The sequence below is a fragment of the Polynucleobacter sp. JS-JIR-II-50 genome (assembly GCF_018687895.1).
GTDB lineage: Bacteria > Pseudomonadota > Gammaproteobacteria > Burkholderiales > Burkholderiaceae > Polynucleobacter.
Genome location: NZ_CP061307.1, coordinates 1715385 through 1830727, shown reverse-complemented (window position 1 = coordinate 1830727; position 115343 = coordinate 1715385). Strand labels below are relative to the sequence as shown.

Here is a 115343-nt window from a genome sequence, read left to right as displayed (position 1 = left end):
GATACAGATATCCGCTTGGCAATGACTGGTGCGATTCGTCGTTACTTTATTGAAAATCCAAGTAAGTTCGACCCACGCGATTATTTGAAGCCAGCTCGTGAAGCTGCTAAGAAGGTCTGCATTGCCCGCTTCCAGGCTTTTGGTTCTGCTGGTCAGGCCTCCAAAATTAAACCAATTTCTTTAGAGAAGATGGCTGAGCTATATAAGAGCGGCAAATTAACCCAAATTGTGAAGTGATTTAAATATGCCTGCTTTGTACGCTACCTCTATTAAGTCATTACCTTTATTGTCTAAAGGCAAAGTGCGTGATGTTTATGCATTGGATGATGACAAGTTACTGATGATTACTACTGACCGTCTTTCTGCATTTGACGTGGTGATGGGCGAGCCCATTCCTGAGAAGGGTGTAGTTCTCAATCAAATGGCTAATTTTTGGTTTGCTAAATTAGCCGCAGTGATTCCTAACCATTTAACTGGCATTGATCCAGCCACAGTAGTGGCTGCTGATGAGGTCGATCAGGTCAAAGGTCGCGCAGTGGTAGCTAAGCGTTTGAAGCCAATTTTGGTTGAAGCAGTGGTTCGTGGTTATTTAGCTGGTAGCGGCTGGAAAGACTATAAAGAAACTGGCAAGGTTTGCGGCATTGCTTTACCGGAAGGCTTGGAGAATGCCCAGAAATTACCTGAGCCTATTTTTACTCCTGCAGCTAAAGCGGAGTTTGGTCAGCATGATGAAAATATCTCATTTGAAAAAGTCATCGAAATCATTGGTGAAAAGTTAGCCAATCAAATTCGTGAAGTCAGTATTCGCTTGTACAAAGAGGCCTCTGAATACGCTGCTACTCGCGGGATCATCATTGCCGACACTAAGTTTGAGTTTGGCTTGGATGCCAATGACCAGCTGGTATTAATGGATGAAATCCTAACGGCTGACTCTTCTCGTTTTTGGCCGGCAGAGACCTACTATGTAGGCTCGAACCCACCTTCTTATGACAAGCAGTTTGTGCGTGATTGGCTTGAAACCGCTATGGTGGATGGCAAGTTATGGCCTAAAACAGCCCCTGCGCCACAATTGCCAGCAGATGTGATTGATAAGACGGCCCAAAAGTATCGTGAAGCGCTAACCCGACTTACTGAGACTTCCTAAGTCAGGGATAATAGAGCTCTTAATAGTTATAAGGCATTTGGAGAGGTAAATGAGCAAGAAGCCAATCGTCGGAATAGTGATGGGATCCAATTCAGATTGGGACACCATGCAGCACGCCGCTCAAATGCTTGAGCAATTTGGCATTGTTCACGAGGCAAAAGTACTCTCCGCTCACCGTATGCCAGACGATATGTTTCAGTACGCAGAAGAAGCCCAAGCCAATGGCTTGCAGGCGATCATTGCTGGAGCAGGTGGTGCAGCCCATTTGCCAGGCATGCTCGCATCAAAAACGATTGTGCCTGTTTATGGCGTACCTGTTGCCAGTAAATATTTGCGTGGCGAAGATTCTCTCTTCTCTATTGTGCAGATGCCTAAAGGTATTCCAGTTGCAACTTTTGCGATAGGTGAAGCCGGTGCAGCGAATGCTGCCTTGCATGTGATTGCAGGTTTAGCTTTGCATGATGCTGAATTAGCTAAACGCTTGGAAGATTTCCGTGCCAAGCAGTCTGATGCAGCACGTTCAATGAATTTGCCGGGATATTAATTACATGGCAGATCGTATGGAGCCCATCTTGCCGGGTTCGTATTTAGGGATTTTAGGTGGCGGTCAATTAGGGCGGATGTTTACTCAGGCCGCTCAAGCAATGGGCTACAAGGTTTGTGTGCTCGACCCTGGATCTGATAGTCCTGCAGGCTCTATTGCCGAAAAATTTATTCAAGCCGATTACACTGATGGTGCCGCTTTAAAAGAGATGGCTGCGCTGTGTTCATCAGTGAGTACTGAATTTGAAAACGTTCCCGCTCAAGCTTTAGATGAGTTGGAGTCTTTAGGTGTGTTTGTGGCGCCGCGTAGCAGTTGCGTTTCTCTTGCCCAAAATCGTATTGCTGAGAAAAATTTTTTAGCCACCTGGAAGTCAGAAACTAATATTGGTCCAGCTCCCAATTTTGTGATTGAGCATGAAGCTGATATTACCCATATCCCAAAGGATCTCTTTCCGGGAATCTTAAAGACTGCACGCATGGGCTATGACGGCAAAGGTCAGGCGACTGTTTATAGTGTAGAAGAATTGACTACCGCATGGAATGAGTTCGGGCGCGTACCTTGTGTTTTAGAAAAGCGCATGGAACTGGATTTTGAAGTGTCGGCTTTGGTGGTGCGTGGCTATGATGACGCTGTAGTGGCTTATCCAGTAGCTCAAAATATTCATCGCGATGGTATTTTGCATACCTCGACTGTGCCGGCGCCTTCATTAAAGCCTGCCCAAGAAAAGAAAATCATTGATGCAGCCAAGGCGCTCATTCGAAAGATCGAATACGTTGGTGTTCTTTGTGTGGAGTTCTTTGTGCTAAAGAGCGGCGATATCGTAGCTAATGAAATCGCCCCGCGTCCACATAACTCTGGCCACTACACTATGGATGCTTGTGTGAGTAGCCAGTTTGAACAGCAGGTTAGGGCAATGGCTAGATTGCCATTAGGCGATACCCGCCAACTTGCCCCTGTATCGATGTTGAACTTATTGGGTGATCTTTGGTTTGAGGGTAGTGAAGACCAACCAAAAGAGCCTGCTTGGAATAAAGTGCTGGCCCATCCTGATGCGAAATTGCATCTCTATGGCAAATCTGCGCCACGTATTGGTAGAAAAATGGGTCATATTAACTGCCTGGGTGAGACTCTTAATGAAGCTCGCAAAAATTGTGCAGCTGTTGCCACTGAATTAGGGATCGAGCCCTAGAAATGTCCGCAGACAGTACCCCACTGCAAATATCAGCGGTGATTAATGAAGCAGTACAAAGCTTGCGTGACGGCAGTTTGGTCGCTTTTCCGACTGAGACAGTCTATGGCTTGGGCGCAGATGCTAAGAATCCCGAGGCGATTAAGAAAATCTTCACGGCTAAGGGCCGCCCATCAAATCACCCTTTAATAGTTCACTTAGCTGCCCCAGATAAGTTCGATCAAACCCAAGTCGATTGGGTTGCGCTATTAGCACCATGGGTAAGAGACTTATCCGAGGAGGCCTTAAAGCTTATTAATACTTTTTGGCCGGGGCCATTAACCTTGGTTTTCAAGAAAGATAAGAGTGTTTTAAATGAGCTGACTGGCGGCCAAGATACGGTAGCGATTCGGGCTCCTTTCCATCCTATTGCTCAAGAGTTATTGCGTAAATTTAAAGGTGGAGTTGTAGCGCCTTCAGCCAATCGCTTTGGCAAGGTATCGCCAACCAGTGCTGCCGATGTCCGTAATGAGTTCGAGGGTATGTTGGATTTAATGGTCTTAGATGGTGGCGATTGTGAAGTTGGTATCGAATCAACCATCATTGATTTGTCATCTGGCGATAAGGCTGTGCTGCTCAGACCCGGTGCGATCACTCCAACTGAAATTTTTGCCAAGACGGGTGTGAAGGTTTATCGGCCTGGAGAATTAAAGGATGACCAAGTGGTAAATGATCTTCCTAAGGTATCAGGGAGTCTCAAAGCCCATTACGCGCCAACCACACCTTTGCGCCTATATGCCCCAGGTCGTGTCTTGGATGCCTTGAGTGAATATCCAGATATTAAATCGCGTGTTGCTGTGGCGGTATGGGACTCCGAATCCTCCTTAAGTGAAGATGGACATCCTTCGGCCCACTTTGAAGAGGTTGAGGTTCCAAGTGATAGCGGTGCATTTGCGAGTCGGCTATATCGTTCCTTGCGTGATTTAGATCAGCAAGGCTGGGATTTAATTTTATTCCCTGAACCGCCAGCGGGCGAGGAGTGGGATGGCGTTAGAGACCGTCTTCAGCGCGCATGCTTTGGTTCTGGTCCATCTTCAAGCAGCCACGATAGCAACTGATCATGCGCCTCAAGACCTCTCCAAGCATTGGGGTGGTTGATGAATGAAGTCACTGCATACATCTTTCCAGATTTGCTCATTACATAGCCTGAGATGGCTCGTACATCTGCAAGAGAGCCTGTTTTAATTCTGGCCTCTGGTTTTTTCTTGAGATGTAAAAACTTGCGTAGTTGAACCATTAAGCGATGACGCATCGTGCCATCAGTTCCTGCAATAGGTAGACTGTTATAAAAAATATCACCCACCGGTAAATTACGAGCAGTGAGCAAGAGTTGATTCATCTGACTTGCAGAGATCGCCTCATTGCGAGATAGCCCGGAGCCATTCTCAATCACCAGCCCCTGAAAATCCAAACCATTTTGCTTGAGCCAACTCTGAATCACTAATTCACCATTGTCAGTAGTTGCAGGTTTGCCCATTTTATCTAGGGCCAAAGTTAAAAGAACTTGGCGGGCCATGACGTTATTGGAGTACTTGTTGATATCTACAACATCATCGGCAAGTTTGCTGCCTTCAAATTGCAATAGGAGTCGAGCGGCTAAAGGAACTGAGCCATCTTTGCCGATAGGCGCTTGTACCCAGCTACCACCAGCCAACTCCCAGGCGGCAGCAAAGCCTTGCGTTAAAAAGGTATTGGCATCAAGCGCGACAACATTAAAGTTTACCCCCTTACAGGAGTTTGGGAATGCCCCAGAGAACTGGGCAGTCAAAGGCTGATCGGTATTGCTAGCAACTTCTGGATCTAAATTAAAACGAATACCACTCTTCCAGTTATCGCATGAGCGATCAACCAGCTGCATTTGGTTGGATACCTTTAACTGGGAGAGGGGGGGTGTGTAAGTAATGTCAATAAAGTCCGCTGTACGTGACTTACCAAGCTGAAACGAAAGTGTTCTAAAGGCATAGAGCAAGGGATCTGGCGGAACGTTGTATGCACGTAAAGCTTCACCATCAATGGTGTTGTGCTCCATGACACTGGCCGCATAAGCACTGCGATCAAAGAATAGATTGCCATCAATCTTCTGAATGCCTAGACCTTGTAGGTCTTTCATCATCTTTGCTAACTCTTCCGGAACGAGTTTTGGATCTCCCGTACCTTGCAAATAGAGATTGCCTTTTAATATCCCTTGGCGAATGATGCCGTCGGTATACACATTAGTGCGCCAACGATACTGTGGGCCCAAAATATCTAAACCCGAGAGCGTAGTGAGTAGCTTCATAGTAGAGGCAGGGTTCATTGGGTCGCCGCCACGCCAATCTAAAACTTTCTTGGCTGTATTCTTTCCGAGGCGACCAGATTCGATCTCCACAACTGAAATACTCACCGCATCAAGAGGAATTTGATTGCGCTCAAGGCTACTCACTACGGATGGTGGAAGTGCTGGGGATGCAGTCTCGCCGGCAAAGGCTAAAGTGCTAGCCAACCAAAAGATGATTGCAATAAAAGCAGATGGGCGAGGAAGATAAAAATGCATCTTCCATAGGATAAACCTACCTCATCAAAGATTAAAGCTTTGCATGTCGAGATTGATACCTTCTAATGATTTGGTTTTGGTTCTCCAGCAATTGAATAAAGGCGGTAATTTGAGTATCTGAATTCTTCCCTTGCTCTAGAGCTTCGCATTCTCTAGTAAAGTTTTTGGCATTGAGGAGCTGTGCCCCTCCTTTGACTTTATGAACCATGCTTCTGAAGGCATCTTCATCTACGACTTCATTTCTTAGGGCGAAGAGGGTCTCATCATGCACTTTTTTAATTTCTTCCAAGATGACCAAAATATACTCTGGGCTATTTCTGAGGAGACTTCCGAAGGCGTCAAATGAATACTCCTCCAGATCTCTGGTGTGAGTTGTAGTCTCAGTTGATTCCTCAGCTTGAAAATAGCGAGAAAGCTCATTCTCCAAAGTCATGAGACTTAAAGGCTTGATTAAGACCCCATTCATACCTGCTTCCAAAAAATCATGGCGTGAGTCTAGCGCATAGATATCTGCAGTAATACCAATGATGATGAGCTCTTCATTACCTGTATTGCGTATGTGCTTGGCAAGCTCTGAACCCTGCATGCCTGGGATTGATTGATCAGTGAGCAGAAGATCAAAATACTTTTGACTGATGAGATCCAGAGCCGTGGTGGCGTTATCGCAAACTGATACTTCAATGCCTAGGGCCTGAAGTTGAAGCGAGATAATTTGGCGGCTTGCGGGATGATCTTCAACAACTAAGGCTTGTAATAGGCGCTCATTATTATGAGCATGCTTGGAGACTAGCTTTCTAGATATATTGCTATGTTCAGATTTAGAGGTTCTGGTTGCGGCAATGCTCGTACGTGGGAACGCAACGCAAAAATGGATATTGCTACCAAAGCCAGGCGCGCTCTCAAAGTAGAGTTGGCTATTCATCGAGGTAACTAGGTGGTTGGTAATTGTAAGGCCAAGCCCAGTTCCATTTGCTTGTTCGGTATTGCCTGGAATTTGCTCAAAGGCTTGGAGTGCTATGGCAATTTCTTCTGTACCCATACCAACACCAGTATCAATGACTCTGAATTCAATCAGTTGTCCCGCGTGGTCATCTGCCAGCACGCTAATAGAGAAATAAATCTCACCATGTTCGGTGAATTTAATAGCATTGCTAATCAGGTTCTGCAGTATTTGCCGTAGACGTAATGAATCTAGCAATAAGACCTCTGCAATGCGAGGATCTTTAGAGGTGTGAAGTTTGAGATTTTGTCTATACGCAACTGTTGAAAACGCAGAATCGATATCATCAATCAAAGCATTGAGATTGCAAGGTTGAATGTTGAGTGTGAGCTTGCCGGCTTCTATTTTTGAGAGATCCAGAACTTGATTCAAGATTCCTAAAAGAGATTCTGCTGATGAGTGTGCGCTCTTGAGCAAAGTTTTTTCATTTATAGGTAGCGGGCTGCTCAGTAATAACTCCTGCACTCCCAAAATAGCATTCATTGGTGTACGAATTTCATGGCTCATGGTGGCTAGGAAGGCAGACTTTGCGGCGTTTGCATTTTCTGCCTGCTCTTTCGATGAAATAAGATGTTTCGCTTCTTGTTTTTGAAGTGTTTGCCTCTGATGCATGCGCCAAAGCAAGGTAGAGCCTATCACTAGTATTGCCAAAGTGGAGAGCCAAGGTAAATGGTTGGGTGCAGATGGGCGGCCTCTTTCAAAAGTAGATACGTGGATATTAAAAAGATCTCGTGTTGCGATTGGATCAAGATTATTGAGAAACTGCCCAAGTACCCCATGCAAAGCCTCATCTTGATTGGAGATAAGCCAGCGATATTCGAAAGGCTCTCTGCTGTATAGCCCATCAATTTTTAATTGATCTACGTTTAATTTCTGCATGAGTTGTTGCGCAAGGCGAAGCGGCAAGATAAGTGCTTCAATATCATTTTTGAGAAGATCGAGTACCAATTTTTCTGCATGACCGGATACGCTGGCTTGGGGATGATTTGGTATTGGTGGGTTTTCAAAGCCACGGTCAAAGTAGGCGATATTAATTAGCTCAATAGGAGCATCGTTTTTTGACCGCTTTGTCAGAATGGCGTCATGCCCCCAAAAGATTGCTTCAGACAAGGAGCCAAACTTCAAATGCTCTTCATCTACAGCGGGCGGATCAATGATGAAATCCACCTCTCCATTTGCGAGTTGCCGGAGTCCCTCCTGATCGCTCTTTCGCCACTTCGGTAAAAACTCTTGTTGGGTAAATTCACTGAGCTTTTTTAGAAAGCCATGAAAAACTCCAGACTCACCCTCTTCATTAACATCTAAGTAAGGTGCATATTTTTCATGAATACTAAAACGTACTACGGGATGGGCATCGATCCACCGTTGCTCTGCTGAGTTCAGTAAGTTCGCATAGGTATTGCCTAATATCCCATTCAATAGGATAAACAGGGCAATACGGATGATGGACCGACGCATCCTAAATTAGTTCTCGATAATGTTGTTCATGCGACAGAACAATATAAGGTCTGCAATATTGTTAATGCCCAGCTTGTCAAAGACTCTGGTTTTATAAGTAGCTACTGTCTTATTGCTGATATGCAGCATTTCAGAGATTTGTTGATTGGAGTTACCTTTGCCCAGATATTTCATGACCTGTAACTCACGATCAGAAATTAACGCAAGCTTATCGTTGTCACTTAATGAGCTATTGCCATTTTTTCCATGAGTGAAAAAGTTATAGCCTTGGGATATGGCAACGCATGCGGCTAGGATGACATCTGCACCTGCAGTTTTGTTTACAAAGCCATGCCCACCTAATGAGCGCACCCTGCCGCCATAGACTGCTTCATCCATGCTCGACAGTACAAGCATCCGCACATCTGGGTACATCAACCCAATTCGGCGGATGACATCAAAGCCATCCGTTTTGGGCATATCTAGATCAAGGATCACCATATTGGGGTTCACCTCTTTCATGGACCTAAGGCACTCCTCGCCATTCTGAGCTTGTCCTGCGATCTCAAACAGCAACTGGTCCTGCAACATACTTTTAAGAGCCATCAGCATTGCCGGATGGTCATCTACCAACATCACGCGTTTTCTCATTACTTGTCTCCGTTTTGGTTTGGGTTTTGATGAGGGTGCAGCGAAAAAATGGCTTTAGCGATACGGCTATCGTTAATCTGAAGCATCTGATGACGGCTAACGGGCGACATCATGAGGCCGCCATAAGAATTGTCGGCAATCAGAGTGGAGGCGTTTTCTAAATCCTTTACCAACCCAATATTGCTGGCATAAATTTGTATTGGTGAGTAGGGCGATTGCCTGAGTCGGGAAAGCACATCGCGTTCCAGCTCACGTTCACGTATCTGACTCATATCAATATGGACGCCTTCCAATTGCATCTCTGTGATCCATTGCAGCTCTTCAATGCTTCCGGTGAATGTAATGAAATGTAGCAATACGCCAAGCCGTCGTAAACGCAGCAATCCTTCTTTGCAAGCATCGGCGCTATCAGGCTCAGGGATGGTTTGAATACCAATGCTTACCAATCCCACTGGTAGCCGTGAGTTCAGAACGAGTTCACTCATGGCATCCACGTAGCTGCTTGAGGCTATGGCATGGGTTGGTATTGGCAAAATGCCAGGAATAAAGCGACCACTGCGATACCAATAGGCGATGGTGTCTAAACCCTCCATAAAAAGGCGTAGAAGTTGCATGTCAGAAGCAGTCAGTAATGGTCTAAATAAAGATCCTGTCAGTTTTGTTCCCTTGCAGTTAAAAATGGGTTCATGACTAATCGCTTGTCGTTTAGACCAGGATTGGTGTTCTTCAATAGCTTGGCTACTCAGGCCAAGCCAGGGGTCGCCACAGGCGTCTCGTACTTCTTGGAAGGGTTTGTTCTTCCATGCCTTTACAAGCGTGTACAGCCGGGATTTCGGGCTCATCAGCATTCTCCAATCGGTGACTATCCAGTCTAGGCAGGACGGATTGGAGCGGTAAGGGCTTTGGGCTGATTTATCTGTAGGAATTGTCCTACCAGCCTGTCCCTATTATAAAAAAAGGGTTAAATCCTTAAAGAATTTATGGTGATCCGCCCTTGAAATCCCGGGAATCAGACCTATATAATCAGCACTCCCTACATGCGAGTGCTAAAAAGGTAATTTATTCGTAAATAACCCTTGGCTTCCGTGTGAAGAGATTATAAAGCATTGATTTATATAGTTTATTTAAATAGTTAACACTTACTAACATAGGAGAAGAGATGAATTTGCGTCCCTTACATGATCGCGTAATCATCAAGCGTTTAGATCAAGAATCAAAAACTGCTTCCGGAATCATCATTCCTGACGCTGCTGCAGAAAAACCTGATCAAGGTGAAGTATTGGCAGTTGGCCCAGGTAAACGCGATGACAGCGGCAAATTAAACGCACCTGACGTCAAAGTAGGCGATCGCGTGTTGTTTGGCAAATATGCAGGTCAAACAGTAAAAGTTGACAGCGAAGAACTCATCGTGATGCGTGAAGACGACATCATGGCTGTTGTACAGAAGTAATTTCGGTATTTAAGAGAGGAATTTAATCATGGCAGCAAAAGACGTTGTATTTGGAGATAACGCCCGCACCAAAATGGTCGAAGGCGTCAATATTCTTGCTAATGCAGTGAAAACAACTTTGGGACCAAAAGGTCGCAACGTAGTAATCGAGCGTTCATTCGGTGGACCAACGATTACTAAAGACGGCGTATCCGTAGCAAAAGAAATCGAACTCAAAGACAAGCTCCAGAACATGGGCGCGCAGATGGTTAAGGAAGTTGCTTCTAAAACTGCTGACATCGCTGGTGACGGTACAACTACCGCTACTGTATTGGCGCAGTCTATCGTTCGCGAAGGTATGAAGTATGTTGTTTCAGGCCATAATCCAATGGACCTAAAGCGTGGTATTGACAAGGCTGTTGCAGCCGCTATTCAAGAACTCGCAAAAATCAGCAAGCCTTGCACTACCACTAAAGAAATCGCTCAAGTAGGCTCTATTTCTGCAAACAGCGACCACAGTATTGGTCAGCGCATTGCAGAGGCAATGGAAAAAGTAGGTAAAGAAGGCGTTATCACTGTTGAAGATGGTAAGTCATTAGAAGACGAGCTTGAAGTGGTTGAGGGTATGCAGTTTGACCGCGGTTACCTTTCTCCATACTTCATCAATCAACCAGAAAAGCAAGTTGCCGTATTGGAAAGCCCATACGTTCTCTTGTTTGACAAGAAGATTGCCAACATCCGTGATTTGCTCCCAGTGCTTGAGCAAGTAGCAAAGTCTGGTCGTCCATTGTTGATCATTGCAGAAGATGTTGAAGGCGAAGCCTTGGCAACTTTAGTTGTGAACAACATCCGCGGCATCATCAAGACTTGTGCTGTTAAGGCTCCTGGTTTCGGTGACCGTCGTAAAGCCATGTTGGAAGACATTGCAATTTTGACTGGCGGCACAGTAATTGCTGAAGAAATCGGCCTCACACTCGAGAAAACTACCCTTGAGCACCTAGGTCAAGCGAAGCGTATCGAAGTAGGCAAAGAAAACACCATCATTATTGACGGTGCTGGCGATGCTAAAGCAATCGAAGCTCGCGTGAAGAACATTCGTGTTCAGATCGAAGAAGCTACTAGTGACTACGACAAAGAAAAATTGCAAGAGCGTGTAGCCAAGTTGGCTGGCGGTGTTGCAGTGATTCGTGTTGGTGCTGCTACTGAAGTAGAAATGAAAGAGAAAAAGGCTCGTGTTGACGACGCATTGCACGCAACTCGTGCAGCTGTTGAAGAAGGCATTGTTCCTGGCGGTGGCGTAGCCTTGATTCGTGCAATGCAAGGTATCAAGGGCTTGAAAGGCGATAACGCCGATCAAGACGCTGGTATCAGCATCGTATTGCGCGCTATGCAAGAGCCATTGCGTACGATCGTTAGTAACGCTGGTGAAGACGCTGGTGTGGTTGTTAATGCAGTACAAGCAAGTACAGGCAATAACGGCTACAACGCAGCTACTGGTGAATACGGCGACCTCGTTGCACAAGGTGTTATCGACCCAACTAAGGTAACAAAAACTGCATTGGTAAATGCTGCTTCTGTTGCTGGCTTGTTGTTGACAACTGATTGCGCAATCTCTGAAGCACCAAAAGATGAGTCTGCTGGTGGTATGCCTGATATGGGTGGCATGGGTGGAATGGGTGGAATGGGCGGCATGATGTAATAGCCGTTAATTTCCTCAGCTATCTAGCTGTAGAAATAAGAACGCCTGGTTCAAAAGACCAGGCGTTTTTTATTTGTTGCTCTTCTCGAATTAGTCGGGCTGTATACCGCCATCCTTAATCACTTTTTTCATCCTTACCAATCCCTGTGCAATCATTTCTTTTAAATGATCTGGGCCAAGAGGGACAAATTCAAAGCCTTGCTGAATAAGTTGTTCACGCAGCTTTGGATCCTTTAGCGCAGATGCTAAAGACTCATTTAGCTTTTCAATAACCGCTGGTGAAGTACCCTTAGGTGCTAGTAGAGCGCCCCAGGTTGAGAATTCATAACCTTTCACACTCTCACCAATTGTTGGGGTATTGGGAAGCAACGGAGATCGTGTTTTACTTGCTACCCCCAATACCTTTAGCTTTCCAGCACGAATATGGGGAAGTACAACCGATAAAGCGCTGATCATCACTGGCACTTGACCAGCCATGACGTCAGTGACTGCAGCAGCAGCTCCACGATAAGGAATGTGAACGATTGGGGCGCCAGTATATTGGCGGAAGATTTCCATGCCAATATGCTGTGGCGATCCATTGCCCCCAGATGCGTAATCAATCCTACCAGGTTTTTCTTTAGCAATGCGCACTAGGTCCGCTGCGGTATTCCCAGGAAATGTTGGGTTGGCAACCAGCACAAAAGTAATCGCAGCTACTTCAGATATTGGAGAAAAACTTTGAACTGGATCGTAATCAACCTTTTTGTATAGATTGGGTAGCATCGTTAGGATGCTGTCATTAAATGCGCCTAAGATATAGCCATCAGCAGGACTTTGTGCAACCTTAGCTGCGCCAATCAATCCCGCACCCCCGGGAATATTTTCTATTGTGATAGCTTGACCCAGGCTTTCCCCCATTTTTTGCGCAATTGGGCGCATCAAGATATCAACGCCACTTCCCGCTTGAAGCGGCATGACGGTTTGTATGGTTCGGTTAGGATAGCTGCTTTGTGAGCTGGCTGAGCCTACCCAAAAAATTGGGCAGATTGCGATGAGAAAGGTAATAAATGCTGATTTGAATTGCATATAGTCTCGACTTATTAAGTGATGAAGCATTCTGTCGACGCCTCTATGACGTATCTTAGCGCAATAAAAAACCGCCAGTAGATACTTTTCTAAAGCGGCTAGTTTGTAAATCTTATCTAACAACGCCCTCTTCATAACTGAAGAACTAAGGATTAATTTGCTACTGGCGGTTGTAGAAATAAGAGCACCTGGTTCAAAAGATTGGGTGTTTTTTATTTATAAGTGTAAGCTGTACCCAACATTACCACTGGAGCGGGGGTCAAAATGACTAGTCGCAATCAAGCAGCCCACTTCATTTCTGTGAGCCTACTCTTTCTGGGCTTCACCTTTCTTGGTGGGTCTTCAATCGCTCAATCCGCTGACCCTCAGCCAGTATTTCAGAAAAGTGTCTCAAATTTGCGTAACCAGCGTTATTGCGAAGTTTTGCTGGGTAAGCGAGCGTGGATCAATTTGGAAATAAGGGTATTTAATACTCAAGGTCTTAATCTTTGTCCTGAAGCACAGTGGAGGACTTTGACCAAGGAATCGATTGAGAAGTCGTTTGATGCCTCGTTTGTTTTATTGAATGGCCCGCGTTATTGGACGATGGATGAAATACAGGCAGCGGGCAATACTGTCAATGGTGTAAAAGAGTCCTTCGGCGGCATGGAGATGAATTTACGAGCAACTGTGCAAATTGGTTTGCTGAAACAATTGATGGGTAGTAAAAATTACGCCCCCAATGAAGTTACCCGTACTACCAATTTTATTTATAGAGTGGGAAGTGCCGTATATGAACTTACTTCTCCTGGGGGTGATGTTTATGTGATGCAGTCTTATTCACAAATCGTGAATCCCACGCTTAGCATGAAAGATCTCCCGGTATTAAATGAGCAGTTGAAATTACCGGCTGGTTGGACTTACCGAAGCCGCGTTCTCGATCAAGACCTTTCTTTGGTAGCCAATGGTATTGCCTATGTTCTGCAGGACAATTTATCCAATAGCTACCAGAAAAGATAATTTTTTAGTAATTACTGCCAGACTTTTTGAAGTTTTAAAAAATCTGCATTCATGAGATGCGGATCTTGAAGTTGATGTGGGAATTCCAAGGCAAATATCACGTGAAGCGCAAACCACATCAAACCCAAGTAAAGCACTGTCAGAAACCAGTCCTCTTCTTTTTTGATTGCCATAGAGTAACCGCTTAATAAGGCCCCTATTGAGAGCAGAGCAAAGAGAAAGCGGTCGATAATTGCTGGGGGATGTTTTTTTCCATCGAGTATTCCCTCTTGGAATACGTCTAACAGAGATGCAAGTTGGGGCCGCAAGATGTTATCTGCCAAATCCCTAGTGCTGACTGGCGCCCTTCCAATGGATTGATTGATTTCTTCATTAAGAGTATTTAAAGACTTAGCCAAGACATCGTTATGGGCGTCCAGGTCATCTATTTTTTTAAGGTTTTCATATTTAGACATTCTCTGACTAAGAATTTGCTTTAAGGTATTTTGTACCGTGATGCGATCTGTAGGATTCAGGTAATTGCTCGATTGATAGACTTGCTTGAGGGCGTAAGCCTGGTCACGCATTAAGCTAATCCGCTTGTCGTAATGTTCGGTTGCATTTGAAAAAGTGAAGCCAAGTACCAGTGCGGATAAGCCAAAAATTGCCGTTGCCAATGAATCTCTGACAACGACGTGTTCCGAGGTACGAGTTCGATATCTCCCGAAGATCCAGCCTACTAATAAAAATGCCAGGATAGAAGAAAAAAATATTTGCGGCGCATATTGAACGAGATCGAGGTGATTCTCAACGAAATTTGGCATAGCAAGCTCTTGTAAGGTGGTATCGCTTTTTTGAGGAGTTTGTTTAGTGTAATAAAAAACCGCCCGAAGGCGGTTAATTATTTGATGACCTGGAGGGTTGGCTTATTCAACAGCCTTAACCATCTCTTCAACCACCTTCTTCGCATCACCGAAGACCATCATGGTTTTATCCATATAGAAGAGTTCATTGTCTAGGCCTGCATAACCAGCTGCCATCGAACGTTTGTTCACGATGATGGTTTTAGCTTTAAATGCTTCTAAGATTGGCATGCCAAAGATTGGGCTACCTGGAGTACGTGCAGCAGGGTTCACTACGTCGTTGGCACCAAGCACCAGCACTACATCAGCCTGACCAAAGTCGCTATTGATATCTTCCATCTCAAATACTTGGTCATATGGAACTTCGGCCTCGGCTAATAGTACGTTCATGTGACCAGGCATACGACCTGCCACTGGGTGAATCGCATATTTCACAGTCACGCCATGATGAGTCAACTTTTCAGTCAATTCTTTCAATGCATGTTGAGCGCGAGCCACTGCTAAGCCATAACCCGGAACAATGATCACAGTGTCAGCATTTTCCATGAGGAAAGCAGCATCTTCTGGTGAGCCTGTTTTGTAATTCTTGGGGCCACCATCATCACCACCGCCAGCAGCGGCTTCAGCACCAAAGCCACCGAGCAATACGGCCAGAATGGAGCGGTTCATCGCCTTACACATGATGTAAGACAGAATTGCGCCAGAAGAGCCCACGCAAGCACCCGCAATAATCAGCACTGGGTTGTTTAGGGTGAAGCCAATACCAGCAGCCGCCCAACCAGAATAGCTATTGAGCATAGATACAACTACTGGCATATCGGCGCCGCCGATAGGGATGATCAAGGTTACGCCCAATACCAAAGCAATGGCACACATTGCCAAGAAAGCTGCGTGGCTATCACCCATGTAATAAGCAATTCCAGCGCCAACCATTGAGATAGCCAAAATCAAGTTCAGCAAATGTTGACCAGCGAAAGTAACTGGCTTACCGCTGACCTTGCCAGATAACTTACCAAATGCAATGACAGAAGCGGTAAAGGTGATTGCACCAATAAATGCGCCGATAAAGAGCTCAATTTTCTGTGCGCCAGTATGGTCATGCGCTGGATTAAATACAGCAGCGATCGCAATTAATACAGCTGACAAACCTACGAAGGAGTGCATCAAGGCAACTAACTCAGGCATCTTGGTCATTTGTACGCGCTTAGCGGCAAGCGTGCCAATGATGGCGCCAGCCACAACCGCAACACCAATCAAAGAGACGACTGGTTTGAAATCAGGAATGAAGAAAGTGGTGATGACTGCTAACAACATACCAATCATGCCGAAGGTATTACCTTGACGTGAAGTGGTAGGTGAAGACAACCCACGCAAAGCGAGGATGAACAACACCGATGAAATGAGATAAGAAATGGCGGTTATGTTTGACATAGTTTTGGTCTCTATATAGGTCTTGTTCTAGGTTTATTTGGTTCCAGCCGCATCAGCTTTAGGGGCTTTTTTCTTGAACATTTCAAGCATGCGACGGGTGACCATAAAGCCACCAAAAATATTGATAGACGCGAGGAATACCGCTACTGCACCAATAATGCTGGTGAGAGTAATTTCATCGCCACCGATAACTTCAGTTTGGAGCAATGCACCAACGATGATGATGCCGGAGATGGCATTGGTCACCGCCATTAAAGGTGTGTGTAATGCTGGTGTAACGTTCCAAACTACGTGATAGCCAACAAAAATGGCTAATACAAACACGGTAATGTTTTGAACGGTGAGGATGCTTTGAAAGGCAGCGAGATCCATAGTATTTCCTTAGTATTTTTACTATTAGTTTTTGCGGATGGCTTGACCATCACGACACATTAAGCAAGCAGTAACGATGTCATCATCGCTTGGGATAACTAAATTGGCTTCTTTATCCACGATGAGTTTCATGAAATCGAGCAAGTTGCGTGAGTAGAGTGCAGAGGCATCTGCTGCAACCATGCTAGCTAAGTTTGTGTAGCCAACAATTTTCACGCCATTTACATCAATTACTTTGTCTGCTTGCGTTAACGGGCAGTTACCTGAGCCGTTATCACCTTTGCCGGCGGCCAAGTCGATCACGATCGATCCCGGCTTCATATTGGCAACAGTATCGCTATGCAATAGTACTGGTGGCTTGCGTCCTGGAATCAATGCAGTTGTGATCACAATGTCAGCTTGTTGCGCGCGCTCTGCAACCAAGGCCGCTTGACGCTTCATCCAAGCCTCAGGCATTGGGCGGGCATAGCCACCAACGCCTTGTGCAATCTCACGCTCTTCGTCAGTTTCATAAGGAACGTCAACAAACTTGGCGCCCAATGATTCAATTTGTTCTTTAGCGGCTGGACGAACATCAGATGCTTCAATCACTGCGCCAAGACGTTTTGCTGTAGCGATTGCTTGCAAGCCTGCAACACCAGCACCTAAGATTAGTATGCGAGCTGCTTTAACAGTTCCTGCGGCAGTCATCAGCATTGGCATGAAGCGTTGATATTCATTTGCGGCAACTAATACTGCTTTGTAACCAGCAATATTTGCTTGTGAAGATAAAACGTCCATGCTTTGTGCGCGTGTTGTGCGTGGCGCAGCCTCTAAAGAGAATGCAGTAAGGCCTTGCGCAGCCATGGCTGCAATCATGTCGTTGTCAAACGGATCGAGCATGCCTAAGAGCACAGCACCGGATTTAATTTGCTTGAGTTCAGCCGCTTCGGGCGCGCGTACTTTGAGCACAATCTCAGCACCGAATGCATCTGCAGCGGTACCAATGCTTGCGCCTACGGCTTCGAATGCAGAGTCAGGTTGACTGGCTTTTACTCCGGCGTCTTTTTGAATAACGACGGTATGACCTTGACCAATTAATTTTTTAACGGTTTCTGGTGTGGCGGCTACTCGAGTTTCCCCGGGCCTTGTTTCCAGTGGCACTCCTATGCGCATGGCATGTCTCCAAAAGCAAAATTTATAAAAAATCTATTTTAGTTAAATAGGGCTAATTGCGCCTATTTACTCATCCCTAAGTCCTCTTGCTTGGTTTTTGCCTGAAATTCTGTGAAATCAGACTAAGACTTCTACAATATGGTCTGTAAGCTTATATTGAATTTTCGCATTTTTTGATGATCCCGCTCAATTCTTCCTCAATCCCGTCCTCCCAGCCCAAGAAAGTCGTTATTGGCATGTCTGGAGGGGTAGATTCGTCAGTTGCAGCCTGGATGCTCAAGGAGCAGGGCTTTGAAGTTATTGGCCTTTTTATGAAAAATTGGGAAGATGACGATAACGACGAGTACTGTTCTGCTCGTCAAGACTGGCTCGATGTGGTTTCAGTCGCCGATATGATCGGAATAGACGTTGAGGCAGTCAATTTTGCCGCCGAATACCGTGAGCGTGTATTTGCTGATTTCTTGCGCGAGTACGCTGCGGGGCGAACGCCCAACCCCGATGTCTTATGTAATGCCGAAATTAAGTTCAAAGCTTTCTTGGATCATGCCATGAGTTTGGGTGCTGACGCTATTGCTACAGGTCACTATGCGCGCGTACGCCACGATGGCGGAAAAGTGCAGTTATTGAAAGCTGTCGATGCCAGTAAAGACCAAAGTTATTTCTTGCATCGTTTAACGCAGCAACAATTAGCAAACGTGATGTTCCCGCTTGGAGAAATCCCCAAAACGGAAGTCAGAAAAATTGCAGAGCAAATTGGTTTGCACAATGCTAAAAAGAAAGACTCCACCGGCATTTGCTTTATTGGCGAACGTCCTTTTAGGGAATTTTTAAATCGCTATTTGCCGCGCGTACCTGGCCCGATTAAAACACCTGAAGGTAAGACGGTTGGTGGGCATATGGGCTTAGCCTTCTTCACCTTGGGTCAGCGCAAAGGTATTGGTTTGGGTGGTAGTCAAGATGGTAATGGTGACGCCTGGTATGTAGCGCGCAAGGACGTTCCTAATAACACCTTGTATGTAGCCCAAGGCCACGAACACCCATGGCTATTGGCTAATCAGCTTGCTGCGATGGATGCCAGTTGGGTTTCTGGTGTTGCACCAACACCTGGAAATTATTCTGCTAAGACACGTTATCGACAAGCAGACTCTGCTTGCATTTTGAGTGCTGGTGATGAAGTGCTGAGCTTTGACTTGAGTTTTCCAGAAGCGCAGTGGGCCGTTACTCCTGGACAATCCGCTGTTCTTTATGACGGAGACGTTTGTTTGGGCGGTGGAATTATTTCTGCATAATTTTCATCAGCAAGTAGTCGATACAAAAATGCCAATCAAAACTGATTGGCATTTTTAATTCAGCAGCAGGTTGATTAAGCGGTGGGTGGTTCGGTTTCAATAAAAGAAGGTCGCTGTAATAATTTTTGATACAGACGATCTAAATTTGGATATTGGGTTTGCCATTTCACTTCTGGAAAGCGAAATAATAAATATCCGATTGCGCAACCTACTGCGATATCTGCCAAGGTGATTTGATTGCCGTGACACCAGGCATTTCCACCCAGTTGTTCGGACATTTGACGAAGAGCACCATTAATCTTGCCCATTTGGCGGTCATACCAGGTCTGGCTTTGTTGTTCTGCTGGGCGCAAGGTGCGCTCTAAACGGGCCAAAATGCCAGCATCCATCACTCCGTCTGCTAGCGCTTCCCACGTTTTCACGGCAGCGCGTTCACGATTATCTGTTGGAATGAGCTTGCTGACTGGGCTTAGGCCATCAGCGTATTCAGCGATGACGCGGGAGTCATAAATAGCCTCGCCATCGTCAGCCATTAGGCAAGGAACCTTGCCAAGGGGGTTGTTTAGGGCTATTTTGGTGTCTGCAGCCCAGACATTCTCTAATTCGAGGTCAACATCGACCTTTTTCTCGTTAAAAACAATGCGTACTTTACGTACATAGGGGCTGGTAAGGGATCCGATAAGTTTCATGGGCTCAAGTATAGCGATCCTATTAGGGGTTTGCTGTATGCCAGAACGCATTAAAATCAGCTTTTATTGACATATTCAATGCAAAGGCAATATTCGTGAGTCAGCCGCTTTCAACCCTAAATGCCCTTTCCCCCTTAGATGGCCGTTATGCCGGAAAACTGGATGCCTTGCGTCCCTGGCTTTCCGAAGCCGCTTTTATGCGCCAACGTGTTTTTGTGGAAATTCATTGGCTCTTGGCTTTGGCTGCTGCCGGCTTGCCTGATGTCCCAAAAATTAATGCGGCTGACGAAGCCTTTTTGCTCTCGCTCCCAGAAAACTTTTCAGATGCAGATGCTCAGCGTATTAAAGATATCGAAGCAGTAACCAACCACGACGTAAAAGCGGTTGAGTACTTCTTGAAAGAAAAAGTTGCTGGGCGACCAGATTTGTTGAAAGCAAGTGAGTTCATTCACTTTGCCTGTACATCGGAAGACATCAACAATACCTCTCACGGTTTAATGTTGCGCGGTGCCCGCGATGAGGTGCTCTTGCCTCAACTCAGAAAAGTACTTTCAGTACTGACTGATCTCGCGATTGAGAACGCTAAAGTGCCCTTGCTCTCTCGCACTCATGGCCAGCCAGCCTCCCCAAGCACCTTGGGTAAAGAAATTGCCAATATTGCCAAGCGTTTAGAGCGTGCGATCGAATCTATCGCTGCAGCCCCTTTACTAGGTAAGATGAATGGCGCGGTAGGTAACTACAACGCTCATATGTCAGCATATCCTGATTTTGATTGGGAAAATTTTTCCAAGAGCGTGGTTGAGAAACGTCTAGGTTTAACATTCAACGCCTATACCATTCAAATTGAGCCACACGACGGTATGGCCCAGCTCTTTGATGCGATCGCCCGGGCCAATACGATTCTTTTGGATATGGATCGCGACTTCTGGGCTTACATCTCTGTTGGTTACTTTAAGCAGCGCACTAAAGCAGGTGAGATTGGTTCATCTACGATGCCCCATAAAGTGAATCCGATTGATTTTGAAAACTCCGAAGGTAACTTGGGTGTTGCCAATGCATTGCTGCGTCACCTTGCGGAAAAATTACCAATCTCTCGTTGGCAGCGCGACTTGACTGACTCCACTGTCTTGCGCAATCTGGGTCCCGCATTTGGCCATAGCGTATTGGCTTATGACAGCGCGTTGCGCGGCCTTGGTAAGTTAGAGGTAAATCATGCTGCAATCGCTGCTGATTTAGACGCATGTTGGGAAGTATTGGCTGAGCCAGTACAAACTGTGATGCGTCGTTACGGCATTGAGAATCCCTATGAGCAGTTAAAAGAATTGACTCGTGGCAAAGGCATTAATCAGGCAGATTTACAAACATTTATTCGTGGCTTGAAGATTCCTGAGGATGCAAAAGCGCGTTTGTTGGAGATGACACCATCTTCTTACTTAGGTAAGGCGGTCGAGTTGACCGAACGTCTCAAAAAGTGAGCTTGACTACCAATTCAGAATTCGGGGTACGTCCCCGGATCTGGTTTGCTGCTTATCAATTCTTATGGCATCTGTTATTGCCCTTGGCTTTCGTTCGTCTAGCTTGGCGTGCACGTCACGCCTTCTCCTACCTTCATCACATTCCGGAGCGACTAGGCTTTGGCTACAGCAAGCCTATTTCTCAAGGCTCTATTTGGATTCATGCGGTATCGGTAGGTGAGACGCGCGCTGCTCAACCATTGATTGAAGCTTATCTTGCTGAGGGCGAATCCGTTTTACTCACCCACATGACTCTGAATGGCCGCCGCACTGGCAAGCAGTTATTTGCCAGAGAGATTGCTGCTGGGCAAATTCGACAAGTCTATTTACCTTATGACCTCTGCTGGTCTGTAGAGCATTTCTTGAAGACTTTTAAGCCAAAGTTTGGCCTCTTCATGGAAACTGAGGCATGGCCGACTGTGGTCTTCCGTTGTAAAGAAATTGGCTTACCCCTATTTCTAGTGAATGCCCGCCTCTCCGAGAGGAGCGCCCTACGCGTTAATCGATTTGGTAAAGCGGGGCGTGCATTATTTCAAGCCTTTACGGGAATCCTAGCGCAGACTGAGTTTGATGCAGGGCGTTATCGTAGCCTAGGCGTTAAAAATGTTGTTATTACCGGCAATCTGAAATTTGATGTTCCACTCAACCCGCAATTACTTGCTAAAGGCAAGGAGTGGCAGAAGGAACTGCATGCTGGAAATCGCTTGCTGGTAAGTGCTGCCAGTACACGCGATGGAGAAGAGGCCATCATTCTGAAGGCCTGGAAAGATTTACTCTTAAGCAATGCTTTCGCAATCCCTCCTTTACTTTGTTTGGTGCCGCGTCATCCGGAGCGCTTCTTAGAAGTAGCAGATCAAATTAACAATACTGGCTTCAAGTTTCGCCGTCGTAGCGAGTGGGCTGGCATTCCGAGTGAGTGCGCTGGATTGGATGTTGTTCTGGGTGATTCCATGGGTGAGATGCCGATGTATTACGGCGCCTCTGACCTGGTATTGATGGGCGGAAGTTTGCTGCCTTTTGGGGGTCAAAACCTGATTGAGGCTTGTGCAGCGGGTTGCCCTGTTCTTTTAGGTGAGTACACCTATAACTTTCAACAGGCTGCCTTAGATGCGATTAATAGTGGCGCGGCTAAACGCATTCAGGGTGAGTTGCTTTTAACGGAGCCAATAGCCTTAATGGAGGCCTTGAAAGAGTTGCTCCTGAATGCTGCTGAGTTGGTGAAGATGAGCGCCGCTGCTAAGGCTTATTCAACTGAACACCAAGGTGCAACTAACAGAATCTTAGCCGCTCTTGATCAACAAAACTTACGCTAAATTAGAGATTACTGAGTTAAACCCGTGCCCCGAAGTTGGGATCATCGTTGCGGGCATTGTCATCTGGCTTTTTATCGCCCTTCACTAAATCTTCACGTTTAACACCAAGCCACATGGCCAATGCTGCAGCAACGAAGACTGAAGAGTAGATACCAAACAAAATACCAATGGTCAGTGCTAATGCAAAGTAGAAGAGTGTTGGACCACCGAAGACCAGCATTGCCAGAACCATCATCTCAGTACTGCCGTGAGTGATTACGGTCCGGCTGATAGTGCTCGTAATTGCGTTATCAATGATTTCACGGGTATTCATCTTGCGATATTTGCGGAAGTTCTCACGAATACGGTCAAAGATCACGACGGATTCGTTTACTGAATAGCCCAGAACCGCAAGAACGGCTGCCAATACTGAGAGGGAGAACTCCCACTGAAAGAAGGCAAAGAAGCCCAGGATGATGACAACGTCATGTAAGTTCGCAATGATGCCGGCAAGCGCAAACTTCCACTCAAAGCGGAAAGATAGATACACCACGATGCCAATGATTACAAAGATGAGTGCTTTTAGGCCGTCAATAGCTAACTCTTGACCCACCTGTGGGCCAACAAATTCAACGCGCTGCAATTTCACGCCAGTCGTTGCTGGTTCAAGCGCTTGCATTACTGCCGTGCTCTGATCAGCAGAAGAAATCAACTTGCCTTCAGCATCTTTTTGCAATGGCAGGCGAATCATGACATCGCGTGAGCTACCAAAGTTCTGAATCTGAGTATCTGCATAGCCGAGCTTCTCAACCTTGGCGCGAATAGAGTCCAATGGCGCAGTTTGTGGATAGCTGACTTCCATCACCGTGCCACCAGTAAATTCGATGGAGAGATGCAGGCCGTTATGCCAGAGGAAAAAGACTGCAGCTAAAAAAGTAATTAAAGAAATCGCATTGAGCACCAATGCATGGCGCATAAAGGGGATATCTTTTTTGATCCGGAAAAATTCCATGGCTTATTTCTCCTGTGGGCGCCAAACTTGGCCGATAGCGAGTTTTTGAATCTTCTTATGTCTGCCGTACCAGAGGTTAACAAGGCCACGTGAGAAGAAGACAGCCGAGAACATTGAAGTCAGAATACCTAAACAGTGAACCACTGCGAAGCCTTTGATGGGGCCCGATCCAAATGCCAATAAGGCTAGACCAGCAATCAAAGTCGTTACGTTAGAGTCCAGAATCGTTGCCCAGGCTTTGTCGAAGCCGACAGAAATGGCTGTTTGTGGCGAAGCTCCGTTACGCAACTCTTCACGAATACGCTCGTTAATCAACACGTTGGAGTCAATAGCCATACCCAGAGCCAAGGCCATCGCTGCGATACCTGGCAAGGTGAGGGTGGCTTGCAGCATTGATAGCACTGAGATCAGCAAGAGTAAGTTCACTGCCAAAGCGACAACAGAGAAAGTGCCAAATAGTAAGTAGTAGGCCATCATGAAAATCGCGATCGCTGTAAAGCCGATTAAGAGTGACTTAAAGCCCTTCTCAATATTTTCTGCGCCAAGACTTGGTCCAATAGTGCGTTCTTCAATGATTTCCATTGGCGCTGCCAAAGATCCAGCACGCAAGAGCAGGGCTAAGTCATTAGCGCTCTCGGTAGTTGGCTGACCAGTGATTTGGAACTTAGAGCCAAACTCACTTTGAATAGTGGCGATGGTGAGTACTTCACCTTTACCCTTTTCAAACAAGATCATGCCCATAGGCTTGCCGATATTTTCGCGAGTCACTTCTTGCATGACGCGCCCACCAGCAGCATCTAGGGAGATGTTTACTGCTGGGCGCTGGTTTTGGTCAAAACCAGCGCTAGCATCGGTAATACGGTCGCCACTGAAGATCACTGATTTTTTAAATACACCCAAACGATTTTCTCCAAAGCGGAAAGTATCCATACCCGGAGGAGGAGTTTCGCCTAAGCCAATGGTAGACACCAAGGGATCGGCTAGGCGAGACTCTAGAGTTGCCGTGCGGCCAATAATGTCTTTGGCACGAGCGGTATCTTGTACTCCAGGTAGTTGCACCACAATGCGCTCAGCACCTTGTTGTTGGATCACCGGCTCTTTAACCGCCAATTCGTTCACACGCTTATTCAGGGTGATGATGTTTTGCTTAACGGCGTTGTCTTGAATTTCCTTCAAGGCAGTCGGCTTAAATTCGCCCACTAATTTTGGTAAAGAGCCATTGGATTTGATTAGCCAAATCAGCTCAGGTTGGCCTGTTGTAAGTAATGCGCGTGCTTTATCAGCGTCTTCGACATTGGCGAAATTAATCGAGATGAAATCAGCGCCACGCTCAATACCTTGATGACGAATGCTCTTGTCACGTAATTGACTGCGAATATCGCCTGCCAAGGAAGTCACTTTTTTCTGGACTGCGCCCTTCATATCGACTTGTAAGAGGAAGTAGACGCCGCCACGCAAATCCAAGCCCAGTGGCATTGGTAATGCATTGATTGCACTTAACCAGCCCGGTGTATTGGACAGAAGGTTTAAGGCAACGGTGTAGTTGGGATCATTTTGATCAACATTCATTTTCTGCTGCAATAGATCGCGCGCGCGCAATTGAATGTCAGTGTTATTGAAGCGAACTTTGATAGAGCCTACATTGCCAGCGACTTCAAAGAAGAGGCCGGTGTTACTAATGTTGGCTTCTGTCAGAATTTTTTCGACACGAGCCTGTGTTGCCAAATCAACCTTGATGGTTGGCTTGGCAGACGAGACCTGAACCGCTGGAGCCTCACCATAGAAATTGGGTAATGAATATAGTCCGCCGATCAGCAAGGCAACGGCAATGACTAGATATTTCCAGAGAGGGTAGCGATTCATATTGAGATACTTTTAAACAATAAAATTAAGCAGACTTCAGTGTGCCCTTTGGCAATACTGTAGTGATAGCGCCTTTTTGCATGTGCACTTCAGTGCCAGCAGAAATTTCAACGGTAACCACTTGGTCTTTCAATGCTGTTACTTTGCCCATGATGCCGCCAACAGTAACAACCTCATCACCAACGCCTAATGACTCGAGCATTGCTTTAGTTTCTTTTTGACGCTTCATTTGTGGGCGAATCATGATGAAGTACAAAACTGCAAACATCAAAATCAAGGGGAGAAAGCTCATCAAGCCATTGGAATCTGCGCCCGCTGCAGGAGCTTGGGCAAAAGCGTTACTAATCCACATACAAAACCTCCGTTAATTACCAATTAAAAACTGCGATATTTTTCGACCCTTAAACCGTTGGCCGTAACCCGCAATTCTAAACTGTGTGGGGCTTTGGAGGTGATTTGCAGGGGGTTTTGCCCCCTGTAGGGCTATTAGTCCTGTCCAGGCTCGACGCCACGCTGACGATTGCTGTGAAATTCCTCACGATATGCGCTAAAGCGGTCTTTGCTGAGAGCCTCGCGGACCTCTGTCATCAACTGGAGGTAGTAGGACAGGTTGTGGATGGTATTCAGCTGGGATCCCAGGATTTCATTGGCCTTTTGGAGGTGATTTAAGTAGGATCTGGTGAAGTTTTGGCAGGTATAGCAGGCGCAGGTAGGATCCACAGGGCGATCATCGTCCTTGTATCCAGAATTTCGTAGTTTGAGGTCCCCAAAGCGGGTAAAAAGCCAGCCATTGCGGGCATTGCGGGTTGGCATTACGCAATCGAACATATCAATACCCAGGCTAACGCCCAATATCAGATCTTCTGGAGTGCCAACACCCATTAAATAATGAGGCATATGTTCTGGCAATTTTGGCGCAGTGAAATTCAGAATTCGCTCAAACTCGGGTTTAGGCTCTCCCACTGATAAGCCGCCAATAGCAATCCCATCAAAACCTTGCTGACTTACGGCATTCAATGAAAATTCACGAAGATTCTCAAACATGCCGCCTTGAACAATGCCAAAGAGTCCGTTGCCTGTATTCAGTTCGCGAAAACGCTTGAGAGAGCGATCGCCCCAGCGCAAAGACATCTCTAGTGATGCACGAGCTGTTTTTTCAGAGGTAGGTTGACCTTTGATTTCGTAAGGAGTGCATTCATCAAATTGCATTGCGATATCGCTATTGAGCACCGCCTGAATTTCCATCGACACTTCTGGAGACATAAATAATTTGTCGCCATTAATTGGAGATGCAAAAGTCACGCCCTCTTCAGAGATCTTGCGCAGCGCGCCCAAACTAAATACCTGAAAGCCACCTGAGTCAGTGAGGATCGGTTTGTCCCAACCCATAAAGCGATGCAAGCCACCATGTTTTTTGATCACATCTAATCCTGGTCTTAACCAGAGATGAAAAGTGTTACCCAAAATAATTTGTGCCTTGGCTTCATTCAAATCACGCGGCGTCATTGCCTTGACGGTGCCATACGTTCCCACGGGCATAAAGATGGGTGTTTGCACGCTGCCATGTGGAAGGTCAAGCTGACCAAGGCGGGCTGGGCTTTGCGAGTCGCGCGCCAGGATATTGAAGTGAACGGGTTTGGTCATAACTTTGGATTCTCGAGTCGACAAAGAAACATCGCATCTCCATAGCTGAAGAAACGATACTTCTGATGAATGGCATGTTGATAAGCAGCGCGAATGTTTTCCATTCCCGCAAAAGCACTGACCAACATTAATAAGGTAGATTTTGGCAGATGAAAGTTGGTTAACAAACAATCTACTGTTTTAAATTGATAGCCTGGGGTAATAAAGAGATTCGTTTCACCGCTCCTTTGCCCGCTAGCAGCCTGGCTCTCTAGTGCGCGCAGACTAGTGGTGCCTACCGCAACAACTCTGCCACCATTTTTCTTGGTGACCTCAATGGCTTCTAATGTCTCATTGGGAATGGAGAACCATTCGTAGTGCATCTTATGTTTTGAAAGATCTTCTTCACGTACAGGAGTAAATGTTCCTGCACCGACATGAAGTGTGACGGTTGCGTGATTTACACCAGCATCCTTTAGCTTTTGCAAAATTGCTTCATCAAAATGTAAGCCTGCTGTTGGGGCAGCTACCGCCCCTGGATTTTTGGCGACTACCGTTTGATAACGCTGCGCGTCTTCACCATCGGGTTGATGCTCAATGTAAGGAGGTAGAGGGAGCTCACCAAAACGCTCAAGCAAAGAAAACACATTCTCCGGAAAACGCACCTCATAAAAACGTCCGTCATAGCCAATCATCTCTACGGGGAAAGTTTCGCCTGCTGGATTATGGATATGAACAATCGTTCCAGTCTTGGGTACCTTGGAGGCTCTAATTTGTACCCAAGCCTGCTTTTCACCACTAATGCGTTCAATGAGTAGCTCCACATTCCCGCCAGTCTCCTTTTTGCCGTGTAAGCGCGCAGGAATGACCTTAGTGTCGTTAAAGACTAATAAGTCCCCAGGCTGAAGAAGACTCAGAATGTCCTTAAACTGTCGATCTACCAATTGGACATGATTTGGCCCATCAACCTTCACCTCTAAGAGGCGGCTATCGGTTCTATTCGCCAAAGGATGTTGGGCGATTAGTTCGGGTGGGAGTTCGTAATTAAAGTCGGAGAGTTGCATAGCATTACCATCAGGTATTAGATTTTAACGATGACTACTAAACAAGCGCCAAGCACACTCCAAAAGATGGGTTTAGACAGCCCTATGGCCCTTGCTTTGCACTTGCCGACCCGTTATGAGGATGAGACTGAGCTACTCACCATCGAGGAGGCAATTGCCCAAGGTCGGTTTAACTCCGCTCAGACCCAAGGCGTAGTTATTCGCAATCAGGTCTTGTTTCGGCCCAGAAGGCAGATGGTAGTCACCATCGAGGATGACACTGAAACCTTAAATCTGCGTTTTCTGAACTTCTACCCCAGCCAACAAAAACAAATGGCTGTCGGGGCCAATATTCGAGTCCGCGGTGAAGTACGCGAAGGTTTTCAGGGTCCGGAGATGGTGCATCCTACTGTGAGAGCTGTAGCTCCAGATGCGCCTTTGCCTGCTAGTTTGACCCCAGTTTACCCGGCAAGCGTTGGAGTTTCGCAAGCGATTATTCGTAAAGCAGTGACACAAGCCTTACGTGACCCAAGCCTGCAAGATAGTCTGGCTGAGTTCTTGCCCAAAGAACTGATGGCAGAGTTGTTGCCAAGTCATGATTGGCCAAACTTGCAAGAGGCGATTATCTATTTACATCAACCGCCTGCCGATGCCAATACTCAGGCATTGCTAGAGCGCACTCATCCTGCTTGGCGTCGAGTGCAGTTTGAGGAGCTCCTTGCCCAGCAAATTTCGTTAAAGCGTGCGCATGCCATTCGTCGAGAGCGACATGCACCAAGTTTTGTAAAAAATAAAGATGAGAGTAAAGGCAAGAAAGAGCAGCTAAGCTTTGAAGCGGGCTTGCTGAAAGTATTACCTTTTAAATTAACTAATTCTCAAGAGCGCGTTTGGTCTGAAATTAGTCATGACCTTTCACAATTATTTCCGATGAATCGCCTTTTACAGGGGGATGTGGGTAGCGGTAAGACCGTAGTGGCTGCCTTAGCTGCGGCGCGGGCGATGGATTATGGTTATCAAGCCGCCATCATGGCGCCTACGGAGATCTTGGCTGAGCAGCACTACCTCAAAATGAAAGAATGGTTTGAACCTTTGGGGGTCAGAATCGCTTGGCTGTCAGGAAGTCTGAAAGCCAAAGAAAAACGATTGGCGCAAGAAGTGATCGAGAATGGGCAAGCTCAACTCATTATTGGTACGCATGCTCTTATTCAAGAAAATGTGAGCTTTGCCAAACTTGGCCTCGCAGTGATTGATGAGCAACATCGCTTTGGAGTGAGGCAGCGTTTAGAGATTCAGCAACGGGTTGGCTCAGAACTGTTTTACTGCCATCAACTGATGATGTCAGCAACACCAATACCACGCACTTTAGCGATGACCTACTATGCCGACTTGGATGTCTCTGTCATCGATGAATTACCTCCTGGCCGAAAACCGATTGCTACCAAGGTAGTTAAAGCCGGCCGCCGTGATGAGGTGATCGGTGGTTTGCAAAGTTGGTTATCCAAGGGGTTGCAAGCGTACTGGGTGTGCCCTCTCATTGAAGAGTCTGAAGTGCTGCAATTGCAAACAGCAGTTGAGAGCTTCGAGCAACTGACACAGGCTTTACCTGACTTTAAGGTTGGCTTGGTGCATGGCAGATTAAAAGCAGAAGAAAAAGCATCAGTCATGGCCGCCTTTAAGGCAAATGAGATTCAGCTTTTAGTTGCCACTACGGTAATTGAGGTTGGGGTAGACGTACCCAATGCAGCATTAATGGTAATTGAGCATGCTGAGCGCTTTGGTTATGCCCAGATTCATCAATTGCGCGGGCGCGTGGGTAGGGGGTCTGCAGATTCGGTCTGTATTTTGATGTACGCCGAGCCCCTTTCAATGGCCGCCAAGGAGCGCTTGCAAACTTTACGTGAGACCTCAGATGGTTTTGTGATTGCGGAGCGGGATTTATCACTGCGTGGTCCAGGTGAATTACTGGGTGCGAAGCAATCAGGAGATGCGATGTTGCGCTTTGTTGATTTGCAACGCGATGCCTGGTTAATTGAGTTAGCTCAACAGGCGGCTGAGCGCTTACTTGCTGAGCATGCAGATCTGGTGGAGCGTCATTTAGAACGCTGGCTCGGATCTCGAGCAGAATTTCTAAAGGCTTGATAATTAACCTATGAATGTAAAAGAGCGTTTTATTTCTTATGGATATTTAATCAGGCTGGATAAGCCGATTGGCACGCTATTACTGTTGTGGCCTACGCTCTGGGCCCTTTGGTTGGCAAGCAGTGGTGTACCTGATTTATCCATTTTGCTGATCTTTACTGTCGGTACATTTTTGATGCGGAGTGCAGGCTGCGCAATCAACGACTATGCTGATCGTGATTTTGATCGTCATGTTAAGCGTACCCAAGGTCGCCCAGTCACGAGTGGAAAAATCTCGGGTAAAGAGGCTGTAGCTGTGGCTGGGGTATTGGCCTTAATTGCGTTTTTACTCATTCAGCCTCTGAATGTATTTACAAAGCAACTATCCGTGCTTGCTTTGCTAGTGGCCTTCGTCTATCCCTTTACAAAACGCTTTTTTGCCATGCCCCAAGCTGTCTTGGGTATTGCTTTTGGCTTTGGTATTCCGATGGCGTATGCAGCTATTTTGGATTTCATTCCCCTAGAGGCATGGTTCTTATTCATTGGGAACATCTTTTGGGCGATCGCCTATGACACAGCCTATGCCATGGTTGACCGCGATGATGATCTGCGCCTAGGGTTGAGAACATCGGCCATTACTTTTGGTCGGTACGATGTCGTCGCTATAGCAATAAGCTACGGGATGCTTTTTCTGAGTCAGTTATGGGTAGCGCAATTGGCTAACTTGAGTAATTATTTTTTAGTGGGCTGGTTCGCAGCATTCGCTTGCGCAATCTATCACTTGAAGTTGGTTTCAACCCGCAATAGAGATAATTGTTTCAGAGCATTTCGCCATAACAACTGGTTAGGCGGATTTTTATTTCTGGGAATTGTGTTGGGCCTAGCAATTAACTAGGCCGAAATAGGTAACAGCTTAACTCTGACCTAGTTCATCACCCATCGTTTTGCCACGCTGACTGGCTGCATCAATCGCTTTTTCTAAAATCTCGTGCCAACCTTGTTGCTTCATGACATCTAGAGCGGCAGCAGTGGTTCCGCCCTTTGAAGTGACTCTCTCGCGCAGAACACCAGCGTGTTCATCAGAGTTATGGGCGAGCTGTGTAGCCCCTTCAAGAGTGGCATAAGCCAGCTTGCGCGCCGTCCCTGAATCAAGACCGAGTTTCTCTCCAGCAGATTGCATTGCCTCTAAAAATGCAAAGACATATGCTGGGCCGCTACCAGAAACAGCAGTTACTGCATCCATCAGCTTTTCTTCTTTTACCCAAACGGCTTGACCTACTGCATTACAAATGGTTTCTGCTAAGGCCCGATCAGACTGATCTACAGCGGCATCTGCAAAAAGACCGGTAATGCCTTTACCAATTAAGGCTGGAGTATTTGGCATGGCGCGCACACAGCGTGTGTGATCAAGCCAGCGACTCATATCCTTTAGGCGAATACCGGCAGCGATACTCAGAATGAGTGGACCAGGGGCACTGGCATGCTTTAACTTAGACGCCAAACCTTTAGCAACGACATTGAAGTCTTGGGGTTTGATTGCCATAACAAGCACATTATTTTTAGAGAAATCAAAAGCGATGTGCTCCAGAGCGCCAATGCCTTGAACACCAAAATCTTCATGTAACTTTAGGGCAGTTTCAGCATTAGCTTCTACAACAGAGATTTGATTGGGTTTGAATCCGTTAGCAAGAAGGCCGCTGATGAGGGCGCGCCCCATATTGCCACCGCCAATAAAGGTAATGTGCGCATTGCTATTGTTTTGTGCGATTTTGTTTGTGCTCATTTGCTAATCTTATCGCGCTTCCCGAAAATAGCTGTACCAACGCGAACTACAGTGCTGCCTTCAGCGATGGCGGCCTCTAAATCATCGGACATGCCCATCGAAAGGGTGTCAAAGAACTGGTAGCCAAGCTCAGTGAAATGGCTGGCTTGTATACGCTTGAAACAATCTTGCACTGCTGCAAACGCTTGGCGTTGCAAGATGGGGTCTGAATTAGGCGCTGGAATAGCCATCAAACCCCTCAGAACCAAGTTTGGTAAAGAGGCGATGGCGTTGCAAAGCTCTTCGACTTCAATTAGAGAGACGCCACTTTTACTGCCTTCTTCGCTCACATTGATCTGTGCACAAACCATTAATGGCGGTAAATCTGGAAACTCACCGCGTTGGGCAGATAGGCGTTCTGCAATTTTGAGGCGGTCCACACTATGAACCCAATCGAAGTATTGGGCCACTTCTCTGGTTTTATTGCTCTGCAAAGGGCCAATGAAATGCCAGGTTAACCAAGGGCGTAATTTGGCTAGCTTCTCAATTTTTTCAACGGCCTCTTGCACATAGTTTTCACCAAAAGCTGATTGTCCAGCATGCATAGCTTCTTCAACGGCAGCAGTAGGAAAGGTCTTGCTAACTGCCAAAAGCTCGATTTCTTCGGGCTCACGCTTTGCTGCTAAGGCGGCAAGTTCAATCCTTGCTCTGACTTGCATCAGATTGACAACGATGGAATTCATGAGGCCTTAGAAGATTTGCTAAGTAATTGATCTACGATTTCAATCCAATGCACTACTGGGGTGTCTTCTTGCTGCAGATGAGTAATGCAGCCAATGTTTCCAGAAACAATGACCTCTGCACCAGATTCCTCGCAGGCAGCGTTTAAGTGAGTTAACTTGTTTTTACGAAGTTGCTCAGAGAGTTCTGGTTGAGTAACAGAGTAAGTACCCGCAGAACCGCAGCAAAGATGGCTATCGGCACATAAACGCACGCCAATACCAATACTAGAAAGCAATCCCTCAACCTTGCCGCGAATTTGTTGGCCGTGTTGCAAGGTGCAAGGCGGGTGATATACGACGCCTGGTTTTGGATCTGTTCCTACCAGCTGCACCAGCTCATTTTGTAAGGAAGGTAGTATTTCAGAAATATCTTTGGTCAGATCTGAAATCTTTTTCGCTTTGGCTGCATAGATAGGATCATTTGCAAATAGATGTCCATAGTCTTTCACCATCACACCGCAACCAGATGCTGTCATCACAATGGCTTCCACACCACTTTCAACCAAAGGCCACCACGCATCAATATTTTGCTTGGCATTATCTAAGCCGCCGGCTTGATCATTGAGGTGATAGCGTAGCGCACCACAACAAGTGGCATTGGGCGCGCTAATCATTTGTATCTTCAACGCATTAAGAACGCGCGCTGTAGCTGAATTGATATTTGGGAGCATGCCAGGTTGTACGCAACCTTCGAGTAAAACCATTTTGCGCTGATGGGCTGTAGAAGGTCTTGCGTAAGCATCAGTGGAATCGGCCAGTGCCTTATTAACAGTTAGCGGAATCTTGCGCTTGATACCGCTTGGCATTAACGGACGCACTAAGCGACCTAGGGTCATAGCCGTATTAAATAAGGCGGGCTTAGTTAAACCTTCTTTTAGGGCCCAACGGGTCAAGCGTTGGCCGATTGGGCGCTCAGGCGTATTTTCTTCTGCCCACTTGCGACCAATGTCTATTAAGTTGCCGTATTGCACACCACTCGGACAGGTGCTCTCACAATTACGGCAAGTTAAACAGCGATCTAAATGCAGGCGAGTCTTTTCAGTGGGTGCCTGCCCTTCGGCGATCTGCTTAATCAGATAGATGCGTCCGCGAGGCCCATCTAACTCATCACCCAGTATTTGATAGGTGGGGCAGGTGGCCGTACAAAAGCCACAGTGAACACATTTACCCAGAATGCGGGCTGCCTCGATACCTTCCGGCGTGTTGGCAAATTGAGGGGCGAGTTGAGTTTGCATAGAAAGGCTTATGGAAGACGTTTAGTAGCGAATACACCTGAAGGATCAAAAGCTGATCTCAGGCGTTCTTGCACTGCCTCAAGGGCAAAGGAGTGAGCTTGCTCGGATAGCAAGGTAAAGCGCTGATTGCTGGGGTCTACACTGGCACCCTGTCTAAAGCGAGTTGCATGTCCGCCATGGGAATTAGCAATGGCCTTGATGGCTTTAAAGGTCGCCTCGTTACCAGGCGCTGTAATCCAACGTTGTTGACCATGCCACTCCAGAACAATTTGATCATTGGCGCCTGGAATATGAAGTGGTCCACATGCAGCAGGCAGGGATAAACGATAAAGCGTTTGATCGGCACCTAGATTGGCAAATGCAGAAAGTTTTTGCTCACGTAAATCATTCCAGAAATGTTCAGCAATATCTTCTTTGACCTCAGTAGCCATCACTACAGAGCTCATCAGAGGAATTGCAGCCTTTACGGCTGCTGCCGCACCAGCAAGACGGAAAGTTAGCTCTCCATCTCCATCTTTAGCGGAGCCAATCCAGCAGCTTGCAGATAAAGGTAGTGGCTGTCCAGCCCATTCATTTAATATCTTGAGGGCTTTCTCTTGGGAGATCTGGCAACGTAAGGTTGCGGTCGCCGCAGGTTTAGGTAAGACCTTGACTGAGGCTTCTAACAAAAGAGCAAGTGTTCCCAAAGAGCCAGGCAGTAAACGAGAGACGTCATATCCCGCTACGTTCTTCATGACCTTACCGCCAAAGGAAAGATCTTGGCCTTTGCCATCAATAATGCGAGCACCCAATACAAAGTCGCGGAAGTTGCCCACAGTAATGCGCCCTGGGCCAGCAAGGCCGGCGGCAATTGCGCCACCAAAGGTTGCATGTTCACCAAAGTGCGGTGGTTCAAAAGCAAGCACCTGATTCTTTTCTTTGAGAGCCGCTTCAATTTCTTTTAGTGGAGTGCCAGCACAAGCGGTGATGACTAATTCTTCTGGCTGGTACTCCAAAATACCGGAGTAAGTACGTGTATCTAGTTTGGTGTAGCTATTCGGGTTGCCATACCAAGATTTAGTGCCACCGCCTTCAATCGAGAGCGGGGTTTTATTCTTAGCTGCATTGAGAATTTGCTCTTGGAATGCATTAATTTGTGGATGGGAGTGACTCATTAGAAGCGCTCCAATTCTGGGTGAGGCAATTGGCCGCCGCTAATACGCATACGCCCATATTCGGCGCAGCGACTCAAAGTCGGAATAGCTTTATCTGGGTTGAGCAATTTTTCTGGATCAAAGGCGCTCTTCACGCCCCAGAAAGATTCGCGCTCACCTTCACCAAACTGCACACACATCGAATTAATTTTTTCGATACCAACGCCATGCTCCCCAGTGATCGTGCCGCCGAGTTCTACACAGGCTTCTAATATTTCAGTGCCGAATTCTTCTGCACGATGCCATTCTTCTTGGTCAGCACCATTAAACAAAATCAGGGGATGCATATTGCCGTCACCCGCATGGAATACGTTTAAACATCCAAGGCCATACTTTTCTTCCATACCCTGAATGCGCTTGAGGAGCGTAGCAATGTGGCGGCGAGGAATAGTACCGTCCATGCAATAGTAGTCAGGTGCTAGGCGTCCAGCTGCTGGGAAAGCGTTCTTGCGCCCACTCCAAAACTTTAAGCGCTCGCTTTCATCTTTAGAAATCTGTATTCCACTAGCGCCAGCTTGCTCAAGTACCTTGGTCATGCGCTCAATTTCTTCGGCAACCTCTTCTGGGGTGCCATCAGATTCACAGAGCAAAATAGCGGCCGCATCTAAGTCATAGCCTGCATGCACAAATTCTTCCACAGCACGAGTGGTAGCTTTGTCCATCATCTCCAAGCCAGCAGGAATAATGCCGGCAGCAATAATGGCAGCAACTGCATTACCACCTTTTTCAATGTCATCAAAACTCGCCATGATGACACGAGCCAATTTTGGTTTCGCTACCAACTTAACTGTAACTTCAGTGACCACTGCGAGCATGCCTTCACTACCCATGATGATGGCGAGTAGATCGAGTCCAGGCGCATCTGGTGCTAAGCCCCCAAATTCAACGATCTCACCGTTCATGAGTATTCCGCGCACACGCAGAACGTTGTGCAGAGTGAGGCCGTATTTAAGACAGTGCACGCCACCAGAGTTTTCATTGACGTTGCCACCGATCGAACAAGCAATCTGAGAGGAGGGGTCTGGAGCGTAATACAAACCGAGATGGGCCACTGCTTCAGAAATCGCAAGATTGCGCACGCCAGGCTGAACGACCGCAGTGCGAGTAAATGGATCAATGCTGATAATTTTCTTGAGCTTGGCTAGTGACAGTACCAATCCCTGAGAAAGAGGCATTGCCCCACCCGAGAGCCCAGTTCCGGATCCACGAGGTACCACTGGTATTTGCATCGCATAGCAAATCTTCAAAATTTGGGCAACTTGCACTTCTGTTTCTGGCAAAGCTACTGCCAAAGGCATCCGACGGTAGGCGGCTAGGCCGTCACATTCGTATGGAATGGTGTCTTCTGGCTCCCATAGAAGGGCATGTTCCGGTAGGATTGGGCGCAAGGCTGCTACCAATTTGGACTGAAGGGCGCTAATAGCGGCTAATTCGGGGGGTGGGGTCACCATATTCATAAGAATCATTTTAGCCATTTACCTATAATTAAGCTCATGGGAAATCGACTATCAAAAATCGCCACTAGAACCGGTGACGCAGGAATGACGGGCTTGGGTGACGGAAGTCGCGTAGAGAAGGATCACCTGCGGGTCTGCGCCATGGGCGATATCGATGAGTTGAACTCTGAAATCGGGGTTTTAATGACCGAGGACATCCCAGCAAGCATTTCTGCTGAATTACAGGAGCTTTTTCTGCAGGTGCAACATGATTTATTCGATTTAGGGGGCGAACTTTGCATCCCTAACTACAAACTGCTCAATCCTGAGCATGTAGCGCAGTTAGATGTTTGGCTTGAGAAATACAACAAACAATTGCCCCCTTTGACTGAATTCATTTTGCCGGGCGGTACTCGCGCTGCTGCACAAGCCCATGTTTGTCGCACCGTATGTCGCAGGGCCGAACGTTCGATTGTTCGCTTGGGTTGGGAGGAGCCTTTATATGATTCCCCTCGTCAATATGTCAACCGCCTATCTGATTTGCTCTTTGTGCTTGCGCGTATTTTGAATCGTGCGGCTGGTGGTTCGGATGTGATGTGGAAGCACGAAAAAAAAGAGACTAAATAAATTAGTCTCTTTTATCAGTAGCGCTTAAAAAATACTGCAGTATTACTTTTTCTTACTTCTGCGTTTCTTAACGGCCGTAGCTAGACGCTCTAGCACCTTTACGGAGTCATCCCAGTTGATGCAGGCATCGGTAATGCTCTTGCCGTATTCCAATTTGCTTGGGTCATCTTTTCCGGGGGTAAATTTCTGGGCACCATCATTCAAATGACTCTCAATCATCACGCCAAAAATCTGATGTGAGCCAGATTCAATTTGCTGTGCTACATCATCAGCAACCACAATTTGACGTTCATGTTTCTTGCTTGAATTGGCATGGGATAAATCAACCATCAAACTGGCTGGAAGCTTTGCTGCTTCTAGCTCAGAGCAGGCCGCTTGCACAAAATGAGCCTCGTAGTTTGGCTCTTTACCACCACGCAAAATGACGTGGCAATCTTTATTGCCTTTAGTTTCCACAACGGATACTTGACCGTTTTTATGAACGGATAAGAAATGATGTGGACGACCTGCAGCTTGAATTGCATCAGTAGCAATTTTGATGTTGCCATCAGTACCGTTCTTAAATCCGATAGGTGCAGATAAGCCAGATGCAAGTTCGCGGTGAACCTGGCTCTCAGTAGTGCGCGCACCAATAGCACCCCAAGAAATTAGGTCAGCAATATATTGCGGAGAAATCACATCCAAGAATTCGCTACCAGCAGGCATGCCAAGACGATTAATTTCCATCAATACTTGGCGAGCAAGGCGCAGCCCCTCTTCGATGCGATAGCTTTCATCTAGATACGGATCGTTAATCAAACCCTTCCAGCCAACAGTTGTACGTGGCTTTTCAAAATACACGCGCATCACAATTTCTAATTCACCAGAAAGACGCTCGCGCTCAGCTAAAAGACGCTGGCAATATTCCAACGCTGCTTTTGGGTCATGAATGGAGCATGGTCCGATGATCACGAGTAAGCGGTCATCCTTGCCATGAATAATGTCGCGGATCTTTTTGCGAGTGTTGCTGATCAATGCTTCGGTGGGCGTTCCAGAAATCGGAAAGAAACGAATTAAATGCTCTGGCGGAGGCAGAACAGAAATGTTATCAATGCGTTGATCGTCAGTATCTGAAGTCTTGTCGACAGCGGAGTACCAATTAGCGGGATTCGTATTTTGTTGGCTCATCCGGCTATTTTAAGCCGTAATTAGCCAATATTAGGCAGTCCCACCCACAGTCAGGCTATCAATCCTCAGGGTAGGCTGCCCAACCCCGACTGGAACGCTTTGCCCTTCCTTGCCGCAAACCCCGACCCCACCGTCTAATTTCAGGTCATTTCCGATCATGGAAACCTGTTTTAGGGATTCTGGTCCACTACCAATAATGGTGGCGCCTTTGACGGGATATTGAATTTTGCCGTTCTCAACCCAGTAGGCTTCTGAAGCGGAAAACACAAATTTGCCGCTAGTGATATCAACCTGGCCACCACCAAAGTTCACTGCGTATAAACCGCGCTTGATGCTGGCAACAATTTCTTGAGGATCATCTTTGCCGGCCAACATATAGGTATTTGTCATGCGCGGCATTGGTAGTGAAGCAAAACTTTCACGACGACCATTGCCAGTGAGGGGCATGTTCATGAGTCGGGCATTCAGGCTATCCTGGATGTAGCCCTTCAAAATGCCGTCTTCAATTAAGGTAGTGCATTGAGTTGGAGTACCTTCGTCATCGATATTTAAAGAGCCTCTGCGTCCAGATAAAGTTCCATCATCCACAACAGTGACGCCTTTAGCTGCAACACGCTGTCCAATCCGACCAGCAAAAGCAGAGGATCCTTTGCGATTAAAGTCGCCCTCGAGACCATGACCAACCGCCTCATGCAATAGAACGCCAGGCCAGCCCGGTCCCATGACTACTGTCATTGGGCCAGCAGGTGCTGGGCGAGATTCGAGGTTAACTAGGGCTCCGTCAACAGCTTCATCGACGTAACGATTAATAAGTTCTTCGTTAAAGTAAAGATAGTCATGACGTGCACCGCCGCCAGACGAACCTGATTCACGTCGACCATTCTGTTCCGCAATCACGTGTACTGAAACGCGCACTAGCGGGCGAACATCTGCAGCTAGCAAGCCATCTGCTCGCACAACCAATACGACATCAAATTCTCCAGCCAGACTGGCCATTACTTGAATAATGCGCGGATCACGTGCTTTAGCACGGCGCTCAATACTTTCTAGTAACGCAATTTTTTCTTTCGGCTGAAGAGAGTCTAAAGGATTGACGTCCGAGTAGAGTTTATTAGATACGGGGTTAAATAGTTTGCTTGCAACCGTCTGCTTGCCACCCTCGGGCCCAATTACTCGAGTAGCTTTGGCTGCTTTATTTAAAGCTTCTAAATTAATTTCATCCGAATAAGCAAAAGCTGTTTTATCGCCATAGATAGCGCGCACACCGACGCCTTGATCAATATTAAAGCTGCCGGATTTAACGATGCCTTCTTCAAGACTCCAGCTCTCACTACGAGTATGTTGGAAGTAGAGGTCTGCATCATCAAGGCGATGGGCAAATAAGTTGCCGAAGGTGCCGTGCAAGTCTTGCTCGGATAAGCCTGTTGGTTCGAGCAAAATAGATTTGGCTAATTTGATGAGGTCTGCTTGCTTTTTAGATTTAGTCCAATTGGCAGGAAATAGCGCTTCTGGTGCATTCATGTGGTTCAGCAGATCTTTCTTTAAAGCTTGCGATGCGCAAGTGCGGGTAACTTAGAGCGTACCTCGTTTAATTTATCTTTGCACAAAACCCCAGAAATAAAGCCCTCCCCCTCAGGGAGGTTGGCTAAGATAATACCCCAAGGATCAATCAGCATGCTGTTGCCCCAAGTGCGACGTTGATTTTGATGAATGCCGCCTTGGGCGGAGGCTAATACGTAGCATTGGTTTTCGATAGCGCGAGCGCGTAATAGGATTTCCCAATGGTCCTTGCCAGTTGTATAGGTAAAGGCGGCTGGGATGATATGGCAATCTACCTGTCCAAGGGCACGATAGAGCTCTGGGAAGCGTAGGTCATAACAAATACTCAAGCCAAATGTCCAATCATTTCCATGAATAGAAATTTTTAAGAGGCCCGGCTCATTGCCAGCCTCAATCGTTTCCGATTCTTGATAACGCTCAGTTGCTGTTTGAAAACCAAATAAATGGATTTTGTCGTAACGAGAAATTTGCTCGCCGGCAGGATTAAATACAAGGGTTGTATTAAGTACTTTATTGGAATTTTTTGCTTCCAGTGGAATAGTGCCTGCTACTAGGTAAATATTATTTTGTTGCGCAATATCCGACAGTTGCTCTTGGATGGGGCCGCTTCCAAGGCTTTCGCGGGCGTGCACCTTATCGGTATCCTTGAGACCCATTAAGCAAAAATACTCAGGCAAGACGGCTAGTTGTGCGCCTTCAGTTGCGGCTGAGGCGATGAGTCTGCTCGCCGTAGATAAGTTCTCCCGCAAATCAGGTGTTGACACCATCTGAATGGAGGCAATCTTGAGGTCTGCGCTATTTTCTGAGGGGTTCATGATGATTTAGTTAACAATTTTATTGGGGCTACCTAAATTGCTTGGATTGCTTTGTGGCCCTGAGTTACTACTGTTCGGTTTGCTTTGCTCTTTTAACAAGTCTTTACTGCGAATAGTATCTAAAGTTTTTGAGTCAATTGGCTGACCCTTTTGATCAAGGGGAATCACTTCTGGGTCATCCCAAGAGCCCTGGACCAAATAGTCTGACTGGAGATTACGGTTGATTTGACTCGTAATTAAATACTGCCCAACCAATGCGCCCAGACCCACAATTGGATTAATGGCAAAGGCGGCCAATGAGCCAGCTGTTGCATCAATTGTTGGGAATATAGTGACACGCAAATCTTGCGTTTGTTTGGGGATATTAATTTGCCCATTCATAGCAACCCGTGCTTGATCTAAACCCATTGTGAATTGTTTTGTTTGAGCAACTCCAGAGCTAATATCAAAAGAAGCATCAATAGAATTAAACGGAGTTCCCTTAGTCACAATATTGCCCAAACTTCCCTGTAGGTCCAAAGTAGCAAATCTAAACAAACTTTGTAGGCTGAGAACGTCAAGTAGCTTGGCGCCGCTAGTATTCACCTCCAACAGGCGACCTTTTTCAAGATTCAAAGTTACCTTACCGGCTAGGGTGTCGTATTGAGGTGTGAAAGGGGTGCCATCCCACTCCACGTTACTGGTCAGTTTGCCCTGGCCGCCTTCGACTGATTTTTGGCTAGTCCAATGTTCAATAATTTGACCAGCATCCTTAATGACTAAATCAACATTCACCGTTGTGTGTTCAGCTTGATTCTGGGTGGCACCAACCCAGCGCCCAGTCAAAACAGAGCTGCCTTGGGGATTATTAAATTGGATGGAATCCATATTGAGGACGTTGTTATTTGTCCTGGTTTTAATTTTCACCTGACCAAGTTGAGCCTTGCCCCAGTTGAAGTCATCAATAGCTAAGTCAATACTGGGAATGGAGTCAGGATTAATCGCAGTTTTGATGGGAAGATTTTTTGAGGCTGGTTTTTTGACCTCAATTGGAGCACTGACTTTATCGGGAAACTTGAGTCGCGCTAAGCGCCCAATAATTAAACCGCTTGGTTGTGACTTATTAGGCTCCGTGTATTGCAATTGACCAGCGATGGAGGGTGAGGTAATGCGCATTTGCCAGGCAGCCTTTTTATTGCTTGCTGAAAAATTCAGATCCTGCCAAGGGCGCTCAAACAAAATTACTTTTTTTACTTGGGCGGCAATTTGAATATTGGTTGGATTGTTTTCTTCTGCTTTAGAGGCGCCTTTTTTCTTTTGGCTTTCTAAAAAATCTTGCCATACATCGAGATTAAGTTCTGCACCTGCAAGATTGAGTTGAAATCCTTGGGTCGGTGGGACTGCGGCAGTGCCAATGCCTAGCGCATGACGAAGAGTGTCATCGCTGCCAAGTTCGCCTTGAATAAAGTAGGCATCACCAATTTTTCCATCCCATGTAAATCGAGTGGAAGAAGTGGGCGATTTTGCAAAGGTTTTCAGAGTTAACTGGCCTGACATGGGCGTCCCCATCTGCTTTTTCGCGGGGGCCGGCGCTGAACTAGCCCAATCACGCATATCAATCTTGAGATTGGTTTCGCTATTGCCTTTATTGAAATGAATGGTGCCCTCATATCTTGCAACGCCGCTCAGGGCTTGCAAAATCGGCAGCACTTGAACCGATGAATCCTTTACAAAGTAGTCTCTAATAAAGCTAGCGCCAATATCGCCTGAAATGTTATAGCTCTGGCCGCCTTGATTTGGCTTTGCGCTTGAAATGTTGATGGCGCCACCAAGGAAGTTAGCGGTGATATCTTCGAATTCAGGATTGATCTCGGTTATGCGAATCTTTCCTTTGAGGTTATCCAGGGGCGGCAAGTCGTCCCACTGGACTCTGTTGCCAGGAAAAGTTAGTTGAATGTCAGTTTTGGTGTCTCCGTTACCAGACAGGGGAATGCTGAGACCTAAGCTAAGGTTAGTGGGCCCTGTAACCTTTAGATTGCGCTCAAGCGCAATTTGTTTTTTACCGACAGGTGAGGCAAATAGATATTCAAGCAGTTGTGGGGCGTCACCTTGAGCCTCACCATTCACCGTCAGAAGTAATTGCTTTGCGCTCACACTAGGAATTTCTGCATGAAATTTGCTTAGTGCCACCTGTTTGTAGCTTGCTTGATCGATATCTACCGTAAAGTTGGCATTCTGCATATTGATCATGCCATTTACTTTATTGAAGGCGGGCCAAATACCTTGTGCGGTAGATGAGCTTGGTACTGGGCTGAAGGTGGCGCCATTAATCGGCAGCTTGAGTGTGAATTCTCCTGAGCCTACTTTAGGGAAGGGCACTGCATTAGGGTCACCTTTAATGTGCAAGCTACCATTTTTGATGATGCCTGCATCAAACGCCTTACTTAAATAGGATTTGGCATCGCTGCCCATGCCAACAGGTAAATAACGATAGGCGGTTTTGAGGTCAGCCCGAGCAAAATCCATGTCCAGATCCATGAAGTCAGGATTTTTACCTTCACCAAGGATGTAATTGAGATTGAGCATTGTTGAAATCTCGGAGTTACTGAGTGACAACTGCTTTGCATTAACGACCCAATTCCCTTTTTGTTTTGCCCAAGAAATTTGACCATTGGCTTGATCAAGCTTGATTTTTGGATCAACCAATAAGTCGTTAACGTCGACCTCTAGATCGGTTGATTTAATCGAGAAGCTCCCTTTGTTTTGGTCGGCAGAAAGGAAGCCAGACAGCTTGGATACTGAGGGCATGGTTTTATTGATGCCAACAAAACCGATGTCGATGAGTTTTCCGCTCACAGTAAAGTCTACTTTGTTTGACTTGAACCATCCGCCGGGAATATTGAGAGCGGATAAGGGCGACTTACTTTCAGACCAATTGATATCGAGATCTTGTAGCTCACCATCGGCTCGCGAGGCTTTAATCCATTGATGAACTTTTTTAGATAGCGGAAGATTGAGAGCAAACAAGGCAATATCCTCAACTGAAATCTTTGGCGATGAAAAACCAAACTCTTTAATTTCCCCATCCCCTGCCGGTGGTCTCCAGCGGAAAGTCATTGGGCTTAAATTCTCGAGGGGGGTAGAGTTTGAGCTCTCAATATCTCGCCAGGCAAATGTTTTAGTAGTGACCGATATCAATCCATTATCAGTTTCTTGAATCAGGTTAGTTTCTAGTCTTCCAAGTGCAATGGCATCTTCATTTTTAGATAGTTGAATAGTTAAACGATCGGCAGCAAGGTAAATTTCTCCGCCATCAGGTTTGCCGTTATCAATTTTTAATTTTCCATTGGAGCTCACCACTCCCTCAAGTGTATTGAGCGAGAGAGCAAATTCATTTGCTATTTGAGTGAGCTGGAGTTCATTTAAGCCCCAAGAGATGCTTCCAATCCAATCACGCCAATTACCCGCTTGGCCGCCGATATGGTGTACTAGGTCAATATCAAGTGAGGCTGGACCTTTGGTCCAGGGTGTAATGACACTCAGCGAGCCTTGATGACTACGAATGCCATTGATAAGAGAAAGGCTCTGAATATCTATCGAAGTAATGGATTTCTTTTTGAGTTGATCATCCCAAAATAATTTCACATGACTGAGATGAATCTCATTTTGAGCAAAGAGCCAATTCTCCGTGGAATAGTCGTTGGAATTTCCGTCTATGGGGATGCCGGCTACAGTAATAACGCCCTTACTGTTACGTTGCCCATAAATTTCAGCACCCTCGATATTGAGCTCATGAAAGAATGGCGTTAGGTGATAAAAAGTTGCCCAGCTGAGTTGACCATTAATTTTCTGAATGAATAAGAGCGGTTTCGCTTTATCGGCACCGTTGAAGCGTAAGCCTTCAATTTCAAAATTAGGTCTAATACCTGTCCATGAAACTTGTAGAGAGTCCATAGATACGTCTGTACCAATGCGGGCGCTAATGAGTCTTTCAACTGAGACTTTAGATTTCTCAATTTGCGGCCAAAGAACAAACCGTACACCCACATGCACCAGCACACAAAGAGCCAAGACAATACCCGTCAAGATGAGTGCACGCTTATGCCAGGCCCCGTTCGAACCTTGAGGACGTTTAGCAAGCACGCTCTTGAGGCGAGGTGGGATGATGTTTTGCGGCATGGCCCCTATTATCCTTCAGCCCTAGCTTGATCGCCAAGCTTCTGGCTTGGGTCTCGGGGTCAGATTAAGATGGGGGAATGGATGATTTTTCCCGGCAAATCGATTTTTTAGAGCAACACTCGACTTATGCGCGACGTTGGCTAAGTGCGCGCCCTGAGTGGCTGGAGTGGCTCCGTATTCAAGGGCAGAAAAAAGTCGATATACAGGGCATTAAGGCCTTGCTAAAAGACTGTGGCGTCGATGAATGGGCTGATGCGCAAGACGATACCCTGTGGATGGCCAATTTGCGCTTGGCAAGACAGCGTTTGATGCTCTGGGTTGCATTCCGGGATTTAAATGGCATGGCCGACTTGCAAGAGGTGACTCAGGCGCTTAGCCATTTTGCTGAATTAGCGGTTTCCACTTCAATAGCTTTTATTCGAGGGGATCTCAAAACCCGCTTCGGTTTGCCTTGGAGCAACACAACACAATCAGAGATGCCTCTCATGGTTGTCGGCATGGGTAAATTGGGCGGCCTTGAACTCAATCTGTCTTCAGACATCGATTTGATTTTTCTCTATGAGCATGAGGGTGAGACTAGTGGCGGGCCTAAGAACTTATCCAACCAGGAATGGTTCACGAGAATGGGCAAACGCTTAATTAAGCTGCTTGCTGAGCACGACGCCAATGGGTTTGTTTTTAGGGTAGATATGCGTCTTCGTCCCAATGGAGATTCAGGACCGCTGGTGTGTAGTTTGGATATGCTAGAAGAATATCTATTGGTTCAGGGGCGAGAGTGGGAGCGCTACGCTTGGATTAAAGGTAGATTAATCGCGCCTCTACCAGGATCTCCGGATTTTCCTCGCTGCCAAAGAGAGCTTGACCAACTGATTCGCCCCTTTGTATACCGTCGGCATTTAGATTATGGTGTGATTGCCTCTATACGGGATTTGCATGCGCAAATTCAGGCGGAAGCAGAAAAACGCTCTTCGGGCCATCAAGGGCGTTCGCATGATATCAAGTTAGGGCGCGGCGGTATTCGAGAGATTGAGTTTTTAGCGCAAATGTTTCAACTCATGCGGGGCGGTACAGATCCTCGCTTTAGAGTCCGCCCAAGCTTGGAGGTCTTAGATCTCATTAAACAATGTGGCATCCTCCCCGCCGATGAGGTAGATGCGTTACAGGCGGCCTATGTTTTCTTAAGGCGCTTGGAGCATCGTATTCAGGTGTGGGATGACCAGCAAACCCACTATCTGCCTGATGATGCTGAAGTCCGATCACGCTTGGCGATTTCGATGCAAGGCCAAGAAGCACAAGTAAATGCTTTTATGACCGAACTAGAGCGGCATCAAAATAAGGTTGCCCAACTTTTTAAAAAAGCATTTTTACTGGATGATGGCTCGCGTCTTGAGATTGCGCCCTTAGCTCAGGACTGGGCACCCGACCCAATATTTTTTCCTGATTCGCATGCGCGGTGGCAGGCTTGGATTGACAGCGCAAAACAAAAATTATTGCCGGAAAAAAGCCGTTTAATTTTCGATAACTTGATGTGCAAGGCGGCAGAGATTTTGCAGATTGAGGGTGCCACCTCCGCACATGCCGACCAAACCCTGTTGCGCTTGTTTGATTTGCTTGAGGCAATTGCGAGGCGTAGTGCCTATCTTTCTATTTTGGCCGAGTATCCCAGAGCATTATCTAATGTCCTTGACTTACTCAAGACATCACAATGGGGCGCGCAATATTTGACGCATCATCCGCATTTGCTGGATCACTTGTTGAGCTCTCAAACCGAGAGAGCGTTGATCGAGGATCCGGAAACATATTGGGCTGAAGTGCGAGCTCATCTCAATATGCGGCTCGATGATGTCATGGCTGATGGTGATGGCTCTGAGCAGGCGATGGATATCCTGCGAGTTACCCATCACAACGAAACCTTCATCACGCTATTGACCGATCTAGGTATTGGCGTGCAACAAGCGCTGCCGGTAGAGCGAGTAAGCGATCATCTATCGGCTCTAGCAGATTTAATTCTGCAGACAACATTTGAGCGGGTTTGGCCTGGCGTGGCCCAAAAGTTTGATTTGCCTCTCGAGGCTAGCCCTCCATTTGCGATTATTTCTTATGGCAAATTAGGCGGCAAAGAGTTGGGCTATGCCTCTGATTTAGATATTATCTTTTTGTATCAAGCGGAAGACTCAGACTATGCCGCTCAAGAAGTTTATGCCTTGCTAGCAAAGCGCATGATTAATTGGTTAACTGCGTATACCTCTACTGGTAGCTTGTTTGAGATTGATACGCGTCTTCGTCCTAATGGCTCTGCTGGGTTCTTGGTAACGAATGCTGACGCCTTTAAAAAATATCAACTGCGAGAAGGTGATAATGCGGCTTGGGTCTGGGAGCATCAGGCCCTTACGCGAGCTCGTTACTCAGCCGGTAATTCCAGCGTGGGCGAATTCTTTGACTCAGTTCGCTCCGAGGTATTAAGTCAGAAACGAAACATTGCGCAGCTCAGGGCGGAAATCTTAGAAATGCGCCGCAAGGTGCATGCAGGCCACCCCAATGCCAAGATCGAGTTTGATTTAAAGCATGATTCTGGCGGCATGGTCGATGTTGAATTTATTGTGCAGTTCTTGGTCTTGGCTTATGCCCAACAGCATGCTCAGCTCATTGGCAATTTAGGAAATATTGCATTGTTGCGAATAGCCGGTGATGTGGGCTTAATTTCCCAAGAGGCTGCGCTAACTGTTGGCAATGCGTATCGATTGTTGAGGGCCCGTCAACATCGTTTGCGTTTGGATGGAGTCGAGAAAACCCAGATCAATCTAGAAAATGAGATTGATCTCATTGCGGCAAGAGATGCGGTTCAGGCGCTTTGGCTGGAGATTTTTAAAGCACCTTCAAGCATTGGCTAGGGGTAATGCAGCTTTAGTTTTGCTCTAGTAACTCTCGGGCATGACGGCGAGTAGTATCAGTAATAGTGGCGCCACCAAGCATGCGGGCCACTTCTTCCACCCGTTCAGATCTACCCAAAACCTGTACTTGCGATACTGTCTTCTCACTGTTTTGAGATTTGCTCACTTTGAGGTGATGATTGCCTTGAGCCGCTACCTGTGGCAAATGGGTGACACATAAGATTTGGTGAGATTGACCCAATTGATGCAATAGTTTGCCCACTGTTTCAGCAACAGCACCACCAATACCTGCATCCACTTCATCAAAGACGAGGGTGGGGGTGAATGAGGCTTTACTTGTAATAACGCTAATTGCCAGGCTAATGCGGGCTAGCTCCCCGCCTGAGGCTACCTTAGCAAGTGAGCGTGGCGTGCTACCGGCATGACCGGCTACTAAAAATTCAATTTGCTCAAGACCATGGGATCCGCCGTCACTAAGGGGTGCCAAAGCAATCTCTAGGCGCCCACCTGCCATTGATAAATCTTGCATTGCATCAGTCACTAAATCACCGAGTTCTTTTGCGGCCTTAGTACGTTTTTGTGAAAGCTGTTTTGCTAGCTTTAAGTAAACAACTTCTTCTTGCTTAACTTGATCCCGGAGTGCTTCAATATTTTGGGATGCAGTTAGAGCATCCAATCGCTCTGTTGTCTCAAGCAGGAGTTTTGGTAGTTCGTCTACTTCAACGCGGTATTTGCGAGCCGTACTATGCAATGCTTGCATGCGCTCTTCAACTTCAGAAAGTCGAGCAGGGTCTAAGTCAATTTTTTGTAGGTAACGATTGAGACCATGAATGGCTTCATCTAGCTGAATGCTGGCCGATTCTAGGGCTTGATTGATCTCGCCTAACGCTGGGTCATGCTCCGCCAGGGCGCCTACATTAGTACATACCTTCGACAGCGTAGATTCCAGGGAATTATCGGCATCACTCAATATCTCAATTGCCTCTTGGCAGCCACTAATTAGCTTTGCCCCATTTGCTAAGCGGGCGTGCTCGCTTTGAATATTGACCCATTCACCGTCTTGCGGGGAAAGCTCGGTGAGCTCTTCCAGTTGCCACTCAAGACGCTCACGCTCGCGCTCAACGTCTTGACCTGCATTTTCCGCTTGTTCAAGACGGCGACGAGAATCAGCCAGTGTTTTGAACGTTTGGGCTACCTCTGCAGCGAGTGGCAGTAAGCCAGCGTGGCGATCGAGAAGTTCGCGTTGAGCACCGCCCTTTAATAAGAGTTGGTGGGCATGTTGTCCGTGAATGTCCACTAGCTGGTCACCCGCTTCGCGCAATTGCGCCAGCGTGGCAACGCTGCCATTAATAAAGGCACGACTACGTCCATTACTTTCTACGGTTCTTTTGAGTAATAAGCTTTGGCCCTCATCCTCAATTGGGAATCCTTGTTCATCAAGCCATTGACTAAACGATTGCACTAACTCTGGCTCAATCCGAAAGAGTGATGAGATTTCTGCGCGGTTACTGCCTTCACGTATTTGGCTACTATCAGCACGCTCACCCAGCACTAAGCCAAGGGCGTCTAGCAGAATTGATTTACCTGCACCGGTCTCGCCGGTCAGCACAGTAAACCCGCTTGAGAAATCTAGCTCTAGCTGATCAACGATGACAAAGTCACGGAGTGAGATGGTTTGAAGCATGTATTAGCGTAGCAAAAAACTCGACATCAGAAAGTCGATGGGTATTCATTCCAGTGCAATTTCTCACGCAAAGTCTTGTAATCACTGTGATTGCTGGGGTGTAGTAGATCAATAGTTTTATCGGATTGACGCACTTCAATCTTGTCACCGCTTTGTAAATTCGTTTGTGATTGCATGTCAAAATTGACAATGACTTCAAGTCCATTGACTACCTCAATCACCGTGACGCTATCTTGCGGCAAAACAATTGGCCGATTCGAGAGTGAGTGTGGCGCAATGGGAGCTAGCAAAATGCCCGCAACGTGGGGATGCAAAATAGGTCCGCCGGCTGAGAGTGCATATGCAGTTGAGCCGGTAGGGGTAGATACAATCAAGCCATCAGATCGTTGGTTATACATAAATGAGCCATTGACGTGAACTGCCAACTCGACCATTCCTGAAATGCCGGAGCGGTTCACGACAACATCATTGAGTGCTAACGCACGATTGATTTCTTTGCCATTACGAAGAACTACGGCATCGAGCAACGTGCGCGTATCGGCTTCGTATTCCCCGGAAATGATTTTGGGTAGCGTAGTCTGAACCGACTGAATTGGAATATCAGTCATATAACCAAGACGACCCATATTGATTCCAACGAGTGGAACGTTACTGCCCGCTAATTGACGTGCAATGCCTAGCATGGTGCCATCACCCCCTAAAACGACAACAAGGTCAATTGCTCCAGCAAAGTCCTGAGCAGTTTTTGTGGGATGGCTGTTTAAACCAAGGTGGGCGGCTGTCTCCGACTCAATAAAGACCGCGCACCCCAATCCTGAGACCACTTTGGCTAGGTCTTTTAGGTGCTCCTCAATGCCATCAGCATGAAATTTGCCGACAAGCGCAACCCGGCTAAATGCCTTCTTGGTGGAATTTTGGGATGGGCTTAACATATAACGATTAAACCATAGGCATAAAATCTCTTCCAACATGGATGAACGTTCCCGCGCACTGCTAAAAACCCTCATCGAGCGCTATATCGAGGAGGGCCAGCCTATTGGCTCGCGTACGCTATCTAGATTCTCGGGTTTGGACCTTTCTGCAGCCACTATTCGCAATGTTATGGCCGATCTGGAGGATATGGGGCTTGTTACTAGTCCCCATACATCTGCTGGTCGTATTCCAACCCCCCGGGGCTATCGCCTGTTTGTAGACACCATGGTGACTGTGCGCCCCTTGGAAGCGATGGCAGCTCGAGAGGTTGAAAAAGGCCTTTTGCCGGATTCTCCGCAAAGGGTCCTGAACTCGGCAGCGCAGATTTTGTCCAACTTGACCCATTTTGCTGGTGTTGTCATGACACCCAAACGCGCCCAGGTTTTTAAGCATATTGAGTTCTTGCGCTTAGGCGAAGGTAAGATTTTGCTCATCATGGTTACGCCAGAGGGTGATGTGCAAAATCGTATATTGCCAACGACTCAGGATTACACGCCAAGTCAACTCATTGAGGCGGGTAACTTTATCAACGCCCAGTTTGCTGGAAAAAGTTTTGATCAAGTGCGTATGCATCTGAAATCTGACTTAGATAATTTGCGCACAGATATTGCTGGGTTAATGGCTTTGGCCTTGCAAGCCGGTGTTGCTGATTACGACATGGGGCGAGGCGATATGGTTTTGTCTGGCGAGCGGCGCTTACTCAATGTTGGGGACTTAAGCTCCAATCTCGATAAATTGCGCAAGATGTTTGATATGTTGGAGCAAAAATCAGTGCTCATGCAATTGCTTGATGTATCAAGTCATGCGGATGGCATTCAAATTTTTATTGGTGGCGAAAGCGATTTATTGCCCTATGAGGATCTCGCTGTAATTAGCGCCCCATATAGCGTAGACGGTCAAATAGTGGGAACGCTTGGCGTCATTGGGCCAACACGGATGGCGTATGACCGAGTTATTCCTATTGTGGATATCACCTCAAAATTATTATCGGGTGCTTTAAGCTCCTAATTACAAATCGAACTTTTATATTTAAAACTCATTACCAGAGACAAAACATCTTGAATCAAAACCCGCATCTACGCGCTTCCAAAACGGCAGTCTTGCTGTTGAACTTGGGTACACCATCTGCTCCAACGTCTAAAGCGGTTCGCGCTTATCTAAAAGAATTTCTTTCTGATCCACGCGTAGTAGAAATTCCGCGCATTATTTGGTGGTGCATTTTGAATGGCATTATTTTGCCAATTCGTAGTAGTGCTTCTGCGAAAAAATATGCCTCTATTTGGTTGCCAAAGTTAGGTTCTCCCTTAATGCACTACTCACGCTTGCAAGCGAAAGAGTTGGGCGAAAAATTTGCCAATGAGGGCCATACAGTTTTAGTAGATTTAGCAATGCGCTATGGCCAACCCTCTACACAGGCCGCCCTCGAGAGTCTTAAGGCGCAAGGTATGGAGCGCTTATTGCTATTACCTTTGTACCCTCAGTACTCTGCCACAACCACAGCGTCTAGCTTTGATGAAGTCTTTCGTGTTCTCGGCACTTGGCGCGACCAACCAGAGTTGCGCTTGGTCAAACACTATCACGACAACTCTGCGTACATTTGCGCATTGCGTGATCAGGTGTTATCGAGCTGGGATAAAGATGGGCGCCCAGACTTTGCAAAAGGCGATCGCTTTGTAATGTCTTTTCATGGTTTGCCAAAGCGTAATTTAATGAAGGGTGATCCCTATCATTGTGAGTGCCTGAAAACGGGTCGCTTGCTTGGCGAGTCTCTGGGTTTAGAGCCCGGACAATATATTGTGACCTTTCAGTCGCGCTTTGGTAAGGCGGAATGGTTAAAGCCTTATACAGCTCCAACAATTGAAAAGTTAGCTAAAGAAGGTTGTCAGCGCATCGATATTTTTTGCCCAGGATTTCCGGCGGATTGCTTGGAGACCTTAGAGGAGATTGCCATGGAAGCCCGCGAAATCTTCCTAGAGCATGGTGGTAAAGACTATCGCTACATTCCCTGTTTGAACAGCAGCCCCAAGTGGATAGAGGCTCTGAGCGATATTGCCCATCACCATCTTCAAGGCTGGTCTTTAGGTGTGGAGTCTGACGCTGAATTAGCGAAGCGCAATGAAAGGGCTGAGCTGGCTGAAAGAATGAAGTCTTGAAATTGCAACAATCAGCCCCATATTGCAAATTAATAGCCATCTTTATAGAAAAGTAAAATAGCGTCCATGACACAAGAAAACCAACACCCATCCCCAGAGCAAGAGAATCCTGCAACAGAGCCAGTTAGCGAAACTGCAGCAGAAACTCCGGCTGTAAAAACGCCTGAACAGGAAATTGCCGAACTCAATCAAAAGATTGGTGAGCTGCAAGACAACTTCTTGCGCGCTAAGGCGGAAGGAGAAAATATTCGTCGCCGTGCAGTGGAAGATATTGCGAAGGCGCATAAATTTGCGATTGAAAGTTTTGCAGAGCATTTAGTGCCTGTAACTGATAGTCTTTATGCCGCATTGGGTACTGATGCTGGTGATGCCAAAGCCTTTAAAGAGGGCTTGGAAATTACTCTTAAGCAGCTACTGTCTGCTTTTGAAAAAGGCCGTATGACAGAAATTAACCCTGCGGTTGGGGATAAGTTTGACCCGCATCATCACCAAGCTATTGCTTCGGTACCTTCCGAGCAAGAGTCCAATACGGTGGTTTCTGTGTTGCAGCGTGGCTATACCGTAGCCGATAGGGTTTTAAGACCTGCTTTAGTGACGGTCAGCGCCCCAAAATAAGCTAAATAAGGGCTAAAACCCCAAAAAACGCATAAAAAGGCAGATTTCTGCCTTTTTTGCTCTTTATCCCCTTGAAATCCCTTTTTTCGACCCCATTTACTGGGTATCGAAATATTTATCAGTACAACAAACAATTTAATTTTTTGGAGCAATTATGGGAAAGATTATCGGAATCGACTTAGGAACCACAAATTCATGTGTTTCAGTCGTTGAAAACAATGCACCGAAAGTTGTTGAGAACGCTGAAGGCGGTCGCACAACTCCATCCATCATCGCTTACGTTGAAGATGGCGAAGTGTTGGTTGGTGCGCCAGCAAAACGTCAGTCAGTGACAAATCCTAAAAACACCATCTACGCAGTGAAGCGTTTGATGGGTCGTAAATTTACCGATCCTGAAGTGCAAAAAGACATTGGCTTGATGCCTTATTCAATTATTGCCGCTGATAACGGCGATGCCTGGGTATCAGCACGCGATAAGAAAATGGCGCCACAACAAGTGTCTGCTGAAATTCTGCGCAAGATGAAGAAAACCGCCGAAGATTACCTCGGCGAAGAGGTGACAGAAGCAGTGATTACTGTTCCTGCTTACTTTAACGACAGTCAACGTCAAGCAACTAAAGATGCTGGCCGTATTGCTGGTTTAGATGTGAAGCGCATCATCAACGAGCCTACTGCTGCTGCATTAGCGTTTGGCTTGGACAAGCAAGACAAAGTGGATCGCAAGATCGCTGTGTATGACTTGGGCGGCGGTACATTCGACGTATCCATCATTGAGATTGCTAACGTTGACGGTGAGAAGCAGTTTGAAGTGCTTTCTACTAACGGCGACACCTTCTTGGGTGGCGAAGACTTTGACCAACGCATCATTGATTGGATCATTGCTGAGTTCAAAAAAGAACAAGGCGTTGATTTGAGCAAAGACGTATTAGCTTTGCAGCGTTTGAAAGACGCTGCTGAGAAAGCCAAGATCGAATTGTCATCTGCACAGCAAACTGAAATCAATTTGCCATACGTAACAGCTGACGCTAGCGGTCCCAAGCATTTGAACTTGAAGTTGACTCGTGCCAAGTTGGAGTCCTTGGTTGAAGAGTTGATCAGCCGTACCGCTGGTCCATGCTTAACTGCCATTAAAGATGCTGGTGTAAACGTAGCTGATATCGACGACGTGATTTTGGTTGGTGGTCAAACCCGTATGCCTGCGGTTCAAGACAAGGTAAAAGAAATCTTTGGTAAAGAGCCACGTAAAGACGTTAACCCAGATGAAGCCGTTGCTGTTGGCGCGGCAATTCAGGGTTCCGTATTGTCTGGTGATCGTAAAGACGTATTGCTCTTGGACGTTACCCCATTGTCATTGGGTATCGAAACTCTTGGTGGCGTCATGACCAAGATGATTCCTAAAAACACTACGATTCCTACCAAGCATTCACAGGTTTACTCTACTGCGGAAGACAACCAGCCTGCTGTAACCATTAAGTGCTTCCAAGGTGAGCGCGAGATGGCTGCTGCTAACAAGCTGCTAGGTGAATTTAACCTCGAAGGTATTGCTCCTGCGCAACGCGGTATGCCACAAATTGAAGTGACCTTTGACATCGATGCCAACGGTATTTTGCATGTAACAGCAAAAGACAAAACTACTGGCAAGGAGAACAAGATCACCATCAAGGCAAACTCTGGTTTGACTGAGGAAGAAATTCAACGCATGGTGAAGGATGCTGAAGCCAATGCTGCTGAAGATAAGAAAGCGCTTGAGTTGGTAACTGCACGCAATACTGCAGATGCCTTAGCTCACTCAACTAAGAAGGCCTTGGAAGAGCATGGCGCTAGCTTAGAAGCTTCCGAAAAAGAAGCGATTGAAGCGGCCTTGAAAGATTTGGACGAAGCAATCAAAGGTAGCGATAAAGAAGCCATTGAAGCGAAGACTGAGGCGTTGGGCAAGGCAAGTCAGAAGTTGGGCGAAAAAGTCATGGCTGCTGAACAGGCTAAGGCTGGCGGCGCTGCTGCTGGTGCGGCTCCTGGTGGCGCTGCCCCTGGTGCAGCTCCCGATGCAGATGTCGTTGATGCTGATTTCAAAGAGGTTGATGACAAGAAGTAATTCTGCAATTAGATATTCATTAACGTAGTTTTGATGTACTTAAATAACAAGTCGGCCTCGTGCCGACTTGTGTCATTCAGGTTGTTGAGAGGAATAGGCCGTGCCTAAAAGTAAACGCGATTTTTATGAAGTGCTTGGTGTAGCAAAAGGTGCCAGTGACGATGAGCTAAAAAAAGCTTATCGCAAGATGGCGATGAAACATCACCCTGATCGCAATCCCGATAGCAAAACGGCTGAAGCCCAATTTAAAGAAGTTAAAGAAGCTTATGAAACCTTAACCGATCCCAATAAACGTGCCGCCTATGATCAATATGGTCATGCTGGCGTAGACCCATCTATGGGTGGCGGATTTAGCGGTGGCGGTTTCGGTGGCGGTGGATTTTCTGATGCGTTTGGGGATATCTTTGGGGATATCTTCGGTCAAGGCGGCGGCCGTCATTCTGGCCCTCAAGTCTATAAAGGCGCAGATTTACGCTACAACATGGACATTACGCTTGAGCAAGCTGCTGAAGGCTATACAACACAAATTCGTGTACCTAGCTGGAGTAATTGCAAGCCTTGCCATGGTACTGGCGCAGAGCCAGGATCTAAGGCTGAAACATGCACAACCTGTAATGGTCATGGTCAGGTACGCGTACAACAAGGCTTCTTTTCCATGCAGCAAACTTGCCCTAAGTGCCGCGGCACTGGCGAGTACATTCCTAAGCCATGTAAGACTTGCCACGGCACTGGAAAACACAAAGAACAAAAAACACTTGAAATCAAAATACCGGCAGGCATTGATGATGGAATGCGTGTCCGCTCAGTGGGTAACGGTGAACCAGGTGTCAATGGTGGACCATCCGGTGATCTCTATGTAGAGGTGCGTGTAAAGCCGCATAAAGTCTTTGAGCGTGATGGCAGTGATTTACATGTGCAAATGCCGATCTCATTTGCGACAGCTACTATCGGTGGTGAAATCGAAGTGCCAACACTCTCTGGTCGCGTGGAGTTTCCAATTCCTGAGGGAACTCAGACTGGTAAGACTTTCCGCTTGCGTAATAAAGGCATCAAAGGATTGCGCTCAACCATGGTGGGCGATCTTTTTGTTCACGTTCTGGTAGAGACGCCGGTGAAGCTCACTGATGAGCAAAAGAAATTATTGCGGCAGTTTGACGACAGTCTCAAATCTGCTGGCGACAAGCACAGCCCTCAGCAAAAGGGTTGGTTTGACGGTGTAAAGAGTTTCTTTAGCTAGTAACTGGTGGGCAGGCTAGCTGGTAATTAGCCAGCAAAGCCATGCTCGGGTCCCGGGAATTTCCCGGACTTCACTTCGCGCACATAGGCCTTAACAGCGGCTTCAACGGAGTGATGACTATCCATAAAGTTTTTGACAAACTTTGGTGGCTTACCTGGGCTGATGCCCAACATATCTTGTAGAACCAATACTTGACCAGAGCAATCTGGACCAGCGCCAATGCCGATAGTAGGAATATGAAGCTCGGCTGTAATCTTTTCACCCAACGAAGATGGAATTGCTTCTAGTACTACCATTTGGGCCCCAGCTTCTTGGCAGGCAAGTGCTTGCTCAAGCATGACGCTTGCAGCATCTTTAGATTTGCCCTGCACCTTGTAGCCGCCCAAGACATGAACTGATTGGGGTAGCAATCCTAAGTGAGCGCAAACAGGAACACTGCGCTCAACTAAATGACTAATGACATCAATCTGCCAGTCGCCACCACCTTCAAGCTTGACCATGTCTGCACCAGCACGCATTAATTGAGCGGAGGACTCTAGGGCCTGCACTGGATCTCCGTAGCTTGCAAATGGCAGGTCAGCGATGAGAAATGCATGGGTGTTGGCACGCGCGACACATTCGGTGTGATACGCCATTTGTTCAATGGTCACTGGCGTAGTGCTGGAGTGTCCTTGAATGACATTTCCAAGAGAGTCACCAATCAAGATCGTTTCAACAGCGCAGCGATTGAGAAGCGCTGACATGGTGGAGTCGTATGCCGTGAGCATGGCAATTTTTTCACCCTCAGCATGCATTGCGAGGAGCTTAGTAATTGTGATTGGCTTGTCGCCTTGTAAGTAACCCATGGCGAGAGTTTAATGAATTAATGCGCTGTTTGGCTATAAACGTCTTTTTCCCCGCAATTACAGTTCCTGCAAGGGAGTTTTTCAATTCTTTGATGTGCCACATTAGGTAAGTAGGCTTTGAGTTCGCCCCAATTGGGCAAAAAGATATCGGGAGCGATTTCCAGAAGGGGTAGGAGCACAAAAGAGCGCTCGATAATTCTGGGGTGCGGAAGCATTAAATCTGTTTCGCTTTGAGTAACCCCTTCAAAAGAAAGGATGTCTAGGTCAAGAGTCCGGGGAGCATTTGCATATGGGCGCTCACGACCAAATTCTTGTTCAATGGTTTGGCAAACATGTAACAGTCCGTAGGGGCTTAATTCGGTCTCAACTTCAATGACGGCATTAATGTAGTCTCCACCTTTAGCCTCAACGGGCGCGCTTTGATAAAAACAGCTTTTTGCCAAGATTTGAAGTTCGGAGCGCAATGCCAAGCAAACAATGGCATCAGTAATAAGCTGACGCGTGTCGCCGATGTTGCCGCCAAATCCGATATATGCCCGTGCCATAGATTTCCAAACTAGAGATAAAACTACTTTACTGAAATTTCTCTAAGTCTGCTTAGCTTGCTGCACCCTCTGGGGGCGCTGCCGCTTTTGGTTTTCTACGACGCCGTCTTTTGGCAGGGCTTGGACTGTTACCGGATTCATTTTTCACGCTAGCCATTAGCTCATCTTGCCCTGTGACGTCGGTTGCAATGAAGTCTGTCCACCATTGCCCGATTGCTGGGTTTAATTCCCCAGTAGCGCAGCGGAGCAACATAAAGTCATAGCCCGCCCTAAAGCGAGGGGATTCCATGAGGCGATAAGGGTAGCGCCCCACGCGTCTCTCAAAGCGAGGCTGCATAGACCAAATTTCGCGCATATCGCTTTCGAAGCGTCGTTGAATCGTCATGCCGCTACTTTGTGTGGCAATCGTGTCATCCATTGCATCGTGCAGGGCGGGAATATTGGCCATGCCTTTAGCCGAGTTGGCTTTCCAATTCTTTAGTAGATCAGGCCAGAGCAGGGTGGCAAATAAAAATCCAGCAGAAACACTTTTACCGGATTGAATGCGATCGTCAGTATTGGCCAAAGCAAGTTTTACAAAATCATTGGCACCCTTGGAGTCTGCGCCTGTATCCAGAATGTGGTCTAGGAGTGGGAGTAGGCCATGATGCAATCCCGCATCTTTGAGTCCTTGGATCGCAGCCCAGGAATAGCCTGACATCAAGAGTTTCAAAATTTCATCAAAAAGTCTCGCAGAAGGGACGTCATTTAATAGTTTGCCCAGCTTTGCAATAGGCGCGCGCGTAGTGCCATCCAATTCGAAGCCAGTCTTAGCTGCGAAGCGAACTGCGCGGAGCATGCGTATCGGATCTTCGCGATAGCGCTTTGCTGGATCACCAATCATGCGTAAAGTTTTCTTTTGCATGTCCACCATGCCACCGTGATAGTCCAAAACAGTTTCGGATGAAGGGTCGTAATACATTGCATTGATTGTGAAGTCGCGTCTTGCAGCATCCTCACCTTGTGAGCCCCAGACGTTATCTCGCAAGATCCGGCCGCTTTCAGCTACGTGATCTCCAGCGTTATCTAACAAGGCCCTGAAAGTTGATACCTCAATGATTTCAGGATGGCCCTTGCCAAAAAAAGTCACGTGCACAATTTGAAAGCGGCGACCAATTAGGCGCGCCTTACGAAAGAGTCGTTGCACTTGATCTGGTGTTGCATTAGTTGCCACGTCAAAATCTTTTGGGCTAATGCCGAGAGCAAGATCTCTGACAGCGCCGCCGACAATAAATGCCTCATAGCCTGCTTGTTGTAATGTGTGCGTTACCTTGACTGCGTTCTTAGAAAGCAAATGCGGATCGATCCGATGTGCTTTTTTAGGGATACGCTTCGGGGCGCCAGTATTGTTGGCCTGCGTATGCTTGACCATCGGGTCACGCCGCAAAATACGTTTAATAAATTTAGTGATCATGCAAACAATTCAAGAATGGGCCAGTTGCGCTGCTTAGCTTCATTGCGAAGGCGATCATCTGGATTGGTGGCAACAGGATGACTTACCTTTTCGAGCAAGGGAAGGTCATTCATCGAGTCAGAATAAAAATAACTATAAGGCAAAGCACCTAAGGACAGTTTTTGCGATGCTAACCAGTCGTGTAGATTTTGAATCTTACCTTCGCGGAAATTGGGAATGCCTTTGACTTCACCAGTGTAGTTAGCCAATGGATGATTATCTGCAGTAGCAGGCTCCGTAGCAATCAGATGCTCGATGCCAAAGCTTTCAACAATGGGACGCGTCACAAAGCTGTTAGTGGCGGTAATCACGCAGCAAAGGTCGCCAGCATCCTGGTGACGTTTTACTAGATCGATTGCTTGTTGTCGGAGTTGGCCGTTAATAACTTCTTTCATAAACGCGTCGTGCCACTCTTTGAGTTGCGCGCGAGAATGTTCTGAAAGTGGCTTAAGGGCAAAACGCAGAAACTCATGAATATCCAGCTTGCCTTCTTTGTATTCTTGATAAAAGCGCTCGTTTTGTCGTGCATAGTATTCGCTGTCTACGACGCCAATACGAGCCAAAAATTGGCCCCATTCGTAATCGCTATCGCAAGGCAAAAGTGTGTGGTCTAAATCGAAAAGGGCTAGCTGAGTCACGAATTGATATTTAATAAATTATTTGGGCTGCAAGAGCTCGCGTACAAGCGGTAAGGTTACAGCACGTTTTGTTTCGAGAGAGTAAGCGTCTAAAGCATCAATCAATGCCATCAGGCTGGGCATATCGCGATAAAAGCGACTTAATAGCCAAGGCAACACATCGGGGGATAAAACAAGTCCCCGCTCTTTGGCTGCTTCCTCTAGTGCTTGTATTTTCTCATCATCATCCAAAAGCTGCGTTTGAAAGATCAAGCCCCAGCCTAGGCGGGTTCGCAGGTCTTCTCGAAGCTTCAGATTGGCTGGTGCGGCATTTCCGGCCATAAAAATATGAATCGCTTTGCTTGCTTGTACGCCATTCAGGATCCGAAATAGGGAGCCAACAAGGCGATCATCTAGTTGGTCAACATCATCAACGGTAATGACCGAGGGGGTATCACTTTCAGTCATTGCATTCATCTTTTCTTCCAGGCGAACCCAAGCAGTAGGTTCGTGGGAGGAGAGGGCAATGTGTAGCAAGCCAGCATGCTTGGCTGCATTCTCGATGGCATTGAGTAGGTGAGTGCGACCAGAGCCCTCAGGTCCCCACCAGTAAATCCAACGTTGATTTAATGGATTGCTAGATTGTAGAGCATGCGCTTTCCCCCAGGATTGCTCAATGTCTTGCAGAGCAGAAATTAAGGCGAGATCTTTTCCTGGAAGGTAGTTTTCTAAACTGGCCTGAGGTGAGTGACTAATATCAAGCGCAAATTGTTTTGGAAGCGAGGGTGTTTTCATTGCTGCCAAATTTATTTTTGATACCAAGAGCTTTGCGTATAAATAGACCATAGGTACTGGACTAAGACTAAGCTGACGGCGCTAATAGGCAGGGCGAGTAATACGCCAAAAAAGCCAAATAGCTTGCCAAAGAAAAGCAAGGCAAACAGAACGGCAACGGGATGCAAGCCAATGCGCTCGCCCACTAGGCGGGGCGTCAAGAAGAAGCCTTCTAAAAATTGCCCAATTCCATAGATGACCAGTACGCCGATGATTTCTGAGCCCGGACCAAATTGAAGAAGGGCCGAAACTATAGCAAGCGTGAATCCTAGTGCGATACCAATATAGGGAATCACAATCATTAATGCTGTAAATACACCCAAGGCAACAGCACCTCTAATGCCGATTAAACTTAAGCTAATACTATAAAAAGCGGACATGATGGAGACAACAATCACCATGCCATTGAGATACTGCGAGAGCAGTCCATCGGTATGCATTGCAAGATGATGTACGGTTTCTTGGGCGCGCTTAGGCACTAAATTTTTGACGTACTGAAAAAATTGATTCCAATCGATCAATAAATAAAACATCACAAATAGAATTAATACGGAATTTACAAAGCCAGTGATTACTGAGCTGCCCGACATGAGTACGGTGTCTATCGTAGTGCTCATCAGAGAGTCAGCATTGTCGCTAATGTGTTCCGAAATTTTTTGAGAGGCGGTGCTTTTTAAGCTGCCCCAATCAACATCAATATGAAAATCAGCTAATTTTGGGCCGAGCCATGCTTGCGTATTTGCTATCCATGTTGGTAGCTGGGCTTTTATTAGGGGAATTTCTGTTTTGAGGAGGCCAATAAATAGGCTCACAATGGCAATTACGACTGCCAGCCCCAGAACTACCGTGAGAGCTGCAGCCAAAGATGCGGGTAAGCGCCTTCTTTCCAGCCATAGAAAAGCAGGCCTCAGGATGTAGGCAAGGATGAATGCAGCCAGAAAAGGGGTAAAAATTTCAGCCATGACGAGTAATCCTCTAGAATTCAATGATTCTACTGATCTAGTAGCATTTTTTACTAATATTCCAGCGCAGACATGACTTCATCTACTAATTCTTCCTCAAAAGGCCTTTCCTACCGTGACGCTGGTGTCGATATTGACGCTGGGGACGACTTGGTTGACCGCATTAAGCCGCTTGCCAAGAAAACTATGCGCGAGGGTGTTTTGGCTGGAATTGGTGGCTTTGGAGCCCTTTTTGAGGTGCCTAAGCGCTATAAAGAGCCAGTTTTGGTATCTGGTACCGATGGCGTTGGTACCAAGCTAAGACTTGCTTTTGAGTGGAATCGTCATGAAACCATTGGTCAAGACTTAGTGGCTATGAGTGTGAATGACATCCTGGTTCAGGGTGCAGAGCCCCTTTTCTTCTTGGACTACTTTGCGTGCGGCAAGTTGACTGTCGATACAGCGGCTACGGTTGTTGGTGGTATTGCCAAGGGTTGTGAGTTATCTGGCTGCGCATTAATCGGTGGCGAAACTGCAGAAATGCCAGGCATGTACCCTCCAGGTGAATATGACTTAGCTGGATTTGCAGTGGGTGCAGTTGAAAAATCCAAAATCATTACTGGCGCAACCATTGTTCCTGGTGATGCAGTAATTGCAATCGGATCAAGTGGCGCACACTCCAATGGTTATTCATTAGTGCGCAAAATTATTGAACGTGCTGGCGCAAAGCCAACGGATGATCTAGGTGGTCGTCTATTGGGTGATGTCGTAATGGCGCCAACTGAAATTTATGTAAAGCCACTTCTCAAATTGATTTCAGAAATTAATGTTAAGGGAATGGCGCATATCACTGGTGGTGGTTTGGTTGATAACGTACCACGCGTGCTCCCAGAAAATACTCAAGCAGTTTTGCATCGCGATAGCTGGCAAATGCCAGACCTCTTCCGTTGGTTGCAAATGAAGGGTGGCGTTGCTGATGCGGAAATGGTACGCGTATTTAACTGCGGCATCGGTATGGTTGTGATTGTTGCGCCTGATCAAGTAGATGCAGCAATCCAATCCTTAACTGCGCAAGGTCTCAAGGCTTGGACAGTTGGTGAAGTGGTTGAGCGTCCAAAAGATGCGCCACAAACCATCGTTATCTAAACGGCCTACCTTTATTTTTTGATTAGATTGCTTTTACAGTAATCTAATGCTGCCTTCAGTTCTTCGGGGTTGAAGGGATCAAATGTGTTTCTTCCATCCATTGCACGTAGCCAAGTGAGTTGACGCTTGCCAAGCTGACGCGTGGCTGCCAAAGCTTTGTAGCGCATTTCTTCAGCATCAATCTCACCATTGAGAAACTCCCAGGCTTGGCGATAACCAACTGAACGTATGGCCGGAAGATCCGCATGTAATCCGGTATTGGTGCGCAATGCTTTGACTTCATCCATAAATCCAGCGGTAAGCATTTCATCAAAACGCTTTTCTAAGTTCAGATGCAATCGCTTACGATCACTTGGCTCGAGTGAAACTAACTTAATCCATGGTGGAATCGCTGAACCTTCTCTGCCATCTTCACTGGGTGAGTCGGCCAGTAATATAGACATCGGTTTGCCAGTAATTTCGTAAACCTCTAGAGCGCGTTGCACTCGTTGAGAATCATTTGGCTTTAAGCGTGCCGCAGTTTCAGGATCAACCTTGGTAAGTTTGTCGTGCATTGCTGGCCAGCCAACTGCCTTGCCTTCTGCATCCAAACGAGCGCGAATTTCTGGATTTGCTGGGGGCAGTGAGGAGAGGCCATGCGCCCACGCGCGCCAATACAACATCGTGCCACCCACCACCACCGGAATATTTCCTCGCCCACGAATCTCTGCGCAAAGACGTTTTGCATCATTGGCAAAACGCGCTGCCGAATAGACCTCGGTGGGTTCAATGATGTCAATTAGATGATGGGTAACCGCAGCTTGTTCTGACTTAGTTGGTTTGGCGCTGCCGATATCTAAACCTCGATAGACCAAAGCGGAATCCATGCTGATGAGTTCAAGTGTCAGGCCAAGGGATTTCGCATACTCAGCCAAAGACATGGCGAGATGGGTTTTGCCTGCGCCAGTGGGCCCAACAATACAAAGTGTAGGGACTTCATCTGGAGTATGCACAGGCTGAATGTAGGGTTCAGTTTGCATACCTGATTATAAGAGCCTGTTAATATCCGCAACAACCCATAAGTTAAAGAACGAGTTGATGGATACCCTTTTGCAAATCAGTGATTTATTCCTGCATATTGATAAACATCTAGATGTGGTGATTCAACAATATGGCCCTTGGGCCTATGGCCTTTTGTTTTCTATTGTTTTTGCAGAAACGGGCTTAGTGGTTGCACCTTTCTTGCCTGGGGACTCACTCTTATTTATTGCGGGCGCCTATTGCGCTACTGAGCATTTCAATATCTGGACCTTATGCATAGGTTTGTTGATTGCTGCGGTCGCTGGTAACACCGTGAACTACTTGATTGGTCGCTGGATTGGTAAAAGAGTGTTCAGCAGCCAATCGCGGTGGATTGATCAAGGTGCATTATTGAAGACCCACGCTTTTTATGAAAAGCATGGTGGTAAAACGATCATCCTTGCCCGCTTCTTGCCAATTATTCGCACCTTTGCACCTTTTATTGCCGGCGTGTCCGAGATGAACTTCTCACGCTTCCAGTTATTCAACATTACTGGTGCGGCGTTGTGGGTCTTTGGATTGGTAGTTGCTGGCTATTTCTTTGGCAATATTCCCGTTATCCGTCAGAACCTCAATGTGATCGTTCTGGTTGGAGTGGGTGCGGCTGCGGTACCAGTTTTCTTTACGGCCATCTACAAAATTTTCCAGCGCAAAAGAAGCTAACAGAAGTTTAAAAACCAAAGTGCTAACACTAAAGCCCATTCGGCTTTAGTGCAGCTTAGTCTGACTTTCAAGCGTGGCAATGTGCTCGCGGATATCACTAGCATCTTCAGCTTCTGGAGCTTCGCTGAGATATCGATGCATATCCGCTAATGCGGGACGCAAATACTCTAGTTGCGCAAAGATCAAACCTCTGTCCCGAATCTCTTCAATAGAGTCTGGTAGTAGGATCACCAAGCGCTCTTGAATGCCTAGTAAACGCTCCCAGCGCTCATGTTCTGAGTAAATCATTTTGAGGTTTCTCAGAAAGCGCGACAGAATCTCTCTCGAGCTAGAAGCGCGCAGGAAGATATTGAGCGGCAAACTCAAGTCACCTCGATAGCCTTTAGCGTCCAGGTAGGGATCGAGCATTTCTTGCAGCTGAGTCTTTGATAGTGATTCACCGGTCAAAGGATCCATGATCACTTCACCTTGTTGCAAAGAGATGCGCATCATGAAGTGATTTGGAAATGAAACGCCCCGAATTTTTAAACCAATTTGATTACCTAATTCCATCATCAAAACAGCTAGTGAGATGGGTATCCCTCTGCGATTTTCAAGTATGTAATGCAAGTACGAATTTTCAGGGGCATAAAAATCATTTGGGTTCGGACCAAAACCCAACTCGGTATAAAAGAAATGCTTCAAAATTTGTAAGCGCTGAACTGGTGATGTATCTGGCGTGATGCGAGTTTTGAGTTTATTACCCATCCCATCAATTTGATCGAGAATCCCTTGAACATCAAGATCAGGATAGGCGTGCTGTGCTACAGCGATTGCTGCCTCCGTTAGTGGCAGATGTTCGTCTTCAGCAACTAGGGAGGTGAAATAGTCGAGTTGTTGTGTTGGCATACCGGCTATTTTGCATGACGCAAGAATTTTTGCCAGCGAATTCCAACCAAGCCCAGGGATACGAAGTAAACAATGGCAGCAAGACCTAGCCATGCTCCTACCAAGCCAATACGTAGCCAAGGCTCCGCTTGGAGGGCGATCCAATTGTGCGTACTGGCGGCATAAATTAGCACGGCTGTGAAAGGGACGAGCGCGAGCAATAGCTGACCGAGATACTTGATCCAGCCTGAATTCGGCAGGGCTCCACGTCGATGCAGGCCAACCCAGAGCAGGGCGGCATTTAGACAAGCGCCAGTGCCAACTGAAAGGGCAAGGCCAGCATGACCAAGCCAAGGTACAAATACTAGGTTGGCTAACTGGGTAGCCACTAAAACGAGTAATCCAATCTTGACGGGGGTGCGGATGTCTTGACGTGAATAAAATCCGGGTGCCAAAATTTTTACCAGAATCAATCCAATGAGGCCAACCCCATAAGCCGCTAATGCACGTTGCGTCATCAAGACATCAAGCGCGCTGAATTTGCCGTAGTGATACAAGACCGCTGCTAAAGGCTCGCCAAAGATAAAGAGTGCAATTGCGCAAGGTGCAGCTAGCAAGAAGGTGAGTTGCAATCCCCAGATGAGTAACTCACCAGCATGTACTAAATCGTTTTTGGCGTTGGCCTTACTGAGGCTTGGTAAAAGAACGGTTCCCAAAGCAACACCCAGTAATGCAGTTGGAAATTCCATCAGGCGATCCGCGTAAGATAGCCATGACACACTTCCCGCCTGCAGACGCGAAGCAATATTTGTATTAATGATCAGAGAGATTTGCGCAACAGAGACTGCAAATACCGCTGGCCCCATTAATTTCATGACACGCCTAGCTTCCGGATTGGTGACGGCTGATTTAATGGCGCCAGGTAACAAACCAATACGAGGCAATAGGCCGAGTCGAGCAAGCGTTGGAACTTGAAGGGCAAGCTGGAGTATTCCGCCAAGCAAAACACCAATGCTTAAGGCATAAATTGGTTGCTCTAAGTAGGGAGCCAAAAAGATGGCGCTACCAATTAAGGCAAGGTTGAGCAAGACGGGCGTAAAAGCCGGGATTGCAAAGCGGTGATAGGTATTTAGGATCCCTGCCGAAAGGGAGACCATAGAAATCAGCCCGATATAAGGGAACATGATGCGGGTCATAACGACGCTGGCGTCATAGGCCGGACCACCTTTAAACCCGGTAGCAATGACCAGAATGAGCACTGGGGCGCCAATGACTCCTAGCAGTACCGTCAGTAGCAAAGCCCAAAATAAGAGCGTGGCGACCGCATTTATGAGGATTTTGGCCTTAGTTTGGTCTTCGTTTGTGGCAATTTCGCCCAAAATCGGCACAAAAGCTTGAGAAAAGGCCCCTTCAGCAAACAGCCGGCGGAGCAAATTGGGTAGCCTAAAAGCAACATTAAAGGCATCTGTCCACTCGGAAGCCCCGAAACTACGGGCAATTAGGGTCTCCCGGAGCAGACCCGTAATACGGGACAGCATGGTTAGGGAGCTGACCTTGGCGGCGGCAGAAAGCAGATTCATGAGGCGATTTTCACCTATTTATCAGTCGGCTGGGCTTTTTTGCCCCTTTAAGGTAAAATCTTGGGTTTTGGCGAGCTTGCTTATGAATTTGGCAAGTCCGCAAGATTTTTAACTAATCGCATTTTGCAATTTATAGAGGCAAGGTTTAAAGATGGCCAATACAGCACAAGCGCGCAAGCGTGCACGCCAAGCAGTAAAACAGAACGAACATAACTCCAGTTTGCGTTCAAAGCTCCGCACTTCCATTAAGGCAGTTCGTAAAGCGATTGAAACTGGTGACAAAGCTTCTGCAGCGAAAGTTTTCGCAGCAACTCAGGCAACAATCGACAAGATTGCTGACAAAAAGATTGCTCACAAAAATACTGCAGCTCGTCAGAAGTCACGTTTGTCTGCAGCTATCAAGGCGATGGCAGCGTAATACAGTTTTAGTTTTAGGCTGGTCGAAGTAGTTTCGACCTAAGCCCGCTCCTCATCAGAGCGGGTTTTTGTTTTTAAGGCTGGGCTGGGGTTGTTGGGTTGAACTCACACGCCTCTTCGATTGGTAGGCTATTGTCTTTGGCAAAGTTCATGACAAAGTCTAACGCTCGAGGATCTAGGTCCCTCAGTCGAGTATCAATAACAACGCATTTCACTTTTGCAATAAGCACTGGTCTGACATAGGGCGAATAAGTGAAGCGAGGGTCCCCGGAGTCACCGGGAGGGCGAAAAGTAGCCATCACTCCGCACAGACGCTCCGCCCAATCGCTGGGCCGAAATGGTTTGCCAGAAGTGGTAATGCCTTGAATGAAAAGCTTTTTGTGGTTCAAGTTCGCGTAATGATGGTTGTAAGAAATAGTATTACTAAGTCCTCTAGCTTAACAGCCCAAGTTGGCCGTAAGATGGCTTTAGGGTCTATTTTCGTGCAGCTGAATGTTTGAAGAAAAAAATGCAAGCCAAAACTTTAGTAGAAAGCTCAACTATGACATCTCTGGCGAAGCCGCAAGTGCCCGGTCAGGTAAAGCACTACCTGCAGTTTTCTGATCTGACTCGTGAAGAGTACGACTATTTACTCAAGCGTTCGGCGTGGCTTAAGGCCAAATTCAAGAGCTATGAAACTTGGCATCCACTGCATGACCGCACTTTGGCCATGATTTTTGAGAAGCACTCCACTCGTACTCGCCTCTCCTTCGAGGCAGGCATCCATCAGCTTGGTGGTCATGCGGTATACCTGAACACCCGAGACACCCAATTGGGTCGTGGCGAGCCTGTAGAGGATGCTGCTCAGGTGATTTCAAGGATGACGGACATCATCATGATCCGCACCTTTGGTCAGGAGATTATTGAGCGTTTTGCTGCTAATTCACGGGTGCCCGTAATCAATGGCCTGACAAATGAATTTCACCCGTGCCAAGTATTGGCCGATATTTTCACTTTTGTAGAGGCCCGTGGCCCGATTCAAGGCAAGACGGTAGCATGGGTAGGTGATGCTAATAATATGGCCTACACATGGATACAAGCAGCTGAATGTTTGGATTTTCAGTTACGCTTCTCTGCGCCAGAGGGTTATCAGCTAGATGCAACGCGTTTATCGCCGCAAGCTTCAAAGCATTTGACGATTTGCGCTGACCCTAAAGAAGCCTGTAAAGGCGCTGACCTAGTGACCACAGATGTTTGGACTAGCATGGGTTATGAGGCTGAAAATACCTCTCGTATGAATGCTTTCCAAGACTGGATGGTTGATGAAGAGCTGATGTCCTTGGCTAAGCCTGGCGCACTATTTATGCACTGCTTGCCAGCGCACCGCGGTGAAGAAGTTTCAGCAGGAGTGATTGATGGACCTCAAAGTATTGTTTGGGAAGAGGCGGAAAATCGTTTGCATGTCCAAAAAGCCCTCATGGAGTATTTGCTCTGTGGTCGTTTGGATTAAGTAATAAAACTTCAGCAATAAAATAATCAGCAAATAACAAGCAATTCGTTTTCATTAATTTTTGATTGAATAAGAGAAATATGTCCGATATTAAAAAAGCAGTCTTAGCGTATTCCGGTGGTCTAGATACCAGCGTAATTTTGAAGTGGCTTCAAGATACTTATGGCTGCGAGATCGTGACTTTTACCGCTGACTTAGGTCAGGGTGAGGAGTTGGAGCCAGCACGCGCTAAGGCTTTGCAATTTGGCATCAAGCCTGAAAATATTTTTATTGATGACTTGCGCGAAGAGTTTGTACGTGACTTCGTATTCCCGATGTTCCGTGCGAATACGATTTACGAGGGTGAATATTTGTTGGGCACCTCTATTGCGCGCCCATTAATCGCTAAGCGTCAAATTGAAATTGCTCGCTTAACTGGTGCTGACTCTGTATCGCACGGCGCTACCGGCAAAGGAAATGACCAGGTTCGCTTTGAGCTGGGTTACTACGCGCTTGAGCCAGGAATCAAGGTAATTGCTCCTTGGCGTGAATGGGATCTTCTCTCACGTGAGAAGTTAATGGCTTACGCAGAAAAACATGGTATTCCGGTTGAGATGAAGCATAAGCAAGGTGGTTCACCCTATTCAATGGACGCTAACCTTTTGCACATTAGTTATGAAGGACGTCACCTCGAGAACCCAAATGCGGAGGCGGAAGAGTCTATGTGGCGTTGGACAGTCTCTCCAGAGAAGGCTCCAGACGCCCCAGAAATTATCGAGATTGAATTTAAAGCGGGTGATCCTGTAGCAATCGATGGGAAAACTTATAAGCCACATGAACTATTGGCCGAGCTTAATCGTATTGGCGGCAAACATGGCATTGGTCGCCTCGATTTGGTAGAAAACCGTTTTGTTGGCATGAAGAGCCGTGGCTGTTATGAAACCCCTGGCGGCACAATCCTTCTGAAGGCTCACCGCGGGATCGAAAGTATCACCTTGGATCGCGAAGTAGCCCACTTAAAGGATGACTTGATGCCACGTTACGCCAGCCTGATCTATAACGGCTTGTGGTGGGCGCCAGAGCGTCTTGCACTCCAAACCCTGATTGACCATACGCAACAGGCTGTGAATGGTGTTGTACGTCTAAAGCTCTACAAAGGTTCTGTCTCGGTGATTTCGCGTGACTCAGCCAATACTTTGTTTGATCAGAATATTGCAACCTTTGATGATGATGGTGGCGCATACAACCAGGCAGATGCTGGCGGCTTTATTAAGCTCAATGCTTTACGTATGCGCATTGCTGAAACAGCTAGACGTAAGCGAGCTCAGAAATAATTAGCAACCAAACTGAATAGAAAGAACTTCAATGCAATTTGATCAAGTTTCCGTAGGTAAAAAGGCCAATGTATTTTTTGATGGCAAGTGTGTTTCTCATACTGTGACATTGCCCAATGGTGTTCGTAAGTCGGTTGGTGTGGTGCTGCCAAGCACCTTGCGTTTTGACTTAAGCACTAGCGAGATTATGGAAGTAGTTGATGGCAATGCTTTTGTCAGCATCAACGGCGCCCCTGAGCAAGAGTTCAAGGCCGGTCAAAGCTGGGAAGTGGAGAAGGGCGGCTACTTCATTATTCGTGCCGAGCAACCAGTGCACTACGTTTGCCACTTTGAATAAATCAAAGGTGCTCTAAAACAAAACGCAGACCTCGGTCTGCGTTTTTTATTGGCCCAACATAAATAAATTTGAGTGATGTCGAATTAATTTCTCGGCAAACCCGTAACAACTGTCCCCGGGACGATTACACGCTCAGAGAACCACTGCTTGTTCATCTCTAGCGCATAACGCACGGCTGCTTTAGGGCAGTGGTTATTGGTGGTTTCAGCTTGCATCTCTTCAATGTTCACAATCTTGCCATCATCCGCAATGAATGCAATTGAGAGTGGGATCTTGGTGTTGTTCATCCAGAAGCAGTGACCCGCTTTTTGTTCGAAGATAAATAACATTCCAGAATTCGTTGGCATGCTTGTGCGGTTCATGAGGCCAATCTCTCTAGCCTTCGGTGTATTGGCAAGCTCAGCCTGAATACGATAGATGCCCGTCTTTAATTCAATAGTGGGTAGACCGACGTTAACCTGGGCGAGCGTTAGGGTGGAGCAAAGAAAGAGCGCAGTAGAAAATGCTTGGCGCAAGAATGTTGAGGTACTAGGGATTGATATAGACATGCTTCGTATTTTAAGTGAGGGAAATTGCAGGCGAAAAAAAACCCAGGAACAAGTCCTGGGTTTTTAATAATGATCTAAGGACTATTAAGCCGCTTGGATATTGGTAGCTTGCTTGCCTTTAGGGCCTTGGGTAATGTCAAACGTTACCTTTTGGTTTTCCTTGAGGGTTTTGAACCCAGGCATAGTAATTGCGCTGAAATGCGCGAACAACTCTTCTTCACCATCATCAGGTTTGATAAAGCCAAAACCTTTTGCATCATTGAACCACTTAACAATTCCGGTCGCCATGCGAACTCCATTACATAAACTTAAAACAACCGTGATGAGGGTAAATACTTTTTAATCAGTCTCAATCCACAACACGCCTAAATAGAACCTCTTTTGAAGCCTACCCCCCGATTGTTTGCCCTTTTTGGAGGGGTGTCAAGGAGTTATATGCCCCTACCCCCTAGTAATTACCCCTTTTTTTATAGAAAAATGCCCCAATATGGGTTTAGGAGGGGTTTTTTCGTGTTTTTCGCAACATGACCCCTGTAAATTAAAGTTTGGATATCTGTGTTTAGAATGTTTCTCATGAGTCGCGCTCCCAAAAATCCCACCACTGGCAACCCCAGCAATCCGTACATTGAAGACACCCTACTGCTCGAAAAGCAAATCGAGCAAGTTAAGGCGCCTTCGATGTATAAAGTTTTATTAATGAATGACGATTACACGCCAATGGAATTTGTGGTGATGGTGATTCAGGAGTATTTTAATAAGGATCATGAAACAGCTACACGCATCATGTTGCAAGTACATTTAGTTGGCAAGGGTGTTTGCGGAGTATTTACCCGCGATGTTGCCGCTACGAAAGTGCATCAAGTTATCGAACTCTCCCGTGAAGCGGGTCACCCACTACAGTGCACTATGGAGGAAGCATGATTGCCCAAGAATTAGAAGTGAGTTTGCACATGGCGTTTGTTGACGCAAGGGCATCGCGACATGAGTTCATCACAGTCGAGCATTTGCTCGCGGCCTTGCTGGATAACGCTACTGCGGTCGAAGTCTTAAAGGCTTGCGCAGTCAATATCGCAGAACTACGCGCTCAACTCAAAAACTTTATTAATGACAACACACCTGTTGTGCCAGGCAATGATGAGGTTGATACGCAACCCACGCTGGGATTTCAGCGTGTGATTCAGCGCGCCATCATGCATGTGCAGTCAACATCAAATGGTAAGAAAGAAGTGACTGGCGCAAATGTGCTGGTTGCCATCTTCGGCGAAAAAGATTCGCATGCAGTTTATTTCTTGCAACAGCAGGGTGTGACACGCTTAGATGTCGTGAACTTCATCAGTCATGGTGTGCGTAAAGATCAGTCGGAGCATGTAAAGCCCGTTGAGCCTTCGCAGGAGACTGAAGAATCCGCCTCTTCTGGTAAAGAAAGCCCTCTTGAGCAATACACCCAGAACCTTAATGTGATGGCCCGTCAAGGCAAGATTGACCCATTAATTGGGCGCGAGAGCGAGGTAGAGCGCGTGATTCAAGTGCTCTGCCGTCGTCGCAAAAATAATCCGTTATTGGTGGGCGAGGCTGGCGTAGGTAAGACAGCAATTGCTGAGGGTTTGGCCTGGAGAATTGTGAAGGGCGATGTGCCGGATATTTTGGCTAATGCTACTGTTTACTCCTTAGACATGGGCGCTCTTTTAGCGGGCACTAAATACCGCGGTGATTTTGAGCAGCGCTTGAAGAGCGTACTCAAGTCACTCAAAGATCATACTCATGGTGTATTGTTTATTGATGAGATTCATACGCTGATTGGAGCTGGCGCAGCTTCTGGCGGTACATTAGATGCGAGTAATTTATTAAAGCCCGCTTTGTCAAATGGCCAGTTGAAATGCATTGGCGCAACCACCTTTACGGAATATCGTGGCATCTTTGAAAAGGATGCGGCTTTATCGCGTCGCTTCCAGAAGGTGGATGTCGTAGAGCCAACTGTAGATCAAACAGTGCAAATCTTGCGTGGCTTAAAGTCTCGCTTTGAGGAGCATCACAGCGTGAAGTATGCGGCTGGCGCTTTAGTCGCTGCCGCAGAACTTTCTGCGCGCTATATCAATGATCGTCATTTGCCAGATAAGGCGATTGACGTGATAGATGAGGCCGGTGCTGCTCAACGTATTTTGCCTAAGTCCAAGCAGAAGAAAACTATTGGTCGCCCAGAGATTGAAGAAATTGTGGCAAAGATTGCGCGCATACCGCCACAATCAGTCACAGTCGATGACCGCAGTAAGTTGCAAACTCTGGATCGTGACATTAAGAGTGTGGTCTTCGGTCAAGATCCTGCGATCGAGGCCTTGGCTAGTGCTATCAAAATGACTCGTGCTGGTCTAGGCAAGATCGATCGTCCAATTGGTTCATTCTTGTTCTCCGGACCAACTGGTGTTGGTAAGACTGAAGTTGCCAAACAGCTTGCCTATATTTTGGGTATTGAGTTGCTCCGTTTTGATATGTCCGAGTACATGGAGCGTCATGCAGTGAGTCGTTTGATTGGTGCGCCTCCAGGTTATGTAGGATTTGATCAGGGCGGCTTACTCACTGAGGCCGTAAATAAGAAACCGCATTGTGTGCTCTTGCTTGATGAAATTGAAAAAGCTCATCCAGATATTTTCAATATTCTCTTGCAGGTGATGGATCATGGCACTTTGACGGATAACAACGGTCGTAAGACTGATTTCCGTAACGTGATTATCATCATGACCACTAATGCCGGGGCTGAGGCAATGCAGAAATCAACCATTGGCTTTACGAATGCGCGTGAGTCTGGTGATGAGATGGCCGATATCAAGAAGTTCTTTACGCCAGAATTCCGCAATCGCTTGGATGCCATTGTTTCCTTTAAAGCTCTTGATGAGTCGATCATCATGCGCGTGGTTGATAAGTTCTTGATGCAGTTAGAGGAGCAACTCCATGAGAAGAAGGTAGATGCAACCTTTAGTCCTGCCTTGCGAGCTCATTTAGCCAAGCATGGCTTCGATCCTTTAATGGGCGCTCGCCCGATGCAACGCATCATTCAAGACACTGTGCGTAAAGCGCTTGCTGATGAGCTATTGTTTGGTAAGTTAGCTCAAGGCGGCCATGTGGATGTTGATATTGATGCTGATGGCAAAGTCCTATTGAACTTTGATGCTCCAGTGCTACCAGGAAAGCGTTCTAAAGCTGATGTAGCGCCTGCTGAAGAAATTTAATTCACTAATTTTTTAAATAAAAAACCCAAAAAAGGAAGATATGTCTCATCACGATAAATTATTAGAGGCTTTTGAAAACTACAAAGCTGAAAATGAAAAGTTTCAAGGCAAAGGTATTAAAGCTTCTGCAGCGCGCGCTCGTAAGGCTTTGCAGGAGATTGCTGGTTCTTGTAAGGAGCGCCGTAAAGAAATTACTGCTGAAAAAGAATCTCGTGAAGGCGCTGGTGCAGGCATGTCACAAGATGCGGCTCGTAAGGCCCATATTCGCAAGTAAGTAATTTGTAACCTAAGAAGAGCCACCTTCGGGTGGCTTTTTTATTGCTCGTTTGCAAGCAATGCGCTGAAGTTCGGCGCTCAGGTTATTTAAGAATAGAATCTTTCCTTTAGGCAATTTAAGCAATATTTTTATATATGAGCTCATCCGATGGTTTGGCAAAAAATTCACTAGGCGTATTTGAGTCAATCATTATGGGTATTGCGGGGACTGCACCCGCCTTTAGCGTTGCCGTAACTAGCGCCGCTATTGTTGCCTCGGTTGGTGTTTTATCTGTAGGAAGCATCTTGTATTGCGGTCTCATTATGTTTGGGATCACCTTAGCTTTCATTCATTTGAGCAAGATTCAGCCTAACGCTGGTGCTGCCTATGCTTGGGTGGGTCATGTTTTTGGACCTGCTTGGGGATTCTTTGCTGGCTGGGGTTTATTAATTGCCTCTATTTTTTTCATGGTTTCGGCAACCATTCCTGCGGCTAGCTCCACCTTGCTGCTTATCGCTCCTGATCAGGCTGAAAACACCCAACTCATTTCCGCAATAGCTGCCGTCTGGTTGACGGTGGTTTCATTAATTGTTGGGCGCGGTATAAAGCACTCGAGCTTTATGCAAATTACCCTCACCCTTTTTGAGTCAGTAATTTTATTCGTGCTGATTGCTGGTGGACTGATGAGTTACTGGTCAAGTCCAGCACACCCACCTTCCTTTGTATGGATTTCTCCACTCTCATTTTCTCCGCAGCTATTTGCTACGGGTGCGCTGACGGCCATCTTTTTCTTTTGGGGATGGGATGTCACCATGAATTTAAGTGAAGAGAGTAAGGGTGGTCAAAAAAACGCAGATGGGGCTGCAGGTAAGGGGGCATTTTGGTCAGTACTGAATATGATGCTTTTCTTTGTGCTGATGATGGTTGTGGTTTTAATGGTCTTAACCGATAGTGAAATTGCCGACTCTGGCACCAATGTCCTTTTTGCAATCGCCAATAAATTATTCCCGGCACCCTGGAGTTATCTGGCGGTCTTTTGCACCATATTTAGCACGGTTGGAACGATAGAAACTCAAATTTTGCAGTTCAGTCGCAGCATGTTTGCAATGGCGCGAGATGGTATGTTGCATCCAGTCTACGCAAAAGTGCATGGCCAATACAAGACGCCTTGGGTAGCTACTTTTGTTATTTGGTTTTTAGGAGTGGCATTACTTTTTTCCTCATCCTTTATGCCTTCAGTGAAAGCAATCTTGACCAGCTCCATTTTGGCAATTGGATTTCAGATTTGTTTTTATATGAGTTTGACTGGCTTTGCTTGTGCATGGCATTACAGGAAAAAACTCAATGCCGGCTTCGGATCAGCCATGGCATATGTCATATGGCCTGGGTTCTCAGGCGCATTCATGGTGTTCGTTGCTATTTACAGCATCCCCACTTTTGATGCATTTACCATCATGACGGGAGTTGGAGGTTTGCTTCTAGGTTTTCTGCCCTTAGCGTTTAGTCGCAAAAGAGTCTTGAATACCACCCGTTAGAATTTTTGACTAGGCGCGCCCTGTGCTACCAAAGCCGCCGGCGCCACGACTGCTCTCGGTGAACTCTTCAACTACCTTGAGCTCTACTTGTTGTACCGGCATGACAACCAACTGAGCCAAACGCTCCATCGGCTCGAGCTTGAATGTGGTGGAGCCGCGATTCCAGGTGCTCACCATGAGTTGACCTTGATAGTCAGAGTCAATTAAGCCAACTAGGTTACCGAGCACAATACCGTGCTTATGGCCTAAGCCAGAACGCGGCAGAATAAATGCGGCATAGCGCGGATCTTCAACATAGATTGCTAATCCAGTGGGCACAAGTACCGTTTGACCGGGGGTAATTTCGATCGCTTCGTCAATACAGGCACGCAGATCTAATCCAGCACTTCCAGGGGTGCCATAGTTTGGCAACTGGTCGCGCATACGTTCATCGAGAATTTTGACTTGAAGGGATTGCATATGATTTCCTAAAACGGGGAATTAAATTTTCTTGGCAACTAACTGAATCAGTTGACGTGCTAACTGTAGTTTTTCTGCCTTAGCAATTTTTTTGCTACCGCTGTCATCCATTACGAGTAATTGATTAAGGTCGCTGCCGAATGTATCGGGACCAATGTTGCCAACAATCATTGGGATAGCTTTGCGCTGGCGCTTCTCATCGGCATGCTTTTCTAGATCGGTTGACTCTGCTGCAAAGCCTACGCAATAGGGGTGCGGCTTACCACCTTTAGCTTTCACTGTCTTAGCAACATCAAGCAGAATGTCTGGGTTCGCTGAAAACTCTAGATGGGGTGCTTGGTTACCCTGGCGCTTGATCTTTTCTTTGGCAGGCTTAGCAATGCCCCAGTCAGCAACGGCGGCGACTGCAAAGAAAACGTCGCAGTCAGTTGCGCTCAGAGTGGCTGCATGCATTTCTTTGGCGCTAACCACGTTGGTACGGGTAATTTGTCCAGTAGCTTCAAGTGGGGTATTGAGATCACATGGTCCAGCAATCAAATGAACTTGGGCACCAGCTTCAACAGCAGCTCTTGCGATTGCAAAGCCCATCTTGCCCGAGCTGTGATTAGTAATGCCACGCACTGGATCAATTGCTTCAAATGTGGGGCCCGCAGTAATCAATACTTTTTTGCCAGCTAATGATTTTTTCTGAAAGAAGGCAATGACTTGCTCGGTAATTTCAGAGGGCTCGAGCATTCTGCCCATACCAACTTCGCCACAAGCTTGGAAGCCGCTGGCAGGACCAAGAAGGGTAACGCCATCGTCAACAAGTCGTTTCACGCTTCTTTGGGTGGCTGCATGCTCCCACATCTGCTTGTTCATGGCCGGCGTGAGTAATAGAGGGCAATCTCTTGCCAGGCAGAGAGTAGTCAATAGGTCATCGGCCAAACCCAGAGAAAGCTTGGCCATGAGATCAGCGCTTGCAGGGGCGATCAGAATGGCATCTGCAGAACGTGATAACTCAATGTGCGCCATATTATTTGGAATCGTGCTATCCCATTGACTTAAATAAACTGGGTTGCCGGTTAGGGCTTGCATGGTCACAGGCGTTACAAATTGCTGTGCAGCTTCGGTCATCACTACTTGCACGGATGCGCCTTCTTGCATGAGTTGACGCGCAAGCTCAGGGGCTTTGTAGGCTGCGATTCCGCCGGAGATTCCGAGAACGATCTTCTTATTAATCAGTGATTGCATGGCGCCAGCTTAATGGGATTGGGCGGATTTGCCAAATGACTTACGTAATTCACCCCAAATAATGAGGGCGGCACCAATACAGATAGCACTATCAGCGATATTAAAAGCGGGCCAATGCCAGTTGCCGTAATAGACATCAATAAAGTCGACTACAGCGCCATACATCACGCGATCTAAGACATTACCAAGTGCACCACCCAGAATGAAGCTCAAGGCTATGCAGAGTAGCTTATCGCTTTGGTTTTTATAGAGCATCCAAATAATGTAAACGGATGCTGCCAGCCCAAGAATGGTGAAAAACCAGCGCTGCCAACCAGAGCCTTGCGCCAGAAATGAAAATGCTGCGCCAGGATTAAAGAGAAGTAACCAGTTTAGAAAAGGAAGAACTGGTTCAGGGGTGCCCATTTGTAAATTACTGAGCGCCGACCACTTGCTAAGTTGATCAAGCAATAGCACGACGATTGTAATTGCAAGATAACGAGGTAGAGCAAGACTTTTCATATGGCCGCTACTCAGGCGAAGAGGCGGTGATCACCATCACCAAACAAGTTGCTAATGCAGCGACCACATAATTCTGGGTGATCGGCATTGCTTCCTACGTCTTTGGTGTGATGCCAGCAGCGTCCACATTTTTTATATTGGCTACCACGTACCAAAACTTCTAGCCCCTCATTACTGAGTTCAATATTGGCACTAGAGGTAATCGTTACAAAGCGTAAATTATCCTCCAATGAGTGCAGGATGGCGAAATCAACGTCACCTACTTTGATCGTGAGTTCAGCTTGCAATGATGAGCCTACATTACCTGCTTCGCGCTCCACCTCAATTGCCTTGGTAACTTCAGAACGAATTTCACGAATACGATTCCATTTAGCAAGCAATTCATCAGCATGATTAATATCAGAGAACTTGCCAAACTCTTCCATAAAGATCGATTCTGCAGGCTTGCTGCCCGAACCATGGGGGAAGTCTTTCCAAGCTTCCTCTGCGGTGAAGGAGAGGAATGGAGACAGCCACTTTAAGAGATTGCGAGTGATCTGGAATAGTGCATTTTGAGCAGCACGGCGGTCAGGAGAGTCCGGTGCGCTTGTATAGAGGCGATCCTTGAGAATATCTAAATAGAAGCCGCCCAAGTCCTCGGAGCAGAAAGACAGCATGCGAGCTACTGCTGGTTGGAATTCATATGCTTTGTAATGCGCTTCAGTATCACTCTGCAATTGATTAGCAAGAGCAACTGCGTAGCGATCAATCTCAAGCCACTGCTCAGCAGGCATTGTGTGCTTGCTAGGATCAAAATCAGATAGGTTGGCCAGCAAGAAGCGCAAGGTATTGCGAATGCGACGATAACTCTCGGTAACACGCTTGAGAATCTCGTCTGAGATCGTCATTTCGCCAGAGTAGTCTGTAGAGGCAACCCAGAGGCGAATAATCTCAGCGCCGAGCTTGTCTGCAACTTGTTGAGGTGCAATCACATTGCCCACGGATTTACTCATCTTGCGGCCTTGGCCGTCGACAGTAAAGCCATGCGTAAGGAGTGCCTTATATGGCGGCTTGCCATCGAGCATGGCGCCCGTTAGCAAGGAGGAGTGGAACCAGCCGCGATGTTGGTCTGAACCCTCGAGATATAAATCAGCCAAGCGACCGTTTGGTGTTTCTGCGTCAGCAGTGAGTAGTTCGTTACGGTGCGATCCACGAATGACGTGCCAGTGTGTTGTACCTGAGTCAAACCAAACATCTAAGGTGTCGCGGTTCTTTTCATATTGCGCGGCTTCTTCACCCAATAGTTCAGCAACTTCCAGTTTTTGCCAGGCTTCAATACCTTCTTTTTCTACGCGCAGAGCGATCTCTTCAAGCAATTCAACGGTGCGTGGATGTGGTTCGCCACTTTCTTTATGAACAAAGAACGCCATTGGGACGCCCCATTGGCGCTGACGTGACAGAGTCCAATCAGGGCGATTAGCAATCATGCTACTTAAGCGCTGTTTGCCCCATGCTGGGAAGAACTCAGTGCTATTAATCCCTGTCAATGCAGTTTCGCGCAAACTGGCTTGGCCATCAGATGGCTTCTTATCCATGCTTGCAAACCATTGTGAGGTAGCGCGATAAATAATCGGCGACTTGTGACGCCAGCAGTGCATGTATGAGTGAGTGTAAGTTTTATCACGTAACAAGCTGCCTGCTTCGCGCATAGCTTCAACAATCTTTGGGTTTGCTTTCCAGATGTATTCGTTGGCGAAGAGCGGTAACCATGATGCGTACACTCCATTACCCATCACGGGATTAAGAATGTCCTTATCAGCAAGCTTATTGGCTTTGCAGGATTTAAAGTCTTCCTCACCATAGGCAGGAGCAGAGTGAACAATACCGGTACCTGTATCGAGCGTGACGTACTCGGCAGGGTAAATGGGAGACAGGCGCTTATAGCCATCATGCAACTGCGCTAGCGGATGCCAGAAGGAAATGTTTGCCAATTGAGCACCTTGGCAAGTGGCAATCACTGCGCCTTCTAGACCATAGTCTTGCAAGCAAATCTCAACTCGGTCCTTTGCCAGAATTAATAACTTGTCGCCAACATCTACTAAAGCGTAAGTAAGTTCTGGGTGGACATTCATTGCTTGGTTAGCAGGAATGGTCCAGGGGGTTGTTGTCCAGATGACAATTTGACCTGGTTTATTTGGTAGCTCGGCAAGTCCAAACGCTTTTGCTAGCTGTGGACGCTGTGCATCATCAAAGGCAAAGCCAACATCCACCGTTGGGTCAGTTTTGTCTTGGTATTCCACTTCGGCTTCAGCAAGTGCAGAGCCACAATCAAAACACCAGTTCACCGGCTTTAATCCACGGAACACATATCCCTTTTCCCAGATCTTCCCAAGGGCGCGGATTTCATCAGCCTCGTTGCGAAAGTTCATAGTGAGGTAGGGGTTATTCCAATCACCTAATACACCCAAGCGTTCAAAATCTTTCTTCTGTTTTTCCACTTGAACATGGGCATAAGCACGCGCCTTTGACTGCACTTCGGCAGTTGGTAAGTTTTTGCCAAACTCTTTTTCAATTTGAATTTCAATCGGCATGCCATGGCAATCCCAGCCAGGCACATAAACAGAGTCAAAACCCATGAGCCAGCGTGACTTGACAATCATGTCTTTCAGAATCTTGTTAACTGCGTGTCCAATATGAATATCGCCGTTTGCATATGGAGGGCCATCATGCAGAATGAATTTTGGTTGATTGGCATGGGCTGCACGAATCTTTTCGTAGAGCTTATTTTTTTGCCAGCCTGCAACCCACTGTGGCTCGCGCTTAGCTAGATCTCCTCGCATTGGGAAAGAGGTATCTAGAAGATTGACGGGGTAAGAGTTTTCTTTTTCAGACATAAGCTTTTTTCTGGAAATAATTTCTGGCGTGCGTTGCATCAGATGCAATCGCTTGTGTAAGGGTTTCGAGGTCTGGATACTTTGCCTCGTCACGGATTTTTTCTAATAGTTCAACGGTAATAATTTTTCCGTAAAGATCCGCGTTGTAGTCAAAGATGTGGGTTTCTAGCAATACTCTGCCCGCATCTTCCACTGTCGGTCTTACGCCCAAGCTAGCCACAGCAGGCAGTGGCTTATCACTCAAGCCTAACACTTGTGCGGTGAAGATTCCAGTCGTTGCCGGTTTGCGATGGTGCAGATGATTGGCAACTGCTAAATTCAAAGTGGGGAACCCAAGTTGACGTCCTAGCTTCTGACCATGAAGCACGTGCCCAGATATTCCGTAAGGACGCCCTAATAATTTTTCAGCTAACTGCATGTCACCAGAGGCTAGCGCAGTACGAAGTGCAGAACTAGAAATGCGCTCACCATTTTCTTGAATGGTTTGGATGCTAGATACTTCAAAGCCATATTTTTCGCCAGCAGCTTTCAGGCTGGCAAAGTTACCTGCACGTTTTGCGCCATAGCAAAAGTCATCACCAATCAAAATCCATTTAGCGTTCAGTCGTTTAACAATAATTTCTGAAACAAATTCCTCGGGCGACAGTTTGGCAAAAGCAGAGTTGAAGTGTTCTACAACAACACGGTCTACTCCAAGTTCGGCAAGGGCAGCTAATTTGTCGCGTAAATTCAGAATGCGGGGCGGGGCTTGTTCTGATGAAAAGAATTCTTTTGGATGTGGCTCAAAGGTCATTACACAACTAACCAGACCTTGATCCTTGGCGCCATCAACCAACTCCTTGAGCAAGGCGCGATGACCCCTGTGCACGCCATCGAAATTGCCGATGGTTAGGGCACAAGCTGGTCCTGCAGAAAACTGGGTGGGGCCACGGAATACGTTCACAAAATCGCTTTCAGGGTAGCCATCAATTATATTGTGGGCATGCCTTCTATCGTCACCTTAATCTCCGGCCGCGGATCTAATTTCGAGGCCATCGTCAAAACAGCTCAAAAAGAGCAATGGCCAGTCACTTTTGCTGGGGTTATAGCGAATCATTCAGCGGCTAAGGGCCTTGATTTTGCTCGCTCGCAGGGCATTCCGGCCTTTACCATTGAGCATAAGGAGCACGCGACCCGAGAATCCTTTGATGCCGCCTTAATTGCACAGATTGATGCCTTAGGGGCTGATTTGGTGGTTCTTGCGGGCTTTATGAGAATTCTGACTCCGGGCTTTATTCGCCATTTTGAGGGTCGCTTGATCAATATCCATCCAGCCTTATTGCCTGCCTTCCCTGGTTTACATACCCACGAACGGGCTCTGGAGGCTGGTGTGAAGGAGCATGGCGCCACCGTGCACTTCGTGAATGAAGGTGTGGATGAGGGCCCCATTATTTGTCAGGCCTCAGTTCCAGTGCTGGAAAGTGATGAGGCGGACACCTTGGCTGCCCGTGTTTTGGCTGCCGAGCATCAAATTTATCCCCGGGCCGTAAAATGGTTCCTTGATGGACGATTGCGCATAGATGGTAATCAAGTGAAGTTACAACCCCCGGAGCCGCAATTTTTTAAATTATGAGTGCAGAACGTCCACCCCGTAGATCTGGTAGCAGACTAGCCCCCCACAAAAGTTACGCAACGAAATCGAAAGATCCGTTGCGTCGTCCCGAGCGTCGCAATGCTAGCGGGAATTTAATTGCACCAGAAGGTCAAAAGAATTTCTCAAATGCAAAAGCATTGCCACAGCATGCGATTCACCTTGAACGTTTGCTTCCCGAGTTGCTGAGTTTTGAACAGCCGGCTGACCGAGTAGTCAGTCGTTATTTCAGAGAAGAGAAACAACTTGGAAATCGCGATCGTGCTTTGATTGCCGAGAGTGCGTTCGCCATTTTGCGTCGTAAAAATGAGTTCTCTCAATTCGCTTCAAGTGGTGAAGGCTCTCAGGCTAGACGCTTGGCCCTATTGGGTTTGCTGTCTGCTCTGTCTGAAGGCGGGCTGGGTTCTGCTAATCGTGCAGAGAGCGCAATTGCTGATTTAGCGCACGTACTGAAGACGGGTGAATACGAGTGGCTACAGCGTTTTGCAACGGTTGATCCTGCAGCATTAAATCCTCTCGTGCGGAACAATTTGCCCGAGTGGTTGTGGGATGCGTTTGGAAAATATCCTGGCGAAGAAGCTCGCGAAGAGTTGGCTAAGTCATTAATGCATCCAGCGCTGTTAGATTTGCGTGCGAACACCATGAAAACCAATCGCGAAGAACTGCTCGTGCAGATGAATGCATTGGGCGGTCGCTATCAAGCAATTCCAACTCCTTACGCACCTGATGGGGTGCGCATCATGGGTAAACCTGCCCTGCAAAATACTGCAGGTTTTAAAGCGGGTATGTTTGAGGTGCAGGATGAGGGCAGTCAGCTTTTGGCTCACTTACTCGCGCCTAAACGTGGTGAGATGGTTGTCGACTTTTGCGCTGGAGCTGGCGGCAAGACCTTGGCCATTGGAGCGATCATGCGCTCTACAGGACGCTTGTACGCTTTAGATACGTCAGAGCGTCGTTTAGCGAATTTGAAGCCAAGGCAGGCCCGTAGCGGCCTTTCAAACGTCCATCCAGTGTGGATTGATAGTGAGAATGACACCAAGATCAAACGCTTGGCAGGCAAGATTGATCGTGTTCTAGTAGATGCCCCTTGTAGTGGTATGGGTACTTTACGTCGTAATCCAGACCTGAAGTGGCGCCAAACCCCTGAGGGAGTTTTAGAGCTCAACCAGAAGCAAATGAATATTTTGACTTCTGCCGCTCGTTTATTGAAGCCTGGAGGCCGGTTGGTATATGCCACTTGTAGCCTCCTACCCCAAGAAAATCAAGCCATTGCCGAGGATTTTCTGGCAAAACACCCACAATTTGAGGCTGTTCCCGCGGCAGAAGTGCTTAAGCCATTGTTTCCTAAGGATAAATTACCAATAGGTTGTAGTTCGGACAATCCTTGGTGGCAGTTATGGCCCCATATTCATGGAACAGACGGCTTCTTTGGGGCTGTATTCCAGAAGAAGGCTGCTGCCCCAGTCCCTGATTCAGAAAAAGACCCTCAAAAAGAGACTAAGGTCAAAAACAAGCTGGCCCCTAAAGAACTAAAATAGAGTTTTAGACCTCTTTAGGGATCCCCTTTTGAATACAGCTTCAGGTTTTGATTTGTTCCTCCATTGGCTTGCTAATGGATATTTGGATTGGTCATGGTGGAAGATAGTTGTTTTCGCTCTGGTGGTTACTCACATCACGATTGCTGCGGTGACAATTTTCTTGCACCGCTGCCAAGCACATCGTGCTTTGGACTTACATCCTATCGTTTCCCATTTCTTCCGCTTTTGGCTTTGGCTAACAACTGGCATGGTTACCAAAGAATGGGCTGCCATCCATCGCAAGCATCACGCTAAATGTGAAACTATTGATGATCCTCATAGCCCACAGGTTCTGGGCATCAATACAGTGCTCTCTCGTGGCGCTGAGCTTTATAAAAAAGAAGCAGCCAATCAAGAGACCTTGGATAAATTTGGTCACGGCACTCCAGATGACTGGATCGAGCACAACATCTACTCTAAGTTTTCTTGGCAGGGCGTTGCCATCATGCTCATCATTGATGTGTTTTTGTTTGGCGCGATTGGTCTAACAGTTTGGGCAGTGCAAATGCTCTGGATTCCGATTACGGCAGCCGGAATCATTAACGGTATCGGTCACTATTGGGGCTATCGTAATTTTGATTATGAAGATGCTTCCCGAAACATTCTGCCTTGGGGTATTTTGATTGGCGGTGAAGAGTTGCATAACAATCACCACACCTTTGCAACGAGTGCGAAGCTGTCAAACAAATGGTATGAGTTCGATATTGGTTGGATGTATATCCAGATCATGAGTGCGGCTGGCTTGGCGACTGTGAAGAAGACTCCACCTAAGCCAGTGCTGAGTGATTTGCGTCCTGCCGATCAAAATACTCTTGAGGCCATCATTGCAAACCGCTATGAAATCATGGCGCGCTACAGCAAGACATTGCGTAACTTCTTTAGTCATGAAGTGCAGCATATGCAGGTCTTAGCAACCCATTTAACGGATGCGCGTGCTTGGTTGGCCAAAGATGAATCTCGTTTGACTGAGCAAGAGAAAGCAAAGCTTGAGGAGCTAATGGCGAGCAATGCTCAACTACGAAAGATGATTGAAATGCGTCGTGATCTTCAAGCTATCTGGAGTCGCTCTAATGCGACCAAAGAGCAATTACTTACTCAGTTGCACGCTTGGTGTCAGCGCGCTGAAGAAAGTGGTTTAACAAGCCTGCGTGAGTTCTCGTTGAGATTGCGTCGTTACGCTTAAAAGAAAAATTTCAAACCAAGTGCTTGGATGAATTTCTAGACAATAAAAAACCCGCTGATGTAGCGGGTTTTTTATTTGCTGAAAGAAGGAATTACTTCAGCTTTGTTTCTTTGTAAGCAACGTGCTTGCGAATAGTTGGATCAAACTTCATGATCTCCATTTTCTCAGGCTTTGTACGCTTGTTTTTTGAAGTTGTGTAGAAGTGACCAGTACCTGCTGATGACTCTAACTTGATTTTTTCTCTGCCGCCTTTAGCCATTTCTGCGCTCCTTAAATTTCGCCACGTGCACGTAGATCAGACAACACAGCATCGATGCCGTTTTTGTCGATAACGCGCAAACCAGCATTGGTTAAGCGCAAGCTAATCCAACGGTTTTCAGATTCAACCCAGAATCGACGATTTTGCAAATTCGGCAAAAAGCGACGCTTCGTTTTATTGTTTGCATGGGATACATTGTTGCCAACCATCGGCTTCTTCCCAGTGACTTGGCAAACTTTTGCCATGACATAACTCCATTAATTGCGAAAAAAGGAGATTGTATCAGTCTCAGCCTATTTTCGGCTAGCACTAAATGGCTTTGTTTTTAGTGAATTGGGCATAAAAGGGCTGTCTAGGTAGAAAATTACCTATCAAGTTAGCATTTACTATCATTTAAATCCAATATCCATAAGCCCAGAGTCGGAAAATGAGAAAAAACCGCTACCACTCACAATACAGTGATCCAGGAGCTGAATATCTACCAGTTGCAAGGCATTTGCCAGCACCTTGGTGAGTTTTTGGTCTGCATCGCTAGGTAATGGATTGCCGCTGGGATGATTGTGGGCCACGATCAGGGCGCTAGCATTCTTGGCAAGTGCCTCTTTTAGGATTTCGCGGGGGTAGATGGCTGTTTGGGTAATGGAGCCTCTAAAAAGCTCATCACACTCAATCAGGTGAAGCCGGGAGTCTAAGTAGAGGCACAGAAAAACCTCATGAGGGAGGCGACCAATTTTGGCCTGCAAGAACTCTCTGACGTGGTTAGGAGATGAAAAGATGGGGTCATGGGTCAAACCATCCTCTAGGCTTCTCTTAACTAGCTCATATGCCGCCTGAATTTGAGACCACTTAGACAGCCCCATGCCATGGAGCCGCGTAAATTCTTCAGGGGTGCTGGCCAATAGTCGAGGGAGCCCCCCAAAGTGATGCAGTAGATCCTTGGCTAGGGCAACAGCACTTTTGCCCTTAACCCCAACTCGCAAAAAGATAGCCAGTAGTTCGGCATCAGAAAGTGCCGCTGCGCCATTTAAGCGAAGTTTTTCTCGAGGCTGCTCATTTTTTGGCCAGCTTGTAATGGGGGAGTGCACAGCCAGCGCAGGCCTAGATACAATCACCTTATGACTAAGCTTACTGTTTTGCCTAATTCCTATTTGACTCTCAACTATCGGCTTACTCTGCCCAGTGGGGAGGATTACATCAACACTTTTGTCGATCGTCCTGCGACGGTTTTGATGGGGTCTGGACAATTTGCTCCTTGCTTTGAAAAAGTCTTGCTAGGTTTAGGTGTTGGAGAGAAAAAAAGTGCACTGCTCGCGCCTGAGGAAAGTTTTGGTGAGCGCAAAGAAGATTTGGTCCAATGGGTATCTTTGAACGCGCTTAAAGAGGGTCGCGATGATGATGTGGAATTTAATCCTGGGGATGTGATTGAGTTCAATGCACCAGGTGGCGCTCAGTACGCAGGTGTACTGCAATCGATTAATGAAGAGGGAGCCTGGTTTGACTTTAACCATCCTCTGGCAGGCAGACCAGTGACTTTTGAGGCAGAGATTGTGGCGATTTTGTAAACCATGAGCGACTCTAATAACCCAGAAATTTTGATGGCTCAGCCGCGGGGTTTCTGCGCGGGCGTAGATCGTGCAATTAATATCGTCAATGAGGCACTCATTCGTTTTGGTGCGCCAATATATGTGCGCCATGAAATTGTGCACAACGCCTATGTAGTAAATGAGTTGCGCGACAAGGGTGCGGTATTTGTAGATGAATTGCATGAGGTTCCCAAAGGCGGCATTGTTGTATTTAGTGCCCATGGCGTTTCTCAGGAAGTTCGCAAGGATGCTGAGGTGCGAGGTTTGCAGGTGTATGACGCTACTTGCCCTCTGGTTACCAAAGTTCACCTTGAGGTTGTCAAGATGTGCAAAGACGGCTTCACGGTATTGATGATTGGTCATGCAGGGCACCCTGAGGTTGAGGGAACGATGGGACAGGTCAGGGAAGGTGTTTTCTTAATCGAGAAAGTTGGCGATGTGGGTTCGTTGCCTTTCCCAGCCGATGAGAAGATTGCATTTGTTACCCAGACAACACTCTCGGTAGACGAGACAAAAGAAATTGTCGATGCGCTAACGATTAAGTTTCCCAATATTGTTCAGCCCCGTAAGCAAGATATTTGTTATGCCACTCAGAATCGTCAAGATGCTGTGAAATTTATGGCACCTCAGGTTGAGGTGGTTATTGTGGTGGGAAGTGCGACAAGCTCGAACTCTAATCGCTTGCGTGAGCTTTCTGAAAAGCTCGGGGTTCCTTCTTACATGGTGGATTCACCAGATCAGTTGAAGTCAGAATGGTTCACTGGTAAAAAACGGGTTGGTTTAACTGCGGGCGCATCAGCGCCAGAGAGCTTGGCGCAATCGATTGTTAGTCGCATACAGGAGTTTGGACCAAGAAGTGTGCGTGCGCTCGATGGTGTAGTTGAGGACGTTACTTTTTCATTACCAAAAAATTTAGTTGATTGAAGTATCCATTCATAACAGAGGAGCTGTACATGATCACATCACACATCACCCTTACAAGAAGCGCCATTGTTTTGGCGGCCTCGACTTTATTACTGGCTGCATGCGGCAAAGGGGGCGATAAATCTGCTGTAGCTTCGGCTGATGGTGTTGAGGTAAAGATCGGTCACGTTGCTCCTCTCACTGGGCCTATTGCCCACTTAGGTAAAGATAATGAGAACGGCGCCCGTCTTGCGCTTGAAGAAATCAATAAAGCGGGCTTAATCATTGATGGAAAAAAAGTAGTTCTGACTTTGGTCCCCGAGGATGATGCGGAAGATCCAAAGACAGCCACACAAGTTGCGCAAAAATTAGTGGATGCCAAAGTAGTGGGGGTAGTAGGTCACCTCAACTCTGGAACAAGTATTCCGGCATCGCGTATCTATAGCGACGCAGGCATTACTCAAGTTTCTCCATCAGCAACGAATCCTGACTATACCAAGCAAGGCTTTAAGACGACTTATCGTTTGGTGGCTACTGATGCACAGCAAGGCCCAGCATTGGCTAATTACGTTGCCAATACTTTGAAGGCAAAGACTGTAGCGATTATTGATGACTCAACTCAGTACGGCAAAGGTTTGGCTGATGAATTTGAGAAAACAGTTAAAGCTGCTGGCATGAAAGTGGTCACTCGCGAAGCGAGCAATAACAAGGCAACCGATTTCAAAGCAATTCTGACTAAAATTAAAGGTAGCAAACCTGATGTCATCATGTATGGCGGCATGGATGCGACAGGCGGCCCTTTAACCAAGCAAGCAGCAGAACTTGGCATTAAAGCCAAGATAGTTGGTGGTGATGGTATGTGTACAGAAAAGCTTGCTGAGTTGGCTGGCGATGCCGTAGTGAATGTGACCTGTTCTGAGGCTGGTATGGCGTTATCGAAGATGGCGCAAGGCGCGGACTTCCAGAGGCGATATAAAGAGCGCTTTAATTCCGAGGTACAAATCTACGCACCTTTCACTTATGACGCAGTCTATGTTTTAGTGGATTCAATGAAGCGCTCAAACTCAACCGACCCCGCAAAGATTTTAGCTGCCATGCCAGATACCAAGATGCAGGGCCTAGTAGGCAATATTGCCTTCGATAGCAAGGGTGATATGAAAGAAGGCGTAATCACTTTGTATGACTTCAAAGACAAAAAGAAAACTGTTCTTGACGTCATTAAGATGTAAAGACACTTCAATAAAAAATGGCGCCGCTCATGCGGTGCTATTTTTTTATCTAGACCCAATTTATTCCCAACCCTAATGGATATCCTTCTTCAACAGATTATTAATGGCTTAGTGCTAGGCAGCATCTATGCCTTGATTGCGTTGGGGTACACGATGGTCTATGGTGTTCTGGGGATTATTAATTTTGCACATGGCGAGGTCTTAATGATTGGCGCCATGGTTTCGCTGTCGTTATTGCGCCTGATTCTCAATTTAACGAGTGACTTGCCGGGTTGGCTTACGCTCTTGATCGTGCTACCAGTAACGATGGCAGTCTGCGCAGGATTAAGTTATTGGATTGAGAGGATTGCTTATCGCCCTTTGCGTAATGCTCCACGCTTGGCGCCGCTGATATCGGCTATTGGCATGTCTATTTTGTTGCAAACGATTGCAATGATGATTTGGTCGCGCAATCCTATGACTTATCCACAATTATTGCCTTCAACTCCAATTGATTTGTGGGGGAGTGGCGCTACGATTACTGGCAAAGAAATTGTGATCATCGTGGTGGCCTTGGCAGTAATGTCAGGCTTATTGTTCCTGGTAGAAAAAACAAAGCTTGGCAGAGCAATGCGGGCTACGGCAGAACAAGCTCAAATTGCTGCGCTGATGGGCGTTAATCCAAATCGCGTGATCTCCATTACTTTTATGTTGGGTGGTGCACTAGCGGGTTTAGCGGGCGTCATGATTGCGAGCAACTATGGAAATGTCCACTTTTACATGGGCTTCATTCCAGGCCTTAAGGCATTTACTGCTGCCGTCCTGGGTGGTATCGGAAATTTGCAGGGCGCGATGTTAGGTGGCCTGCTCTTAGGGTTAATTGAATCTTTGGGTGCAGGATATATCGGCGAGCTTACCGGTGGAGTCTTTGGCTCTAACTACCAGGATATCTTTGCATTTCTAGTGTTGATCTTGGTTTTGGTTTTGCGACCTACAGGTTTGTTGGGTGAGAAGGTTTCAGATCGTGCTTAAAAGTCTTTTCGCCAATCGCTTCATTCGCCTTAATCGCTCCACCTATCTTTGGCTGGGTGTTATCGCTTTAGTGCTTTTACCTTGGGTTGTAGGTGCTGGTGGCGGCAGCTACTGGGTGCGAGTACTCGACTTTGCCTTGCTTTACATCGTGCTGGCCCTGGGCTTGAACGTCGTAGTGGGTTTTGCGGGCCTTTTAGATTTGGGCTACATAGCCTTTTATGCTTTAGGCGCCTATAGCTTTGCCCTGTTGGCTTCTCCACATTTGCCAACTCAGTTTGAAACTATTGCGGCTGCTTTTCCAGAGGGCATGCATTTTTCACCCTGGATGGTTGCCGTCTTCTCGATTATTCTGGCCGCTTTATTTGGGCTGATTTTAGGTTTGCCGACGCTGCAGTTGCGCGGTGATTATTTGGCAATCGTTACCCTAGGCTTCGGTGAAATTATTCGTATCTTTATGAATAACCTTGACCGCCCTCTAAATCTCACTAATGGCCCTAAGGGAATTTCGGGGATTGATCCGATTCAATTGTTTGGCATCTCGTTTACTAAACCTTTGAATTTAGGTTTTGTGCAAATTCCGGGTTTATATCTGGTGTTTTATTTATTCCTTGTGTTGGCAATTGCGGTAGCTATTGTTTGCTTACATTTGCAGGACTCGCGTATTGGGCGCGCTTGGATTGCCATTCGCGAGGATGAGATTGCAGCCAAGGCGATGGGTATTAATACGCGCAATATGAAATTACTCGCCTTTGCAATCGGCGCTTCATTTGCGGGTGTGGCGGGCGTATTGTTTTCTGCTTTTCAGGGCTTCGTCTCTCCAGAATCATTTACGCTCTGGGAGTCTATCGTAGTCCTGGCTATGGTCGTTCTTGGCGGTATTGGGCATATTCCAGGAGTGATTTTGGGTGCGGTGCTATTGGCGGTGTTTCCGGAGGTATTGCGCGGTATTGCGCAGCCATTGCAGCAGTTCTTGTTTGGCCATGTCGTTATCGATGTTGAGGTAATCCGTCAATTAATTTATGGCCTAGCTTTGATTCTGATCATGCTCTATCGCCCAGGTGGTATTTGGCAAAAGCGTAGAGGTGGCAAATGACAACTGCTTTACTGTTGGATGTCGCTGATGTATCCAAGCGCTTTGGTGGCGTGCAGGCGCTAGACTCCGTTGGTTTACAAGTACCCCATGGTGCAATTGTTGGCTTGATTGGCCCCAATGGTGCCGGTAAGACAACTTTCTTTAATGTGATTACTGGTTTATATCCTGCGGACTCTGGAATCTTTTTGTTTGATGGCAAATCGTATTTTCCAGAGTCGGTATCTGAAGTTACTAAAGCTGGTTTAGCTAGAACATTCCAAAATATTCGTCTCTTCGGCGAAATGACTGTCCTCGAGAATGTCATGGTGGGCTGTCATTGCCGGACTAAAGCTGGGCTATTAGGCGCAATTTTCCGCTTTCCATCAACTAAGCGTGAAGAGCGCGCAATACGAGAAAAAGCGCATAAGCTATTGGCTTATGTCGGTCTAAGTGAGTTTGCCCAGATGGAAGCGTGTAACCTCTCTTACGGTCATCAGCGTCGTCTTGAGATAGCGAGGGCATTAGCCACTGAGCCTAAACTCTTGGCTCTAGATGAGCCAGCTGCTGGTATGAATGCTACTGAGAAATTAGAGCTTCGAGAATTGTTATTGCGCATCCGTGCTGATGGCAAAACCATCTTGTTGATTGAGCACGATGTGAGTTTGGTTATGGGGATTTGCGACAGCTTGACGGTACTGGATTACGGCAAGGTAATTGCTACTGGAAAGCCTGCGGATGTGCGCGTCCACCCAGAAGTGATAAGAGCCTATCTTGGGCAAGGGGTTGCGTAATGGCTTCTTTGCTTAAGGTAAAGGAACTCAAGGTTTCTTATGGCGGAATTAATGCCGTTAAGGGAATTGACTTACATGTAGACCATGGTGAGCTTGTTGCCTTGATCGGTGCAAATGGCGCAGGTAAGAGCTCTAGCCTGAAGGCCATCGCAGGTTTGCTCACTCCATCTGCTGGAGAGATTCATTTTGCAAACCAGGAAACCAAGAAGTTGCCCGCATATGAATTAGTGCGCCTGGGATTAGGCATGGTACCCGAGGGCCGCGGCGTCTTTAAACGCATGACGATTTTAGAAAACCTACAAATGGGTGCTTACTTAAAGTCTGATGCCAAGGAAATTGAGCGCAAGCTTGAACAGGTGTATTCGTATTTCCCGAGATTGAAAGAGCGTCTTTCACAGTTGGCGGGGACGTTATCCGGTGGTGAGCAGCAAATGGTTGCCATGGGCAGGGCAATGATGGCTCAGCCCAAGTTACTACTGTTAGATGAGCCTTCAATGGGGCTATCCCCCATCATGGTAGAAACCATATTTGATGTGATTCGCAGTTTGTCCACCAGCGGGATGACTATTTTCCTGGTGGAGCAAAACGCACGCTTAGCCCTGCAGATGGCAGATCGCGCCTACGTCATGGAGAATGGCTTAATCACTCTGAGCGGATCTGGAAAAGAATTGCTAGAGGATCCTAGGGTTAGAACTGCCTACCTAGGTGAGTAGGTGGGCAAGGCTTATTAAGCTGCTTCCTTGAGTAACTCGCGCAGCATATTGCACATCTGACGAATTTCATCGTCAGACACATTTAAAGCTGGCATAAAGCGCAATAGGTTTGGCCTAGGTGAGTTAATCAGCAACCCTTCAGGGCTGCGATCTCGCGCCAGATCAACTAGTTTTGGGCCAATATCTTTTCCAAGCATCAGCGCACGTAGCAATCCTTCGCCACGCTCACCTTCAAGATTAAATTCTGCACAAAGCTTAAGTAATTCAGACTTTAGCAATGCACCTTTCGCTTTGACGCTATCCAAAAATCCGGGAGCCAACAGTTGTTCAATGACGCTAATACCAACAGCAGTCATGAGGGGGTTACCGTTATAAGTCCCACCTTGATCGCCAGGCACAAAGCAAGCTACTGCATCTGTTGCCAGTAGGGCTGCCAATGGAACGCCTCCACCAATACCTTTGCCCAAAGTCATGATATCTGGCTCAATGCCGTAGTTTTGATAGGCAAAGAGCGTACCGGTGCGACCACAGCCAGCCTGCACTTCATCGGCAATCAACAGAATATTGTTTTCTTTGGTGAACTTACGTAGCTCACGCATAAATTCTTGGGTTGCTGGAATCACACCACCTTCACCTTGAACGGGTTCAAGCATGACCGCAACGGTTTTGTCAGTCACTAGTTTTTTGACGGACTCTAAATCATTTAAATCCGCTTTAGGAAAGCCCGCTACTTGTGGAGCAAACATCGTATCCCAGTTTGGTTTTCCAGAAGCGCTCATCGTTGCTAGTGTGCGGCCATGAAAACTGTGATCGAAAGTAATAATTTCAAACGCACCAGATTTATTTAGCTGACCCCATTTGCGTGCCAACTTAATTGCACCTTCATTGGCCTCCGCGCCACTATTTGCAAAGAAGACTTTATTGAAGCAACTGTTTGCAGTCAGTAGATTGGATAGGTCAATCATCGGTTCGTTGTAGAACGCAGGACTTGGGTTAATTAACTTCCTTGCTTGCACGTTGAGCGCTTCAATCATCCCTGGGTTGCCATGGCCTAAGCAGTTCACAGCCCAGCCTTGCAAGAAATCTAAATAGCGTTTGCCATTGTTATCCGTTAACCATGAGCCCTTGCCCTCCATCATCACGACCTCAGGGCGCGGTGTAATAAACATGACTGAGTGGGTATCAATAGTCTGGATTGGCTTATTCATGCTGATTTAGGAAGAAAGAGTGACAGGGTGAAATGAAGTTTCTATTATCTAACCGAATGGGTTTTGTGGGGCAAGACTTATGCGTTAGCTAAATCAGCCGCGCTAGTGAATGAGTCGGCAAAGAACTCTTCCTCTGGCAAGAGGCATTTGGCTGAGAAGTCATTTCTGGCGGCATTGACCATGACTGGGGCACCACAGGCATAGACCTGCAAACCCTTCATATCAGGATGGTCAGCCATCACAGCTTGATGCACAAAGCCGGTGCGACCTTGCCAACCATCCTCCGCCAAGGCGTCCGAAATCACGGGGATGTATTTAAAGTCGGCAATTTCTTTTTCCCAGACTTTGCACAAATCACCCAAATACAAATCACTGGGGCGACGTCCACCCCAGTAAAGGTAGATTGGCCTCTCCATCTTCTTTGCTTGCATTTGCTCGATGATCGATTTGATCGGGGCAAAGCCTGTGCCTGCTGCAACAAAAATAATCGGTTTTTTAGAATCTTCTCTTAAGAAGAAGCTTCCTAGGGGACCCTCAAAGCGAAGAATATCTTTTTCTTTTAATGCGGGCGTGACGGCACCAAACACAAAGTCGGTAAAGAGGCCGCCTGGCAAATGACGAATATGCAACTCCAGAGGACCCTCTTGCTCGGGCGCATTGGCGATTGAGTAAGCACGGCGTTGACCATCTTTGAGGAGAAACTCCAAATACTGACCAGCCAAGAATTGAAAGCGTTCTGCAGCAGGTAATTGGAGCTTGAGAATGGCGACATCATCACTGGGTCTGGTAATCACGTTGACGCGGCAAGGCACTTTGCGAATCGCAATATCGCCCGCCCCTTGGACTTCACGAGCTTCAATTAGCAGGTCTGATTGGGGGTGGGAGCAACAAACCAGAATGCCGCCTGCAGTCTCATCAGTCTTACTCAGGGCGCTTTCACTATGCTGACCATGAGTCACTTGACCTTCTAAAACTTTACCTTTGCAGGAGCCGCAAGCGCCATTTTTGCAGCCATAGGGCAGGTTGATGCCTTGACGAAGAGCGGCCTCCAGGAGATTCTCATCTGGATTAACGGTAAATTGTTTGCCGCTCGTTTTGAGCGTGACCTGATAAGACACTCTCATTCCTTTCAATAAATCGTTACGATGTAGCTTATGCAACCTTTTGGTAAACCTTCAATCCTGATTATTGGCTGCGGAGACATTGGTCTTCGGGTCGCTAAGCAACTATCGCGAAGTCATCGTGTTTTTGCGCTGACTTCACAGCAAAGTCGTTTTCAGGAGTTGAGGGAGGTTAGCGCGATTCCTATTTTGGGTAATCTGGATCATCCAGAGTCTTTATGGCGCCTTAGCGGTTTAGCTCAAACCGTCATTCATCTGGCGCCACCTCAAAATGGTGGAAATCGTGATTGCCGAACCCGCAACCTACTCCGAATTTTAGCCCAAGGCTCCAATGCCGTCAGGCGCCTGATCTATATCAGCACCACCGGTGTCTATGGTGATCACCGGGGCGGTAAAGTGAGCGAGATAACTCCAGCAAACCCTCAAAGTGAGCGCGCCCAAAGAAGAGTGGATGCTGAGCGGGCTCTTCGATTATGGGCGCCAGCACACGGCGTTGCCTTAACGATTTTGCGTGTTCCAGGGATTTATGCGGCTGATCGTCTGCCGATTGAGAGGCTTCGGGCGCAAACACCAGCACTACTGCCTGAGGAAGATGCTTACTCCAATCATATTCATAGCGATGATTTGGCGAGGCTAGCCTGTGCAGCCGTCTACCATGGCAAGCCTCAGCGCATCATTAATACCTGTGATGGCGGCGAGACCAAAATGGGGGATTACTTTGATGAAGTGGCCGATGCCTTTGGGCTGGAAAGACCGCTCCGATTACCTGGCAGTGAGTTGCAAAAAATTGTTAGCCCAATGCTTTGGTCTTTTATGCGTGAGTCACGCAGAGTGACTAATCAGCGCTTGCCAGAATTAAAAACGCCACTACGCTATCCCAGCGTAGGACATTTTCTAAAAACTATTTCCAAGAATCCTTAAGTCCAACTGTGCGGTTGAACACGGGCTTGCCAGGCTTGGAATCATACTTGTCGGCAACAAAGTAGCCGTGACGTTCAAACTGAAAACGATCCTCCGCTGTGGCATCTTTCATGCAGGGCTCTAAGTAAGCAGTAATAGTTTGCTTAGATTGGGGATTGATTGCTTCTAAGAAATTCTTATCGCCACTATCTGGATGCGGGTCGCTAAAGAGGTGATCATATAGACGAACTTCTGCAGGAATCGCCTCAGCCGCGCTGATCCAGTGAATATTGCCTTTGACCTTGTAGTTATTGGAGCCAGCAGTACCGCTCTTGCTATCGGGGAAGTGTGTCACGTTGACTTGCGTGACATTCCCTTGTGCGTCGGTTTCAAAACCAGTGCATTGCACAACAAATCCATGGCGTAAGCGAACGCGGCTACCGGGCTGATCTCCAATCGGTGGATATAGCCTGAAGAAGCCCTTAATGGGTTCCTTCATAAAGTCATCTGCTTCAATCCACAGTTCGCGCGTGAAATGAAATTCACGATTGCCCCACTCGGGGTGATTCGGATGACGTGGGGCAGAGCATGCTTCTTTTGCTGAGACATCAAAGTTTTCCACTACGAGCTTGAGTGGTTTGAGTACCGCAGTAGCGCGTGGAGCTCTTGCTTCTAGATCGTCGCGCACCGCTTGATCAAGTGTACTCATATCAATCCAGCTATCGGCTTTAGATACGCCAATGCGCTCGCAGAACAGACGAATACTTTCTGGGGTGTAGCCACGACGACGGATTCCTACAATGGTTGGCATCCGTGGATCATCCCAACCCTCAACATGCTTTTCTTCTACCAGCTGCAGTAACTTACGCTTACTGGTAATGGTGTATGTCAGGTTCAGTCGTGCGAACTCATATTGATGGGGCACCGGGTCTTTAAAGACGCCCAATTCTTTTAATGAATTCACAATCCAGTCGTACAAGGGGCGGTTGTTTTCAAACTCTAGTGTACAGATGGAGTGAGAGACATTCTCCAATGCGTCAGAGATGCAATGTGTGAAGTCATATAGGGGATAAATGCACCATTTACTGCCCGTGCGGTGGTGATCGGTATGGCGGATACGGTAAACAACGGGATCACGCATCACAATATTGGGATGCGCCATGTCAATTTTCAGGCGCAATACATGCTCGCCGTCCTTGAACTTCCCATCACGCATTTCGCGGAATAAGGAGAGATTTTCTTCTGGACTACGATCGCGGTAAGGGCTATTTTTTCCAGCTTGGCCAAAGTTACCTCGATTGGTATGAATATCATCAGCGCTTTGACTGTCAACATAAGCCTTACCGCTCTGAATCAAGATTTCAGCAAACTCATAGAGACGATCAAAATAATCGCTCGCATGATAAAGATGGGTTCCCCAATCAAAACCAAGCCACTTCACTGCATCCAAAATACTGTCAGCGTATTCCACATCCTCTTTAACTGGATTGGTGTCGTCTAGACGCATATTGCAGCGCGCACCACCAGCTTGATTGTTGTAGTCAGCAGCTAAACCAAAATTGAGGCAAATACTTTTAGCGTGACCAATATGTAAATAACCATTTGGCTCAGGTGGAAAACGGGTAATGATGGACGGAATCGCTTTACCAGCCAAATTGGTACGCTGTGAAAAAGCCCCGCTTGCTAAATCATGGTCAATGATCTGGCGTAAGAAATTAGACGGTTCGGCTACAGCGCCGGCATTTGCTTTGGAGGGTTTGCTATCTTGGGACATAGCCACATTGTAGAGAAAACCCCCAGCCCATAAAGAAAAAGCCCGCAAACAGCTGCGGGCTTGTTTCTGTGAGGCGTAAAACTATCAGTCTTCGACGAATGCCTCTTCGCGAGTCTTCTTGACTGCTGGCAGGGCCACGATCACTACCAAGAGGGCTGATGCAATCAGCAATCCCAAGGAGAGTGGACGAGTCAGGAAGGTGGTGAAATCGCCACGGGACAACAATAACGCGCGGCGGAAGTTCTCTTCCATCATTGGTCCAAGCACAAAGCCCAAAAGCAATGGAGGCGGTTCGCAACCCAGTTTGAAGAAGAGGTAGCCAATAATGCCAAAAGCAGCAGTCACATATACGTCAAAGACAGTGTTGTTGACGGTATAGACGCCGATACAGCAGAAAACCAAAATGGCTGGATACATGAAGCGATAAGGAATCTTCAGTAGCTTGACCCAGATACCAATCAGGGGCAAGTTCAAGAGAATCAACATCACGTTACCAATCCACATGGAAGCGATCAGACCCCAGAACAAAGCAGGGTTGCTGGTCATTACCTGAGGACCTGGTTGAATGTTGTGAATAGTCATCGCGCCAACCATCAAGGCCATCACTGCATTTGGTGGAATACCCAAAGTCAACAATGGAATAAATGAGGTTTGAGCGGCGGCATTGTTAGCTGATTCAGGGCCAGCAACACCTTCAATGGCGCCTTTACCAAACTCATGGCTGTACTTAGAGGATTTTTTCTCAACCGAGTAGGCGCCAAAAGCAGCAAGTGCTGCGCCACCACCAGGGAGGATTCCGAGAATCGAACCAATTGTTGTGCCGCGCAAGATGGAGGGAATCATGCGCTTGACGTCTTCCTTGGTAGGAATCATCGTGGTCATCTTGTTTAAGAAGCCTTCGTCCTCATCGGTTTTCTCAAGGTTGCCCATGATCTCTGCGAAACCAAAGACACCCATGGCAACTGCAACAAAGCCAATGCCATCACTCAACTCAGGAATATCAAACGCATAACGCGAAACACCAGAGTTAACGTCAGTACCGATCAAGCCCATTAGAAGGCCCAAGACGATCATGCCAATCGCTTTGATCAAAGAGCCGGACGCCAACACAACTGCGCCGATCAAGCCCAAGATCATCAAAGAGAAGTACTCAGCTGGACCAAACTTAAATGCCAGTTGTGAGAGTGGCGCAGCAAAAGCGGCCAATACTAAAGTTGCTACGCAGCCCGCAAAGAATGAGCCCATGCCGGCGGTGAACAATGCAACACCAGCTCGACCATTTCTGGCCATTTGATATCCATCGATCGCCGTGACCACCGAGGACGTCTCTCCTGGGATGTTCAACAGAATTGCTGTTGTAGAGCCGCCGTACTGTGAGCCGTAGTAAATACCAGCCAACATAATCAATGCAGCGATTGGAGGCAGGGCATAAGTAGCTGGCAACAACATTGCAATCGTAGCGATTGGACCCAAACCTGGCAATACACCAATTAGGGTTCCCAAGACGCAGCCGATCAGGCAGTACAAGAGATTTTGTAAGGTAAATGCGGTATCGAAACCGAGAGCTAAATTAGCAAATAAGTCCATTTTCAGTATCCCGGTACGTTATTGAAGAAAGAAAGGCAGTAATGGGAACTGTAATTTCAGACCCAGAACAAATACCGAATAAGTGAAAACAATCAGAAATGTGGCATTGATTAAAGTGCCTTTCCAATGAAATTCATGACTTGCACTGGCTGACATAAATACCAAAACGAACACGGCTACGATAAAGCCCATCGTTGGCAAGAGGATGCCATATGCAATGACGGATCCAGTAATGAGGCCAATGACCTTCCAGTTGAAAGGAGGGATTTTTTCAATCGCTGCTTTAGCGCTGAGTGACTTCACTAGGATTATTAAACCTAGGGCTGTCATTACTAGGCCAAGCCAGAAGGGGAAGTATCCAGGCCCCATTTTGGCGGCTGTCCCCATTGGGTACTGGGTAGCCATGAAGGTAAAAAAGAGACCAATGACCATATACATTAGGCCGGCCCCAAAATCTTTTTGATTACGGATTTCCAAGTTGCGCTCCTTAATTACCGACTTATTTGTCGATTTATTGATGTTGTGCGATTGTAAGGCAGGATATGGGGATCTTGTCTAGGGTTTGCCCTAGACAGGTGCCAATGCGATAATTATTGCTATGAAAGTCTCCCAAATTCGCCAGGCCTATCTGGACTTCTTTGCCCAAAAAGGCCACCAAATCGTCCCTTCCAGCCCAGTGGTGCCGGGGGATGATCCAACCCTGCTATTTACTAATGCAGGCATGAATCAGTTTAAAGATGTGTTTTTGGGCTTCGATAAGCGCCCCTATAACCGTGCGACGACTGCCCAAAAGTGCATCCGCGCTGGCGGAAAACATAATGATTTGGATAACGTCGGATACACCGCACGTCACCATACCTTTTTTGAAATGCTGGGGAATTTCTCTTTTGGAGACTATTTCAAGAGGGACGCCATTCAATTTGCCTGGGATTTATTGACCCAAGTCTTAAAGTTACCCAAAGAAAAACTTCTGGTCACTGTCTATGCTGAAGATGACGAAGCTTATGAAATTTGGAATAAACAAATTGGTGTCCCGGCCGATCGCATTATTCGAATTGGAGACAACAAAGGGGCGCGTTACGCCTCGGATAATTTTTGGATGATGGGTGATACAGGCCCTTGCGGACCTTGCACTGAAATTTTTTACGATCACGGCGAACATATTCCTGGTGGTCCTCCTGGAAGTCCTGATGAAGATGGTGATCGCTTCATTGAAATTTGGAATAACGTTTTCATGCAGTACAACCGTGACGAGGCCGGTGTAATGCATCCGCTACCTAAGCCTAGCGTTGATACAGGCATGGGACTCGAGCGTATTGCTGCAGTCTTGCAGCATGTTCACTCTAATTATGAAATCGACCTCTTCGTCAATCTTCTTAAGGCTTCTAAGGATGCGGTTGATGCGGCGGGTGGCGAAAACTGTGATGCACAAAGTCCTTCATTAAAGGTGATTGCTGACCACATCCGTGCATGTAGCTTCATTGTGGTCGATGGTGTCATTCCAGGTAATGCTGGTCGTGGTTATGTATTACGTCGCATTGCGCGGCGTGCGATTCGTCACGGTTACAAGTTGGGCGCACGCAAACCATTCTTTTATCAGTTGGTGCCTGCGCTTGTTAAAGAGATGGGGGAAGCCTATCCAGAGTTACGCGCCGCACAACACAAAGTCAGTGAAGTCATTAAGCAAGAAGAAGAGCGCTTCTTCCAAACGATTGCCAATGGCATGGAAATTTTGGATGGTGCTTTAGCTGGCGGCGCAAAAGTAGTTGACGGAGACACTGCTTTCCGCTTGCATGACACTTTTGGTTTCCCATTGGATTTAACGGCTGACGTTTGTCGTGAACGTGGCGTTACTGTCGATGCAGATGGCTTTGAAGTAGCGATGCAGAAGCAACGCGATCAAGCGAGAGCCGCAGGCAAATTCAAGGTAGCTCAGGGTCTGGACTACAAAGGCAAACCTACGCAGTTTCATGGGTATGACACCTTAAAGCATGAGGGCGCCAAAGTAACCGCCCTCTATGTAGATGGTGCTGCCGTGCCGTCAGTGAAGGCGGGCGATGCTGCCGTGATTGTTTTGGATAACACCCCTTTCTACGCTGAATCTGGTGGTCAGGTTGGCGATAAAGGCGAACTGCGCAACGACAGTATTCGTTTTGCAGTGGAGGATACCTTCAAGATTCAGGCTGACGTATTTGGCCATCAGGGTGAAGTGCTTGAGGGTGAGCTCAAAGTAGGTGATGCGATCAATGCACTGGTAGATACCCAGCAAAGAACCGATACGATGCGTAACCACAGCGCTACTCATATCTTGCACAAAGCCTTACGTGAAGTGTTGGGCGATCATGTGCAACAAAAGGGTTCATTGGTAGATGCTACTAAGACCCGCTTTGACTTTACGCACAACGCACCGATTACCGCTGAGCAAATTCGTCGTATCGAAGATCTCGTAAATCAAGAGATTCTGGAAAACACAGCCACTTCAGGCAAAGTTATGTCTTTGGATGATGCGCAAAAGACGGGTGCCATGATGTTGTTTGGCGAGAAGTACGGTGATGAGGTGCGAGTGCTGGAGATTGGCTCCTCTAAAGAGCTCTGTGGGGGCACTCATGTGGGACGCACTGGCGATATCGGTAGCTTGAAGATTGTTTCGGAGGGCGGTGTTGCTGCTGGTATCCGTCGTGTTGAGGCTGTGACAGGTAATAACGCGCTACATTTTTTGCAAGGCCTAGAAGACAAGATCAATGAAGCTGCGGCGATTCTTAAAACCCACCCTGGTGATTTGGTTAATCGCGTTGCGCAACTTCAAGAAAGCCTGCGTCAAGCGGAGCGCGATTTAGAAAAAGTGAACTCTAAGTTGGCTGCCAGCCAGGGTGATGAGTTGGCGGGTCAAGCCATTGATGTGAATGGCATTAAAGTCCTTGCTGCTAGACTTGACGGCGCCGATGCTGGCGTACTTCGTGAAACGATGGATGCTCTCAAGGCAAAGCTGAAAACCGCTGCCATCGTGTTGGCCTCAGTGCAGGGCGATAAGGTGAGTTTAATTGCGGGCGTTACCGCCGATTCGATTGGCAAAGTAAAGGCGGGTGACCTCGTGAACTTTGTTGCTCAACAAGTAGGCGGTAAAGGTGGCGGTAAGCCAGAGATGGCGATGGCTGGTGGAACCGATCCTAGTAAGTTGGGCGCGGCTTTAGCTGGCGTTAAAGACTGGATAGCAAGCAAATGAGTGAATCAGTGAATATTGCCTTTAATGCAGAAGTAGATGCGATTGGCATGAACTGCCCATTGCCTATCTTGCGTACTAAAAAAGCATTAGCAACAATGCAGTCAGGCGAAGTCCTAAAGATTAAGGCAACTGATGCGGGGGCCGCCCATGACTTCCCTGCGTTTGCTAAGCAAACTGGTAATGAGTTGCTTGCAAGCACCAGTGAAGGTGATGTACTGGTTTTCTTTATGAAGCGAAGATAAGAAATAGTCTGGCGTTCATATTTCTTGGTAAGGGATCAAACAAAAAGGCAGAGATTCTCTGCCTTTTGCGTATCTAACCCCGGAGGGCTACTTTAAAGACCAGCCTCTTAAATATTCAGCGAATTCTTCGCCAACTTCTTTGTGTCGTAGGGCAAAATCTACAGAAGCCTTGAGGTAGCCCAACTTACTACCGCAATCATAGCGAACGCCATCATATTCGTAGGCGAATACAGGCTCTTCTTTTAGTAATGCAGCAATTGCATCGGTGAGTTGAATTTCTCCGCCGGCGCCAGGCTTCACATTACGAATGTGATCAAAAATCTTTGCTGAGAGCACATAGCGCCCAACTACCGCGAGGTCAGAAGGCGCATCTATTGGCTTCGGTTTCTCGACAATGCCATTGAGTCGATAAATACCTCTGCTCACTTCATCCCCCGAGACAATTCCATATGAGCTACTTTTGGCGGGGTCGATTTTTTCTACTGCCAATACCGATCCTGCTTGCTCTTCATATACTTTGAGCATTTGTGAGAGTACTGGCGGCTGACCATCCAAAAGGTCATCAGCTAAGATCACTGCAAACGGCTCGTCACCCACTACCCGTGCGGCGCAGAGAACTGCATGACCTAAGCCTAATGGTTCGGCTTGCCTAATGTAGATGCAGTCCACATTGTCGGGTTTAACACTGCGAACAAGTTGGAGGAGGTCCTGTTTGTTCTTCGCTTCAAGAGCTGCCTCTAGCTCGTAGGCTTTATCAAAGTGATCTTCAATCGCGCGTTTGCTGCGGCCCGTAACGAAAATGAGCTCTGTAATGCCGGCCGCAACTGCCTCATCTACTGCGTACTGAATCAGCGGCTTGTCCACCACATTGAGCATTTCTTTTGGGCTGGCTTTAGTAGCAGGCAAAAAGCGCGTACCAAATCCGGCAACGGGAAATACAGCCTTAGTTACTTTTTTAGAGCCGAAATGGATTGACATGGGTGGTCCGTTCTTACCGTTTTTATTTAAGACGCTCTAATTGTGCAACAAGCTTCTCATGATTTTGCTCAAAGCCAGCAAGGCGTTGTTTCTCTTGGGCAACAACCTCAGCTGGCGCGCGAGCCACGAAGCTTTCATTGGTCAATTTGCCCTTGGCTTTATTGATTTCATTGGCTAAGCGCTCAATTTCCTTCCCTAGACGGATTCGTTCGGCGCCAACATCCACCTCAATCTTAAGTAAGAGCTTGATATCGCCCACCAAAGCAATCGGCGCGCCTGGAGCATCTTTTTCTAAAGAAGATTCATCGCTATAGATTTTGACCTCGGCTAATTTAGCAAGCGCCATGAGATAGGGGGTGGCTTTTTCCAGGAACCCTTTTGGACCGCAGATCCAGAGTGGCACTTTTTGACCGGGAGGAACTTGCATCTCGCCGCGAAGATTTCTGCAGGCATCCACAATCGCTTTGATCTGCGCAACCCAGGCTTCACTCTTCTCATCAATCTTTTCAGGCTGAGCAATGGGGTAAGGCTGAAGAGCAATAGTTTGTTTTTCTTGCTGGGCTAAAACTTTTCCAGATTTAGGGCCAACAGTCTGCCAAAGCGTTTCGGTAATAAATGGAATTAAAGGATGCGCCATGCGCAGAATGGTTTCCAAAACACGCAATAGGGTGCGGCGGGTTGCACGTTGTTGCGCTGGTGTACCAGTCTGCAACTGCACTTTAGCAAGCTCTAGATACCAATCGCAATACTCATCCCAAACAAATTGGTAAATGCTGCTGGCAATATTGTCAAAGCGATAAGCCTCAAAGCCTTTAGCTACCTCGGCTTCAGTCCTTTGTAGTTGAGAAACGATCCAACGATCGGCTGGGGAAAAATCCAAATAGCCATCAGGGCCGCACTGGTTGTCACAAGGGGCGAAGCCATTGTCTTCATCGCCACCAGGGCAGTTCATGAGTACAAAGCGAGTGGCGTTCCAGAGTTTGTTGCAGAAATTGCGATAGCCTTCGCAGCGCTTCTGATCAAAGTTAATATTGCGACCCAGCGAAGCCAGGGAGGCAAAAGTAAAACGTAGGGCATCAGTGCCGAACGCAGGAATGCCATCCGGAAACTCTTTCTTCGTTTTCTTGCTAATGCTCTCAGCCTGTTTTGGATTCATGAGGCCAGTAGTTCGCTTGCCTACTAGCTCTTCAATTTTGATACCGTCAATCAAATCAATTGGGTCCAAAGTGTTACCTTTGGACTTGCTCATCTTCTGACCTTCCGCATCACGCACTAGACCGTGAACATAGACGGTGTGGAACGGTACTTTTCCAGTGAAGTGGCAGGTCATCATGACCATGCGCGCCACCCAGAAGAAGATGATGTCAAAACCGGTCACCAAAACGGATGAAGGTAAGAAGTGATTTAATGCAGGCGTTTCTTCGGGCCAGCCTAAAGAGCTGAATGGTACGAGGGCAGAGCTGAACCAGGTATCCAGAACGTCAGGGTCACGGTTGAGTTTGCCGCTGTAACCAGCCGCAGCAGCTTTCGCTTTAGCTTCTTCTTCAGAGCGCCCGACAAAAATTTGCTCATCATCGCCATACCAAGCGGGGATTTGATGGCCCCACCAGAGTTGACGGGAGATACACCAGTCTTGAATGTTTTCTAACCACTGGGTATAGGTGTTAATCCAGTTTTCTGGAACGAGCTTGATATCACCCTTAGTTACCGCATCTAAGGCAGCACCAGCAATCGATGAGCCGGGTTGGTACTTGTTATCGGGACTGGGTTTGGACATCGCCACAAACCATTGGTCAGTGAGCATGGGTTCAATGATGGTTTGGGTGCGATCACCGCGTGGCACCATTAATTTATGTGGCTGAACTTTATCCAATAAACCAGCAGCCTCTAAATCAGAAACTACTTGCTTACGTGCTGCGAATCTTTCCATGCCTTGATAGGCGGCTGGAGCATTCTCATTAATCTTGGCATCCAAAGTGAGGATGTTGATCATGGCTAGTTGATGGCGTTGACCTACTGCATAGTCATTAAAGTCATGCGCGGGGGTTACCTTCACAACACCGGTGCCAAAGTTCAAATCAACATAGTCATCAGCAATGATGGGGATCTGACGATCACATAAAGGTAAGTTCACTGACTTACCGATAAGGTGTTTATAGCGCTCGTCTTCTGGGTTCACCATGACGGCAACGTCACCCAATAAGGTTTCTGGACGGGTAGTTGCAACGGTGAGGTGGCCAGAGCCATCGGTCAATGGATAGCGGATGTGCCACATTGATCCATCTTCTTCTTCGCTCACTACCTCTAAATCAGAAACTGCTGTACCCAAAACAGGGTCCCAGTTCACCAAGCGCTTACCGCGGTAAATCAAACCTTGTTCATGTAGGCGGACAAAGACTTCGACAACTGCCTTGGACATCTTGCTGTCCATTGTGAAATATTCTTTGCCCCAATCAATCGATGCGCCAAGGCGACGAATTTGACGAGTAATCGTGTTGCCGGAAGTTTCTTTCCACTCCCATACTTTTTCTAAAAACTTCTCACGACCCAAATCATGGCGAGAAACTTTTTGAGCATCGAGTTGGCGCTCCACAACAATTTGAGTCGCAATGCCGGCATGATCTGTGCCCGGTACCCATAAAGTATTTTTGCCCGTCATGCGAGCGTGACGTACCAAGCCATCCATGATGGTTTGGTTGAAAGCGTGCCCCATATGTAGGGTGCCGGTTACGTTGGGTGGGGGAAGCTGAATAGAAAAATTACCTTTGCCCTCATCCATGGTGGAGTCCGCGATACCCCGTCGTTCCCACTCTGGACCCCAGTAGGCCTCTATCGGGGCGGGTTCGTAGGATTTGGCGAGCTCGTCCGCTGAGCTGGCCGCTGGTGAATTAGGGGTATTTGAGGCATTTGGCATAAGAGGCAAATTATAATTGGGCTGATGTACTCAGACTTGCTCGCGAACCTCAATCCAGAACAGCGCGAGGCAGTGACCCTCCCGCCCGTCCACGAAAATGGCCAAGCCCAATCAGCCTTGATTTTGGCTGGGGCAGGGAGCGGTAAGACCCGCGTCCTCACCACCCGTATAGCCTGGTTGATTCAGACCGGCCAGGTATCCCCTATTGGCGTCCTAGCGGTGACCTTCACTAATAAGGCCGCCAAAGAGATGATGCTTCGTCTTAGTGCCATGCTGCCGATTAATACGCGTGGGATGTGGATTGGCACCTTCCATGGCCTTTGTAACCGTTTATTGCGTGCTCACCACAAAGAGGCGGGTTTACCGTCGACCTTCCAAATCTTGGATACCCAAGATCAACTATCGGCAATTAAGCGCCTGTTGAAGGGTTTAAAGGTTGACGATGAAAAATATCCCGCAAAGCAATTGCAATACTTTATTGCCCACGCCAAGGAGCGCGGTCAACGAGCAAAAGATTTAGCGCTTGGTGATGATTTCCAAGCCAAGATGGCGCAACTGTATGCGGCTTACGATGAGCAATGTCAACGCGAAGGCGTGGTGGATTTTGCTGAACTCTTATTGCGCAGCTATGAATTACTCAAACATAGCGAAGCGATTAGGACCCACTATCAAGAGCGCTTCCGTCATATTTTGATTGACGAGTTTCAGGATACCAATGCTTTGCAATATGCATGGCTTAAATTGTTATCAGGTCATGACGCAAGTCGCATCAATGTCAGTGGCATGGGTAGTAGTTCCGTTTTTGCGGTAGGCGATGATGATCAAAGTATTTATGCATTCCGTGGCGCCGATGTTGAAAACATGCGTCTTTATGAAAAGCAATACCACCCATTGATGGTGAAGTTGGAGCAGAACTATCGCTCACACGGCCATATTCTGGATACGGCAAATCACCTCATTGCGAATAACTCTGAGCGCCTTGGTAAAAACCTGCGAACCGATGCTGGTCATGGCGAGCCAGTCCGCATTTATGAGGCGCCTAGCGATCATGCTGAAGCTGCCTGGCTGGTGGACGAGATCAAGGCGTTAGTCAATAGCGGTATCAAGCGCACCGAAGTAGCTTTACTCTATCGTAGCAACGCACAGTCACGCATTATTGAGCACGCATTATTTTCTGCGGGTATTCCGTATCGTGTATATGGCGGTTTGCGCTTCTTTGAGCGCGCTGAAATTAAACATGCGCTCGCTTACTTGCGCTTGCTCGAGAATCCAAATGATGACACTTCATTCTCTCGAGTGGTAAATTTTCCAACCCGTGGAATTGGAGCGAGATCGATTGAGGCCTTGCAAGATGCTGCCAGAGCACAGCAATGTTCTTTATATCTAGCCGCCTCTACTTTGGAGGGCAAAGCCGGCGCCGCACTTAGTGGATTTGTGCGTTTAGTAGATCACATGCGTGAAGCTACGCGTCACAATACCTTGCCAGAAACAGTCGAATTCGTAATTCAGCATAGCGGCTTGATTCAGCACTACCTCTCTGAGCGTGAAGGACAGGATCGTGTTGAGAACTTACAGGAATTGATTAACGCAGCCACTGCATTTATTGCTGAAGAGGGTTATGGCCAAGATGCAGCCGCCGCAATGTTGCCGGGTGAGAATGCTCCTGGCGTTGTCGAAGTTTCCCCTTTGGCGGCCTTTTTATCCCATGCTTCATTAGAGGCAGGCGATAACCAAGCTCAAGCCGGTCAAGATGCTGTTCAGTTAATGACAGTCCACTCAGCCAAAGGCTTAGAGTTCACCTCAGTATTCATCACCGGTCTTGAAGAGGGTTTATTCCCGCATGAGAACAGTGTGAATGAGCAAAACGGCTTAGAGGAGGAGCGCCGCTTGATGTATGTGGCGATTACACGTGCCAAGGAGCGCCTGTATCTCTCACACACTCAATCGCGGATGTTGCATGGCCAACTGCGCTACAACATGCCTTCCCGCTTCTTAGAAGAGCTCCCATCCGATTCATTGAAATGGCTCACCCCTAAATCAAGAGATGCACGCTGGGGTGGCGGTGGCTCAAGATCTGGCTCTACATGGCAAGATGGTTATACCCGTCAACGCGAATATGAGTCGAATGATTTTTTTGATTCGGGCTCCGAACGTCAAAGACCGGCGAAGCGAGTTGGTTCAGCTTCTATGGAAGTGAAAAGGCTAGCCTCCCCACCTCGCGGAAATTACCCATTCACCATCGGGCAGAATGTCTTTCATACGAAGTTCGGTGAGGGACGCGTGACTGGATTGGAGGGTGTAGATGCTGATGCAAGGGCGCAGGTTAATTTCAAGCGTCATGGCATCAAGTGGCTACAGTTGAGTATTGCGAAGCTTGCTGCGATTGACTGATAAATCAATTAAACAGGTAACACCACTTCATCTTCTGTAAAGCAAGCTTTCCAAGTTGCATAAAAAGAGCAGTGCATGATCGTCAAACCCGCCATGGAAATAGGGGCGATGATGAACGAGGCTGCTTGCCCCAGATCAAGCGCATCAAAAATCATTCCTACTGTCAGTGGAATGGCAATCAGAATTGCACTCCAAATAGCTAGATACAAAAAGAATGCCGCTTTATTAGCCCAGCATGCCAAGCAGCTTGAGAAGAGGGCCTGAGGGACGGGCATATCTGCCCAAGCAACCAGTACCGGAGAGAACCACATCAACATGGCTACTGGTATGTACAGGATGGCGCCAAAGAAAAGCACTAAGTAAATCTGACGCAGCGCCTCGGGTGTGATGGACTTATCGCTGGTCATTAATGGCAGGAGTAATTCAAAGTCAACCAAGAGACTCAAGATAAAACTGAGCAACAAAATCATGCTGGCATACACCAAGCCTAATTGCAGAATTCTCTTTCGCACAATAGGGCTAGACCGCAGGGCTATCAAATAGACCATCGGCCTAATACGCTCTTTTTGAATGCCTTGGCGGCAAGCGGTCATGAATCCAACGGAAAGAGTGGGTGTGAGCAGCAGAACTGCAAAGACGCCGATCACTGGAACGATTACCGCTAGCTGCGCCGCAAAGACATACATGAAGACCAGCATTAAGAAACCCAAGGGATTTTGTTTGAAGAGCCAAATGCCCTGTCTAATCCAGGTGTAGCCTTCTTTGGGTGCTACCGAATTCAGTTTCATAGTGAGCGATGACTTAAAAGGATGCGTTCAAAGTGCGTAGGGTCGTGGGGGGTTAGCATCTGCGCATCACGCGGCAAATAGAAGTCCCAGAGCCTTGAAACCCAGAAGCGTAAGGCTGCTGCACGCAACATGAGTGGCCAGCTAGCTTGTTCTTCTTTGGTAAGGGGGCGAACGGACTGATAGGCTTTCATGAACGCGTCTAAGCGAGCGGGATCTAAATCTTGCTTGTTATCTGCAAGACACCAGTCATTGGCGGTGACGGCAATATCAAATAGCCATTTATCAGTGCCAGCAAAGTAAAAGTCAAAGAAGCCACCCAATTGATCTTGGGATGCATCAGATCCTTTGGGATCAAATAAGACATTGTCGCGGAATAAATCGCAATGACTTGCCCCTTGTGGCAATCCATCGTATGTTCCCGAAGCAAAAAATTCCTCCTGAGTTTTTAACTCATGGGTAATGAGCTCTTTCTGGGGTGTACTTAAGTGTGGCAATACCAAAGGTATTGTTTTCTGCCACCAAGCAAGACTTCGAAGATTCTCTTGTGATTTTGGAAAATCTTTCCCGGCCAAATGCAATTTCGCCAGCATCTCGCCGACAAGGGCGCAATGATTGGCTTCGGGCTGGAGCCTAGAGAGACCTGGAAGCTTGGTAACGATGGCTGCTGGCTTGCCTTTTAGGGTAAAGAGAATCTCACCCTGTTTGTTATCAATTGGCTTGGGAACGGGCACACCTTTGTTTGCTAGGTGGCGCATTAACTCTAAGTAAAAAGGCAGTTGTTGCGCAGACAATCTTTCAAAGATTGTTAAAACATATTCCTGCTTCTGATCATTCTTGATGGTATCTAAGAAAAAGTTAGAGTTTTCAATACCACCATGAATGCCACGTATGTCACTGGCTTGGCCGATATCAAAGTCCTGAGAAATCCATTGAGAAATATCTTCAAGCTCGATCGGAGTAAACACAGCCATAAATCAGTAAATACTTTTTTAAATTAAAAGGGAATGCTGACGCTAGGAACGCTAATCAGATCGGTATCTTTTGGAGGTCCTGGCATTACGGATGTGGGCGGTGCCATTTCATAACTGGTGTATGGCGTTTTTACATCTACCTGCGTTGGAGAATTAACATCCTTATATTCAGTAACGGTAGTGCCATTTTTGTCTTTGTACTGATAGTTTGGTTTGCGTTGTTCAGGGGCATTCATCACACCGCTTGCGCTCACTGCAGGTGCGAGTGGCTGATTATTGATACGGTTCAATTCCGATGGACTCAGTGCCTGGCTGTTATTCTGAGCTTGGGCTGAAGTGGCGCCAAAAAGTCCAAAAACCACCAAAAAACTCATTAGGGTTAGGCTTTGACTCATTGAGTGGCTAATTAAGTTCGTTAAGTAATGCATTTTTTCACCTTTTTAAGCCTACTCTCGGTCGGTTCCCTAACCAGACCTGTAGGCAATTCACAACTAGATTGTACGATTGCGGTATGACTAAACATAGACTCTTGTTGGTAGACGGTTCTAGCTACCTCTATCGCGCCTTCCACGCCATGCCAGACCTCAGAAATGGGGCGGGAGAGCCCACTGGGGCTATTTATGGCATGGTCAATATGATGCGCCGGGCCCGATCTGAGCTCAAGGCCGACCATATTGCCTGTGTTTTTGATGCCAAAGGCAAGACCTTCCGCGACGAAATGTACTCAGAATACAAGGCGCATCGCTCCCCCATGCCTGAGGATTTGGTTAAACAGATTGAGCCGATCCATGCCATGGTGAAAGCTTTGGGTTGGCCGGTATTGATGGTCTCTGGTGTTGAGGCGGACGATGTGATTGGAACTTTGGCTTGTCAAGCTACGCAAGCGGGTTGGGAAACTATCATTTCGACTGGTGATAAAGATTTAGCGCAATTGGTAAATCCTGCGGTCACTCTCATCAACACGATGACAAATGAAAAGCTCGACATCGAAGGTGTCAAAGAAAAGTTTGGCGTACCACCGGAATTGATTGTGGATTATTTATCGATCATCGGCGATACCGTTGATAACGTGCCAGGTGTTCCAAAGGCAGGACCAAAGACGGCAAATAAATGGTTAGCAGAATTTGGCACTCTCGATAACTTGATGGCAAATGCCGATCAAGTTAAAGGTGTAGTTGGTGAAAACTTGCGCGCTACGCTTCCTTGGTTGCCACAAGCTCGTCAACTCATTACGGTAAAAACCGATTGTGATTTATCGCCCCATTTACCAAGTCTAGATGACTTGCATGCCAAGTCTGAAGACGCGCCTTTATTGCGTGAATTATTTGAGCGCTATGCATTTAAGACTTGGTTGCGTGACGTAGAAAAGCAGCTCACAAGCCCGGATAGTAAGGCTGAGGCAGCAAGCTTTGATTTGGCAGGTAGCCCAATTTCTTCCTCTGAGGGCGTGGCAGACAAAGAAAAAAAGACGCGCGTGATTGCTAGCTCGCCGACCAAAGATTTGTCACAAGAAACTCGCGATTCACAAGATGCGGTCGAGCGTCACTACGAATGCGTGGTGGACGAAGCGAGTTTGGAGAAGTGGCTAAAGAAGATTGAGTCATCCTCGCTAACCGCAGTTGACACCGAAACCACCAGTCTTGATGCGCTTGCGGCAGAACTTGTTGGAATTTCTTTATCAGTAAAGCCGGGTGAAGCTTGTTACATCCCGGTTGCTCACCGCAACGGTGAGGTACAGCTTGATCGTGCCCTAGTACTCGCGCGCATGAAGCCCTGGTTGGAAAGCGCAACGCATTTAAAAGTAGGTCAAAACTTAAAGTACGACGCCCATATCTTTGCAAACTATGGCATTACCTTAAAGGGCATTGCATTTGACACCTTACTAGAGTCTTATGTGCTTGAGTCACACATGCCTCACAATATGGACAGCTTGGCTGAGCGTCATTTAGGCATGAAAACCATTCGCTATGAAGAGGTCTGCGGCAAAGGTGTCCACCAGATTGGCTTTGATCAAGTCGATCTCCAAATTGCGACAGACTATGCGGCAGAGGATGCTGACATTACTTTGCGTCTACATTTAGAGTTATGGCCGCAGATTCAGGAAAACTCAGGCCTGCTCTATATCTATGAAAAGGTAGAGATGCCCGCTATGCGTGTGCTCGGCATCATGGAGCGTAATGGCATTCGGATTGATTCAGCATTGTTGGCCAAACAAGGCCAGCAGGTGGGCAAACGTTTGCTTGAGTTAGAAGGCGAAATTCACAAGCTAGCAGGTCAGCCTTTTAATATTCAGTCACCTAAGCAGATCGCAGAAATTTTATTTGGACAACTTGAGCTTCCGGTAATTAAAAAGACGCCTTCAGGCGCACCCTCTACCGACGAGGAAGTGTTGCAGAAGTTAGCGGAAGACTATCCCTTGCCTGCGCGCATTTTGGATTACCGCAGCTTAGCAAAGCTAATGTCCACTTATATTGAGAAGCTTCCTCGCATGGCTGATCCCAAGACGGGGCGCGTGCATACGAACTTCTCGCAAGCTACTGCAGTCACAGGTCGCCTAGCATCAAGCGATCCAAACTTGCAAAACATTCCGGTGCGCACAGAAGAGGGTCGTCGTATTCGTGAGGCCTTTATTCCAGCAGACGGATGCAAATTATTGTCGGCGGATTACTCCCAAATTGAGTTGCGCATCATGGCGCACATTGCCGAAGATGAAAATCTCTTAACGGCATTTAAAGAGGGTAAAGACGTTCACCAGGCTACTGCAGCAGAGATTTTTGGTGTCCCATTGGATGATGTGAATTCTGAGCAACGTCGATACGCTAAGGTAATTAACTTTGGCCTGATTTACGGCATGAGTGCTTTTGGTTTGGCCGGTAATCTGGGTATTGAGCGTTCTGCTGCGCAAAACTACATCGCTAAATACTTCGATCGTTATCCCGGGGTGGCTCAGTATATGGAGCGTACCCGTCTCGAAGCAAGAGAGAATGGCTATGTAGAAACAGTTTTTGGGCGACGTCTATGGTTGCCGGAGATCAAGGGTTCCAATGGTCCGCGACGGCAGGGGGCTGAGCGTGCAGCGATTAATGCCCCAATGCAAGGTACTGCAGCTGACTTGATCAAGTTAGCCATGATCGCGGTTGAGGGCTGGCTTGAAAAAGAGCAGCTCAAGACCAAGCTTCTATTGCAGGTTCATGATGAGTTGGTCCTAGATGTGCCTTTTGATGAGCTTGAGGTAGTACAAGCAAAATTACCCGGTTTGATGTGCAATGTTGCCCAGTTAAAGGTGCCTTTGGTGGTTAGTATTGGGATTGGCGATAATTGGGAAGAGGCGCACTGAGTATTTAATGGGAAATGCAAGCCAGGAGACAGGGTAATGAGTAAAGACATTCAAAATAGTCGACGCAATTTTATAAAAACATCCGCAATAAGTGCGACCGCTATTGGGGTTGGATTTGTGGGAGCCTCTGAGCCTGTGATGGCTGCGGCTATTGAAACCGATTTCAAAGGCATCAAAGCTGGTGAGCAGATGATCCCCGTTGGTAGCTTTCAGTTGCCAGCGTATGTCTCTCGACCTGAAAAAGCGAAAGGCTCTTTACCCATCATTATTGTGGCGAGCGAGATTTTTGGTGTGCACGAATACATTGCTGATGTCACCAGACGTTTTGCGAAGTTGGGGTATCTTGCCATTGCCCCGGAATTTTTTACCCGCGCAGGTGACCCCAATGCTTACGGCACGATTGCCGAAATCCAATCCAATATTGTGGCTAAGACTCCTGATGTTCAGGTCTTAAACGATCTACAAGCTGCTTTGGTGTGGGCCGGCAAAAATGGCGGTGACTTAAAACGCGTCGGCGTTACTGGCTTCTGTTGGGGTGGGCGTATTACTTGGTTGTCCGCAACCTTGCCGCAGGTCCGTGCTGGTGTAGCTTGGTACGGTCGTCTCATTGGCGAGAAGACCGAGGGTAACCCCAAACATCCTGTAGATATTGCCGCTGATTTAAAAGCGCCAGTGCTCGGCTTGTATGGCGCGGCTGATACCGGTATTTCTCTAGAGAGTATTGATCAAATGCGCGCCGCTTTAGCGCAAGCCGCTCCTAAGAATCCTGTTGCCAAGGCTTGTGAATTTGTAGTTTATCCAGATACCCCCCATGCATTCCATGCCGATTA

The 115343-nt window shown here is 47.1% G+C and carries 102 protein-coding genes (2 of these 102 cut by a window edge); 47 read left to right on the top strand and 55 right to left on the bottom strand.

What is annotated here, in order from left to right:
- The 5 genes in view from fba to FD963_RS09040 are tightly spaced (at most 49 nt apart) and all read left to right on the top strand, a layout consistent with a single transcriptional unit that may run on beyond the window.
- Window positions 1-237, top strand: the 3' portion of a protein-coding gene (fba, locus tag FD963_RS09060) for a class II fructose-bisphosphate aldolase (RefSeq protein WP_072582781.1). It extends 828 nt beyond the left edge of the window; only the last 237 of its 1065 coding nucleotides appear in the window; its start codon lies off the left edge, out of view; its stop codon occupies window positions 235-237.
- 7 nt (window positions 238-244) lie between these two features.
- Window positions 245-1144 carry a phosphoribosylaminoimidazolesuccinocarboxamide synthase gene (locus FD963_RS09055; RefSeq protein ID WP_215362095.1) on the top strand — a complete coding sequence of 300 codons (900 nt, stop codon included), beginning with the start codon at window positions 245-247 and terminating at the stop codon, window positions 1142-1144.
- A 49-nt stretch (window positions 1145-1193) separates the two neighbouring features.
- On the top strand, window positions 1194-1688 hold the full coding sequence (gene purE / locus FD963_RS09050; protein ID WP_215362093.1) for a 5-(carboxyamino)imidazole ribonucleotide mutase: 495 nt from the start codon (window positions 1194-1196) through the stop codon (window positions 1686-1688).
- A 4-nt stretch (window positions 1689-1692) separates the two neighbouring features.
- Window positions 1693-2877: a 5-(carboxyamino)imidazole ribonucleotide synthase gene (locus FD963_RS09045; RefSeq protein WP_215362091.1), complete on the top strand. Its 1185-nt coding sequence runs from the start codon at window positions 1693-1695 to the stop codon at window positions 2875-2877.
- A 2-nt stretch (window positions 2878-2879) separates the two neighbouring features.
- Window positions 2880-3974, top strand: coding sequence for an L-threonylcarbamoyladenylate synthase (locus FD963_RS09040; RefSeq protein WP_215362089.1), 1095 nt, complete (start codon window positions 2880-2882; stop codon window positions 3972-3974).
- Here FD963_RS09040 and dacB read toward each other — a convergent pair.
- Genes dacB through FD963_RS09025 form a run of 3 tightly spaced genes read right to left on the bottom strand, consistent with a single transcriptional unit; the run spans window position 3920 to window position 8537 of the window.
- Window positions 3920-5449 (bottom strand): D-alanyl-D-alanine carboxypeptidase/D-alanyl-D-alanine-endopeptidase, encoded by a 1530-nt coding sequence (dacB, locus tag FD963_RS09035; protein ID WP_215362087.1) that lies wholly within the window; start codon window positions 5447-5449, stop codon window positions 3920-3922. The genes FD963_RS09040 and dacB overlap by 55 nt on opposite strands.
- Before the next feature lie 31 nt (window positions 5450-5480).
- The gene (locus FD963_RS09030) at window positions 5481-7907 is read right to left on the bottom strand and encodes an ATP-binding protein (RefSeq protein ID WP_215362085.1); all 2427 of its coding nucleotides are present in this window, start codon (window positions 7905-7907) and stop codon (window positions 5481-5483) included.
- Between the two features lie 6 nt (window positions 7908-7913).
- Complete coding sequence (locus FD963_RS09025; protein ID WP_215362083.1) at window positions 7914-8537, bottom strand: response regulator transcription factor; 624 nt, start codon at window positions 8535-8537, stop codon at window positions 7914-7916.
- 355 nt (window positions 8538-8892) lie between these two features.
- On the opposite strand from FD963_RS09025, the gene FD963_RS10425 reads away from it, so the two are divergent.
- From FD963_RS10425 to groL, 3 genes are all read left to right on the top strand, one after another.
- Window positions 8893-9084, top strand: a complete 192-nt coding sequence (locus FD963_RS10425) for a DUF6525 family protein (protein WP_371818505.1) — start codon at window positions 8893-8895, stop codon at window positions 9082-9084.
- Between the two features lie 612 nt (window positions 9085-9696).
- Window positions 9697-9987 (top strand): co-chaperone GroES, encoded by a 291-nt coding sequence (locus FD963_RS09015; RefSeq protein WP_072582790.1) that lies wholly within the window; start codon window positions 9697-9699, stop codon window positions 9985-9987.
- 28 nt (window positions 9988-10015) lie between these two features.
- Entirely contained in the window at window positions 10016-11665 is a 1650-nt protein-coding gene (groL, locus tag FD963_RS09010) for a chaperonin GroEL (RefSeq protein ID WP_215320974.1), read from the top strand.
- Between the two features lie 90 nt (window positions 11666-11755).
- Here the strand turns inward: groL and FD963_RS09005 are convergent, their stop codons facing one another.
- A complete protein-coding gene (locus tag FD963_RS09005; RefSeq protein WP_215362079.1) occupies window positions 11756-12733 on the bottom strand; it encodes a tripartite tricarboxylate transporter substrate binding protein in 978 nt (325 codons plus the stop codon).
- A 264-nt stretch (window positions 12734-12997) separates the two neighbouring features.
- On the opposite strand from FD963_RS09005, the gene FD963_RS09000 reads away from it, so the two are divergent.
- Window positions 12998-13732 carry a hypothetical protein gene (locus tag FD963_RS09000; RefSeq protein ID WP_215362077.1) on the top strand — a complete coding sequence of 245 codons (735 nt, stop codon included), beginning with the start codon at window positions 12998-13000 and terminating at the stop codon, window positions 13730-13732.
- An 11-nt stretch (window positions 13733-13743) separates the two neighbouring features.
- On the opposite strand, the gene FD963_RS08995 is transcribed toward FD963_RS09000, so the two are convergent.
- The 4 genes from FD963_RS08995 to FD963_RS08980 all read right to left on the bottom strand — a co-directional run bounded on the left by FD963_RS08995 (window position 13744) and on the right by FD963_RS08980 (window position 17532).
- A complete protein-coding gene (locus tag FD963_RS08995; protein WP_215362075.1) occupies window positions 13744-14535 on the bottom strand; it encodes a hypothetical protein in 792 nt (263 codons plus the stop codon).
- 102 nt (window positions 14536-14637) lie between these two features.
- Window positions 14638-16005, bottom strand: a complete 1368-nt coding sequence (locus FD963_RS08990; protein ID WP_215362073.1) for an NAD(P)(+) transhydrogenase (Re/Si-specific) subunit beta — start codon at window positions 16003-16005, stop codon at window positions 14638-14640.
- Window positions 16006-16038: 33 nt separating this feature from the next.
- Window positions 16039-16377, bottom strand: a complete 339-nt coding sequence (locus tag FD963_RS08985) for a proton-translocating transhydrogenase family protein (protein ID WP_011903634.1) — start codon at window positions 16375-16377, stop codon at window positions 16039-16041.
- A 24-nt stretch (window positions 16378-16401) separates the two neighbouring features.
- On the bottom strand, window positions 16402-17532 hold the full coding sequence (locus FD963_RS08980) for a Re/Si-specific NAD(P)(+) transhydrogenase subunit alpha (protein ID WP_215362071.1): 1131 nt from the start codon (window positions 17530-17532) through the stop codon (window positions 16402-16404).
- A gap of 176 nt (window positions 17533-17708) precedes the next feature.
- Here FD963_RS08980 and mnmA point away from each other — a divergent pair, with 176 nt between their 5' ends.
- Complete coding sequence (mnmA, locus tag FD963_RS08975) at window positions 17709-18821, top strand: tRNA 2-thiouridine(34) synthase MnmA (RefSeq protein ID WP_215362069.1); 1113 nt, start codon at window positions 17709-17711, stop codon at window positions 18819-18821.
- A 74-nt stretch (window positions 18822-18895) separates the two neighbouring features.
- Here the strand turns inward: mnmA and FD963_RS08970 are convergent, their stop codons facing one another.
- The gene (locus FD963_RS08970; RefSeq protein WP_215362067.1) at window positions 18896-19510 is read right to left on the bottom strand and encodes a glutathione S-transferase; all 615 of its coding nucleotides are present in this window, start codon (window positions 19508-19510) and stop codon (window positions 18896-18898) included.
- 95 nt (window positions 19511-19605) lie between these two features.
- Between FD963_RS08970 and purB the strand changes: the two genes are divergently transcribed.
- Together purB and FD963_RS08960 are read left to right on the top strand one after the other, a co-directional pair.
- On the top strand, window positions 19606-20985 hold the full coding sequence (purB, locus tag FD963_RS08965) for an adenylosuccinate lyase (RefSeq protein ID WP_215362066.1): 1380 nt from the start codon (window positions 19606-19608) through the stop codon (window positions 20983-20985).
- Window positions 20982-22337: a 3-deoxy-D-manno-octulosonic acid transferase gene (locus FD963_RS08960; protein ID WP_215362064.1), complete on the top strand. Its 1356-nt coding sequence runs from the start codon at window positions 20982-20984 to the stop codon at window positions 22335-22337. Before purB ends, FD963_RS08960 begins: the two co-directional genes overlap by 4 nt.
- 16 nt (window positions 22338-22353) lie before the next feature.
- On the opposite strand, the gene secF is transcribed toward FD963_RS08960, so the two are convergent.
- The 5 genes from secF to queA all read right to left on the bottom strand — a co-directional run bounded on the left by secF (window position 22354) and on the right by queA (window position 27878).
- Window positions 22354-23328: a protein translocase subunit SecF gene (gene secF / locus FD963_RS08955; RefSeq protein WP_215362062.1), complete on the bottom strand. Its 975-nt coding sequence runs from the start codon at window positions 23326-23328 to the stop codon at window positions 22354-22356.
- A gap of 3 nt (window positions 23329-23331) precedes the next feature.
- Window positions 23332-25191, bottom strand: a complete 1860-nt coding sequence (secD, locus tag FD963_RS08950; protein ID WP_215362060.1) for a protein translocase subunit SecD — start codon at window positions 25189-25191, stop codon at window positions 23332-23334.
- A 25-nt stretch (window positions 25192-25216) separates the two neighbouring features.
- Complete coding sequence (yajC, locus tag FD963_RS08945) at window positions 25217-25543, bottom strand: preprotein translocase subunit YajC (protein WP_215362058.1); 327 nt, start codon at window positions 25541-25543, stop codon at window positions 25217-25219.
- 134 nt (window positions 25544-25677) lie between these two features.
- Window positions 25678-26835: a tRNA guanosine(34) transglycosylase Tgt gene (tgt, locus tag FD963_RS08940; protein WP_215362056.1), complete on the bottom strand. Its 1158-nt coding sequence runs from the start codon at window positions 26833-26835 to the stop codon at window positions 25678-25680.
- Window positions 26832-27878 (bottom strand): tRNA preQ1(34) S-adenosylmethionine ribosyltransferase-isomerase QueA, encoded by a 1047-nt coding sequence (queA, locus tag FD963_RS08935; RefSeq protein WP_215362054.1) that lies wholly within the window; start codon window positions 27876-27878, stop codon window positions 26832-26834. Before queA ends, tgt begins: the two co-directional genes overlap by 4 nt.
- Before the next feature lie 30 nt (window positions 27879-27908).
- Here queA and recG point away from each other — a divergent pair, with 30 nt between their 5' ends.
- Together recG and ubiA are read left to right on the top strand one after the other, a co-directional pair.
- Window positions 27909-29996: an ATP-dependent DNA helicase RecG gene (gene recG, locus FD963_RS08930; protein WP_215362052.1), complete on the top strand. Its 2088-nt coding sequence runs from the start codon at window positions 27909-27911 to the stop codon at window positions 29994-29996.
- A 10-nt stretch (window positions 29997-30006) separates the two neighbouring features.
- Window positions 30007-30870, top strand: coding sequence for a 4-hydroxybenzoate octaprenyltransferase (gene ubiA / locus FD963_RS08925; RefSeq protein ID WP_215362050.1), 864 nt, complete (start codon window positions 30007-30009; stop codon window positions 30868-30870).
- A gap of 18 nt (window positions 30871-30888) precedes the next feature.
- Here the strand turns inward: ubiA and proC are convergent, their stop codons facing one another.
- Genes proC through FD963_RS08900 form a run of 5 tightly spaced genes read right to left on the bottom strand, consistent with a single transcriptional unit; the run spans window position 30889 to window position 36413 of the window.
- Window positions 30889-31758, bottom strand: a complete 870-nt coding sequence (gene proC, locus FD963_RS08920; protein WP_215362048.1) for a pyrroline-5-carboxylate reductase — start codon at window positions 31756-31758, stop codon at window positions 30889-30891.
- Complete coding sequence (locus tag FD963_RS08915) at window positions 31755-32480, bottom strand: YggS family pyridoxal phosphate-dependent enzyme (protein WP_215362046.1); 726 nt, start codon at window positions 32478-32480, stop codon at window positions 31755-31757. Before FD963_RS08915 ends, proC begins: the two co-directional genes overlap by 4 nt.
- Window positions 32477-33754, bottom strand: coding sequence for a glycolate oxidase subunit GlcF (gene glcF / locus FD963_RS08910; protein WP_215362045.1), 1278 nt, complete (start codon window positions 33752-33754; stop codon window positions 32477-32479). Before glcF ends, FD963_RS08915 begins: the two co-directional genes overlap by 4 nt.
- An 8-nt stretch (window positions 33755-33762) precedes the next feature.
- Window positions 33763-34908: a glycolate oxidase subunit GlcE gene (gene glcE, locus FD963_RS08905; protein ID WP_215362043.1), complete on the bottom strand. Its 1146-nt coding sequence runs from the start codon at window positions 34906-34908 to the stop codon at window positions 33763-33765.
- Window positions 34908-36413, bottom strand: coding sequence for an FAD-linked oxidase C-terminal domain-containing protein (locus tag FD963_RS08900; RefSeq protein ID WP_251367361.1), 1506 nt, complete (start codon window positions 36411-36413; stop codon window positions 34908-34910). The genes glcE and FD963_RS08900 overlap by 1 nt, the downstream gene beginning before the upstream one ends.
- Before the next feature lie 27 nt (window positions 36414-36440).
- On the opposite strand from FD963_RS08900, the gene FD963_RS08895 reads away from it, so the two are divergent.
- A complete protein-coding gene (locus FD963_RS08895) occupies window positions 36441-37010 on the top strand; it encodes a cob(I)yrinic acid a,c-diamide adenosyltransferase (RefSeq protein WP_215362041.1) in 570 nt (189 codons plus the stop codon).
- A gap of 42 nt (window positions 37011-37052) precedes the next feature.
- Here the strand turns inward: FD963_RS08895 and FD963_RS08890 are convergent, their stop codons facing one another.
- Genes FD963_RS08890 through FD963_RS08875 form a run of 4 tightly spaced genes read right to left on the bottom strand, consistent with a single transcriptional unit; the run spans window position 37053 to window position 44710 of the window.
- Window positions 37053-38177, bottom strand: a complete 1125-nt coding sequence (locus FD963_RS08890) for a 3-deoxy-7-phosphoheptulonate synthase (protein WP_215362039.1) — start codon at window positions 38175-38177, stop codon at window positions 37053-37055.
- A gap of 30 nt (window positions 38178-38207) precedes the next feature.
- Window positions 38208-39698: a metalloprotease TldD gene (gene tldD, locus FD963_RS08885; protein ID WP_251367221.1), complete on the bottom strand. Its 1491-nt coding sequence runs from the start codon at window positions 39696-39698 to the stop codon at window positions 38208-38210.
- A gap of 20 nt (window positions 39699-39718) precedes the next feature.
- Window positions 39719-40552, bottom strand: a complete 834-nt coding sequence (locus FD963_RS08880; protein ID WP_215362037.1) for a carbon-nitrogen hydrolase family protein — start codon at window positions 40550-40552, stop codon at window positions 39719-39721.
- Window positions 40553-40558: 6 nt separating this feature from the next.
- The gene (locus FD963_RS08875) at window positions 40559-44710 is read right to left on the bottom strand and encodes a YhdP family protein (protein ID WP_251367220.1); all 4152 of its coding nucleotides are present in this window, start codon (window positions 44708-44710) and stop codon (window positions 40559-40561) included.
- Between the two features lie 77 nt (window positions 44711-44787).
- Here FD963_RS08875 and glnE point away from each other — a divergent pair, with 77 nt between their 5' ends.
- Window positions 44788-47601 (top strand): bifunctional [glutamate--ammonia ligase]-adenylyl-L-tyrosine phosphorylase/[glutamate--ammonia-ligase] adenylyltransferase, encoded by a 2814-nt coding sequence (glnE, locus tag FD963_RS08870; RefSeq protein ID WP_215362035.1) that lies wholly within the window; start codon window positions 44788-44790, stop codon window positions 47599-47601.
- A gap of 13 nt (window positions 47602-47614) precedes the next feature.
- Here the strand turns inward: glnE and recN are convergent, their stop codons facing one another.
- Together recN and FD963_RS08860 are read right to left on the bottom strand one after the other, a co-directional pair.
- Complete coding sequence (gene recN, locus FD963_RS08865) at window positions 47615-49285, bottom strand: DNA repair protein RecN (RefSeq protein WP_215362033.1); 1671 nt, start codon at window positions 49283-49285, stop codon at window positions 47615-47617.
- Window positions 49286-49311: 26 nt separating this feature from the next.
- Complete coding sequence (locus tag FD963_RS08860) at window positions 49312-50217, bottom strand: NAD kinase (RefSeq protein ID WP_215363965.1); 906 nt, start codon at window positions 50215-50217, stop codon at window positions 49312-49314.
- A gap of 37 nt (window positions 50218-50254) precedes the next feature.
- Here FD963_RS08860 and hrcA point away from each other — a divergent pair, with 37 nt between their 5' ends.
- From hrcA to dnaJ, 5 genes are all read left to right on the top strand, one after another.
- Window positions 50255-51265 (top strand): heat-inducible transcriptional repressor HrcA, encoded by a 1011-nt coding sequence (gene hrcA / locus FD963_RS08855; RefSeq protein WP_215362031.1) that lies wholly within the window; start codon window positions 50255-50257, stop codon window positions 51263-51265.
- Between the two features lie 50 nt (window positions 51266-51315).
- Window positions 51316-52410 (top strand): ferrochelatase, encoded by a 1095-nt coding sequence (gene hemH / locus FD963_RS08850; protein ID WP_215362029.1) that lies wholly within the window; start codon window positions 51316-51318, stop codon window positions 52408-52410.
- A gap of 66 nt (window positions 52411-52476) precedes the next feature.
- The gene (gene grpE / locus FD963_RS08845; RefSeq protein WP_215362027.1) at window positions 52477-53025 is read left to right on the top strand and encodes a nucleotide exchange factor GrpE; all 549 of its coding nucleotides are present in this window, start codon (window positions 52477-52479) and stop codon (window positions 53023-53025) included.
- A 154-nt stretch (window positions 53026-53179) separates the two neighbouring features.
- Window positions 53180-55117, top strand: a complete 1938-nt coding sequence (gene dnaK, locus FD963_RS08840) for a molecular chaperone DnaK (protein ID WP_215362025.1) — start codon at window positions 53180-53182, stop codon at window positions 55115-55117.
- A 100-nt stretch (window positions 55118-55217) separates the two neighbouring features.
- Window positions 55218-56354, top strand: coding sequence for a molecular chaperone DnaJ (gene dnaJ / locus FD963_RS08835; RefSeq protein ID WP_215362022.1), 1137 nt, complete (start codon window positions 55218-55220; stop codon window positions 56352-56354).
- 26 nt (window positions 56355-56380) lie between these two features.
- On the opposite strand, the gene panB is transcribed toward dnaJ, so the two are convergent.
- From panB to FD963_RS08805, 6 genes are read right to left on the bottom strand one after another with little or no spacing between them, the layout of a single operon-like run.
- Entirely contained in the window at window positions 56381-57199 is an 819-nt protein-coding gene (gene panB / locus FD963_RS08830) for a 3-methyl-2-oxobutanoate hydroxymethyltransferase (RefSeq protein WP_215362020.1), read from the bottom strand.
- Between the two features lie 17 nt (window positions 57200-57216).
- Window positions 57217-57744: a 2-amino-4-hydroxy-6-hydroxymethyldihydropteridine diphosphokinase gene (folK, locus tag FD963_RS08825; RefSeq protein WP_215362018.1), complete on the bottom strand. Its 528-nt coding sequence runs from the start codon at window positions 57742-57744 to the stop codon at window positions 57217-57219.
- A 52-nt stretch (window positions 57745-57796) separates the two neighbouring features.
- Window positions 57797-59197: a polynucleotide adenylyltransferase PcnB gene (pcnB, locus tag FD963_RS08820; protein ID WP_215362016.1), complete on the bottom strand. Its 1401-nt coding sequence runs from the start codon at window positions 59195-59197 to the stop codon at window positions 57797-57799.
- Window positions 59194-59874 carry an HAD family phosphatase gene (locus tag FD963_RS08815; RefSeq protein ID WP_215362014.1) on the bottom strand — a complete coding sequence of 227 codons (681 nt, stop codon included), beginning with the start codon at window positions 59872-59874 and terminating at the stop codon, window positions 59194-59196. The genes pcnB and FD963_RS08815 overlap by 4 nt, the downstream gene beginning before the upstream one ends.
- A gap of 18 nt (window positions 59875-59892) precedes the next feature.
- Window positions 59893-60648, bottom strand: coding sequence for a DnaA regulatory inactivator Hda (hda, locus tag FD963_RS08810; RefSeq protein ID WP_215362012.1), 756 nt, complete (start codon window positions 60646-60648; stop codon window positions 59893-59895).
- A gap of 11 nt (window positions 60649-60659) precedes the next feature.
- Window positions 60660-61649, bottom strand: a complete 990-nt coding sequence (locus FD963_RS08805; protein WP_215362010.1) for an AI-2E family transporter — start codon at window positions 61647-61649, stop codon at window positions 60660-60662.
- 72 nt (window positions 61650-61721) lie between these two features.
- Here FD963_RS08805 and purM point away from each other — a divergent pair, with 72 nt between their 5' ends.
- Window positions 61722-62774, top strand: a complete 1053-nt coding sequence (purM, locus tag FD963_RS08800) for a phosphoribosylformylglycinamidine cyclo-ligase (RefSeq protein ID WP_215362008.1) — start codon at window positions 61722-61724, stop codon at window positions 62772-62774.
- A gap of 11 nt (window positions 62775-62785) precedes the next feature.
- Here the strand turns inward: purM and miaA are convergent, their stop codons facing one another.
- The gene (miaA, locus tag FD963_RS08795; protein WP_215362006.1) at window positions 62786-63793 is read right to left on the bottom strand and encodes a tRNA (adenosine(37)-N6)-dimethylallyltransferase MiaA; all 1008 of its coding nucleotides are present in this window, start codon (window positions 63791-63793) and stop codon (window positions 62786-62788) included.
- 58 nt (window positions 63794-63851) lie between these two features.
- Between miaA and FD963_RS08790 the strand changes: the two genes are divergently transcribed.
- Window positions 63852-64496 carry a VTT domain-containing protein gene (locus FD963_RS08790; protein ID WP_215362004.1) on the top strand — a complete coding sequence of 215 codons (645 nt, stop codon included), beginning with the start codon at window positions 63852-63854 and terminating at the stop codon, window positions 64494-64496.
- A 45-nt stretch (window positions 64497-64541) separates the two neighbouring features.
- On the opposite strand, the gene FD963_RS08785 is transcribed toward FD963_RS08790, so the two are convergent.
- Together FD963_RS08785 and murJ are read right to left on the bottom strand one after the other, a co-directional pair.
- A complete protein-coding gene (locus FD963_RS08785) occupies window positions 64542-65384 on the bottom strand; it encodes a SirB1 family protein (RefSeq protein WP_215362002.1) in 843 nt (280 codons plus the stop codon).
- A gap of 5 nt (window positions 65385-65389) precedes the next feature.
- Complete coding sequence (murJ, locus tag FD963_RS08780; RefSeq protein WP_215362000.1) at window positions 65390-66943, bottom strand: murein biosynthesis integral membrane protein MurJ; 1554 nt, start codon at window positions 66941-66943, stop codon at window positions 65390-65392.
- 151 nt (window positions 66944-67094) lie between these two features.
- Here murJ and rpsT point away from each other — a divergent pair, with 151 nt between their 5' ends.
- Window positions 67095-67361, top strand: coding sequence for a 30S ribosomal protein S20 (gene rpsT / locus FD963_RS08775; protein ID WP_071466054.1), 267 nt, complete (start codon window positions 67095-67097; stop codon window positions 67359-67361).
- A gap of 73 nt (window positions 67362-67434) precedes the next feature.
- Here the strand turns inward: rpsT and FD963_RS08770 are convergent, their stop codons facing one another.
- On the bottom strand, window positions 67435-67749 hold the full coding sequence (locus tag FD963_RS08770; protein ID WP_083564229.1) for a DUF3579 domain-containing protein: 315 nt from the start codon (window positions 67747-67749) through the stop codon (window positions 67435-67437).
- A gap of 152 nt (window positions 67750-67901) precedes the next feature.
- On the opposite strand from FD963_RS08770, the gene argF reads away from it, so the two are divergent.
- The 3 genes from argF to FD963_RS08755 all read left to right on the top strand — a co-directional run bounded on the left by argF (window position 67902) and on the right by FD963_RS08755 (window position 70499).
- Window positions 67902-68849, top strand: a complete 948-nt coding sequence (gene argF / locus FD963_RS08765; RefSeq protein ID WP_215363964.1) for an ornithine carbamoyltransferase — start codon at window positions 67902-67904, stop codon at window positions 68847-68849.
- Window positions 68850-68929: 80 nt separating this feature from the next.
- Window positions 68930-70162 (top strand): argininosuccinate synthase, encoded by a 1233-nt coding sequence (locus tag FD963_RS08760; protein WP_215361998.1) that lies wholly within the window; start codon window positions 68930-68932, stop codon window positions 70160-70162.
- A 31-nt stretch (window positions 70163-70193) separates the two neighbouring features.
- A complete protein-coding gene (locus FD963_RS08755) occupies window positions 70194-70499 on the top strand; it encodes a pyrimidine/purine nucleoside phosphorylase (RefSeq protein ID WP_215358532.1) in 306 nt (101 codons plus the stop codon).
- Between the two features lie 83 nt (window positions 70500-70582).
- Here FD963_RS08755 and FD963_RS08750 read toward each other — a convergent pair whose 3' ends face one another.
- Both FD963_RS08750 and FD963_RS08745 read right to left on the bottom strand, forming a co-directional pair.
- On the bottom strand, window positions 70583-71047 hold the full coding sequence (locus tag FD963_RS08750) for a DUF192 domain-containing protein (RefSeq protein WP_215361996.1): 465 nt from the start codon (window positions 71045-71047) through the stop codon (window positions 70583-70585).
- Window positions 71048-71131: 84 nt separating this feature from the next.
- Entirely contained in the window at window positions 71132-71335 is a 204-nt protein-coding gene (locus tag FD963_RS08745) for a cold-shock protein (protein ID WP_011903586.1), read from the bottom strand.
- Window positions 71336-71611: 276 nt separating this feature from the next.
- Here FD963_RS08745 and clpS point away from each other — a divergent pair, with 276 nt between their 5' ends.
- The 4 genes from clpS to FD963_RS08725 all read left to right on the top strand — a co-directional run bounded on the left by clpS (window position 71612) and on the right by FD963_RS08725 (window position 76062).
- On the top strand, window positions 71612-71968 hold the full coding sequence (clpS, locus tag FD963_RS08740) for an ATP-dependent Clp protease adapter ClpS (RefSeq protein ID WP_370623664.1): 357 nt from the start codon (window positions 71612-71614) through the stop codon (window positions 71966-71968).
- A complete protein-coding gene (gene clpA, locus FD963_RS08735) occupies window positions 71965-74271 on the top strand; it encodes an ATP-dependent Clp protease ATP-binding subunit ClpA (RefSeq protein WP_215320888.1) in 2307 nt (768 codons plus the stop codon). The genes clpS and clpA overlap by 4 nt, the downstream gene beginning before the upstream one ends.
- A gap of 40 nt (window positions 74272-74311) precedes the next feature.
- Window positions 74312-74545, top strand: coding sequence for a hypothetical protein (locus FD963_RS08730; RefSeq protein ID WP_072582836.1), 234 nt, complete (start codon window positions 74312-74314; stop codon window positions 74543-74545).
- A 137-nt stretch (window positions 74546-74682) separates the two neighbouring features.
- The gene (locus FD963_RS08725; protein WP_251367218.1) at window positions 74683-76062 is read left to right on the top strand and encodes an APC family permease; all 1380 of its coding nucleotides are present in this window, start codon (window positions 74683-74685) and stop codon (window positions 76060-76062) included.
- Between the two features lie 9 nt (window positions 76063-76071).
- Here FD963_RS08725 and dut read toward each other — a convergent pair whose 3' ends face one another.
- Genes dut through FD963_RS08700 form a run of 5 tightly spaced genes read right to left on the bottom strand, consistent with a single transcriptional unit; the run spans window position 76072 to window position 82071 of the window.
- Complete coding sequence (gene dut, locus FD963_RS08720; RefSeq protein WP_215361994.1) at window positions 76072-76521, bottom strand: dUTP diphosphatase; 450 nt, start codon at window positions 76519-76521, stop codon at window positions 76072-76074.
- Window positions 76522-76542: 21 nt separating this feature from the next.
- Window positions 76543-77754 carry a bifunctional phosphopantothenoylcysteine decarboxylase/phosphopantothenate--cysteine ligase CoaBC gene (coaBC, locus tag FD963_RS08715; RefSeq protein WP_215361992.1) on the bottom strand — a complete coding sequence of 404 codons (1212 nt, stop codon included), beginning with the start codon at window positions 77752-77754 and terminating at the stop codon, window positions 76543-76545.
- Window positions 77755-77763: 9 nt separating this feature from the next.
- On the bottom strand, window positions 77764-78255 hold the full coding sequence (gene lspA, locus FD963_RS08710) for a signal peptidase II (protein WP_215361990.1): 492 nt from the start codon (window positions 78253-78255) through the stop codon (window positions 77764-77766).
- A gap of 11 nt (window positions 78256-78266) precedes the next feature.
- Window positions 78267-81146, bottom strand: a complete 2880-nt coding sequence (gene ileS / locus FD963_RS08705) for an isoleucine--tRNA ligase (RefSeq protein ID WP_371818504.1) — start codon at window positions 81144-81146, stop codon at window positions 78267-78269.
- Window positions 81121-82071, bottom strand: coding sequence for a bifunctional riboflavin kinase/FAD synthetase (locus FD963_RS08700; RefSeq protein WP_215361986.1), 951 nt, complete (start codon window positions 82069-82071; stop codon window positions 81121-81123). Before FD963_RS08700 ends, ileS begins: the two co-directional genes overlap by 26 nt.
- 39 nt (window positions 82072-82110) lie before the next feature.
- Between FD963_RS08700 and purN the strand changes: the two genes are divergently transcribed.
- The 3 genes from purN to FD963_RS08685 are packed head-to-tail and all read left to right on the top strand — an operon-like array spanning window position 82111 to window position 85518.
- Entirely contained in the window at window positions 82111-82740 is a 630-nt protein-coding gene (gene purN / locus FD963_RS08695; protein WP_215361984.1) for a phosphoribosylglycinamide formyltransferase, read from the top strand.
- A complete protein-coding gene (locus FD963_RS08690) occupies window positions 82737-84296 on the top strand; it encodes an RsmB/NOP family class I SAM-dependent RNA methyltransferase (protein ID WP_215361982.1) in 1560 nt (519 codons plus the stop codon). Before purN ends, FD963_RS08690 begins: the two co-directional genes overlap by 4 nt.
- 28 nt (window positions 84297-84324) lie before the next feature.
- On the top strand, window positions 84325-85518 hold the full coding sequence (locus FD963_RS08685; RefSeq protein WP_215361980.1) for a fatty acid desaturase: 1194 nt from the start codon (window positions 84325-84327) through the stop codon (window positions 85516-85518).
- 91 nt (window positions 85519-85609) lie between these two features.
- On the opposite strand, the gene rpmG is transcribed toward FD963_RS08685, so the two are convergent.
- From rpmG to radC, 3 genes are all read right to left on the bottom strand, one after another.
- Entirely contained in the window at window positions 85610-85777 is a 168-nt protein-coding gene (gene rpmG / locus FD963_RS08680; RefSeq protein ID WP_015421876.1) for a 50S ribosomal protein L33, read from the bottom strand.
- Window positions 85778-85788: 11 nt separating this feature from the next.
- The gene (gene rpmB / locus FD963_RS08675; protein ID WP_011903570.1) at window positions 85789-86022 is read right to left on the bottom strand and encodes a 50S ribosomal protein L28; all 234 of its coding nucleotides are present in this window, start codon (window positions 86020-86022) and stop codon (window positions 85789-85791) included.
- A 144-nt stretch (window positions 86023-86166) separates the two neighbouring features.
- On the bottom strand, window positions 86167-86889 hold the full coding sequence (gene radC / locus FD963_RS08670; protein WP_215361978.1) for a DNA repair protein RadC: 723 nt from the start codon (window positions 86887-86889) through the stop codon (window positions 86167-86169).
- Between the two features lie 3 nt (window positions 86890-86892).
- On the opposite strand from radC, the gene FD963_RS08665 reads away from it, so the two are divergent.
- The 7 genes from FD963_RS08665 (at window position 86893) to FD963_RS08635 (ending at window position 93079) form a co-directional block, all read left to right on the top strand.
- Complete coding sequence (locus FD963_RS08665; RefSeq protein ID WP_215361976.1) at window positions 86893-87339, top strand: peptidylprolyl isomerase; 447 nt, start codon at window positions 86893-86895, stop codon at window positions 87337-87339.
- Window positions 87340-87342: 3 nt separating this feature from the next.
- Complete coding sequence (gene ispH, locus FD963_RS08660) at window positions 87343-88284, top strand: 4-hydroxy-3-methylbut-2-enyl diphosphate reductase (protein ID WP_215361974.1); 942 nt, start codon at window positions 87343-87345, stop codon at window positions 88282-88284.
- A gap of 29 nt (window positions 88285-88313) precedes the next feature.
- The gene (locus FD963_RS08655; RefSeq protein WP_215361972.1) at window positions 88314-89492 is read left to right on the top strand and encodes a branched-chain amino acid ABC transporter substrate-binding protein; all 1179 of its coding nucleotides are present in this window, start codon (window positions 88314-88316) and stop codon (window positions 89490-89492) included.
- Between the two features lie 75 nt (window positions 89493-89567).
- A complete protein-coding gene (locus tag FD963_RS08650) occupies window positions 89568-90503 on the top strand; it encodes a branched-chain amino acid ABC transporter permease (protein WP_215361970.1) in 936 nt (311 codons plus the stop codon).
- 22 nt (window positions 90504-90525) lie between these two features.
- A complete protein-coding gene (locus tag FD963_RS08645) occupies window positions 90526-91596 on the top strand; it encodes an ABC transporter ATP-binding protein (protein ID WP_371818503.1) in 1071 nt (356 codons plus the stop codon).
- Window positions 91593-92366 (top strand): ABC transporter ATP-binding protein, encoded by a 774-nt coding sequence (locus FD963_RS08640; protein ID WP_215361966.1) that lies wholly within the window; start codon window positions 91593-91595, stop codon window positions 92364-92366. The genes FD963_RS08645 and FD963_RS08640 overlap by 4 nt, the downstream gene beginning before the upstream one ends.
- Entirely contained in the window at window positions 92366-93079 is a 714-nt protein-coding gene (locus FD963_RS08635) for an ABC transporter ATP-binding protein (RefSeq protein WP_215361964.1), read from the top strand. Before FD963_RS08640 ends, FD963_RS08635 begins: the two co-directional genes overlap by 1 nt.
- Before the next feature lie 14 nt (window positions 93080-93093).
- Here the strand turns inward: FD963_RS08635 and FD963_RS08630 are convergent, their stop codons facing one another.
- Together FD963_RS08630 and FD963_RS08625 are read right to left on the bottom strand one after the other, a co-directional pair.
- On the bottom strand, window positions 93094-94287 hold the full coding sequence (locus FD963_RS08630) for an acetylornithine transaminase (RefSeq protein WP_215361963.1): 1194 nt from the start codon (window positions 94285-94287) through the stop codon (window positions 93094-93096).
- Between the two features lie 77 nt (window positions 94288-94364).
- Complete coding sequence (locus FD963_RS08625) at window positions 94365-95405, bottom strand: CDP-6-deoxy-delta-3,4-glucoseen reductase (protein ID WP_215361961.1); 1041 nt, start codon at window positions 95403-95405, stop codon at window positions 94365-94367.
- Window positions 95406-95441: 36 nt separating this feature from the next.
- Between FD963_RS08625 and FD963_RS08620 the strand changes: the two genes are divergently transcribed.
- Window positions 95442-96329 (top strand): SDR family oxidoreductase, encoded by an 888-nt coding sequence (locus tag FD963_RS08620; protein WP_215361959.1) that lies wholly within the window; start codon window positions 95442-95444, stop codon window positions 96327-96329.
- On the opposite strand, the gene FD963_RS08615 is transcribed toward FD963_RS08620, so the two are convergent.
- The 3 genes from FD963_RS08615 to FD963_RS08605 form a co-directional block, all read right to left on the bottom strand.
- Window positions 96310-98082 carry a glutamine--tRNA ligase/YqeY domain fusion protein gene (locus FD963_RS08615; protein WP_215361957.1) on the bottom strand — a complete coding sequence of 591 codons (1773 nt, stop codon included), beginning with the start codon at window positions 98080-98082 and terminating at the stop codon, window positions 96310-96312. The genes FD963_RS08620 and FD963_RS08615 overlap by 20 nt on opposite strands.
- An 84-nt stretch (window positions 98083-98166) precedes the next feature.
- On the bottom strand, window positions 98167-99669 hold the full coding sequence (locus FD963_RS08610; RefSeq protein WP_215358500.1) for a tripartite tricarboxylate transporter permease: 1503 nt from the start codon (window positions 99667-99669) through the stop codon (window positions 98167-98169).
- A gap of 18 nt (window positions 99670-99687) precedes the next feature.
- A complete protein-coding gene (locus FD963_RS08605; RefSeq protein WP_215361955.1) occupies window positions 99688-100146 on the bottom strand; it encodes a tripartite tricarboxylate transporter TctB family protein in 459 nt (152 codons plus the stop codon).
- Window positions 100147-100267: 121 nt separating this feature from the next.
- On the opposite strand from FD963_RS08605, the gene alaS reads away from it, so the two are divergent.
- Together alaS and FD963_RS08595 are read left to right on the top strand one after the other, a co-directional pair.
- The gene (gene alaS, locus FD963_RS08600) at window positions 100268-102892 is read left to right on the top strand and encodes an alanine--tRNA ligase (protein WP_215361953.1); all 2625 of its coding nucleotides are present in this window, start codon (window positions 100268-100270) and stop codon (window positions 102890-102892) included.
- Window positions 102889-103134 (top strand): sulfurtransferase TusA family protein, encoded by a 246-nt coding sequence (locus tag FD963_RS08595; protein ID WP_371818474.1) that lies wholly within the window; start codon window positions 102889-102891, stop codon window positions 103132-103134. The genes alaS and FD963_RS08595 overlap by 4 nt, the downstream gene beginning before the upstream one ends.
- 87 nt (window positions 103135-103221) lie before the next feature.
- On the opposite strand, the gene galU is transcribed toward FD963_RS08595, so the two are convergent.
- On the bottom strand, window positions 103222-104112 hold the full coding sequence (galU, locus tag FD963_RS08590) for a UTP--glucose-1-phosphate uridylyltransferase GalU (protein ID WP_215361951.1): 891 nt from the start codon (window positions 104110-104112) through the stop codon (window positions 103222-103224).
- A 22-nt stretch (window positions 104113-104134) separates the two neighbouring features.
- A complete protein-coding gene (locus FD963_RS08585; RefSeq protein ID WP_215361949.1) occupies window positions 104135-107026 on the bottom strand; it encodes a valine--tRNA ligase in 2892 nt (963 codons plus the stop codon).
- Between the two features lie 24 nt (window positions 107027-107050).
- Between FD963_RS08585 and FD963_RS08580 the strand changes: the two genes are divergently transcribed.
- Entirely contained in the window at window positions 107051-109417 is a 2367-nt protein-coding gene (locus tag FD963_RS08580) for a UvrD-helicase domain-containing protein (protein ID WP_215361947.1), read from the top strand.
- Window positions 109418-109425: 8 nt separating this feature from the next.
- Here the strand turns inward: FD963_RS08580 and FD963_RS08575 are convergent, their stop codons facing one another.
- Genes FD963_RS08575 through FD963_RS08565 form a run of 3 tightly spaced genes read right to left on the bottom strand, consistent with a single transcriptional unit; the run spans window position 109426 to window position 111571 of the window.
- Entirely contained in the window at window positions 109426-110205 is a 780-nt protein-coding gene (locus FD963_RS08575) for a BPSS1780 family membrane protein (RefSeq protein WP_215361945.1), read from the bottom strand.
- Entirely contained in the window at window positions 110202-111176 is a 975-nt protein-coding gene (locus FD963_RS08570) for a homoserine kinase (protein WP_215361942.1), read from the bottom strand. The genes FD963_RS08575 and FD963_RS08570 overlap by 4 nt, the downstream gene beginning before the upstream one ends.
- Before the next feature lie 23 nt (window positions 111177-111199).
- Entirely contained in the window at window positions 111200-111571 is a 372-nt protein-coding gene (locus FD963_RS08565) for a hypothetical protein (RefSeq protein WP_251367217.1), read from the bottom strand.
- 116 nt (window positions 111572-111687) lie between these two features.
- Here FD963_RS08565 and polA point away from each other — a divergent pair, with 116 nt between their 5' ends.
- Both polA and FD963_RS08555 read left to right on the top strand, forming a co-directional pair.
- Window positions 111688-114513: a DNA polymerase I gene (gene polA, locus FD963_RS08560; RefSeq protein ID WP_215361938.1), complete on the top strand. Its 2826-nt coding sequence runs from the start codon at window positions 111688-111690 to the stop codon at window positions 114511-114513.
- A gap of 36 nt (window positions 114514-114549) precedes the next feature.
- Window positions 114550-115343, top strand: the 5' portion of a protein-coding gene (locus FD963_RS08555) for a dienelactone hydrolase family protein (RefSeq protein ID WP_215361936.1). The gene runs 82 nt beyond the window's last position; the window shows 794 of its 876 coding nt (coding positions 1-794); it begins with the start codon at window positions 114550-114552; its stop codon lies beyond the right edge, outside the window.

What these genes read in the sequence shown, in the direction of transcription:
- FD963_RS09005 (WP_215362079.1), bottom strand. Translation starts at nt 12,733, where the DNA reads ATGCAATTCAAATCAGCATTTATTACCTTTCTCATCGCAATCTGCCCA.
- FD963_RS09030 (WP_215362085.1), bottom strand. Translation starts at nt 7,907, where the DNA reads ATGCGTCGGTCCATCATCCGTATTGCCCTGTTTATCCTATTGAATGGG.
- FD963_RS08995 (WP_215362075.1), bottom strand. Translation starts at nt 14,535, where the DNA reads ATGCCAAATTTCGTTGAGAATCACCTCGATCTCGTTCAATATGCGCCG.
- FD963_RS08860 (WP_215363965.1), bottom strand. Translation starts at nt 50,217, where the DNA reads ATGTTAAGCCCATCCCAAAATTCCACCAAGAAGGCATTTAGCCGGGTT.
- miaA (WP_215362006.1), bottom strand. Translation starts at nt 63,793, where the DNA reads ATGCAAACTGAACCCTACATTCAGCCTGTGCATACTCCAGATGAAGTC.
- FD963_RS08635 (WP_215361964.1), top strand. Translation starts at nt 92,366, where the DNA reads ATGGCTTCTTTGCTTAAGGTAAAGGAACTCAAGGTTTCTTATGGCGGA.
- secF (WP_215362062.1), bottom strand. Translation starts at nt 23,328, where the DNA reads ATGGAATTTTTCCGGATCAAAAAAGATATCCCCTTTATGCGCCATGCA.
- murJ (WP_215362000.1), bottom strand. Translation starts at nt 66,943, where the DNA reads ATGAATCTGCTTTCTGCCGCCGCCAAGGTCAGCTCCCTAACCATGCTG.
- recG (WP_215362052.1), top strand. Translation starts at nt 27,909, where the DNA reads ATGACTACTAAACAAGCGCCAAGCACACTCCAAAAGATGGGTTTAGAC.
- clpS (WP_370623664.1), top strand. Translation starts at nt 71,612, where the DNA reads ATGTTTCTCATGAGTCGCGCTCCCAAAAATCCCACCACTGGCAACCCC.
- FD963_RS08970 (WP_215362067.1), bottom strand. Translation starts at nt 19,510, where the DNA reads ATGAAACTTATCGGATCCCTTACCAGCCCCTATGTACGTAAAGTACGC.
- purM (WP_215362008.1), top strand. Translation starts at nt 61,722, where the DNA reads ATGACTTCATCTACTAATTCTTCCTCAAAAGGCCTTTCCTACCGTGAC.
- rpmB (WP_011903570.1), bottom strand. Translation starts at nt 86,022, where the DNA reads ATGGCAAAAGTTTGCCAAGTCACTGGGAAGAAGCCGATGGTTGGCAAC.
- FD963_RS08990 (WP_215362073.1), bottom strand. Translation starts at nt 16,005, where the DNA reads ATGTCAAACATAACCGCCATTTCTTATCTCATTTCATCGGTGTTGTTC.
- FD963_RS08565 (WP_251367217.1), bottom strand. Translation starts at nt 111,571, where the DNA reads ATGAGTCAAAGCCTAACCCTAATGAGTTTTTTGGTGGTTTTTGGACTT.
- panB (WP_215362020.1), bottom strand. Translation starts at nt 57,199, where the DNA reads ATGGGTTACTTACAAGGCGACAAGCCAATCACAATTACTAAGCTCCTC.
- FD963_RS08730 (WP_072582836.1), top strand. Translation starts at nt 74,312, where the DNA reads ATGTCTCATCACGATAAATTATTAGAGGCTTTTGAAAACTACAAAGCT.
- FD963_RS08665 (WP_215361976.1), top strand. Translation starts at nt 86,893, where the DNA reads ATGACTAAGCTTACTGTTTTGCCTAATTCCTATTTGACTCTCAACTAT.
- FD963_RS08785 (WP_215362002.1), bottom strand. Translation starts at nt 65,384, where the DNA reads ATGCCAACACAACAACTCGACTATTTCACCTCCCTAGTTGCTGAAGAC.
- FD963_RS08585 (WP_215361949.1), bottom strand. Translation starts at nt 107,026, where the DNA reads ATGCCAAATGCCTCAAATACCCCTAATTCACCAGCGGCCAGCTCAGCG.
- glcF (WP_215362045.1), bottom strand. Translation starts at nt 33,754, where the DNA reads ATGCAAACTCAACTCGCCCCTCAATTTGCCAACACGCCGGAAGGTATC.
- folK (WP_215362018.1), bottom strand. Translation starts at nt 57,744, where the DNA reads ATGGCACGGGCATATATCGGATTTGGCGGCAACATCGGCGACACGCGT.
- dnaK (WP_215362025.1), top strand. Translation starts at nt 53,180, where the DNA reads ATGGGAAAGATTATCGGAATCGACTTAGGAACCACAAATTCATGTGTT.
- FD963_RS08875 (WP_251367220.1), bottom strand. Translation starts at nt 44,710, where the DNA reads ATGCCGCAAAACATCATCCCACCTCGCCTCAAGAGCGTGCTTGCTAAA.
- glcE (WP_215362043.1), bottom strand. Translation starts at nt 34,908, where the DNA reads ATGAGTCACTCCCATCCACAAATTAATGCATTCCAAGAGCAAATTCTC.
- FD963_RS09045 (WP_215362091.1), top strand. Translation starts at nt 1,693, where the DNA reads ATGGCAGATCGTATGGAGCCCATCTTGCCGGGTTCGTATTTAGGGATT.
- FD963_RS08880 (WP_215362037.1), bottom strand. Translation starts at nt 40,552, where the DNA reads ATGAACCCCTCAGAAAATAGCGCAGACCTCAAGATTGCCTCCATTCAG.
- proC (WP_215362048.1), bottom strand. Translation starts at nt 31,758, where the DNA reads ATGAGCACAAACAAAATCGCACAAAACAATAGCAATGCGCACATTACC.
- alaS (WP_215361953.1), top strand. Translation starts at nt 100,268, where the DNA reads ATGAAAGTCTCCCAAATTCGCCAGGCCTATCTGGACTTCTTTGCCCAA.
- FD963_RS08755 (WP_215358532.1), top strand. Translation starts at nt 70,194, where the DNA reads ATGCAATTTGATCAAGTTTCCGTAGGTAAAAAGGCCAATGTATTTTTT.
- FD963_RS08650 (WP_215361970.1), top strand. Translation starts at nt 89,568, where the DNA reads ATGGATATCCTTCTTCAACAGATTATTAATGGCTTAGTGCTAGGCAGC.
- FD963_RS09040 (WP_215362089.1), top strand. Translation starts at nt 2,880, where the DNA reads ATGTCCGCAGACAGTACCCCACTGCAAATATCAGCGGTGATTAATGAA.
- FD963_RS08900 (WP_251367361.1), bottom strand. Translation starts at nt 36,413, where the DNA reads ATGATTCTTATGAATATGGTGACCCCACCCCCCGAATTAGCCGCTATT.
- recN (WP_215362033.1), bottom strand. Translation starts at nt 49,285, where the DNA reads ATGCTTCAAACCATCTCACTCCGTGACTTTGTCATCGTTGATCAGCTA.
- purN (WP_215361984.1), top strand. Translation starts at nt 82,111, where the DNA reads ATGCCTTCTATCGTCACCTTAATCTCCGGCCGCGGATCTAATTTCGAG.
- FD963_RS08725 (WP_251367218.1), top strand. Translation starts at nt 74,683, where the DNA reads ATGAGCTCATCCGATGGTTTGGCAAAAAATTCACTAGGCGTATTTGAG.
- dut (WP_215361994.1), bottom strand. Translation starts at nt 76,521, where the DNA reads ATGCAATCCCTTCAAGTCAAAATTCTCGATGAACGTATGCGCGACCAG.
- FD963_RS08690 (WP_215361982.1), top strand. Translation starts at nt 82,737, where the DNA reads ATGAGTGCAGAACGTCCACCCCGTAGATCTGGTAGCAGACTAGCCCCC.
- hda (WP_215362012.1), bottom strand. Translation starts at nt 60,648, where the DNA reads ATGAAAACACCCTCGCTTCCAAAACAATTTGCGCTTGATATTAGTCAC.
- FD963_RS08655 (WP_215361972.1), top strand. Translation starts at nt 88,314, where the DNA reads ATGATCACATCACACATCACCCTTACAAGAAGCGCCATTGTTTTGGCG.
- dacB (WP_215362087.1), bottom strand. Translation starts at nt 5,449, where the DNA reads ATGCATTTTTATCTTCCTCGCCCATCTGCTTTTATTGCAATCATCTTT.
- yajC (WP_215362058.1), bottom strand. Translation starts at nt 25,543, where the DNA reads ATGTGGATTAGTAACGCTTTTGCCCAAGCTCCTGCAGCGGGCGCAGAT.
- queA (WP_215362054.1), bottom strand. Translation starts at nt 27,878, where the DNA reads ATGCAACTCTCCGACTTTAATTACGAACTCCCACCCGAACTAATCGCC.
- FD963_RS08580 (WP_215361947.1), top strand. Translation starts at nt 107,051, where the DNA reads ATGTACTCAGACTTGCTCGCGAACCTCAATCCAGAACAGCGCGAGGCA.
- FD963_RS09015 (WP_072582790.1), top strand. Translation starts at nt 9,697, where the DNA reads ATGAATTTGCGTCCCTTACATGATCGCGTAATCATCAAGCGTTTAGAT.
- FD963_RS08615 (WP_215361957.1), bottom strand. Translation starts at nt 98,082, where the DNA reads ATGTCCCAAGATAGCAAACCCTCCAAAGCAAATGCCGGCGCTGTAGCC.
- pcnB (WP_215362016.1), bottom strand. Translation starts at nt 59,197, where the DNA reads ATGATCACTAAATTTATTAAACGTATTTTGCGGCGTGACCCGATGGTC.
- FD963_RS08745 (WP_011903586.1), bottom strand. Translation starts at nt 71,335, where the DNA reads ATGGCGACCGGAATTGTTAAGTGGTTCAATGATGCAAAAGGTTTTGGC.
- FD963_RS08915 (WP_215362046.1), bottom strand. Translation starts at nt 32,480, where the DNA reads ATGAATTCCATCGTTGTCAATCTGATGCAAGTCAGAGCAAGGATTGAA.
- FD963_RS09055 (WP_215362095.1), top strand. Translation starts at nt 245, where the DNA reads ATGCCTGCTTTGTACGCTACCTCTATTAAGTCATTACCTTTATTGTCT.
- FD963_RS08805 (WP_215362010.1), bottom strand. Translation starts at nt 61,649, where the DNA reads ATGGCTGAAATTTTTACCCCTTTTCTGGCTGCATTCATCCTTGCCTAC.
- ispH (WP_215361974.1), top strand. Translation starts at nt 87,343, where the DNA reads ATGAGCGACTCTAATAACCCAGAAATTTTGATGGCTCAGCCGCGGGGT.
- FD963_RS08620 (WP_215361959.1), top strand. Translation starts at nt 95,442, where the DNA reads ATGCAACCTTTTGGTAAACCTTCAATCCTGATTATTGGCTGCGGAGAC.
- purE (WP_215362093.1), top strand. Translation starts at nt 1,194, where the DNA reads ATGAGCAAGAAGCCAATCGTCGGAATAGTGATGGGATCCAATTCAGAT.
- FD963_RS08595 (WP_371818474.1), top strand. Translation starts at nt 102,889, where the DNA reads ATGAGTGAATCAGTGAATATTGCCTTTAATGCAGAAGTAGATGCGATT.
- mnmA (WP_215362069.1), top strand. Translation starts at nt 17,709, where the DNA reads ATGATCCCGCTCAATTCTTCCTCAATCCCGTCCTCCCAGCCCAAGAAA.
- tldD (WP_251367221.1), bottom strand. Translation starts at nt 39,698, where the DNA reads ATGAATGCACCAGAAGCGCTATTTCCTGCCAATTGGACTAAATCTAAA.
- ubiA (WP_215362050.1), top strand. Translation starts at nt 30,007, where the DNA reads ATGAATGTAAAAGAGCGTTTTATTTCTTATGGATATTTAATCAGGCTG.
- FD963_RS08575 (WP_215361945.1), bottom strand. Translation starts at nt 110,205, where the DNA reads ATGAAACTGAATTCGGTAGCACCCAAAGAAGGCTACACCTGGATTAGA.
- coaBC (WP_215361992.1), bottom strand. Translation starts at nt 77,754, where the DNA reads ATGCAATCACTGATTAATAAGAAGATCGTTCTCGGAATCTCCGGCGGA.
- groL (WP_215320974.1), top strand. Translation starts at nt 10,016, where the DNA reads ATGGCAGCAAAAGACGTTGTATTTGGAGATAACGCCCGCACCAAAATG.
- hrcA (WP_215362031.1), top strand. Translation starts at nt 50,255, where the DNA reads ATGGATGAACGTTCCCGCGCACTGCTAAAAACCCTCATCGAGCGCTAT.
- polA (WP_215361938.1), top strand. Translation starts at nt 111,688, where the DNA reads ATGACTAAACATAGACTCTTGTTGGTAGACGGTTCTAGCTACCTCTAT.
- clpA (WP_215320888.1), top strand. Translation starts at nt 71,965, where the DNA reads ATGATTGCCCAAGAATTAGAAGTGAGTTTGCACATGGCGTTTGTTGAC.
- rpmG (WP_015421876.1), bottom strand. Translation starts at nt 85,777, where the DNA reads ATGGCTAAAGGCGGCAGAGAAAAAATCAAGTTAGAGTCATCAGCAGGT.
- FD963_RS08640 (WP_215361966.1), top strand. Translation starts at nt 91,593, where the DNA reads ATGACAACTGCTTTACTGTTGGATGTCGCTGATGTATCCAAGCGCTTT.
- FD963_RS08980 (WP_215362071.1), bottom strand. Translation starts at nt 17,532, where the DNA reads ATGCGCATAGGAGTGCCACTGGAAACAAGGCCCGGGGAAACTCGAGTA.
- FD963_RS08570 (WP_215361942.1), bottom strand. Translation starts at nt 111,176, where the DNA reads ATGGCTGTGTTTACTCCGATCGAGCTTGAAGATATTTCTCAATGGATT.
- FD963_RS08895 (WP_215362041.1), top strand. Translation starts at nt 36,441, where the DNA reads ATGGGAAATCGACTATCAAAAATCGCCACTAGAACCGGTGACGCAGGA.
- galU (WP_215361951.1), bottom strand. Translation starts at nt 104,112, where the DNA reads ATGTCAATCCATTTCGGCTCTAAAAAAGTAACTAAGGCTGTATTTCCC.
- FD963_RS08890 (WP_215362039.1), bottom strand. Translation starts at nt 38,177, where the DNA reads ATGAGCCAACAAAATACGAATCCCGCTAATTGGTACTCCGCTGTCGAC.
- secD (WP_215362060.1), bottom strand. Translation starts at nt 25,191, where the DNA reads ATGAATCGCTACCCTCTCTGGAAATATCTAGTCATTGCCGTTGCCTTG.
- FD963_RS08790 (WP_215362004.1), top strand. Translation starts at nt 63,852, where the DNA reads ATGGATACCCTTTTGCAAATCAGTGATTTATTCCTGCATATTGATAAA.
- FD963_RS08985 (WP_011903634.1), bottom strand. Translation starts at nt 16,377, where the DNA reads ATGGATCTCGCTGCCTTTCAAAGCATCCTCACCGTTCAAAACATTACC.
- grpE (WP_215362027.1), top strand. Translation starts at nt 52,477, where the DNA reads ATGACACAAGAAAACCAACACCCATCCCCAGAGCAAGAGAATCCTGCA.
- FD963_RS08750 (WP_215361996.1), bottom strand. Translation starts at nt 71,047, where the DNA reads ATGTCTATATCAATCCCTAGTACCTCAACATTCTTGCGCCAAGCATTT.
- glnE (WP_215362035.1), top strand. Translation starts at nt 44,788, where the DNA reads ATGGATGATTTTTCCCGGCAAATCGATTTTTTAGAGCAACACTCGACT.
- argF (WP_215363964.1), top strand. Translation starts at nt 67,902, where the DNA reads ATGACATCTCTGGCGAAGCCGCAAGTGCCCGGTCAGGTAAAGCACTAC.
- FD963_RS08610 (WP_215358500.1), bottom strand. Translation starts at nt 99,669, where the DNA reads ATGGACTTATTTGCTAATTTAGCTCTCGGTTTCGATACCGCATTTACC.
- tgt (WP_215362056.1), bottom strand. Translation starts at nt 26,835, where the DNA reads ATGACCAAACCCGTTCACTTCAATATCCTGGCGCGCGACTCGCAAAGC.
- lspA (WP_215361990.1), bottom strand. Translation starts at nt 78,255, where the DNA reads ATGAAAAGTCTTGCTCTACCTCGTTATCTTGCAATTACAATCGTCGTG.
- FD963_RS08630 (WP_215361963.1), bottom strand. Translation starts at nt 94,287, where the DNA reads ATGAATAAGCCAATCCAGACTATTGATACCCACTCAGTCATGTTTATT.
- FD963_RS09000 (WP_215362077.1), top strand. Translation starts at nt 12,998, where the DNA reads ATGACTAGTCGCAATCAAGCAGCCCACTTCATTTCTGTGAGCCTACTC.
- rpsT (WP_071466054.1), top strand. Translation starts at nt 67,095, where the DNA reads ATGGCCAATACAGCACAAGCGCGCAAGCGTGCACGCCAAGCAGTAAAA.
- FD963_RS09025 (WP_215362083.1), bottom strand. Translation starts at nt 8,537, where the DNA reads ATGAGAAAACGCGTGATGTTGGTAGATGACCATCCGGCAATGCTGATG.
- FD963_RS08760 (WP_215361998.1), top strand. Translation starts at nt 68,930, where the DNA reads ATGTCCGATATTAAAAAAGCAGTCTTAGCGTATTCCGGTGGTCTAGAT.